Genomic DNA, 113,874 nt, shown 5'->3' with positions numbered 1-113,874 from the left:
CGACGAACTCACCGACGCGCGCGTGGCCCGGGGCACCTCCTGGCCGACCCTCGAGCGGCTGCGCGGCACCCGCCAGGTCTTCCCGGGCGTGGGCGGCCTGGCCACCCGTGGCAGCTGGACGAGCGAGGGCCACCGCGCCGGTCTGCGCCTGCTCGACGTGCCCGAGGCCGAGCGGCCGACGGCGATCGTCGCCCAGAGCGACCTGCTCGCGTCGGGCGTCATCGCGGCGGCGGACGACCTGGGGCTGTCCGTGCCGGGCGACCTGAGCGTCGTCGGCTACGACGGCGTGCGCCTCGACGACCCGCGCGCCGCCGACCTCACGACGGTCGTCCAGCCCGCCGTCGAGAAGGGCCGCGCGGCCGGTCGTGCGGTGCTCGCACTCCTCGCCGGCGACCCCGTCGAGGGCACGACGTTCACGAGCGTCTTCCGGCCGGGGTCGACCACGGCACCACCCCGGCGCTGACGCCCGACCTCGACGCCTCCTCGCCGACGCCGACCCACGACCCCGGGTTCAGCCGGCGCCGACGACCATCCAGCGGTCCGACCGCGCCCGGAGGCCCAGCGTCACGGCGCGGATGCCGATGTAGCCCAGGCCGAAGGCCAGCCACAGGGCGACCGTGCCCCGCGCGTCCGGCCCGACCCGCGCCTCCAGCGGGATCAGGATCGCGAGGTAGACGACCGTGTTGACCACGCCGGCGAGGGCGAGGTAGCGGGCGTCGCCGGCGCCGAGGAGCACGCCGTCGAGCACGAAGACGAAGCCGGCCAGCGGGATGCCCACGGCCATCGCCAGCACGACCCGGGGCAGCAGGTCGCGCACCGCGTCGTCGCCGCTGAAGACGGGTGCGAGCAGCGGCGAGACCGCGGCCAGCAGCACGCCGAGCAGCAGACCGCCGCCGACCCCGAACAGCATCAGCCGGCGGGTGACGGCGCGCACCGCCTCGCGATCGCCCTGACCGAGCGCGTGGCCGACGAGGGCCTGGCCGGCGATGGCCAGTGCGTCGAGGGCGAACGCCAGCGTGCTGAACAGGGTGAGCGCGACCTGGATCGTCGCGAGCCCGGTCACCCCCGAGGAGGCGGCGGCCCAGACGGTCGCGATCATCGCGATCCGCAGGGACGCGTTGCGCACGAGCAGCCACGCGCCGGAGCGTGCCGTGCGACCGACGCCGGCCAGCCCCGGACGCAGCGGAGCCCCGACGGCCCGCGCGGCACGGACGGCGATCACCACGTACACGGCGGCCATGCCCCACTGCGCGACGACGGTCCCCGCGGCCGAGCCGGCGATGCCCCAGCCGAAGCCGTAGAGGAAGAGCGCGTTCAGGCCCGCGTTCGCCGCGAAGCCGACCGTCGCGACGACCAGTGGCGTCCTGGTGTCCTGCAGGCCGCGCAGCAGTCCGGTCGCCGCGATCACGAGCAGCATGCCGGGCAGGCCGAGCATCGACACGGTCAGGTAGGTCGCCGCGGCGTCGACGACGGCCGGGTCGGTGCCGAACAGGCCGACGAGGGGGCGGGCGACGAGTGCCCCGACCCCGGCGAGCACCACCCCGACCAGCAGCGCGAACCAGAGCCCGTCGACGCCGGCGCGGATCGCTCCGGGCCGGTCACCCGCGCCGAGCCGTCGGGCCACGGTCGGCGTCGTGGCGTAGGCCAGGAAGATCAGCAGGCCGAGGGCGGTCTGCAGCACGACGCTCGCGATGCCGAGCCCGGCGAGGGGCACCGTGCCCAGGTGCCCGACCATCGCGGTGTCGGTCAGCAGGAAGAGCGGTTCGGCGATCAGCGCGCCGAGCGCCGGCGCCGCGAGGGCGACGATGCGTCGGTCCCAGGGCGAACGGAGGCGCGAGGTCGTCACCGGGGACGGCTCGCCGCGGCGGCGTCCCACCGTCAGTCGGTACCCCGGGCCCGACCCACGGCCGACATGAGGTGGTAGACGACGATGGCCGCGACCGTGCCGAGGATGATGCCGCCGAAGCTCGCGCCCCCGAGGGCCAGGGTGAAGTCGGCGATGCCCATGATGAGCGCGACGCCGGCGGTCAGCTGGTTCTTCGGGCGGCTGAAGTCGACCCTGTTCTCGACCCAGATGCGGATGCCGATCACGCCGATGAGCCCGTAGAGCGCCGTCGTGACGCCGCCGAGCACCCCCGGCGGGATGGTGAAGATGACGGCGCCGATCTTGGGCGACAGCCCGAGCAGGATCGCCACGACGCCGGCGACCCAGTACGCGGCCGTCGAGAAGATGCGGGTGGCGCTCATCACGCCGATGTTCTCGCCGTAGGTGGTCGTCGCCGAGCCGCCGCCGAGGCCGGCGAGCACCGTGCTGAGGCCGTCGGCGAAGAGTGCCCGGCCGGTCAGCGGGTCGAGGTTGCGCTTCGTGAGCTGGCCGACGCCCTTGACGTGGCCGACGTTCTCGGCGATCAGGGCGAGCACGACGGGCAGGAAGCCGAGGTAGATCGGCAGCTGTCCGAGGTCGAAGGCGGGGGCCGTGAAGGTCGGCAGGCCCACCCACGGCGCGGCCGCGACGGCGCTGTAGTCGACGGCGCCCGTGATCACGGCGGCGACGTAGCCGACGACGACGCCGACGAAGATCGACAGGCGGCCGAGCAGGCCCTTGAAGAGCACGGCGCTCAGCACGACCGCGGCGAGCGTGATCAGGGCGATGCCCGGCGAGAGCGCGAAGTTGTCGCGGGCGGCCGGGGCCAGGTTGAAGCCGATGAGGGCGACGATCGAGCCGCTGACCACCGGGGGCAGCAGGGCGTCGATCCAGCGGGTGCCCGCGAGGTTCACGACCAGGCCGATCACTGCGAGCAGGGCGCCGACGACGATGATGCCGCTGAGCGCGAGGGGGATGCCGCCCACGTCGGTGGCGGCCGCGATCGGGGCGAGGAAGGCGAACGACGAGCCCAGGTAGCTGGGCAGGCGGTTCTTCGTGATGATGAGGAAGAGCAGGGTGCCGATGCCGGAGAAGAACAGCGTCGTACTCGGCGGGAACCCGGTGATGATCGGCACGAGGAAGGTCGCGCCGAACATCGCGACGACGTGCTGGCCGCCGAGGCCGATGGTGCGCGGCCAGCTGAGCCGCTCCTCCGGGGCCACGATCTCGGTCGGGTCGACCGTCTTGCCGTCGCCGTGCAGTGCCCAGGGGAGTGCCATGTCGAGAACTGTACTGGGGGTGCCGTTTCCTCCGTGTTTCCTGGGACGGCCCCGTCAGCCCGGGCCGCAACGGGTCCGGCCCGGCCCGCCGTCGGGGGCCTCACCTAGGCTGACGGGCATGACCACCGACGCACTGAGCAGCGGAATCCAGACCGACGAACTCGACCCGGCGGTCCGCCCGCAGGACGACCTCTTCCGGCACGTCAACGGCGCGTGGATCGACCGCACCGAGATCCCCGACGACAAGGCGCGCTACGGCTCCTTCTACCTGCTCGCCGAGGAGGCCGAGAAGGCCGTCCGCGAGATCGTGGTCGAGTCCCAGTCCGCCGAACCCGGCACCGAGGCCCGCAAGGTCGGCGACCTCTTCACCAGCTTCACCGACGAGGAGCGCATCGAGGCGCTCGGCGCCGCACCCCTCGAACCGCTCCTGGCCGAGGTCGAGACGGTCACCGACGTGACCTCGTTCACGCGCCTCCTGGGCTCGCTCGAGAAGCAGGGCATGCCGAGCTTCGTCCAGCTCTTCGTCGACAACGACCCGGGCGACCCCGAGCGGTACGTCGTCTTCGTCGAGCAGGGCGGCCTCGGCCTGCCCGACGAGTCCTACTACCGCGACGAGAAGTTCGAGTCGGTGCGGACCGCCTACCGGGCGTTCGTCGAGCAGATGCTCGGGCTCGCCGGCCTCGACGACGCCTCGGCCCGCGCCGACCGCGTGGTCGAGCTCGAGACCGCCCTCGCCACGCACCACTGGAGCAACGTCGCCACCCGCGACAGCGACAAGACCTACAACCTGCTGCCCTGGGCCGAGTTCGACGCGCTCGCCGAGGGCGTCGACCTCACGGCCTGGCGGGACGCCGTGGGCGGCCCGGCCGGCGTCTTCGACGAGCTCGTCGTGCGCGAGCCGTCGTTCGTCACCGGACTGGCCTCGCTGCTGACCGACGACCGCCTCGACGCCTGGAGCGACTGGCTGCGCTGGCAGATCGTCCGCTCCATGGCCGCCTACCTGTCGACGCCCTTCGTCGAGGCGAACTTCGGCTTCTACGGTCGTACCCTCACCGGCACACCCGTGCAGCGCGCCCGCTGGAAGCGCGGAGTCTCGCTGGTCGAGGGCGCCCTCGGCGAGGCCGTCGGCCGCATCTACGTCGAGCGGCACTTCGCGCCCGAGGCCAAGACCGCGATGGACGTCCTCGTCGGCCACCTGGTCGAGGCCTACCGACAGAGCATCACGGGCCTCGAGTGGATGACCGACGAGACCCGAGCCCGGGCCCTCGACAAGCTCGAGAAGTTCACGCCCAAGATCGGTTTCCCCGAGAAATGGCGCGACTACTCGGCCCTGTCGATCGACCCCGCCGACCTGGTCGGCAACGTGCGGGCCACCGCCGCCTTCGGCTTCGACCGCGAGCTGGGCAAGATCGGCCAGCCGCTCGACCGCGACGAGTGGTTCATGACGCCGCAGACCATCAACGCGTACTACAACCCGGGCATGAACGAGATCGTGTTCCCCGCGGCGATCCTGCAGTTCCCGTTCTTCGACGAGACACGCGACGCCGCCGCCAACTACGGAGCCATCGGCGCCGTCATCGGCCACGAGATCGGCCACGGCTTCGACGACCAGGGCTCGAAGTACGACGGCGACGGCAAGCTGACCGACTGGTGGACCCCCGCCGACCGCGAGGCGTTCGAGAAGCTGACCTCGTCGCTCATCGCGCAGTACGACGCCCTCGCCCCGAAGCAGGTGCCCGACCACCACGTCAACGGCGCCCTCACCATCGGCGAGAACATCGGCGACCTCGGCGGGCTCTCGATCGCCTGGAAGGCCTACCTCATCTCGCTCGACGGCAGCGAGCCGCCCGTGATCGACGGCCTGACCGGCGCCGAGCGGTTCTTCCTGAGCTGGGCCCAGGCCTGGCAGATCAAGCTGCGCGACGAAGAGGCGATCCGTCTCGTCTCGATCGACCCGCACTCGCCGAACGAGTTCCGGTGCAACCAGATCGTGCGCAACATCGACGAGTTCTACGAGACGTTCGGCGTCACCGAGAGCGACGCGCTGTGGCTGCCGGCCGAGGAGCGCGTCACCATTTGGTAGGTCAGGTGCCCGGCCGTCGGGCCCGACGGGAGAACGGCGACGGCGCCGACCACGAGCCGCGCCACGGTGGCGGGCGCGCGCTCGAGTCGTTCTCGGCGTCCTTCGTCGCCCTGGGCGACCTGGCGCTCGCGGGTGGGCAGGTCTCGGCCTCGGTCAGGGACCTCGACTCGCGGGCCGACCTGCTGAGCGTCGACGAGCACGTGGCGCTGCCGGTGGGCCAGCTCGGTGCCGTCCTGCTCCTGGTCGAGGTGTCGGCCCGCATCGAGGACGGCACGCTCCGCCCCCTCGACGAACTCGACCGGCCGGGCGACCCCGGTGACCAGGGGCCCGGTGGCCTCTGGCCCTACCTCCGCCGGACGAGCCTCCCGGTGACCGACGCGGCGACGCTCGTCGGGGCCTTCCGCGACGGGGCGGCGATCGACGCGCTCATCGCTCGGGTGGGCCTGGCCGCCGTGCGGGCACGAGGCGAATCGCTCGGTCTCACGAAGACCGCCCTCCTCGACGTCACCCGGTCGTCCCGCGGCCCCGACGACGCGCCCGCGCTCGCCGTGGGCACGGCTCACGAACTCGGCGGCCTCATGGTGTCCCTCGCCCGCGGCGAGGTCGTCGACCGGGCCGTGTCGAACCGGGTGCTCGGCTGGCTGTCGCTGGGCGCCGACACGTCGCTCGTCGCGGCGCCGTTCGGTCTCGATCCGCTCGGGCACCGGCGGCTCGACCACGACCTTCAGATCGTCCACACGACCGGTGGCGACCCGGGGGTGCGCTCCGAGCTCGGGGTGCTCCGCGGGCCGCGCCGCAGCGTCGCGTACTGCGTGATCGTCACGTTCGACGACCTGACCCTCGCCCACCGCCTCCGGGCGCTCGAGGCCCTGCGGGCCGTGGGCACCGACGTCCTCGAGTACGTGCACTGAGCCGGGTGCCGCATCGAGCCGCGGCCCCGCCGTGCCCCAGCGCCGACTCAGTCGACCAGGTCGAGCCCCCGGAGGCGCTCGAGCGTCGCGACACCGGCCGGCGGGCACCGGCCCGTGTCGGCCGAGGTGACCCAGTGGACCGCGCCGACCTCGGCGGCGGGCGCGGGCTCGGGGCTCGTCGCCGAGAGCTCGGCCGCGAAGACCGTCATGGCGACCTGCCGACCCTCGGGCTCGCCGTGCGCCTGCGTCACGACGGTGAAGAGCTCGGCCACGGTCGTCGGGTCGAGTTCGACGCCGACCTCTTCGCGCGACTCCCGGACCAGCGCCTCGGCCGCGGTCTCGCCGGCCTCGATCTTGCCGCCGGGTAGGTACAGCACGTCACGGCCGCGGGCGGTCACCATCAGCATCCGACGGTCACGGACGAGGGCGAGCGCGCTGACGACGATGGTGTCCATCACGCCATCCTCGGGCACGACGACGCCGGCCCGGTGCACCGGCGTCCGGGGGGCGATCAGCCCGCCGAGGCCTGACGCTCGTCGTCGACCGCGCGCAACGGCGACGACGAGGAGGCGCGGCGCCCGTCGGTCACGCCGAAGAGCGCCTCGAGGCCGTCGCGGAACTCGTCGCCCCGGCCCTCTCGGGCGAGCTCGCGCGCCCGGACGGAGGGGGTGTGCAGCAGCACGCCGGCGAGGTGTCGCAGGGCCGATTCGGTGCGGTCGGACGAGTCCCCACGCGACCGCGCGCGCTCGATCTCGGCGTCGAGCAGGTCGAAGACGTGCTTGCGCAGCGCGACGACGGACGGCGTGAGCGACTGTTCGGCGGCGACGGCCTGGAACTCGGCGGCCGCGGACGAGACGAGGGCGCGGGCGTCGTCGGCCGCGCTGAGCTGGGGCAGCGGCGCGTGCAGGCTGATGGTCTCGAGGTCGAGCAGCTCGACGCCCTCGACGCCGGCGACGAGCGGGTCGACGTTGCGGGGCAGCCCGAGGTCGATCACGAGGCGGCGGCCGCCGGGGAGGACGACGTCGCGCGTGACGACCGGCTCGGTGGTCGAGGTGCAGGTGATCAGCACGTCGCTCCAGGCGACGGCGGTGGCGAGGTCGTCGTACGGCGTCGCGGCGTGCTTGAGGCCGAACCACTCGGCGCGGCCCGAACCCGAGTAGACGGCGAGCTGGTCGGCTCCACGGTCGCGAAGTGCCGCGACGGTGGTGGCCGCGTACTGGCCGGTGCCCACGATGAGGACGCGCGCCTCGGACCAGTCGGTCACCCGTGAGGACGCCAGCTCGAGCGCGAGGCGCACGAGTGACCGGCCCGCGCCTCCGACGTTGGTCTGGTTCTTGATGCCCCGGGAGGTCTGCGACGCCTTCTGGAAGAGGCGCTCGAGGTCGCGCGAGGTGGTGCCGTCGTGGCGGGCGCGCTCGAGCGAACGGCGCACCTGGCCCGAGATCTCGTCCTCGCCGACGACGACGGACTCGAGGCCCGAGCTGACGGCGAACAGGTGCTCGACGACCTCGTCGCCCGTGATGACCCGGACGCTGTCGCGCAGGTCGTCGGGCTCGACGCCGCTGGCGGTGCTCATGGTCTCGATCGTGGCCTCGACGGCCAGGGCGCTGCCGGCGGTGAGGGGCTCGTCGACGTCGAGGTACGCCTCGAACCGGTTGCAGGTCGCGAGCACGACCGCGCCGCTGACGAAGTCGCTGCCGTCGACCAGGGTGCCCGCCGCCGAGGGTGCGCCGATGCTCAGCCTCTCGAGGAGGTCGAAGCTGGCGTTCTGGTGGGACGCCGTGAGGCAGATGAGCACTGAGTGATCCTAACTCTGATCGGCGTTTTCGGCTGGGCGTTGACTCGACGTCGAGTGGCCGGGAATGCCACACGACGGTTGCAGCTTGCAACAACGGAGCCCGGGGCCGCATTCCGGCCGCCGGCCCGCACCGCATCGAACCAAGGAGACACCATGACCTCGACCACCAGCATCCAGTGGCAGCTCGTCGCCCGCCCGCACGGCGAGCCCACCCCCGACGACGTCGCCCGCGTCGAGGTGACCCTGCCCGAGCTCGGCGACGGCGAGGTCCGCGTGCAGAACGAGTTCCTGTCGGTCGACCCCTACATGCGCGGTCGCATGAACGACGTGAAGTCGTACGTCCCGCCCTTCGCCCTCGGCGAGACCATGACCGGCGGGGCCGTCGGCCGCGTCGTCGAGTCGCGTTCGGACGACCTGCCGGTCGGCACCGTCGTGCTGCACGAGCAGGGCTGGCGCGACGTGGCCCAGGGAGGCGCGGCCACGTTCCGTGCCGTGCAGCCCGTCGACGGCGTGCCCCTGTCGGCGTACCTGGGCGTGCTCGGCCTCACCGGCCTGACGGCGTACGTCGGCCTCACCGAGATCGCCGGCATCCGCGAGGGCGACGTCGTCTTCGTGTCGGGTGCCGCCGGGGCCGTCGGCACCATGGTCGGCCAGATCGCCCGCCTCAAGGGAGCCTCGCGCGTGATCGGCAGCGCCGGTTCGGCCGAGAAGGTCGAGCTGCTGACCTCGAAGTACGGCTTCGACGCCGCGTTCAACTACAAGGACGGCGACGTCTCCGAGCTGCTCGCCGAGGCCGCGCCCGACGGCATCGACCTCTACTTCGACAACGTCGGCGGCGACCACCTGTCGGCCGCCCTCGCCTCGTTCCGCACCGGCGGTCGTGCCGCACTCTGCGGCTCGATCGCGAACTACAACTCCACCGGCGCCCCGGTCGGCATCACGGGCATGACCAACATGGTCACCCGCGGTCTGACGATGAAGGGCTTCACGTTGGGCGACTACCGCCACCTCGCACCCGCGTTCCAGGCCGAGATGGGCCCCTGGCTCTCCGCCGGCGACGTCGTGTACGACGAGACCGTCGTCGAGGGCGTCGACAACGCGTTCGACGCCTTCACCGGGCTGATGCGCGGCGACAACGTCGGGAAGATGGTCGTCGCGGTCTCCTGACCCGCGCCTCCTCGTCCGCTCGCGCGTTCGAGGCGATCCGACCGGGACGGTCCCGCCGTGGCGGGGCCGGCCGCGGGTCGCCTCGACGCGACGTCCAGCGGGCGATGGGACAATCGACCACGTGACCCAGACCTCCGCCCTGCCCGAGCAGCACCCGCTGGCCGCCGGCCTCACGACGCGTTCACCGCTGGTCCGTGCCCTGCGCGGCGACCGGCCCGAGACGCTGCCGGTGTGGTTCATGCGCCAGGCGGGGCGCTCGCTTCCCGAGTACCGCGAGCTGCGCGTCGGCACCGCCATGCTCGACGCCTGCCTCACGCCCGACCTGGCGAGCGAGATCACGCTGCAGCCGGTCCGCCGTCACGGCGTCGACGCGGGCATCTTCTTCAGCGACATCGTCGTGCCGATCAAGCTGGCCGGCGTCTCGGTCGACATCGTCCCGGGTCGTGGTCCGGTGCTCGAGACGCCGATCCGCACGGCGGCCGACGTCGCGGCCCTGCGGCCGATCGACCCGGAGGCGCTGGCCCCGATCGCCGCGGGCGTCGCCCAGACCGTCGCGCAGCTGGGCAGCACGCCGCTGATCGGCTTCGCCGGCGCCCCCTTCACCCTCGCCGCCTACCTCGTCGAGGGCGGGCCGTCGAAGGACCACATCCGCGCCCGTGCCCTCATGCACGGCGATCCCGAGACCTGGGACGCCCTGCTCACCTGGGCCGCGGACGTGACCGGTGCCTTCCTGCGCGCGCAGGTGCTCGCCGGGGCGAGCGCCGCCCAGTTGTTCGACTCGTGGGTCGGGTCGCTCTCGCTGGCCGACTACACCGCGCACGTCGCCCGCCACTCGGCCCGTGCCCTCTCGCACGTCGCCGACCTCGACGTGCCCCGCATCCACTTCGGAGTGGGCAGCGGCGAGGTGCTGGCCGCCATGCGCGACGTCGGCACCGACGCCGTCGGGGTCGACTGGCGCATCCCGCTCGACGAGGCCTCGCGTCGCCTCGGTGGCTCCACCCCGGTGCAGGGCAACATCGACCCCGCCATGCTCCAGGCGCCGTGGGCCGTGCTCGAGGCGCACGTCCGCGACGTGGTCGAGCGTGGTCGGGCGGCCCCGGCGCACGTGCTCAACCTCGGCCACGGCGTCAGCCCCGACACCGACCCCGACGTGCTCACCCGCATCGTCGAGCTCGCGCACACGCTGTGACCCCGCCCGTCGTCACCCCGAGCGGCGTCGTCGACGTCGCCGTGGTGGGCGGCGGCATGGGCGGCATCGTGCTCGCCCGGGACCTGGCCGCCGCCGGGTTGGGCGTCGTGCTGTTCGAGGCATCCGACCGACTGGGCGGCGAGGTCTCGCGACACGTGGTCGCCGGCATCGCACTCGACGCCGGGGCCGAGAGCTTCGCGACCCGGGGCGGCACGGTCGCCGGTTTCGCCACCGAACTCGGCCTCGGCGACGACATCGTCCTGCCCGATCCCCGCGGGGCCTGGCTGCACGAGGCCGACGGCGAGTCCTTCCCCATCCCGCGCACGGGGCTGCTCGGCATCCCCGGCGACCCGTCCGCCGCCGACGTGCGAGCCGTCGTCGGCGAGGCCGGCGTGACCCGCGCGCTCGCGGACGCCGACCTGCCCGCCGAGATCGGGGCCGAAGAAACCACCCTGGGGGGTCTCGTCCGGGCGCGCATGGGCGACGAGGTCGTCGACCGGCTCGTCAGTCCCATCGTCTCGGGCGTCCACTCGCTCCACCCCGACCTGCTCGCCGTCGACCGCGTGGCCCCCGGGCTGCGCTCGGCCCTCCAGCGCGAGGGCAGCCTCGCCGCCGCCGTGCTCGGACTGCGCGCCCTCGCCCCGGCCGGCTCGGCGGTGGCGGGCATCCGCGGCGGCCTCGCCCGGCTGGTCGACCCGATCGTCGCCGACCTCCAGCGGCACGGCGTCGACGTCCGCCTCGGCACCCGCGTCCGCTCGATCGACGAGACCGGCGTCGAGACCGCGGGCGGTGAGCACGTCCGGGCGAGACAGGTCGTGCTGGCCGTCGGGGACCACGACGCGGTGGCCCTGACGACCCGCGCCTCCTCGGTGCCGCCCGGAGCGATCACCCTCGCGACCCTCGTCGTCGACCGGCCGGAGCTCGACGCGGCACCCCGGGGCACGGGCGTCCTCGTCGCCCCCGGCTCGACCGGACTCCGGGCCAAGGCCCTCACCCACGCGACCGTCAAATGGAGCTGGCTGGCCGAGCTCGCCGGGGGACGCCACGTGCTCCGGCTCAGCTTCGACTCGCCCGTCGTCGACCGCGACACACCCGACGCCGAGGTGCGCGACGCGGCGCTCGCCGACGCCTCGACCCTGCTCGGCGTCGACCTCGCCGCGCGCCACCTGGTCGGCTTCGGCCGGGCCACCTGGGACGCCCCGCGCCGGGCCGAGGCGGCGGTCGTCACCGAGCCCGTGGTCGAGGTCGTCCAGGCAGGAGGCGCGGTGGCGGGACGGGGGCTGGCCGCGATCATCGCCCACTCGCGTCGTCAGGCCGCCACCCTCGTCGCGGCGCTGTCGGCGCCCCCGTCCCGCGACTGAGGCCCCGGGGTCGGACCGCTTCGGTCCGGCGCGGGCGTCGGGCACCCGCCTCGGGCTACATTGGAGGGACGTGTGCGGCACATGCCGTCGCGCGTACGACCACGAATGGAGTCCCCCGTGCGAGGCAAACTGATCTTCGTCGCCGGAGCCGCTGTCGGATTCGTGCTGGGCGCCCGCGCCGGCCACGACCGGTACGAGCAGATCACCGAGAGGGCGTCCAAGGTCTGGAACAGCCGGGCCGTGCAGCGCCAGGTCGCCAAGGGCCAGGACTTCGCCGGTGCCAAGACGGCCGACGGCGTGGACGCCCTCGTCACCGGCATCACCCGGGGCATCTCCAAGGCCTTCGGCGGCGGCCGAAAGAAATGACCGACTCGACGCGCAGCGACAAGGTGCGGCACAAGACCAGGCCGCGGTCGCTCTTCGCCCTGGTGCAGGACGTCCCGACGCTGGTCACCGACCTGGTCAAGGGCGAGCTGGCCCTGCTCAAGTACGAGGTCATCGGCACGCTCAAGGCCTTCGGCATCGGTGCCGGCTTCCTGGTCGGGGCCCTGGTCTTCGTCTTCGCGATGCTCGGCGTCCTCCTGACCGGCATCGTCCTGCTGCTCGCCATCTGGCTTCCCGGTTGGGCGTCGGCCCTCATCGTCGCCGGCGTGCTGTTGCTCGTCGCCGCCCTGCTCGCGTTCCTCGGGTACAAGGCGATCAAGAAGGGGCTCCCGGCGGTCCCCGAGAAGACCATCGCGAGCCTCAAGGCCGACCTCAAGGCCGTCAAGGGCGTGGGGTCGATCCCCGGCGCCCGCCTCGACGAGCGCTGACGCGCCTCCTCGACACCCCCACCCTTCCCGTTCCCGACAGGAGCACCGTGAGCGACAGCAGCGACATCCAGGCCCACATCGACCGCACGCGCGCCGAGCTCGCCGCGACCCTCAACGAACTCGAGGACAAGCTGAACGTGCCCAAGCAGTTGGGCATCGCCGGGCACCGCGCCAAGGCCTCGTTCGACCGCGACAAGACCCCGTGGCTCGCCGCCGCCGGGGCGGGTGCGCTGGCCGTCGCTGGCGTCGTCGTCGCGGTCGTCAAGCGCCGCTGACCGCTCGCCCGGCTCGCCGGTCGGCTCGACCGCCGGCGGGCACCGGGTGCCGTTCGCTCGACCGGGAGCAACCTGGTTGGGCTCCCAGCGTGCCGAGAGGGAGAATGGCTGCATGAGTTCCAGCGCCGACGCGGCAGCGCCCGTACTGCCGACGTCCGATTCATCCGCAGCACCCGTCCAGACCGAGTCCGACGACGCCGCGGCGAGCACACCGCCACCCGTCGAACGCCTCGGCTACACGCTCTGGGCCGTGCTGCGACGCGACCCGCAGAACCCCTACGCCCCCGAGCTCGACGACGTCCCGCAGCTCGACGCGGTCGTCGACGCCCTGGCGGGTCTCGGCGTGACCGTCCGTGGCTTCTACGACGTCAGCGCCCTGCGGGCCGACGCCGACATCATGATCTGGCTGCACGGCGAGGTGCCCGAGGCCGTCCAGTCGGCCTACCGGCAGCTGCTGCGCACCGACGTGCTGGGCGGCCTGCTGCCCACCTGGAACGCCATGGGCATGCACCGCGAGGCCGAGTTCTCGCGCAACCACAGCCCGGCCTTCATGCGGGGCAAGGCACCCGAGACCTGGTTGACGGTTTACCCGTTCGTGCGCAGCTACGAGTGGTACCTGCTGCCCGAGGCCGAGCGCCGTCAGATGCTCGCCGAGCACGGCAAGCAGGGCTCCGAGCACCGCGCGGTGCTGACGAACACCGTCGCCAGCTTCTCGCTCGGCGACTACGAGTGGATCCTCGCCCTCGAGGCTCCCGAGCTCGTCCAACTGGTCGACCTCATGCGCGACCTGCGCTACACCGAGGCCCGCCGCCACGTCCGCGAAGAGATCCCGTTCTTCACGGGCCGACGCATCCCCACCACCGACATCATCGAGGTCTTGTCGTGACCGACACCAGCAACATCACCAACGGGCAGCTCGTCCGCAACGCCACCCCCGCCGCGGCCTCCGGCCCCGAGCACGTCTCCGAGCCGACCGACTACGACGCCATCCTGCTGGCCGGCTTCGGCGGGCCCGAGGGGCAGGACGACGTCATCCCGTTCCTGCGCAACGTCACGCGCGGTCGGGGCATCCCCGAAGAGCGGCTCGAAGAGGTCGCGACGCACTACCGCCACTTCGGCGGCGTCAGCCCGATCAACGAGCACAACCGCGAGCTCAAGGCCGCCCTCGAGGCCGAGCTCGAGCGTCGCGGCATCGACCTGCCGGTCATCTGGGGCAACCGCAACTGGCAGCCCTACATGGCCGACGCCGTGCGCGAGGCCGACGAGCGCGGGTTCCGCAAGCTCATCGCGGTCGCGACCAGCGCCTACTCGTCCTACAGCTCGTGCCGCCAGTACCGCGAGGACTTCGCCATGGCGCTCGACGCCACCGGCCTCGAGGGCACCATGCAGATCGACAAGGTCCGCCAGTTCTTCGACCACCCCGGTTTCGTCCAGCCGTTCATCGACGGCGTGCGCGACGCGCTCGTCGCGGCTCGCGCCGAGAACGAGGGGCTCGACCTCGCGACCGAGGTCCAGGTGCTCTTCGCGACGCACTCGATCCCGTCGACCGACGCGGCCAAGAGCGGCCCCCAGGCGCGCGGCTTCGACGCCGACGGCGCCTACGCCGCCCAGCACAAGGCCGTCGCCGAGGTCGTCATGGCCGCGGCCGAGGCCGCCCTCGACCTCGACCTGCCCGAAGGGGGCGGCACCACCGTCCCCTGGCAGCTCGTCTACCAGTCGCGCAGCGGCCCGCCCTCGATGCCGTGGCTCGAGCCCGACATCAACGACGCCATCGACGACCTGGCCGGCGGTCCGACCCGCGCCGTCGTCATCGTGCCGCTCGGGTTCGTCAGCGACCACATGGAGGTCATGTGGGACCTCGACAACGAGGCGATGGAGACCAGCGAGAAGAACGGTTTCTGGGCGACGCGCACCCCGACGCCGGGCATCGACCCGAACTACGTCACCGGGCTCGTCGACCTCGTGCTCGAGCGTCGTGACGGCGTCCCCGCCGAGGACCGCCCCCACGTGACCGACCTCGGGCCCTGGTACGACGTCTGCCGTCCCGGCTGCTGCGAGAACGTGCGACTGGGCTTCAAGCCCGCCTTGTCCGGCCTGGTCCCCTGACCCCGTGGCGACCATCCGCATCGGAACTCGGGGCAGCGCGCTGGCCGTCGCCCAGTCGACCACCGTCGCCGACCGCATCGCGGCCGCGACCGGCCACGACGTCGAACTCGTCCGCATCAAGACCGAGGGGGACCGCTCGCAGGGCACCGGCGAGTCGCTGGCGTCGCTCGGGGGCACCGGCGTGTTCGCCAGCGCCCTGCGCGAGGCGCTCCTCGCGGACGAGTGCGACGCCCTCGTGCACTCGCTCAAAGACCTCCCCACCGCCACGCACCCCGGTCTCGTCATCGGGGCGACGCCCGGTCGGGCGGATGCCCGCGACGCCCTCTGCGCGCGCGACGGGCTGACCCTCGAAGGACTGCCCCAGGGTGCCCGCGTCGGCACGGGATCGCCGCGTCGTGCTGCCCAGCTGCTCTCGCGACGTCCCGACCTCGAGGTCGTCGACATCCGCGGCAACGTCGACACGCGGCTCGGTCGCGTCGGCGTCGACCTCGACGCCGTCCTGCTCAGCGCGGCGGGTCTCGGCCGCCTGGGACGCCTCGACGCCGCGACCGAACTGCTGGGGCTCGGCTTCTGGCCCAGTGCGCCCGGCCAGGGCTCGCTCGCCGTCGAGGTCCGCGAAGGCGACCCCGACGAGGCACTCGCCCGCGGACTGGCCGCCATCGAGGACGAAGAAACCCGCCTCGTGGTGACGGCCGAGCGGGCCGTGCTGGCCGGGCTCGAGGCCGGTTGCGCGGCACCCGTCGGTGCCAGTGCCGTCGTCGACGCCGGGTTGCTGCTGCTCAGCGCGACCGTCTACAGCCCCGACGGCGGCCGTCGCCTCAGCTCGTCGCACGCCGTCTCCCTCGACGACGGTCCCCTCGTCGCGCGCCTCGCCGACGTCCACGAGGTCGCCGGCCGTGTCGTCGACGAGCTGCTCGACTCCGGTGCGGCCGAGTTCGCCCCGTTGGGCGGCGGACCGGCCGGCGGTGACCCCCTGGGCAGCGCCACGTGACCGCCGACAAGCCGCTCAAGGGCGTGCGCGTCCTGGTGCCGCGCGGTGGCAAGTGGGGCGACGGGGTCGCGGCCTCGCTCCGGTCGCGCGGTGCCGCCCCGGTGATCGCCCCCCTCATCAACTTCGCCCCGGCCGAGACGCCCGAGCTGCTCGCCGCGGCCCTGGCCCGCCTCGAGTCCGGCGTCTACGAGTGGCTCGTCGTCACGAGTGCCACCACGGTCGACGTCCTGGTCGGCAACGGCATCCGGCCCCCTGCCTCGACCCGGGTCGCCGCGGTCGGCGAGACCACCGCCGCCGCCCTGAGCCTGGCGGGCATCCGCGTCGACTTCGTCCCCGAGGGCGACAACTCGGCCCGCGGACTCGTGAAGGAGTGGCCGGCCGACGAGGTCACCGGTCGCGTGCTCGTCCCGCAGTCCGACCTCGCCGAGCCGACACTCGTCGCCGGACTGTCGGCCCGCGGGTTCGACGCCGAGTTCGTCTCGGCGTACCGCACGGTGGGCGTTCCCGTCTCGGCCGAGGTGCGCGACGGCGTCGCCGACGGCTCGATCGGCGTCCTCCTCGTGACCTCGGGCAGCGTCGCCCGCCAGATCGCCGCCCAGCTGGCGCCCCTGCCCCCGCAGACCCTCGTCGCGTGCATCGGCCCGCGCACCGCCTTCGACGCCCGTGCCGCGGGGCTGCCCGTGCACCTGATCGCCGAGACCCGATCGGCGGCCGCCCTCGTCGAGGCCGTGGTGGACCACGCCCTCGACGGCCCGTCCGCCGGAACGCCCCCCACCGAGAAGGACTGATGTCCGAATTCCCCCGAGTGCGGCCCCGCCGCCTCCGTGCCACCCCCGCCCTGCGTCGTCTGACCGCCGAGACGCGCCTGCACCCCGCCGACCTCGTCCTGCCGATGTTCGTCCGCGAGGGCATCGACGAGCCCACCCCGATCTCGTCCATGCCGGGCGTCGTCCACCACAGCCTGTCGAGCCTGCCCCGGGCCGTCGAGCAGGCAGCGGAGGCCGGTGTGGGCGGCGTCATGCTCTTCGGGGTGCCCCTCGAGAAGGACGCCGTCGGGTCGGGCGCGACCGACCCCGAGGGCATCCTCAACGTGGCCACCCGCGTGGCCGTCGACGCCGCCCAGGGCGCGCTGGTCGTGCAGACCGACCTCTGCCTCGACGAGTTCACCGACCACGGCCACTGCGGCGTCCTCGCCGCCGACGGCTCGGTCGACAACGACGCCACCCTGGTCCGCTACGACGAGATGGCGGTCGTCCAGGCCGAGGCCGGGTCCCAGCTGATCGGCATGAGCGGCATGATGGACGGTCAGATCGGCTCGGCCCGCGACGCCCTCGACGCGGCCGGCTTCGGCGGCACGGCACTGCTCGCCTACGCCGCCAAGTACGCGTCGGCCTTCTACGGCCCCTTCCGCGAGGCCGTCCAGTCGACGCTGGTCGGAGACCGCCGCACGTACCAGATGGACGCCGCCAACGGGCGCGAGGGCCTGCGCGAGGTCGACCTCGACATCGCCGAGGGTGCCGACGTCGTCATGGTCAAGCCGGCGATGAGCTACCTCGACGTCCTCGCCGAGACGGCCGCGACGAGCACCGTCCCGGTGTGGGCGTACCAGATCAGCGGTGAGTACGCGATGATCCACGCGGCCGCCGCGAACGGCTGGATCGACCTCGACGCGGCCTCGTACGAGAGCGTCCTGTCGATCAAGCGGGCGGGTGCGGACGCGATCCTGACGTACTGGGCCACCGAACTGGCCACGCGCCTCCAGAAGGAGCGGTTCTGATGACCGAGCAGAGCAACGACACCTACTTCACCCGGGCCAAGCGGTCCATTCCGGGCGGCGTCAACTCGCCCGTCCGTGCGTACGGCTCCGTCGGCGGGACGCCACGGTTCCTCGTGGGTGCCAAGGGCGCCTACGTCACCGACGCCGAGGGACGCGACTACGTCGACCTCGTCGCCTCGTGGGGTCCGGCGATCCTCGGGCACACCCACCCCGAGGTGCTCGAGGCCGTCCAGCAGGCGGCCGCGCGCGGTCTGTCGTTCGGGGCCTCGACGCCCGCCGAGACCGAACTCGCCGAGCTGGTCCGCGAACGCGTCGCCGTCGGCGACCAGCGGCCGATCGGCAAGCTGCGCATGGTGTCCACCGGCACCGAGGCGACCATGACGGCCATCCGCCTCGCCCGCGGCTACACCGGTCGCGACCTGCTCGTGAAGTTCGCCGGGCACTACCACGGGCACTCCGACTCGCTGCTGGCCGAGGCCGGCTCGGGCGTCGCGACCCTGTCGATGCCCGGCTCGGCCGGCATCACGGCCGAGACCGCCGCCCAGACGCTCGTCCTTCCCTACAACGACCTCGACGCCGTGCGTGCGGCCTTCGACGAGCACGGCCCGCGCATCGCCGCCGTCATCGTCGAGGCCGCCGCCGCCAACATGGGCGTGCTCGCGCCGCAGCGGGGCTTCAACCGCAGCCTGTCCGAGATCACGCGACGCCACGGTTCGCTGCTGATCGTCGACGAGGTGCTCTCCGGCTTCCGCGTGGGACGCGCGGGCTGGTGGGGTCTCGAGGCCGCTCGGGTCGTCCCGGACGGCGCCGGGTGGGAGCCCGACCTCATCACGTTCGGCAAGGTCATCGGCGGGGGCATGCCGCTCGCCGCCCTGGGCGGTCGCGCCGAGGTGATGGACTTCCTCGCCCCGCTGGGGCCGGTCTACCAGGCAGGCACGCTCAGCGGCAACCCGGTGGCCGTCGCCGCCGGCATCGCCACGCTCAGGCTCGCCACGCCCGAGGTCTACGCCCGGCTCGACACCGTCGCCGACCAGTTGTCGGCCGGCGTCTCCGCCGCCCTGTCCGCCGAGGGCGTCGAGCACAGCGTCCAGCGCGCCGGGTCGCTCTTCTCGTTCGCCTTCACTCCGACGGCACCGAACGACTACGACGACGTCCGCGCCCAGCAGTCCTGGCGCTACCCGCCGTTCTTCCACGCCATGCTCGACGCCGGGGTCAACCTGCCCCCGTCGGTGTTCGAGGCGTGGTTCGTCACGGCGGCCCACGACGACGACGTGGTGTCGCGCATCCTCGACGCCGTACCCGCCGCGGCCAAGGCCGCCGCGGCCGCGCAGGCGCCGCACTAGTCCGCTCGAGCGCGCGCCGCGCCTCCGTTCCGGCTCGCCGGGGGCTCGGCCGACTCTGCGCGCCGGGCTCGCCTGCCCGTCACTCGGGGCCATGCCTGCTCCGCCGCATCCCGCCACGAGGTAAACAACCCGCCACATCATTTCTTGGCGGGTTGTTTACATCGTGGCGGGGTGGCGGGGTGGCGGGGTGGCAGGCACTCCGGCAGCGGCTGCGCGTGGCGCCGTGATGCACCGGCCGGAGGTCAGCGGCGGCGGGCGCGGGCCGACCAGCGGCCGTCGGCCCGATCGACGACGAGCGGGTGGTCGAACGCGCCCGACACGAGCTCGGACGTCAGCACGTCGTCGGCCCGTCCGGTGGCGAAGACCCGGCCGTCGCGCAGCAGCAGGGCGTGCGACGTGCTGCTCGGCAGGTCCTCGAGGTGATGGGTCACCGTCACGGAGGACATCGTGCGGTGGGTCGTGCGCAGCTCGTCGACGGTGTCGAGCAGGTGTTCCCGCGCCGCGACGTCGAGTCCCGTCGCCGGTTCGTCGAGCAGCAGCAGGGCCGGCTGCGACACCAGGGCACGGGCGATCAGCGCCCGACCGCGTTCGCCCTGGGACAGCACGCTCCACCGTGCCGAGAGGCGGGACGAGAGACCGACGCTCGCGACGAGGTCGACGACCCGCGCCTCCTGCTCGTCGGTGGGCACCCAGCGGGGCACCGGGTCGCTGCTGCCCGTGAAGCCGGTCAGCGCGACCTCACGGACGGTGGCGTCGCCGACCATGCGGTGGCGGGGATCCACGTGGCCGATGTGGCGGCGCAGCTCGCTCAGCTCGACCCGCCCGAGGCGGCGGCCGAGGACGTCGACCGTGCCCGCGGTCGGGTGGCCGAGCGCACCGCACAACGTGAGCAGCGTCGTCTTGCCGGCTCCGTTGGGGCCGATCAGCGCCCAGTGCTGGCCGGAGTCGACGCGCAACGACACGTCGTGCAGCAGATCACGACCGCCCCGGGTCACCCGTGCAGCGACGACGTCGAGCACGGGCGGCACCGGGGCGGCCACGGAGGGGGCGACGGTCACGCGCGGTAGATGCCCGCCTCGCGCACCTGGTCGAACAGGCCCTGCAGGCGTGCGGGCTGCTCGCGCACGACGGCGGCGGCCGCCGCGGCGTCGTCCGCCTTCACGGCGTCGCGGAACGCCACGGTGAAGGCGTGCGCCTGCGGGAAGTCGAAGATGCCGTTGGCCGACGGACGACGCAGGAGCAGCAGGAGGCGCGGGCCGGTGTTCGACCACAGTCGCGTCAGCGACTCGCTGTCGGCCGCGGCCAGAAGGATCTCGTTGGCCCGCACGAGGCCCGCGATGTCTTCTTCCTTCTTCGCCTTGAAGGCCTTGGCCCGGGTGTCGAGGAGGCCGACGACCTCGGCACGCTGAGCCTTGTCGAGCTTGGGCACGGCCCGCTCGACGAAGAGGGACCAGACGGCGTAACCGACGTCGACGGTGTCGACGAACTCGCCGTAGGACGGGTCGACGATGCGCGTGTAGCGGTTGGCCTCGATGTCGACCAGTGCCTGGTCGGCGAGCTTGGCGATCGCCTCGCGGACGGGCGTGCGGGAGACGCCCAGCCAGGCCACGAGCTGGTCGTCGTTCAGGCGCTCACCGAACTCGAGGGTGCCGTCGATGATCGCGGCGAACATCTTGTCGTAGACGACGTCGCGCAACAGGCGGCGAGGGGCGGGCGTCTGGTCGTCGTTCTGGGGGATCGGCATCGGGGGCCTCCGTCGTGTCTGCGGTCAGGTGCCGACGGTCGACGGCGCTCGGCACCGCGGTCGGTCGGTTCGTCGACCCGGCCCTGAACCGGTCGCCGACATGTCGAGCATAAACCCGAGGGCTGAGTACGTATGGGTGATCCGGAGTTCTAGATGTGCGATCCGCCGACGCGCACGACCGTCCGCCCCCGGGTCCGGCCCGCCAGGATCGCCTCGCCGGCGCCCACCACGTCGGCCAGGGCGACCTCGCCGGTCATCGAGTCGAGGAGGTCGAGGTCGAGGTCTCGTGCCAGTCGGTCCCAGGCGCGCTGGCGCAGGTCGAGCGGTGCCTCCACCGAGTTCACGCCGGCCAGGGTCACGCCCCGCAGGATGAACGGCAGCACCGTCGTCGGCAGGTCGGCGCCCTGGGCGAGCCCGCAGGCCGTGACGGTGCCACCCCAGCGGGTCTGGGCCAGGACGGTCGCGAGGGTGTGGCTCCCGACCGAGTCGACGCCGCCGGCCCAGCGGGCCCGCTGCATCGGCTTCCCCGCACCGGACAGTTCGTCACGGTCGACCAGGGCCGAGGCCCCGAGCGAGCGGAGGTAGTCGCCCTGCTCGGCGAGGCGACCCGAGGAGGCGCTGACCGAGTACCCGAGGCGGTTCAACACCGCGATCGCCACCGACCCGACGCCTCCGGCCGCACCGGTCACCACGACGTCGCCGTCCTCGGGGCCGACGTCGCGTTCGAGCCGGAGGACGCTCAGCATCGCCGTGAAACCCGCCGTGCCGATGGCGGCGGCGCGCCGCCCGTCGATGCCCGGGGGGACCAGGACGGCGCTGCCCGGGTCGACCACGACGCGTTCGGCGAAGCCGCCCGCCTTCGTCTCGCCGTGGCCCGCACCGTTGACCAGCACCTCGTCGCCCGGTGCGAAACGTGACGACCCCGAGGACGCCACGACGCCGACCAGGTCGATGCCGGGCACGAGAGGATCGACCCGGGCGACCCCGGGGTCACCGCGCAGGGCGAGACCGTCCTTGTAGTTGACGCCGGACCAGGTGACGTCGACGACGATGTCACCCGGCCCGGCGACCGGCTCGTCGAGCTCCCGGAGCTCGGCGGCCCTGTCCTTCTCGACCACGATCGCACGCATGCGACCGAGGTTACGCGGGTGCGGTCAGACGCGATCGACGGGGCCGGACGCTCCCGCCTTGCCCCCGAGGAACCCGCCCAGCGCACTGACGAGGTCGAGCCCCGTCGTGGCCTTCACGACGTCCTGCAGTTGCGTCATGTTGTTGGCGACCGACTTGGTCAGCTCGTTGGCACCGTCGGTCGACACCACCGTCAGGGCGTCGATGTTGCCCATCGGCGCCGCCATCTCGCGGGCGATCTCGGGCAGGCGCGAGATGACCTGCGAGGCGAGTGCCGCCTGGCCGAACTTGCCCTGCGCCTCGGCCAGCGCGTCCACGGCCTCGGCCTCGGCGAGACCCTTGGCCTTGATCGCCGCGGCCTCGGCGCGACCGGCGGCCTCGACGGCCGCGGCCTCGTTCTCGGCCGCGTTGCGGGCGGCGTCGGCGAGCTGGGTGCGGCGGAACGCCTCGGCCTCGACGGCGGCGTTGGCCGCGTCGCGCTCGGCCTCGGCGTTCTGCACGGACGCGTAGGCCGCGGCCTCGGCGGGCTGGCGCACCTCGATGTTGAGTCGCTCCTGGTTGACCTTGGCCTGCTCGGCCACGGCGATGCTCTCTTGTTCGGCGACCAGCTTGTCTTGCATGGCCCGGGCGAGCTCACCGGCGGCGGCGGCCTCGGCCTGGGCCCGGTCGGTCTCGGCCTTGATCTGGGCCTGGCGGACGTCGAGCTGCAGCTGACGCTCGGCCGTCTGCTGCGTGTTGCCGATGCGGGCCAGGGCGGCGATGCGCTCGGCCTCGGCCTCGGCCACGTCGGCGTTCTGCTTGGCGACGGCCGCCTCGGCGCGACCACGGTCGGCGAGGTAGGTGCTGCCCGGCGTCTCGATCTCGCGGATGTTCATGGTCTCGATCTGGAGGCCGAGCTCGGCGAGCTCGCCCTTCGTCTCGTTCACGGCGTCGGCCGCGAGGCGCGAGAAGTTCTTGACCAGGTCGTCGACCGGCTGACCGCCGATGAGACCGCGGATCGACCCCTCGAGCGACTGCTGCACGATGACCGGGAGCTGCTGCTGCTGCAGCAGGTAGCGCTGGGCGGCGCGGCGCACCCCGTCTTCGGTGCCGGTCACCTTGAAGTTGACCGTGGCCTTCACGGCGGTGCGGATGTAGTTGGCGTCGATCGCCTGCACCTCGACCGGGGTCTGGTATTGCTCGAGCGACAGCTTGAAGCCCTCTTGGAAGATCGGCCAGACGAAGGTGCGGCCACCGATGATGACCTTCTGCGGGCTGGAGATGCCGCCGCCCTCGGACCGTTCGGCGCCACGGCCGACCACGATCAGGGCCTCGTTCGGCGGGACGCGTCGGACGCGGCTGGCGACGAACGACAGCAGGGCGAGCACGATGACGACGGCGACGACGATGGCGACGACGCTGACGTTGGAGGAGATGAAGTCCACGGGGCTTCCTTTCAGTTGGTCTGGGGATCACGTGACGCGGAGGTCTCGCCGGCGTCGAGCGCCTCGACCTGCACGCGCGGGCCGTTCTCGGCCACGACGCGGACGCGGACGCCGCGCTCGATGCGCGCGTCGCTGGTCGCGAGCCGCCGCTCGAGCTCGCGGACGTCGTCGAGCCGGACCTCGCCGCCGGCCGGGCCGGTGGCCTCGGTCGTGACGCCGACGAACCCGACGGGCGACCAGTGCCCCCCGCTCTCGCGGCGCGTCACGCGGCGGACGACGAGCTGGATCAGCACGAGGGCGACGAGGGCCATGCCGACGGCGACGGCGTAGGTCCACCCCGCGGCGAGGTCGGTCTGCGAGGTGACGACCCCGGCGAGCCCGAAGATGGCCAGGGCCGCGCCCAGTGCTACGCCCGAGACGAGCCCGTCGCCGACGTCGACGACGTCGAGCAGGTCGCCCACGACGATGCTGACGAGCAGGAGCAGGAGTCCGATCGCCCCCACCACGATGAACGTGATCATGCGTCGAGACTGTCAGACTCCGGCCGGGCGCACATCGCCTGTGCGACGGACCCCGCGCCACCGCGCACCGGCCACCGCGCACCGGCCACCGCGCACCGGCCACCGCCCACCGGCCACCGCCCACCGGCGGCCGCCCCTCAGCCGAAGAGGATCGCGGCCTCGTCGTAGCGGTGCTGCGGGACGACCTTGAGGCTGTCGAGGGCCTCCTCGAACGAGACGTGGACGATCTCGGTGCCCCGCAGGGCGACCATGCGCCCCCAGCGACCCTCGACCACCGCGTCGCTCGCCGCCATGCCGAGCCGCGTGGCGAGCACGCGGTCGTAGGACGTGGGCGTACCGCCGCGTTGGATGTGCCCCAACGTCGTGGCGCGGGTCTCGATGCCCGTGCGCTCCTCGATGACGGGGGCGAGTCGCTCGCCGATCCCGCCGAGGCGCGGGCGGCCGAAGGCGTCCAGGCCGCGCTCGGAGTGCACGTCGCTCTCGTGGTCGGGCACGAAGCCCTCGGCGACGACCACCAGCGGTGCCCGACCCCGGTCGTAGGCCGACTGCACCCACTCGACGATCTGGTCCATGCTGGTCGCCTGCTCGGGGATGAGGATCACGTGGGCACCGGCGGCCATGCCCGAGTGCAGGGCGATCCAGCCCACGTGCCGGCCCATGACCTCGGCGACCATGCAGCGGCTGTGCGAGTCGCCGGTGGTGCGCAGGCGGTCCATGGCGTCGGTGGCGATCTGGACCGCGGTGTCGAAGCCGAAGGTGTAGTCGGTCGCCCCGAGGTCGTTGTCGACGGTCTTGGGCACGCCGACGATCTTGAGCCCCGCGTCCGTCAGGCGCTTGGCCGCGGCCAGGGTGCCCTCGCCGCCGATCGCGATCATGGCGTCGATGCCGAAGCGCTCCATGTTCTCGGCGATGCGGTCGACACCGCCGTCGCCCTCGAACGGGTTCGTGCGGCTCGTCCCGAGGATCGTGCCGCCCTGTTTCGCGATGCCCTGGATCTCCTTGCGGGTGAGGGGCATCACGTCGCCGTCGACGACGCCTCGCCAGCCGTCGCGGAAGCCGACGAACTCTTGTCCATGGATCTGCGTGCCCTTGAGCACGGCACCGCGGATGACCGCGTTGAGACCGGGGCAGTCGCCACCGCTGGTGAGGATTCCGATTCGCATCGAGGGGCTCCATCGCATCGAAGGGCCCGATCGACGGGCCGAGGTCGAGACCCATCATGGACCACGAGGAGGCGCGGCACCTGTCCACGGGCCCGGTCACCGCCCTGCCGGTCGCGCAGGCGGCCGTACTACCCTCGCCTGCATGAGCAACGAGCAGCCGGGGCGTCCGCCGTCGCCGTGGGCCCGGTTCGCCCGGCCCGCGCCGACCGAGCCCGACCGGGGCGAGTTCCCGTTCGGTCCGCCTCGCCCGGTGCACCCCGAGGCGGGCGTGGCCGATCGCGGTTGGCCGCTCGACCCCTCCGGCGCATCGTCGATGCCCGCCACGCGACAGCAGCAGCCGTTCTTCCCCCAGCCCGCGGCGTCGCAGCCCCTCGCGTCGCAGCCCGTCGGCCAGCAGGCCGCCGCGCCGACGTGGGACTCCGACGGTCGTCAGGTCTGGGCGCCGCCGCCCGGTCCCGTGCCCGAGACCGGCTCCGCACCCGACGCCCGGGCCGAGAACGCAGGCCTCGGCTCGTACTTCTTCCCCGCCGACGACGACTGGTCGTCGGCACCGCCCCGCACCGACGACGAGGGCCGCGGTCTCGCGATCGCGTCGATCGTCTTCGGCGTCTTCTTCGCGCCCCTCGGCCTGGTGTTCGGCATCGTGGCGGCGCGACGCGCCCGAGCCGCCGGCCGCCCGGCCCCCCTCGCGCTGACCGGCATGGTCGTCGCCTCGATCGTCATCGTCCTGAGCCTCGTGTACGCGATCGCGGCACTCGACTACTACTCGCAACTCGCGACGACCTGTGCCCAGCTCGGTCCCGGCGACTACGTGAACGGCGACGGTCGGACCGTCACCTGCGGGTGACCGGGGCGGGCACGGACCGCCACGGGACGCGAACCGCCGGGGGCGCGGGCCGTCGAGGACGACCCGCGCCGCGCCTCCTCGGCTAGAGCGAGACGGTGCCGGTGTCGGCGACGTTCTTCGGGTGTCCGCCGGTCACGGCGGCCTTGGCGTACTTGAACAGGGTGACGGCCTTGGGCTCGTTGCTGACCCAGTACTCGGCCGTGTCGACGTCGACCTCGAGCAGTGCGACGGTCGGGTCCTCGCGGCCCTTGTCGAACCAGGCCTCGGCCCCGGTCGTCCACAGTTCGTCGATCAGCCCGGAGTCCTTGACGATCGAGGCCTTGCCCGCGAGCGACAGGTAGCCCTTGCCGGTCTCGACGGCGACGTTCACCTGCGGGTGCGCCTTGACGTCGTCGACCTTGGGGGAGGGGTCGCGCGTGAAGAAGTACACCTTGCCGTCGAAGTCGCGATCGACGATCGCGAGGGGCCGGCTCACGAGGTGGCCGTGGCTGCTCTGCGTGGTGAGGATGCCGATGCGGCCCGCGTCGAGGACCTCGCCGATCTTCTTGATGTCGTTGGTCTCAGTCATGCCGGGGACCCTACGCCGGAGCCTCGACCGAGGTCACAGCACCGGAGGTCCGCCGCCGGTCAGGGACGAGGAGGCGCGGTGCCGGTCGCAGGTCACGTCGCCTCGTGCACCGCACCCGTCGCAGGCGACCAGTTGCCGTCGGCACTGCACCTCGACGCAGTTCTGCATGCGGCTGGTCGCGGTGCCGCAGACCTCGCAGCGACCGATCACGGCCGCGTGGTCGCTGAACTCGACCGAGCCGCGACCGTCGAAGACGTAGAGCGAACCGTCCCACAGGCCGTCGTCGCCGAAGCGCTCGCCGTAGCGCACGACACCCCCGTCGAGTTGGTAGACGCGCGAGAACCCCCGCGACGTCATGAGGGACGACAGCACCTCGCAGCGCACGCCACCCGTGCAGTAGGTGACGACGGGCTCGTCCTTGAGGTGGTCGTAGCGCCCGCTGTCGAGTTCGGCCACGAAGTCGCGGGTCGTGGCCACGTCGGGCACCACGGCGCCTCGGAACCGACCGATGCGTGACTCGTACTCGTTGCGGCCGTCGAAGAAGGTGACCTGCTCACGGTCGACGAGTTCGTGGAGTTCGTCGGGGGACAGCCGCTCACCGGTGCCCACCACGCCGGACCCGTCGACCTGCAGTTCGTCGGGAGCGCCGAACGTCACGATCTCGTCGCGCACCTTGACCGACAGGCGGGGGAAGTCGTCGCCGGTGCCCTCGCTCCACTTGACGTCGAGCTCGGCCAGGGCCGGGTGCTGCCGGGTCTTCTTGAGCCAGCGCTTGACGTCGGGCAGGTCGCCTCCGAGCGTGCCGTTGAGGCCCTGGTGGGACACGAGGACGCGTCCGCGCAGGTGCAGGGACTCGGCGAGGTCGCGCTGCCACAGACGCATCGCCTCGGGATCGCCGAGCGGTGTGAAGGCATAGAACAACACGATCTTCGGGGTCGCCACCAGGAGATCCTAGGGGCAGGCCGGTCGGGGAGCACCGTACGCCTGAGGCATGCATGCCTTATGCTGGCACCCGGAATTCCAGACACCGACGAAAGGCGACGATGCCCGTCCCGACCCCCGCCCGTCCGGTCATCCCTCGGCGCCTGCAGAAGGACGCCGTCTTCGAGTACCTGGTCGCGGCGATCCTCGACGGCACGCTGCGACCGGGCGAGCGTCTGCGAGACGCCGACTGCGAGACGTGGCTCGGTGTCTCGCGGACGCCGATCCGGGTCGCCATCGCGAAGCTCGAGCAGGTGCGACTGGCCGAGATCTCGGCGCGGAGGGCGACGAGCGTCGTGGTCCCTCGCCGCGAGGTCGCCGTCGACCTCCTGGCGGTCGGGTGCGCCCTGCTCGCGGCCGTCGTGGCGTCGGCGGGTCACGACGAACGAACCGGGCTCGATCGACGCCTGTCGGGCCTCGTCGACGACTGCCGCGCCCGTTCCTCCTCGGCCGACGGTTCCGTCGAGGAGGTCGACGCGGTCGGCGACTCCTGGGCGGCGGTGTGGTCGGCCGTCGACGACCACGTGTTCGGCCGCCTCGCCGTCCGACACGCGCGACGTCTGACGCTGCCCCTGCGCCATCACCTCCGAGAGCTGTCCGCCGACGATCTCGACGTCGTCGCCGACGTGTTCGTCGAGGTTCGTCGGTCACTCGGCGGCGGGCTGGTCGACGCCGCGGCCGAGGGGTGCGAACGGGTCACCTCGAGGCTCGACCTTCCCGACGTCGCCCGGGACGGGGCGTCCGATCCGCTCGGGGCGTCCGCCGTCGTCGAGGACCGTCGCGTCCTCCCCCGGGGTGACGACGTCGCGAGGGCCGGCGCCCGCGCGACCCTCGTCCGACCACGCCTCAGCGACGACGTCTACCGGATGATCCTCGTCGCGATCCTGGACGGCACCCTGACGCCCGGCGAGAGGCTCGCCGACGACGAACTCACCACCTGGCTGGGCGTCTCGCGGACTCCCGTCCGTTCCGCTCTCGAGCGGCTCGACGAGAGGGGCCTCGTCGACATGGCTCCGAACCGCTACACGCGGGTCGCTCGCCCCGAGGTCCCCGACGTCGTCGCCGCCCGCGACCTGTACGCACGACTCGTGTCGTGGTCGGCCGATCGACACCCGACGGGCGGCAGCGCCGACCGGGCCGAGATCGCGGCGGTGACGAGCCGACTGCTCCCCTTGGCGACGAGGTCCGAAGGGGCCCCGGCGACCCTGACGACCCTGACCTGCCTGGGCACCGCGGTCAGACGACTCGCCTCGGTCGAACGATCACCGGCGCTGTCCCGCGAACTCGACATCCTCGAGCCCCGTCTGGTCCACGGGGTGATCTCGTGCGGATTCGGACTGCCGCCGAGCTCGTGGCGGACGTTCTCGGATGCCGTGCGGGTGTCGCCCGGTGCGACGGGTGGCGGCTGGGGCCCGGCAGCAGCCGCTCTGATCCGTTCGCTCAGCCCGCAGGGGGGCTGAGCGCCTCGAGGTCGTCGTCGGCGAACGCCCGACGGAGGTCGTCGAGCATCGAGTCGTCGACGACGACGATCGATTGCCCGTCGGGTGACGTGCCGGTGCCCGAGACGGGCATCGTGAAGGACGTCACGTCGGACGGTCGGAGCTGCCTCAGCGAGAGGCCGAGGCCGATCATGTCGCTCGTGGTCCACGAGCTGTCCACCCCGATGTGACCGGCAGTGGTCTCGACGAACGCCGAGACGCGCGCCGGATCGGTCAGGGTGCGCGTGCTGACCAGGCGGTCGGTGATGCCGGCCACCAGGGCTCGTTGATTGCGCATGCGCTGGAAGTCGCCGTCGGCGAAGGCGTAGCGCTCGCGCACGTACTCGAGAGCGCTCGGACCGTCGAGGGTGACGGCTCCCTCGGCGAAGACGCGATCTCCTCGACGGAACTCGACGTCGTTCTGCACGGTCACGGCACCCAACGTCGCGACGATCGATTCGACGCCGCCGAAGTCGACGACGGCGGCGTGGTCGATGCGTGCGCCCGTCAACGCCTCGATCGTCCGGGTCTGGAGTGGGACGCCGCCCCAGGCCAGGGCGGCGTTGACCTTGGCCTGGCCGTGGCCCGGCACCTCGACCCAGGTGTCGCGGGGGATCGACACGAGCTCGACGGAGTGACGGTCCGCGGCGATGTGGGCGACCATGATCGTGTCCGCCCGTCTAGGCCCGGAGCCCGCGAGGTCGCGTTCGTCGACGGGCTCGCGGCTGTCCGACCCGAGGAGCAGCAGGTTGACGGAGCCGTCGGTGGCGGGGGCGGGACGGCCCGCGTAGTCGGTCAGGGTGCCGACGTCGTCGAGGGCGTCCTCGGCCGACCGGATCGTGGTGAGACCGAAGATCGCCAGTGCCCCGACCCCCGTGATCACGACGCCGACCAGCACGAGCAGGCTCGTCATGGCGAGACGGTGGCGTCGGAAGAACGAGCGGCGTCGTCTGCGGGCACGGTGATCGGTCATGGTGGCTCCGCTTCGGGGGTCTGGTCGGCGGTGGGGTCCGGGGAACGCGTGCCGCGTCTCGCTCAGTACGCGCCGGAGGGCCGGACGACGGCACCGATCGTCTGCACGAGCAGCCGCGCATCGGTCGTCGGCGTCCAGCCGTGGACGTAGCCGAGGTCGAGGTCGAGCCCGGCGTCCCAGTCGAGGTCGGAGCGGCCCCCCACCTGCCACGGGCCGGTCAGCCCCGGCAGCACCGTCAGGCGCTGGCGGGCGCGGCTGCAGTACTGGGCGACCTCTCGCGGCAGGGCCGGGCGCGGCCCGACCAGGCTCATCTCGCCCCGCAGCACGTTCACCAGCTGCGGCAGCTCGTCGAGCGAGTGCCTGCGGAGCACGCGGCCGACCCGGGTCACACGCGGATCGACGCGGAGCTTGAACAGCGGCCCGTCGGCGTCGTTCGCCTCGGGCATGATCGCGACGGCCCGATCGGAGTCGGCCATCGATCGGAACTTCAGCATCTCGAAGGTCCGGCCGTCGAGCCCACAGCGTTCTTGGCGGTAGAGGACCGGGCCGCGGCTGTCGAGTCGCACCGCCAGGGCGACGAGGGCGAGCGCGGGAGCGAGGGTGGTCAGCGCGGCGACGGCCCCGACCACGTCGATCGCCCGCTTGGCCCGACGGGCGGCGGCCCGCCGGACCGGGGGAGCGGCCGGGGCGACGTCGGGACCATGGGCATCGCCCTGGTGGTGGCGGTTCGGTCGGCCGGGCGCGGAGGAGGTGACGCGGGCACCTGCGGGTGCGGACAGGGGTCTCGTGGTGATCGTCATCGGGTCTGCTCGGTGTCTCTCGTCTCGTGCACGGGCGGCGGATGGCCGACGCATAAAATATCACACAAACATGAGCCATGACGCAAAAGGGGTTGTCGGCGGGAGCGTCTACCATCGCGACATGGATCAGCTCGAGCGCACGGGGGCCGCTCCCGCCGCGGACGACCGACGGCTCGGGACGGTCTACTCGTCGGCACGCCCGGTGGACGTCCGGGCCACCCTGCGGCCCCTGGGTCGCGGCTCGGGCGATCCCTCGTTCCGGGTCGACGGCGACCGGACGTGGCTCGCCCTGCGCACCCCGGCGGGCGAGGCGACGCTCTGCGTGTCGGCGAGCCGCGCCTCCTCGTCCGTCCGCGCCGACGCGTGGGGGCCGGGAGCCGCCTGGGCGATCGAGCACGTGCCCGAGCTGCTGGGCCGCGGCGACGACTGGTCGGGGCTCGACGTCACGACGAACGCGTTCCTGGCCGACGCCCGTCGGCGGCAACCGGGGCTCCGGCTGACCCGCACCAACCTCGTGCTGCAGGCCGTCGTCCCGGCGATCCTCGAGCAGAAGGTCACGAGCGTCGAGGCCTGGCGTGCGTGGCGACAGCTCGTGCGTCGACACGGCACGCCGGCGCCGGGTCCGGCACCCGAGGGGCTCGTCGTGCCGCCGGACGCCCAGGGCTGGCGCCGCATCCCCAGCTGGGAGTGGCACCGGGCCGGCGTCGGGCCGCAGCGGTCGGCGACCGTCATGAGGGTCTGTGCGGTGGCGCCCGCACTCGAGCGCACGCTCGCCGTCGGTCGGGGTGGCGACGAGGTCGCGACGCGCCTCCGGTCGATCCCCGGCGTGGGCGTCTGGACCGCCGCCGAGACGACGCAGCGTGCGCACGGCGATCCCGACAGCCCCAGCGTGGGCGACTACCACCTACCCGCCGTGGTCGGATGGGCGCTCATCGGCCGTCCCGTGGACGACGACGGCATGCTCGAGTTGCTCGAGCCGTGGCGTGGCCACCGTGAACGCGTCATGCGGTTGATCACGGGCAGCGGCTTCTCGAAGCCGAGGTTCGGCCCGCGCATGACCATTCAGGACCACCGCTTCCATTGACGCGGCCGGCACGGCCGGCACGGCCGAGACGGCCGAGACGGCCGAGATGACCGAGGTGGCCGCGACGACCGCGCGTCCGCGTCGGGACGCAGAGGAGGCGCGGGTCAGGCCTGGGCGTCGGGCGACGCGTCCGTGCCGATCGCCTCGAGCACGCGACCCGAGAACGCCCGGACGACCTCGGCGTCCGTCTCGAGCACGTCAGTGAAGTACCTCTTGATGGCGGCCGTGTGCCCCCGGGTCGCCGCGAGCATGGCCCGGCGGCCGTCGGGCGTCAGCTCGACCCAGGTGCCCCGCGCGTCGGACGCGCACTCGGTGCGGCGCACCAGCCCTCGGCGCTCCATGCGGGTGACCTGGTGGCTGACTCGGCTCTTCTCCCAGCCGATCTGCTCGGCGATGTCCCGCACGCGCGAGCGTCGGTCGCTGCTCCGGCCGAGGCCGACGAGGATCTCGTACTCGGGGGCGGACACGCCCGAATCGCTCTGCAGACGGAGCTCGAGGGCCCGGTCGAGGCGCCGTCTCATGGCGTAGAAGGAGTCCCAGACGACCCACTCCTCGTCGGTGAGTTCGTCGGCCATTCGCCCAGTGTAGGGACGGTGGCGCGGCATATCCTCGACCCATGTCCGATGTGCACGCCGACGAAGTCACGCAGCAGACCGTCGAGACAGCCCGCCGCTGGTGGGACGCCGCGCGTGCCGTCCCCGTGCAGGGTCCGGCCGCCCGTCTGACCGACGTGCTGCGCGACCCCCGCGGCCTCGACTTCGCCCGCGACTTCGCCGACCGCGTCGTCCGCCCCGGGGACGACCGGGCGGGCGCATCGGCGCTCGAGTCGCTCAGCCGACGCACGCCGGCCCTGCTGCCCTGGCACCTCCGGGCGGCGATCTCGTTCGGTGGGGGCTTCGGTCCGATCGCACCCAAGCCGATCATGCCGGTCGCGCGGCGGACGCTGCGCCACATGGTCGGGCACTTGCTCGTCGACGCGCCACCCGAGAAGCTCGCGCAGGCCCTCACGGGCCTGCGCGGCGACGGCGTCCGGCTCGACGTCACCGCCTGGGGGCCCACGGTGTCCGGGCCGACCCAGGCCGAGCGCCGGGTCGCCGCGGTCCGGGCCCTGATCGAGCGGCCCGACGTCGAGCGCGTCACGACGACCGTCCGCGAGCTCGTCGGCCCGACCTCGCCCTGGGCCTTCGACGAGACGAGCGACCTCGCCGAGTCGAGGCTCCGGCCCCTGGTCGAGCTGGCGGCGTCGACGGGCACGCTCCTCACCCTCGGCGTCGACCGGCACGCCGACGTCGACCTCACGATCGACGTCTTCACGCGACTGCTCGACCGACCCGGGCTCGAGGCGGTGACGGCGGGCATCGTCGTCCAGTCGTACGTCCCCGAGGCGCTCGACTCGCTGAGGTTGCTCACCGACTGGGCCCGTGACCGCGTCGACCGGGGCGGCGCGCCGATCTCGGTCCGGCTGGTGAAGGGCGGGTCGCGACTCGACGAGATCGTCGACGCACGCCTGCACGACTGGCCCGTCGTCACCTTCGAGGCCAAGCACGAGACCGACGCGAGCCACCTCCGGCTGGTCGAGTTCGCGCTGAGGCCCGAGAACGCCGCGGTCGCCCGGGTCGGCCTCGCCGGGCACGACGTCTTCGACCTGGCCCATGCCGTCACGGTCGCCCGTCGCCACGGCACCGACCACCTGCTCGACGTCGAGATGTGGCTGGGGGCCGCACCCGGGCTCGCCGAGGTCGTCCGCTCCGAGCTCGGGTCGCTCGTCCTCCTGGTGCCGGTGACCGTCTCCGGCGAGTTCGACTCCGCCGTGCGACACCTGGTGGGCCGACTCGACGCGCTCGCCGACCCCGAGGGATTCCTCTCGAGCGCCCTCGACGTCGACCACGAGGCGGCGTTCGCGCGAGAGGCTCGTCGGCACGACCGCGCCGTGGCGGCCGTCGGCGATCTGCCCTCCGTGCCCCGGCGCCGTCGAGACCGGTCGGGCCCGCTCGACGAGGGCCCCGACCACGTCGTCGACTTCGTGGCCGAGGCCGACACGGATCCCTCGCTCGACGGCAACCGGAGGTGGGCCCGAGGCGTGCTCGGGCGCGCCCGCCGGTCGGTCGCCGGCAGCGAGACCGCCGACGCGGCCCCCTCCCTCGGGCCCACCTCTTCGGAAGGTGGCGCCCTCGACGACGACTCCCTCGTGGCGATGGTGACCCGCGCCTCCTCGGCCGGCGAGGCCTGGGGCGGCCAAGACCCCGAGACCCGCGCCGAGCTGCTCGACCTGGCGGGCCGCGAGCTCGCCCTGCGGCGTTCGCGCCTGGTCGAGGTGTCCGTCAGCGAGTCCGGTTCGACCCTGTCCGAGGCCGACCACGAGGTCGGTGCGGCCGTCGACTCGGCCCACCGTCTGGCCGTCCTGACCCGAGGGCTCGCGGCGGTCGACACGGCCGAGCACCTGCCCCCGCGGCTGACGGTCGTCGTGCCCGACCTCGTCACGCCCGTCGCCGGAACGGTCGAAGGAGTGCTCGCGGCGTTCGGCGCCGGCAGCGCGGTCGTCGTCTTGTTGCCCCGGAGCCGGCGGCGGGCGGTCGCCGTCGTCGCGGAGGCGCTCTGGGCGGTCGGCGTCCCGGACTCGCTCCTGGCCCTCGTCGTCGCGGACGACCCCGACCACGAACGCGCCCTGCTGACGCACCCGCTGGTCGACCGGGTGGTCGCGCACGGGGCGGTCGAGACGGCCGTCGGCCTCCGTGAAGCGCGCCCCGACCTCGACCTCGCCGTGCGGACCCGGGGGGTCACCTCGCTCGTCGTCACCCCGTCGGCCGACCTCGAGCTCGCCGCCGCCGACGTCGTCGCCAGCGTCGTCGACCACGCCGGCCGTGGTCACGGAGCCCTCGACCTGGTGCTGGCCGTCGGGTCCGTCGGTCACGGTGAGGCCTTCCGTCGCCTGCTGCGCGAGGCCTTCGAGGCGGTCGTCGTGGGTCCGGCCGACGACGTCGCCACCGTGATGGGCCCGCTCGCCTCCACCCCGACCGGGTCCGAGCTCGACGTCCTGACCGTGCTCGGCCCCGGCGAGTCGTGGCTGCTCGAGCCGCGTCCCCTCGACGAGACCGGGGCCCTCTGCTCGCCGGGCGTGCGCGACGGCGTGGACGCCCGCGGCGCCTTCGCCTCCCGCTCGCACGAGGTCCCCGTCGTCGGCCTCGTCCCGGTCGAGACCCTGGCCGAGGCGATCGCGGTGCAGAACGCCGAGAACGGCGGTGACGTGGCGGGTCTGCACTCCCTCGACGTCGACGAGATCGACGAGTGGCTGCACACCGTGCGCGCCGGAGACCTCGTCGTCGGCGGTCCGACGACGGGCGCCCGGGTCCGGCGCAGGCCCCCCGGCGGGTGGGGTCGACGGGCCATCGGTCGGGGTCTCAAGCCCGGCGGCCCGAACGCCCTGATCGGCCAGGGGGCCTGGCGCCACCGTCCCCACGAGCCGCGCCCCTCCCTGCGCCTGCACGACGTCTCCGAGGGGGTCACACGTCTCGTCGACGCGGCCCGACCCACCCTGTCGTTCGAGCAGTTCGACTCGCTGCGGACGGCCGTCGAGAGCGACCAGCACGCCTGGCAGTCCGAGTTCGGCCTGGCCCGTGACGTCACCGGCCTCGTCGTCCAGCGCAACGTGCTCCGCTACCGTCCGCACCCCGTCACGCTGCGACTCTCCGCGGGGGCCGATACGACGGCTCTCGTCCGGCTCGTCGCCGCCGGGGCACGGGCGGGGTCGACCCTGACCATCAGCTCGGCCGTGCCGCTGCCGGCGGGTCTCGTGCACCTGTGGCGCGCCTCCTCGTCGCCGGTGCGGGTGCGAGACGTCGTCGTCGAGAGCGACGAGGCGTTCGTCGCGCGGGCGGCCGCGGGGGCGCTACAGGGCCCCACGGCCGAGGTGGCCGGCCCGGACGTGCTCGACCTGCTGGCCGAGGCCGCCGGGGGCGAGCGGGCCACCACCGAGGAGGCGCGGGTCGACGACTCGAGACCGGCTCCGTCACCCGAGGCGGTCGCGGCCTACCGCGGCCTGCGCATCCGGACGATCGGCGGAGACCCCGCCGCGCTGGCCCGGGCCCTGCGGGGCAGCCCCGACGTCACGATCTCGTCTGGCGAGGTGACCGAGGAGGGGCGGATCGAACTCCTGACGTTCCTGCGAGAGCAGTCGGTCTCGCTGACGGCGCACCGGTACGGACGCCTCGACCCCACGCTGGCCGACCTGCGACTCTGACCGGCCTGCGGGTCGGGCCGATCTGCGGGTCGGGCCGGCCTGCGGCATCGAGCTGCGAGTCGGGACGGCCCGCGACACAAACCGACCTGCGAGCCGCCCGACCTGAGCCTCCGACCGCAGGGCCGTGCCTCAGGCCGAGCGGCGGCTGATGAGCTTCGAGAGCACGATCGCGCTGCGGGTGTGGTCGACGTTCGGGGCGTTGCGCACGCGTTCGAGGGCCTCCTCGAGCGACGGGATGTCGCGGCTGCGCATGTGGACGATGGCGTCGGCGCTGCCGGTCACCGTCCCGGCGTCGACGACCTCGGGGACCGTGCCGAGGATGCGCTGCAGTTCTTGGGGCGATACGGTGCCACGGCAGAACAGCTCGACGTAGGCCTCGGTGCCGAGCCCGTCGACGGCGGGGTCGACCTGGACGGTGAACCCCTTGATGACCCCGTCGGCGACGAGGCGGTCGACGCGGCGTTTCACCGCCGAGGCGCTGAGGCCGACCGAGGCGCCGATGTCGCCGTACCCTGCGCGGGCGTTCTGGCGCAGGAGGTCGATGATGCCGTAGTCGAGATTGTCCACCACGGCATCGTACGCCCGAATGCTGCACCAGAGCTGACAAATACGCAAGAAAAGTGCGTGAGAGCTCGGCCTCGTGCGCGCCCACGATGTGACACTGATCCGGTGAGCCTGACGATCGAACCCACCGACCTGCCCGATGCGACCGCCGTGGGGGCCTCGACCCGCGTGGCCAGCCACCGCACCATCTTGATGTGTCGGCCCGAGCACTTCACCGTCAGCTACAAGATCAACCCGTGGATGGACCCCACCACGCCGACCGACACCTCGCTGGCGCTGGCCCAGTGGCAGACCCTCTACGACACCTACGTCGGCCTGGGGTTCGACGTCGAGCTTATCGACCCCGAACCGGGTCTGCCGGACATGGTCTACTCGGCCAACGGCGGCTTCGTCCTCGACGGCGTCGCCTACGGCGCGCGCTTCACCTACCCCGAGCGCCAGGCCGAGGGCCCGGCCTACATGCGGTGGTTCGCCTCGGCGGGCTTCGAGGTCGCCGAGCCCTCCGAGACCAACGAGGGCGAAGGGGACTTCCTGCTGGTCGGCGACGTCATCCTGGCCGGCACGGGCTTCCGCAGCGACTCGAGCTCGCACGACGAGATCGGTCGCGTCTTCGGGCGCGAGGTCGTCAGCCTCACCCTGGTGAACCCGAGCTTCTACCACCTCGACACCGCCATCGCCGTGCTCGACCCCGAGCCGGTGGACGGCCGCCACACCATCGCGTACCTCGAGAGCGCCTTCGACGACGCGTCGCTCGCGATCCTGCGGCAGCGCTTCCCCGACGCGATCCTCGTCAGCGAGGAGGACGCCGCCATCCTCGGCCTGAACTCGTACTCCGACGGCCACAACGTCGTGATCGCCGCCCGGGCGACCGGCTTCGAACGTCAGCTGCGCGAGCGCGGCTACAACCCGATCGGCGTCGACCTCTCCGAGCTGCTGCTCGGCGGCGGCGGCGTCAAGTGCTGCACCCTCGAGCTGCGTCGCTGAGGGTCGAGCCTGACCACCAGGCCTGACCGTCGAGCCTGACCACCAGGCCTGGCCGTCAGGCCGGCGGTCGCGCGAAGAGGTAGACGACGCTCCGACCGGTGCGGTGCTCCTGTCTGATCTCGTACCCCTGGTCGCGGAGCTGCCGCAGGTCGGCCTCGCTGAGGACGTCGACGGAGAGCCGTGCGATCCAGAGGCGGTCGACCGACGACAGCCGGTCGGCCAGTTCGACGGCGTCGTCCTCGTCGTCGAGACGCAGGGTGACGTCCGAGTACGAGCCCGACGGCAGGCCCGAGCGGACGTAGGCCACGTCGTCGAGCTCGGCGAATCGATCCGGGTAGGCGTACATCGCCTGGCGGGGTCGCGTCGACACGGTGCCGGTCGCGTCGAGCAGGAACGCGTCGCCCGGGCGCGCCTGGCTCTCGATGTAGCTCGAGAGCTGCGAGAGGTCGCTGCCGCCGCCCTTGCCGGTGGGCAGTCGCTGCAGCACGTACGTCGGCACCGAGGCCGCCACCAGCAGGGCGACGAGGGCGATGCTGATCCAGCGCCGGCGGAAGCCGGTGACGGCCACGGCCAGCAGCAGGCACATGCCGGGTGCCGAGAAGGTCACCAGCCTCGACGTGTACACGGGCGACAGGACTAGTCCCAGTGCGAGCAGCAGTCCGGCGGGCAACGCGACCCAGAGCGCGCCGAGCAAGACCACGCTGCCGGGCGTCCGCGAGCGGTCGCGGAGACGGGTGCCGAGCAGGATGAGCAGGACCGCCGAGACCACGGCGAAGGCCAGGCCCGTGACGAACCACGGTTCGACCAGGACCGTCCACCAGGTGACGTCGGCTCCCGTCGACGGATCGGCCACCCCCAGGAGGCGCGAGCGCTCGGCGAGGACCGTCCCGATGACCGGCGAGGTCACGAACAACGCCGCCCCGGTCGAGACGGACCAGCCGAGGAGGCGGTGGCGGGCTCCGCGACGCCGGCGCTGTGCCGGCGCCAGCAGCAGGAACACGCCGTGCACCACGATGATCAGGCCGAGGGGGACGAAGGTCGCGATCGACCCGGCGAGGACCGCGCCGTACCCGATCCACCAGCGTCGGCGGTGACGCCGGGAGGCCACGAGCAGCAGCACGGTCACCCAGACGGCCAGGGCGACCGACAGGGCGTAGGGCCGGGCCTCGGCGGCCTCGAGCGTGAAGCGGGGCAGCACCGCGAAGACCGCGGCGGCCAGCAGCGCGGTGCGACGGGTCGTCAGCATCCGCGTCAGGACGAGCACCCCGGCCGCCCCGGCCCCGACGAAGACGGCCGACGGGAACCTCGTGGCCACCTCGGCCTCGCCGAAGGCGCCGACCCAGAAGTGCATGAAGAGGTAGTAGACCGTGTGCACCGCGTCGCGCTGGTGCACGAAGGCCAGCAACTCGCCGAGGGGGAGGCGCGCCACCTGCAGCGTCGTCGCCTCGTCGCTCCAGTACGAGGGCACCCAGCTGAACGCGGCCCCGAGCAGCAGTGCCGCGAGTCCGGCGACGAGCGGGTCGAGCCAGCGGCTGCGGAGGGAGACGACCGCGGGGTCGTGGCCGATGCTCACGAGACGGTCCCACCAACGGCCATGCCGCGGTGCCCACCACCGGCCATGCCGCGGTACCCACCACCGGCCATGCCGTTAAACGAGTCAGGCCCCGCCTGAGCGGGGCCTTCTGTGGCTGGACACGGCATCGATCCGTGGACCTTTCGATTTTCAGTCGAACGCTCTACCAACTGAGCTACCCAGCCGTGAGGGCCCGAAGCCCCCAGGCGATGAACTCGCCTTGGCGACCCTGACCGGACTTGAACCGGCGACCTCCGCCGTGACAGGGCGGCGCGCTAACCAACTGCGCTACAGGGCCAAACTTGCTGCTGTGACACAGCGTACTCGATGTTCTGTTGTGATTGGTGCAGGTGCTGCCTCGGTGCTGTCTTGCAGTGGTGCTGGTGACCCCAACGGGATTCGAACCCGTGCTGCCGCCGTGAAAGGGCGGTGTCCTAGGCCACTAAACGATGGGGCCGTGTCCGAGGACGTCATAGCAACCGATCACAGAGCATACGGATGATCGCGGGGAAAAGCAAAACGAGGGCGACGGCGGGTGCTGCGCGCGCCTCCTCGTCCCCTGTCGTGGTCGGGCGACACGCTCGCCACTCCGCCTCGGCTGCCCCGCGATCACCGACTCGACGGCTAGTTTCAAGTCGTTCTTGAGAGTTCGGGGTCGACCGTCGGTCGACCGCCCGGCGGCGTCGCGTCCGCGGCGCTGTACGGGACCGGGCGTCGGCGATACCGTGTCCTGCACGGCGACCCCGGCGCGACCGGCCGGGCTCGATGCCGTCACGACGAATCGGAACCACTCGATGACCTCCACCCGCCGCACCGGGCGCCCGCGCCTCGTGAGCCTCACCTCGGGCCCGCTCGCTCCGTCGTCGCGCCTGGCCCGCATCGTCGTGACCGTGGCGGCCGCCTCCTTGCTGCTCACCGCCGGTGTCGTCGGACTGCCCGCGTCGTCGGCGACGGCCGCGTCCTACCCGTCGTGGGAGGACGTCCAGAAGGCCCGCGGCGACGAGACCGCGAAGCAGGCCGAGATCACCAACCTCGAGGGCATCCTCACCCAGATGCAGGCCGATCTCGACGCCGCGAACACCGAGGCCGAGAAGCGCGGTGACGAGCTGCAGAAGGCCCAGTCCGCCTACGACGACGCCCAGTACAAGACCGCCCAGCTGCAGTCGCAGGCCGACTCCGCCGACCAGGTGGCCGCGGCCAGCGAGGAGCGGGCGGGTCAACTCGCCGCGCAGCTCGGTCGCTCCGGTGGCACGAACGGCGTCAGCGGCACCCTGATCGCCGACCCGGGTGAGGCCGGGCAGCTGCTCTACAAGCTCGGTGCGATGAGCAAGCTCACCGAGCAGGCCGACGGCATCTACGCGCAGGCCACGCAGGACCGCAACACCGCACAGGGGCTCAGCGACCAGGCCGCCGTCGCCGAGGCCGCCCTCGCCGTGCTGGCCGACGAGGCACAGCAGGCCCTCGCCGACGCGAACGACGCCGCCCAGGCCGCGAGCGACGCCCTCGCCGCACAGCAGGAGAACCAGGCGCGGCTCCAGGCCCAGCTCGAGACCCTGAAGACCAACGTCGACCACACCGAGGCCGAGTACCAGAAGGGCGTCGAGGAGTCACGGGCCGCCGCTGCCGCCGCGGCGGCGGCGACCAACGGCACGGCCCTCGGGGTCGTCTCGCCCCAGGGCTGGACGCGCCCCGCCGGCGGCAACATCTCGAGCGGCTTCGGCATGCGCGTCAACCCCGTGACGCACGCGTACATCCTGCACGCGGGCACCGACCTCGCCGCAGGCTGCAACACGCCCATCTACGCCGCCACCGCGGGCGTCGTCAGCTACGCCGGCTGGTACGGCGGCTACGGCAACTTCGTGCTGATCGACCACGGCAACGGCGTCACAACCGGGTACGGCCACCAGCCGAACGGCGGCATCATGGTCAGCGTCGGGCAGGCGGTCGGCACCGGCCAGCAGATCGGGCACGTCGGCTCGACCGGCAACTCGACCGGCTGCCACCTGCACTTCGAGACCCGCGTCGGCGGCGTCGCGCAGAACCCCCAGCCGTTCATGGCGGACCGCGGCATCCGCCTCTAGGCGCCGTCCCCGGACGAGGCCACGACGAAGGGCCCGACACCACGTGGTGTCGGGCCCTTCGTCGTACCGGGGTGCGGGGAGGTCAGTGCCCCTCGTCGGCCAGCTTCGTGATGCCGGCCTCGACGATGGCCTCGGCCTCGGCGGCGTCGCCCCAGCCCTCGGTCTTGACCCACTTGCCGGGCTCGAGGTCCTTGTAGTGCTCGAAGAAGTGCTCGATCTCCTTGCGGAGGTACTCGGGCACGTCGGTGACGTCCTGGATGTGCTCCCAGCGCGGGTCCTTCGCGGGGACGGCGATGACCTTGGCGTCGCTGCCGCCGTCGTCGGTCATGTTGAAGACGCCGACCGGGCGCACCTTGACCCCGACGCCCGGGAAGAGCGGGTAGTCGAGCAGCACGAGCACGTCGACGGGGTCGCCGTCGAGGCCGAGCGTGTTCTCGAAGAAGCCGTAGTCGGTCGGGTAGACGAACCCGGTGAACAGGACGCGGTCGAGGTAGACGCGACCGGTCTCGTGGTCGACCTCGTACTTGTTGCGGCTGCCTTTGGGGATCTCGATCACGGCGTCGTACGCGGCCATGGGTGTGCTCCTTGCGATGCGTCGTTGGGGGGTCCGACCCGACGGGTCGGCGGTGTCGCTAACGTTACAAGATGCCCGACAGACCCCGCCTGACCCCCGCGACGGCCGACGTCCGACGAGCCGTGCGCGCCTCCTTGTCCGGTCACGACGAGGGCGACCTCGTGCTCGTGGCCCTCAGCGGCGGGCCGGACTCCCTCGCGCTCGCCGCGGGGCTCGCCTTCGAGGCGCCGCGTGCGGGGCTGCGCGCCGGGGCGGTCGTCGTCGACCACGACCTGCAGGGCGACTCTCGCACCGTCGCGGCCCGCGCGGCCGAGCAGGCTCGCGGCCTCGGGCTCGACCCCGTCGTCGTCGTCCGGATCTCGGTGGGCACCGAGGGCGGTCCCGAGGCGGCGGCCCGCACGGCCCGCTACGACGCGCTGTCGTCCGTCGCCTCCGAGCAGGGTGCCCGCACCGTGCTGCTCGGCCACACCCGCGACGACCAGGCCGAGACGGTGCTGCTCGGCCTCACCCGGGGCAGCGGTGCGACGAGCCTGAGCGGCATGGAGGCGCGCTCGGGCCTGTACGCCCGCCCCCTGTTGGTCGTCGGTCGCTCGACCACGGCGGCGGCCTGCACCGACGCCGGCCTCGAGGCCTGGGCCGATCCGCACAACGACGACCCGACCTTCACGCGGGTGCGACTGCGGCGGACCGTCCTGCCGATGCTCGAGCGCGAGCTGGGCCCGGGCATCACCGAGGCGCTCGCGCGGACGGCGGACGCGCTGCGCGAGGACTCGTCCGCCCTCGACCACTTCGCCGACGAACTGGCCGAGGAGCTGGCCGACCACGCCGAGGCGGGCATCTCGCTCGACGTCCGGGGGCTCGCCGCGAACCCGGCGGCCCTGCGTCAGCGACTGATCCGGCTCGCGGTGCAGAGCGAGTTCGGCGTCTCGCTGAGCCGCGTCCAGACCCTCGAGGTCGCCCGGCTGGTGACCGACTGGCACGGGCAGGGGGCGGTGTCGCTGCCGGGCATTACAGTGGAACGCACCGGAGGCGCGCTGCACTTCTCGGCGACCGGCGCCTCCTGAGATCCCCCTCGGCACCCCACGACCCCAGGAGCACGACACCACCATGGAACTCAGCGACATCGAGGCCGACCTGACCAGCGTGCTCTACACCGAAGAGCAGATCCACGCCAAGATCGCCGAGGTCGCCCGGCAGGTCGAGGCCGACTACGCCGGTCGCGAGCCGCTTCTGGTGGGCGTCCTCAAGGGCGCGGTCATGGTCATGGCCGACTTCTCGCGCGAGCTCAAGCTGGCCTCGGCGATGGACTGGATGGCCGTCTCGTCGTACGGCTCCGGCACCAAGTCGTCGGGCGTCGTGCGCATCCTCAAAGACCTCGACAGCGACCTGCACGGCCGCGACGTCATCATCGTCGAGGACATCATCGACTCGGGCCTCACGCTGTCGTGGCTGCTCGAGAACCTGCAGAAGCGCGGCGCGGCGTCGGTCGAGATCTTCGCGCTCTTCCGCAAGCCGGCCGCCGCCAAGGTCGCCGTCGACGTCAAGTACGTCGGCTTCGAGATCCCGAACGACTTCGTCATCGGCTACGGCCTCGACTACGACGAGAAGTACCGCAACCTCCGCGGTGTCGGGGTGCTCGCCCCGCACGTCTACAGCTAGCGGTCCGCTCCCGGGCGGGGCCGATCAAGCCCTCGGCGAACACCCATCCAGGGCATAGCAGCCCCGATGTACCCTTTTGCTCACGTTCTTCCTGCAGAAAGGTGTCGGGCGTCGCCCGTACTGACATGGACTTCAAGAAACTCTTCCGCGGTCCGATCATCTACATCGTGATCGCGGTCATCGGCATCGGCATCGGGTGGAGCCTCATCAGCGGGGCGGGCACGACGCAGATCTCGACCCAGAAGGGCCTCGAGGCGATCCAGGCCGACAAGGTCAAGTCGGCGACGATCTTCAGCAACGAGCAGCGCGTCGACCTCGTCCTGAAGGACGGCGACAAGGCCGAGCAGTTCTACTACGCGACGCCGCGCGGTTCCGAGGTCGTCGACGCCGTCACCGACGCGAACCTCGAGAACTTCGACGACACCGTCACGCAGACCAGCTGGTTCATGTCGCTGCTCAGCATCCTGCTGCCGTTCCTGATCATCGGCGTCATCTTCTGGTTCTTGCTCTCGTCCATGCAGGGCGGCGGCAGCAAGGTCATGCAGTTCGGCAAGTCCAAGGCCAAGCTCGCCTCGAAAGAGACCCCGCAGGTCATGTTCACCGACGTCGCCGGAGCCGACGAGGCCATCGAAGAGCTCGAAGAGATCAAAGAGTTCTTGAAAGAGCCCGCCAAGTTCCAGGCCGTCGGCGCCCGCATCCCGAAGGGCGTGCTGCTCTACGGCCCTCCCGGCACCGGCAAGACCCTGCTCGCCCGCGCCGTCGCCGGCGAGGCCGGCGTCCCCTTCTTCTCGATCTCGGGGTCCGACTTCGTCGAGATGTTCGTCGGCGTCGGCGCCAGCCGCGTCCGCGACCTCTTCGAGCAGGCCAAGCAGAACAGCCCGGCGATCATCTTCGTCGACGAGATCGACGCCGTCGGTCGTCACCGCGGAGCCGGCATCGGCGGCGGCAACGACGAGCGCGAGCAGACCCTCAACCAGCTGCTGGTCGAGATGGACGGCTTCGACGTCAAGACCAACGTCATCCTGATCGCGGCGACCAACCGCCCCGACGTGCTCGACCCGGCCCTGCTGCGCCCCGGCCGCTTCGACCGCCAGATCGGCGTCGACGCTCCGGGTCTCGACGGCCGCCGGCAGATCCTCGAGGTCCACGGCAAGGGCAAGCCCCTCGCCGCCTCGGTCAACCTCGAGGTGCTGGCCCGTAAGACCCCCGGGTTCACGGGTGCCGACCTGGCCAACGTCCTCAACGAGGCCGCCCTGCTCACCGCCCGTTCCAACGCGCAGCTGATCGACAACCGTGCCCTCGACGAGGCGGTCGACCGCGTCATGGCCGGCCCGCAGCGCCGCAGCCGCATCATGAACGACCACGAGAAGCTCATCACCGCGTACCACGAGGGTGGCCACGCCCTCGCCGCCGCGGCCATGCGCCACACCGACCCCGTGACCAAGATCACGATCCTGCCCCGCGGTCGGGCCCTGGGCTACACGATGGTCCTGCCCCTCGAGGACAAGTACTCGGTGACCCGCAACGAGCTGCTCGACCAGCTCACGTACGCCATGGGCGGCCGTGTCGCCGAAGAGCTCGTCTTCCACGACCCGACCACCGGTGCCTCGAACGACATCGAGAAGGCCACGGCGACCGCCCGCAAGATGGTCACCGAGTACGGCATGAGCAACAAGGTGGGCTCGGTCAAGCTCGGCCAGGCCTCCGGCGAGATGATGATGGGCCGCGACGGAAGCTCGCGCGACTACTCGGAGAACATCGCCGAGACGGTCGACGCCGAGGTCCGCGTGCTGCTCGAGCAGGCGCACGACGAGGCGTGGGAGGTCATCAACGACAACCGCGACGTGCTCGACTTCCTCGCCCGCGAGTTGCTCGAGAAAGAGACCCTCGACCACGACGAGCTCGCCGAGATCTTCAAGGACGTCCGCAAACTGCCCGAGCGCCCGCAGTGGCTCTCGAGCGACAAGCGTCCGGTGTCCGACCGCCCGGCGATCCCGATGCCGACGAAGTCGCCCGTGGACGCCGAAGCCGTCGACGGCGGCGTCGACTCCGAGCCGACGACCAAGCCGGCCCGCACGCGCCCGCCCCGCACGACGCCCGGCATCGCCACGGCCTGACGCACGATCGGCCCGACCGGCTGCGCCCAGGCGCAGCCGGTCGATAGCCTGAGGGCTCGTCCCCAGCACCGAACGGAGGTACCGCTTCGTGACCGACCCGTCTCGCGGCACCCCCGCCACGTCCGCTGACGACGGACGTCTGCCCGCTGCGACCCACGAGGGCGGCGCCGTACCGTCGAAGCGACCTCGCGGTCGGGAGCGCTACCCGGCCGACGTCGTCGTCGACGCGCCCCCGGCCTCCGCCCGGGCAGCCGCCGACGAGCTCGCCGTGGGCCCGATCACGCAGGGACGTCTCGTCCTGGCACAGAACGAGACCGCGGCCGTCCGTCCCCCGGCCCAGCTGCCGCCCGTCACGCACACACCGGCGACCACGTCCGCGACGAGCCTCCCCGCCGAGGCGCCGGCCCCCGCGGTCCGCTCCGGACGTCGGCTCGTGGCCGGCGGTCGGTTCGAGGGGCCGCTGCACGAGCGGTCGTTCGACGACGCCGACGCCGTGCTCGAGGCGCGGTCACGACCCGAGCGGCAGCGCGCCGGTTCGCACGCGGCACCCGCGGTGCGTGACCGGGTCGCGACCGGCCCGGGGTCGCACGGCGCGCCTCCTGCACCGGTTCTCCGCCGGTCGCGCGACCGATCCGGTGCTCGCCGGCCCGGCCCGCAGGTGATGGGCGTGCTCAACGTGACGCCCGACTCGTTCAGCGACGGCGGTCGTCACCTCGACCTGGACGCCGCCCTGGCCCATGCCCGCGCCCTCGTCGCGCAGGGGGCCGACATCGTCGACGTGGGCGGCGAATCGACCCGGCCCGGTGCCTCTCGGGTCGAGCCCGCGGACGAGCTGCGCCGGGTGCTGCCGGTCGTGCGAGAACTCGCGGCCGAGGGGGTGCGCGTCAGCATCGACACGATGAACGCGTCGACCGCCGCCGCCGCGCTCGAGGCCGGTGCCGAGATCGTCAACGACGTGTCGGGGGGCCTCGCCGACGTCGACATGGCCCGGGTCGCCGCCGAGAGCGGCCGCACCTTCGTGGTCATGCACTGGCGAGGTCGACTCGACGGCTCGGGCCAGGCACCCGCCGCCGCGTCACGCGACTACGACGGTGACGTCGTCGGCACCGTCGCCGACGAGCTCGCCGCGCGGGTCGACGACCTGGTCGCCCGCGGCGTCGACCCGTCCGCGATCGTGCTCGACCCCGGGCTGGGGTTCTCCAAGGACGCCACCCAGAACTGGCAGCTGCTCGCCCACCTCGACGTGCTCGGCCGGCTCGGCCTGCCCGTGCTCGTCGCCGCGTCGCGCAAGCGGTTCCTGGCCGACCTCCTGCCCGAGGGGGCGCCGCCCACCGACCGCGACCCCGCGACCGCCGTGATCAGCGTGCTGGCGGCCCAGGCCGACGTATGGGGCGTGCGCGTCCACGACGTCGCCGGGACCCGCGTCGCCCTCGACGTGCTGCAGGCCTGGACCGAGGCCGCGGTGGCTCCCCGCCGACCGGCGAGGCACGCGTGACCGGCGTCGAGAGCGGGCCCGACGGCCTGCCCGCGCGCGAGCCCGAGTCGGTCCCCGAGCACGAGACGGTCGGCGGGCCCGTGCCGGTCCTCCGCGCGACCGGCCTCGACGTGCTGCGCCTCAGCGGCGTCCGGGCAACCGGCCACCACGGCGTCTTCGACCACGAGCGCCGCGACGGGCAGGAGTTCGTCGTCGACGTCGTCGTGCACCTCGACACCTCCCCGGCGGCGTCCGGGGACGACCTCGGCGAGACCGTGCACTACGGCGTCCTGGCCGAAGAACTCGTGGCCGCCGTCGAGCGCGACCCGGTCGACCTGATCGAGACCCTCGCCGAGCGCCTCGCCGGCGTCGTGCTCGCGCACCGTGCGGCGGTATCCACCGAGGTGACCGTGCACAAGCCGGGCGCCCCGATCACCGTGCCCTTCGGCGACGTGTCGATCACCATCAGCCGGGAGCGCGCGTGAGCGGCCCGAGCACGGGCGCGCCGAGCACGGCCGCGCCGCGCGTCCGGCGTGCGGTGATCGCCCTCGGCTCGAACCTCGGCGACCGCGACACCCTGCTGCGCGAGGCCGTCCGGGCCGTCGACGCGACCCCCGGCATCACGGTCGTCGCGGCCTCCGCGCCCGTGTCGTCGACCGCCGTCACGCTCGACGGCCTCGATCCGGGCAAGCCGACCTACCTCAACGCCGTGCTGCTCGCCGACGTCACGCTCGACGACGACGCCCTGCTCGACGCGCTGCAGGCGATCGAGGCCACGCACGGGCGCACCCGCGAGGTGCGCTGGGGCGACCGGACCCTCGACCTCGACGTCGTCGCCCTCGACGACGAGCGCATCGACACCGAGCGCCTGCAGGTGCCGCACCCCCGCGCCGCCGAGCGCGCGTTCGTGCTCGAGCCCTGGCTCGAGCTGGACCCGGAGGCGCGGCTCGCCGGAGCCGGGCGGGTCGCCGACCTGGCGTCCCGGCTCACCGAGCGCACCCGTCCCGTGCCGGGAGCGACCTCGCTGCTCGACCCCGCGCCCGAGCCTCCGTTGCTCGACCCCGCGTCCGACCACGGGTCCGCGCACGACCCGACCACCGACCCCAGCCCAGGAGCCCCGTGAAGCACACCCGCCCCTCCACCCTGGTCGGCCTGATCATCGTGGCCGTGGCCGCCGGCTTCGTCCTCGACTCGGTGTTGGTCGCCATGCGTCAGCCCTCGATCGTGCTGCCCTTCGCGCTCGGCCTCGTGCTGCTCGGCATCGGCGGCGTCGTCGTCTCGATGGCCGTGCCCGTGCACCGGGTCGCGACCGGGTCGAGCAAGGAACGCGTCGACCCCTACTACGCGACCCGCGTGCTGCTGCTGGCCAAGGCGAGCAGCCTGGCCGGTGCCCTGTTCGGCGGCTTCGCCGGGGGAGTCCTGCTGTTCGTCCTGTCCCGCGGCGTGGGGGTCGCTGTAGGCTCGCTCGTGCCCGCGATCGTCGCCGTCGTCGGCGGTGCGGGGCTGCTGGTGGCCGGCATCGTCGCCGAGCGCATGTGCACCGTCCCGCCCGCCGACGACGAGCACGGCCAGGGCTCGGGCACACAGGCGGTCTGACCGCCTGCGGTCCCACCACCGCCGACCGACCGCTGCCGACCGGAAGAGACGCCGACATGGACCGACTCGACATCCCCGACGCCGAGTGGAACCGCGTCTCGCCCAAGTACGTCTGGCCCGAGCTGATCGGCTACCTCGTCACCGGCCTGATCGTGGCCGGTGCCACCGTCCCGCTCTGGCTGATCGGCCAGTGGTGGACCTACGCGATCACCGCCGTCGTGGTGGTCGTCACCGTCGTGGTCGCCGCCCTGACCCCCCGTCGCGTCCGGGCGATCGGCTACCAGCTGCGCGAGGACGACCTGCTGCTGCGCAAGGGCATCCTGTACCTGCGCGTCGTGGCCGTGCCCTACGGGCGCATGCAGCTCATCGACATCAACCGTGGCCCGGTCGTCCGGGCGCTCGGCCTCAGCGACCTGAAGTTCGTCACCGCGGCCGCGGCGTCGGCCGTGACGATCCCGGGCGTCCCCGCCGACGAGGCCGAGCGGCTGCGCGACCGCCTCGTCGAGCTGGCCGAATCGCGTCGGGCCGGCCTGTGAGCGACCCCCGCACCGGGGCGGACGGCGGCGGGGGCCGACCCGCGCCTCCGGAAGTCGCCGCGCTCACCGACGGCGAGTGGCACCGTCTGCACCCGGCCACCCCGCTGCTCAAGGGCGGCATCGCCCTGGCCGCGGTGCTCGTCATCCTGTTCAACAACGCGCGCGAGTACGTGGTCGAACTGTTCGTGCCCGGCGGTCGGCGGGGTGACGAGGGCGACCCGTTCGGGTACGTCGTCGACAAGGGCTGGCTGGGCCTGTTGCTGCTCGCCGTGGTCGTGGTGATCGCCCTGTTCGTGGGCGGGTTCTGGTTGTCGTGGCGCATGCACACCTTCAGGGTGGGCGAGGACGTCGTCGAGGTCCGCAGCGGCATCGTGTTCCGCACGAACCGGCGGGCGCGGCTCGACCGCATCCAGGGCATCAACATCCAGCGTCCCCTGCTGGCCCGCGTCTTCGGCGCCGCCAAGCTCGAGGTCACCCAGGCCGGGCAGGACGCCAACGTCACCCTCGCCTACCTGCGGTCGGCGTCGGCGGACGACCTGCGCCGCGAGATCCTGCGGCGCGCGGGCGGGGCGCAGCAGACGCACGCCCCGGCCCCGAGCGCGCCCGGTGCACCGGTCGATCCGCGAGGCGCGGGCACGGGCGATGCGACCGACCCGGCCGCCGTCGCCGGGACCTCGACCCCCGGTCGGACCGGCGCCCCCGCCCCGCACCGGCAGGGCTTCGGCGGTCTGGTCGAGCAGCGCGCCCACGAGTTCCTCGCACCCGAGCTCGACCCCGACGAGGCACCGCCCCGGTCGGTCGTGGCCCTCTCGCCCGGTCGCCTCATCGGTTCGACCGTCCTGAGCGGTTACACGCTGTTCCTCCTGGCGGCCGTCCTGGCGATCGTGATCAGCGTGGTCACGACGGGCGAGTGGTTCCTGCTCTTCGTGCTGCTGCCGGCCGTGCTCGGCTCGGGCGGGTTCTACGTCAACCGCATCACGAAGTCGCTGCGCTACACGATCGCCGGCACGCGCGACGGGGTCCGCATCGGCTACGGCCTCTTCTCGACCTCGAACGAGACGCTGCCGCCCGGCCGCATCCACTCGATCAAGGTCAGCCAACCGCTGCTCTGGCGCCCGTTCGGCTGGTGGGACGTCAAGATCAACCGCGCCTCGCGTTCGAGCACCAAGGGTGCCGCGGGGCAGGAGAACACGACGATCCTGCCGGTCGGCGACGAGGACGACGTCCGCCGCGTCCTCGAACTCGTCCTGCCCGAGCTGGTCGGCGTGGCCGCCGTCGGCGTCGCCTCCGAGGAGGCGCGGGCCGGGTCGCCCGCATCGGCCGACGCCCCCGAGGCGGTCGCCTCCGCGACGGTACCGGCGGCCGCCGGCTCCTCGACCGGCGAGGCCGCGCCTCCTGCCCTCGGGGGTGAGGCGATCGACGACGAGACGTCCGCGACCGGCGTGGCCGCGCCTCCTGCCGTCCGCGACGCCGTCGAGGCGACGACCGAGCACACCCTGACGCTCGTCGAGGGCGGGCTGAGGTCGAGCGGCACGGACGGCGGTTTCACCGTGTCTCCGCGCCGGGCCGCCGTGCTGCGCTGGTTCTCGTGGCGGCGCAACGGGTTCCGCTCGGCGCCGGGTGCGCTGTTGCTGCGCAAGGGCGCGATCTGGCGCCAGCTCGTCATCGTGCCGCTGCCCCGGGTGCAGAGCGTCGGCCTGGTGCAGGGTCCGTTGCGCCGCCGGCTGCGGCTCGCGACCGTGCACCTGCACACCGTCCAGGGGCCGATCGTCGCCGAGATCGGCGCACTCGACCAGGACGACGCCCTCGGCTTCTTCACGACCGCCGGTCGCGAGGCCGTCGCCGCCGCCCACGCCGACCGCACCCACCGCTGGAGCGAGGAGACCCCGTGACCGACCCGTCGACCGGCGGCCCCTCCCTCGGCGGCTCGTCCCTCGGTGGCCCACGCGACGCACCGCGCGACCCCCGGCCGACCGCGCGCGGCTCCGACCGGCGCAGCGGCCGTCTCGGCGTCGGCATCGTCGGCGCCGGCCGGGTCGGACCCGTGCTCGGTGCCGCGCTCGCCGCCGCCGGTCACGCGATCGTCGGCATCTCGGCCGTGTCCGAGCGCAGCCGCGACCGGGCCGAGGCGATCCTGCCGGGCGTGCCCCTGTTGACCGTGCCCGAGATCGTCGAGCGCAGCGAACTCGTCCTGCTCGCCGTCCCCGACGACCAGCTGGCCGACCTCGTCCAAGGCCTGGCCGCGACGGGCACCTGGCAGCCCGGCCAGCTCGTCGTGCACACCTCGCCCCGGCACGGGCTCGAGGTGCTCCGGCCCGCCCTCTCGTCGGGGGCGATCCCGCTGGCGATCCACCCGGCCCTCGCCTTCACGGGCACGACCATCGACCTCGTCCGACTGCGCGACGCCTGGTGCGCCGTCACCGCGCCTACCCCCGTCCAGCCGATCGGCCAGGCGCTCGTCGTCGAGATGGGGGCCGAGCCCGTCATCGTGGCCGAGGCCGACCGGCCGCGTTACGCCGAGGCCATCGCGACGGCCACGGAGTTCTCGGCCGCGATCGTCGCGCAGTCGGTCGGACTGCTGACCGAGCTGGGCCTGCCCGAGCCGGGACGGCTGCTCGCGCCGCTGATGCGGTCGGCCATGGACGCCGCCCTCGGCGAGGCCGGGGGCGCGGCCGGCCCCGGTACCATCGACATGGCCTCGTTCGACGACGGCCCCACCGCGTTCGGTGACCCGCGCGCCTGACCAGGCCCGCGCCTCCCGCCCCCTCCACCACCCCAGGAGCACCTGACACATGACCGCCGCGCCCGACCCGATCACCACCCCCGACGACGAGGCGGCCACCGCCGCGCGCGAGGCGTCGGAGCAGAAGCAGGTGCGGCTCGACAAGCGCGCCCGCCTGCTCGAGGCCGGCGTCGAGGCGTACCCGGTCGGCGTGCCGATCACCGACACGATCGGTGCGGTCCGCACCCGGTACGCCGAGCTCGAGACCGACAGCCGCTCGGGTGACGTCGTCGGGCTGGCCGGTCGCGTCGTGCACGCCCGCAACACGGGCAAGCTCTGCTTCGCCGCGCTCCAGGCGGGCGACGGCAGCCGAATCCAGGCCATGGTCTCGCTCGCCGAGGTCGGCGAGCAGCGCCTCGCCGACTGGAAAGAGCTCGTCGACCTGGGCGACCACGTCTTCGTCAAGGGCGAGGTCATCTCGTCCCGTCGCGGCGAGCTGTCGATCATGGTCACCGAGTGGTCCATCGCGGCCAAGGCGATCCTGCCGCTGCCGAACCTGCACTCCGAGCTCAGCGAGGAGACGCGCGTGCGTCAGCGCTACCTCGACCTGATCGTGCGCGACCAGGCCCGTGCCACCGTCCGCGCCCGGGCCGCCGCGGTCTCGTCGCTGCGCCGCACCTTCGACTCGTACGAGTACCTCGAGGTCGAGACGCCCATGCTGCAGACCATGCACGGCGGCGCCGCGGCCCGACCGTTCCAGACGCACAGCAACGCCTTCGACACCGAGCTGTACCTGCGCATCGCGCCCGAGCTGTTCCTCAAGAGGGCCGTCGTCGGTGGCATCGACCGCGTCTTCGAGATCAACCGCAACTTCCGCAACGAGGGCGCCGACTCGACGCACTCGCCCGAGTTCGCGATGGTCGAGGCGTACCAGGCCTACGGCGACTACGACCAGATGGCGCGCCTCACGCAAGAGCTCGTGCAGAACGCCGCCATGGCCGTCTCCGGCTCGCACCTCGTCACCCTCGCCGACGGCACCGAGTACGACCTCGGCGGCGAGTGGGCCCGCGTGCCGATGTACGAGTCGCTCAGCGAGGCCGCCGGAGTCGAGATCACGCCGTCGACCACCGTCGCCGACCTGCAGGCGCTCGCCGCCACCGTCGACCTGGTCGTGCCGCACGAGACCCACGGCAAGCTCGTCGAAGAGCTCTGGGAGCACTTCGTCAAGCCGTCGCTCGACCGCCCGACCTTCGTGGTCGACTTCCCGGTCGACACGAGCCCGCTCGTCCGCCAGCACCGCTCGAAGCCCGGCGTCGTCGAGAAGTGGGACCTCTACGTCCGCGGCTTCGAGCTCGCCACCGCGTACTCCGAGCTGGTCGACCCCGTGATCCAGCGCGAGCGCTTCGTCGAGCAGGCCGCCCTCTCGGCCCGCGGCGACGCCGAGGCCATGCGCCTCGACGACGACTTCCTCACCGCGCTCGAGCACGGCATGCCGCCGAGCGGCGGCATGGGCATGGGCATCGACCGCCTCCTGATGGCGATCACGGGCCTCGGCATCCGCGAGACGATCCTCTTCCCGCTGGTCAAGTAGCGCCCGCGCCCGCGCCCGCGCCCGCGTTCGCATTCGCGCTCGCGCTCGCGTTCGCGCGGGGGTGCGGACGCTCGCGCGTCGGGCGCAGGAGGCGCGGTGCCGGTCGGGCACCGCGCCTCCGTCGTCTCGGCGTCGAGAGGTGCACGTGGTTTTCCCCGGGAGGGCGACGTACCCTGGTCGGGTGCCTGAGTCCCTTGCCGGAGCCATCGTCTTCTCCGTGACGCCCACCATCCTCGTGGGCCTCATCTTCTGGTTCATCGTCCGGGCACTGCTGCGCTCCGACCGCACCGAGCGGGCCGCCTACGCCAAGGTCGAGGCCGAAGAGCGCGCCCGGGCCGAGGCGGAAGAGCGCGCCGAGTCGCGTGAGCTGTCCGGCCGCGCCGGCGCGACCGGCACCTCGGGCCTGTCCGACCGGTCGGATCTGTCCGACCGCTCCGACCTGTCCGACCGCTCGGGCCGCCGCACGGTCTAGTCCGGCCTCTCCCGCCGCCGGGTGGGTCGCCGACGGGTGCGCCGGTGACGGGCGCGCCGGTGACGCGCGCGTCCTCAGGTCACGGCACCGCGCCTCCTGGACTCGCGGTGCCGTTCGACGTACCCCGACAGATCGGCCGCCGAGTTTCCGGTGAGCACCCTGGGAATGTGTACCCCCGGCGTGATAGCGACCGCCTATACCCGTTCCGGGCTGCTGTCAAACGTCGTTCGCCTTCGTACCCCGTCGGCGTCGAAACTCTGGACGTGCGCTCGGAGTAGTCCCGTCAGGGCCTGCACCAGCTTTTTTCCGCACGCCCCCGCACGCCAGACTCGAAGTACGCCGACGAGCTTCACGAACTAATCGACGCGACACCAGGTCAGTACTCGAGCAGGGAGAGAACGATGACGACCACTTCCGTCACCACGCGCAACACCACCACAGCCACCGACGACACCGAGGTCGAGGTCCTGTCGCAGGTCCGAGGGGCCTCCACCGACCAGGTCGGCGACTACCTCCGCCACATCGGCCGCATGCCGCTGCTCGACGCAGCGGAAGAGACCGAGATCGCCCGCCGCATCGAGGTCGGCCTGTTCGCCGGCGAGAAGCTCAAAGAGCTGCAGGCGGCCGACGCGGTCAAGAAGAACCGCACCAAGGCCCACGCCGAGATGCTCCGCGACCTCCGCTGGCTGCAGCACGACGGCGAGCGTGCGAAGGACCGCATGATCACCGCGAACCTCCGCCTCGTCGTCAGCATCGCCAAGCGCTACACGCAGCGTGGCCTGCCCTTCATGGACGTCATCCAGGAGGGCAACCTCGGCCTCGTCCGTGCCGTCGAGAAGTTCGACTACACGCAGGGCTACAAGTTCTCGACCTACGCCACGTGGTGGATCCGTCAGGCCATCGCCCGCGGCCTCGCCGACAAGGCGCGCGCCATCCGCATCCCGGTGCACACGGTCGAGCGCATCAACCGCATCTCGCGGGCCGAGCGTGACCTGACCGTCGACCTGGGCCGTGCGCCCACCGTCGACGAGGTGGCCGAAGAGGTCGCCATGGACGTCGCCGACCTCATCGAGCTTAAGTCCCGTTCGCACGAGCCGGTGTCGATCCACACCGTCGTCGGCGACGCGGAAGACAGTGAACTGGGCGACTTCATCGAGGACGAAGAGACCCCCTCGCCCACGCAGGCCACCGAGAGCTCGCTACTCAACCGCGACATGCACGCCCTCGTGGCGACGTTGCCCGAAGACGAGGCGCGCGTGATCCGCATGCGCTTCGGCCTCGACGACGACCAGCCGATGACCCTCGACGAGATCTCCAAGCGCGTCCACTCGTCGCGCCAGGCCGTCTCGCGCGTCGAGAGCCGTGCCCGCCTCCGCATGTTCGCGAAGGCCGTCAGCCAGGACCTCCAGCTCTACCTGCAGTAGGTCGTCTGCGGTCACGCCGCACGCTGCACCACGCGAGGGCCGTCGCCCCGGGTCATCCCGGGGCGGCGGCCCTTCGTCGTGTCCGGGGGTCGCGTCGTGTCTCGTGCCGTGCCGTGGCGCCCCGCACCGAGCCTCCTCGGAGCCGCGAGTGGGCAGAACATGCTCTTCGGGGTTCGCCGAGCAGCATCTTCTGCCCACTCGTCGCCGATAGGTCTCGTCAGCCGGAGGCCTCTTCCGCCGAGTGGGCAGAAGGTGCTCTTCGGGGGTCGTTGAGGAGCATCTTCTGCCCACTCGGGCGGGGGGTCGTCTGGTCCCCAGAACCGATGTACTCACGCCTGTCCCCAGGCGACGACATCAGGAGGTGCGGGTCGCGTTCCGGCGGGCACTCTCGACGAGTGCCGCGCATCGTCGTCCCCCTCCCGCTCGCCGATCGCCCCTTCGCCGTCGACGAGGCCCACCGTGCCGGTCTCGGCATCGGGCGACTCCGAGGGCCGGATCTCGCGGCTCCGCACCGCGGTGTGCGGTACGTCGTCGACGGGCACCCCGATCCCGACGACGTCCCGCGCGACCTCGCGGTCAGGGCCCGCGACGTGCTGCCCGTCATGCTCGACGACTGGCGGTTCTCCCGCGTGACGGCTCTGGGCCTGTGGGGTCTCCCCGTGCCGTGGTGGGTCCGCGACGGCAGAGAACCACTCCACGTCACCGCGATCGAGGGGCGCGGCCCGCGACGGCCTGGTGTCGCCACGCATCGGGCAGGGGCGGCCGCCTCCCGGGCCGACCCGACGGACCGTCGTGCAGGACTCGATCCGTCCGACCGGCCCCCGATGTCGCGGGTCGACGGTCTGCCGGTCGACGAGCCGGTGACGGCGTGGGTGGAGTGCGGGTCGCTGCTGTCGCTCACCGACCTCGTTCGGGCCGGAGATGCGTTGGCCGGCTGCTGGTCCCCCCACGTGGCGGCTCGGGAACGACCGGTCGCGCAACTCGAGCGTGCGCTCCACGATGCCCGGGGTCGGCGTGGCGTCGCCCGTGTCCGAGAGGCCTTCGAACTCGTCCGACCCGGGGTCGAGTCGCCGAAGGAGACCGAACTCCGCCTGCTCCTGACCCGGGCGGGACTCCCCGAACCCGAGATCAACATCCGTACGTACGACCAGGACGGGCGATACCTCGGCAAGCCCGACCTCCGGTACGCGTGGTGCGGGGTGGCCGTCGAGTACGAGGGTGACGAGCACCGCCGCGCCCCGGGCGATTCCGACAGGACATCCTGCGCCGCGAGAGGTTCGCCGACGCCGGTTGGCGCACCGTCCGGTGCACGGACGACGACCTGCACGGGCGCCGGGGGGACAAACTCGTCGCCCGCGTCCGTCGCCTGCTGTCGTGACTCGGCCGAGTGGGCAGAAGATGCGCTTCGTTTCCGTCCGAAGAGCATCTTCTGCCCACTCGACCGGCAGGGGATCGAGAGAAACGACCGTCGACAGGGGAGGCGCGGGGCGGTACCGTGGGCGGACCAGGGCCACGAGGTGGCCGGGCCACGAGACACTCCACGAGAGGGGTGATGAGCATGACTGCCGTCAACGCATGCCACGCGTACCCCACTCACCCCGAGACCCTCCGCCCGTAGCGACAGCCGCGCGACGCTCGTCGCGCCCGCCGGGCCGGTCTCACGCCTCCCCTGGAGCACCGCTTGTCCTTCTCCGACGATTTCGTCGTCCCCACCTTCTCCACCGTCGACCCCGACTCCGACGCCGACCAGCGCTGGTCCACCTGGCCGGCCGCCACCCCCACCGAACGCGGACCCCGGCCCTGGCCCGCCTGGGTCGTGACCTCCGCGGCTGCGATCGACACCGAGCTCGGCGTCGTCAAGACCGGGAAGGAGGCCGACGTCCACCTGATCGACCGAGCCGTGCCGACGGACGTCGTGCTGGGCGCCGGTGACGGAGCCCGCGCCTCCTTGCTGGCCGCGAAGCGGTACCGCGGGCCCGAACAGAGCGACTTCCACCGTTCGTCGGAGTACCGGGAGGGCCGACGGGTCCGCAACACCCGCGACGGCCGGGCGATGGCTCGCGGCTCGGCGCACGGCCGCCGGGTGCAGGCCGGGCTCTGGGCCGCGGCCGAGTTCGACGCGCTCTGCCGCATGCATTCGCTCGGCGTCGCCGTGCCGTACCCGGTGCAGATCAGCGGCACCGAGATCCTGATGGAGTTCGTCGGGCACGGCGCCGAGGCCGCCCCACGCCTCGCCCAGGTCAAGGACGACGGCGCCACACTCTGGCCGCTGTTCGAGCAGGTGCACGAGATCGTGATCGGCTTCGCCCGGGCCGGCTTCGCGCACGGGGACCTCTCGCCGTACAACCTGCTCGTGCACGACGGGCGCGTGGTCGCCATCGACGTGCCCCAGCTGGTCGACGTCGCGAGCAACCCGACCGGCGTCGAGCTGCTCGAACGCGACTGCCGCAACGTCTGCGCCTGGTTCGCCCGGCGCGGGTTCGTCCGCGACCCCGAGCAGGTCTTCGCCGAGGCGCTGGGCGAGGTGTACTAGGCCGGGCCGGGCCGGGGCCGGGCCGGGCAGGGCTGGACGGCCGGGCCGGGCTGGACGGCCGAGCCGGGGCCGGGGCCGGGTCCGGGCGGCGGCAGGGTGGGCGTGTTCGTGGGATTCGGGCGTCCGCGACCGCCCGCCGTGGCCGAACCTGCCCGGGTCCGCGGCGACTGCCCCGGCCGCACGACGGCGGCAGAGCGCAGGAGGCGCGGCGCGCGATCACCGCGCACCGCGCCTCCTGAAGGCCGGCGCGACCGCGCCCGGGGCTGATGCCCTGGGCAGCGGCCGCGTCAGTGCAGGGGGCTGATGCCGGTGACGGCGGTGTCGTCGTCCTGGGCGACGCCGGCGAGGCCGCCGGCGCGTTCGGCTCGCTCGCGGAAGCGGGCCCGGACGTCGGTGGGGACGAGCTCGAGCAGCTGGTCCTCACGCAACGGCAGGTCGAGCAGGCTGAGCTTCAGGCGGCCCTTGCGACCGTGTCGGTCGGCGTCCAGCCGGATGACCTGGCCGGCGTCGCGCCGCAGCACGAGCCTGATGACGCAGCCCTCGCTGACGTCGGCGACCACGCGCCCGTCGACCTCGAGCGCGGCCGAGTGCGTGCCGTCGCCGATCTCGAAGCGCAACTTCTCGCGCGGGCCGAGGACGACCGAGCGGTCGATGCCCGACATCGGCGCCACCGGGGTGACCACGACGGCGGCGATCGCGGGCGACAGGATCGGCCCGCCCGCGGCGTAGTTGTAGGCGGTCGAGCCGGCCGGCGTCGCCGCGACGATGGCGTCGGCCTTGTAGTAGCCGTAGGGCGTCTCGTCGAGCACGAGGTCGGCCGAGACGACGCCCTCGCCCGGGCGGCGGGCCACCGAGGCGTCGTTGAAGGCCAGGTAGGTGTTCTCGAAGCCGGTCGTCGAGTGCGTGACCTCGAGGGCGTGGTGCGGCTCGAGCGAGAACTGCTTCTGACCGACGCGGTCGAGCGCCTCGGGCAGTTCGTGCGGCTCGACCTCGACCAGGAAGCCCACGTTGCCGTAGTTGACGCCGAGCACGGGCACGGGCCGTTCGGCGACGAGCCGCATGGCGCCGAGCATCGTGCCGTCGCCGCCGAGGGCCACCACGACGGTGACGCGCTCGCGGAAGGTGCGCTCGTCGACCAGCTCGACGCCGTCGCCGACCCGGGCCGCGTCGGAGGTCATGGCGACGAGGTGCGCCTGTGAGCGGGTCGTCCAGCCGCGGATGATCTCGACGCTGTCGAGCACCGACTTCGTGGGGTGCGGAACGAGGCCGACCGTGAACTTGCCCATGGACGCGAGGCTAACCGGTACCCCTGTCAGCCCGCCTGCGCACTGCTCTATGCCCCCAGCGAACAGGGGCAGATTAAGCCCCGAGGCCTGGTTACTCTCTCTGTAAACCGGTGCCGAACCCTGCGGGCGCCAGATGCACATTCGGTGGCGACAACCACCCCGCCACCTAGGGAGCAAAGAAGATGTTCGAGAGATTCACCGACCGTGCCCGTCGCGTCGTCGTCCTCGCCCAAGAAGAGGCGAAGATGCTCAACCACAACTACATCGGCACCGAGCACATCCTGCTCGGTCTGATCCACGAGGGCGAAGGCGTCGCCGCCAAGGCCCTCGAGTCGCTGGGCATCTCGCTCGACGCGGTGCGCGAGCAGGTGCAAGACATCATCGGCCAGGGCCAGCAGCAGCCGACCGGCCACATCCCCTTCACGCCCCGGGCGAAGAAGGTCCTCGAGCTGAGCCTGCGCGAGGCGCTGCAGCTCGGCCACAACTACATCGGCACCGAGCACATCCTGCTCGGCCTCATCCGCGAGGGTGAAGGAGTCGCCGCCCAGGTGCTCGTGAAGCTCGGCGCCGACCTCAACCGGGTCCGCCAGCAGGTCATCCAGCTCCTCTCCGGCTACCAGGGGAAAGAGGCGGTGGCCGTGGGCGGCGAACAGACCCAGGGCGCGCAGGGCGGCAGCCAGGTGCTCGACCAGTTCGGTCGCAACCTGACGCAGGCCGCGCGCGACAACAAGCTCGACCCGGTCATCGGGCGCGAGAAAGAGATGGAGCGGGTCATGCAGATCCTCTCCCGTCGCTCCAAGAACAACCCCGTCCTGATCGGTGAGCCCGGCGTCGGCAAGACCGCCGTCGTCGAGGGCCTGGCCCAGGCGATCGTCAAGGGCGAGGTCCCCGAGACCCTCAAGGACAAGCAGCTCTACTCGCTCGACCTCGGTTCGCTCATCGCCGGCAGCCGCTACCGCGGTGACTTCGAGGAGCGCCTGAAGAAGGTCACCAAAGAGATCCGCACGCGCGGCGACATCATCGTCTTCATCGACGAGATCCACACCCTCGTGGGTGCGGGTGCCGCCGAGGGTGCCATCGACGCCGCGTCGATCCTCAAGCCGCTGCTCGCCCGTGGCGAGCTGCAGACGATCGGTGCGACCACGCTCGACGAGTACCGCAAGCACTTCGAGAAGGACGCCGCCCTCGAGCGCCGCTTCCAGCCGGTGCAGGTCAACGAGCCCTCGCTGCCCCACGCGATCAACATCCTCAAGGGGCTGCGCGACAAGTACGAGGCCTTCCACAAGGTGTCCATCACCGACGGCGCCATCGTCGCGGCGGCGAACCTCGCCGACCGCTACGTCAGCGACCGCTTCCTGCCCGACAAGGCCATCGACCTGATCGACGAGGCCGGCGCCCGCCTGCGTCTGTCGATCCTGTCCGCACCGCCCGAGCTGCGCGAGTTCGACGAGCGCATCGCCGGCGTCCGCGGCCAGAAAGAGGGCGCGATCGAGGACCAGGACTTCGAGAAGGCCGCCTCGCTGCGCGACGAAGAGAAGAAGCTGCTCGGTGAGCGTCTCCGTCTCGAGAAGACGTGGCGTTCGGGCGAGGCCGGAGCCGGCGGAACCGTCGACGAGGGCATCATCGCCGAGGTCCTGGCCCAGGCCACGGGCATCCCGGTCTTCAAGCTCACCGAAGAAGAGACGTCACGTCTCGTCTTCATGGAGAAGGCCCTGCACCAGCGCGTCATCGGACAAGAGCAAGCCATCGCGGCCCTCTCGAAGACCATCCGCCGCACGCGTGCCGGCCTGAAGGACCCCAAGCGTCCCTCCGGTTCGTTCATCTTCGCCGGGCCCACCGGCGTCGGCAAGACCGAGCTGGCCAAGGCGCTCGCCGAGTTCCTGTTCGACGACGAGGGCGCGCTGATCTCGCTCGACATGTCCGAGTACGGCGAGAAGCACACCGTCTCGCGTCTGTTCGGTGCCCCTCCCGGGTTCGTCGGCTTCGAAGAGGGCGGGCAGCTGACCGAGAAGGTCCGCCGCAAGCCGTTCTCCGTGGTGCTGTTCGACGAGATCGAGAAGGCCCACCCCGACATCTTCAACTCGCTGTTGCAGGTGCTCGAAGAGGGTCGTCTCACCGACGGTCAGGGTCGTGTCGTCGACTTCAAGAACACGGTCATCATCATGACGACCAACCTCGGCACGAAGGACATCACCGGCGGCCCCGTCGGCTTCCAGATCGAGGGCGACACGGCGACCTCCTACGAGCGCATGCGTTCGAAGGTCACCGAAGAGCTCAAGAAGCACTTCAAGCCCGAGTTCCTGAACCGCGTCGACGAGACGATCGTGTTCCCGCAGCTCAACCAAGAAGAGCTGCTGCAGATCGTCGACCTGTTCGTCAAGCGCCTGTCCGACCGTCTGCTCGACCGCGACATGACGGCCGTGCTCTCGCAGTCCGCGAAGGAGCGTCTCATCGAGATCGGGTTCGACCCGTCGCTCGGTGCCCGGCCGCTGCGTCGTGCGATCCAGCACGAGGTCGAAGACCGCCTGTCCGAGCGCATCCTGCAGGGTGAGCTCAACGCGGGCGACCACGTCCAGGTCGACTTCGTCGACGGAGAGTTCACCTTCGCCACCTCGCGTCAGCCGGGTCGCGAAGAGGTCCTCGTGGGCGACGCTCCCGAGCTCGAGAGCTAGGCGCGACGGCAACACCTGCACGACAGCACTACCGAAGGAGGCGCGGGTCGCCTTCGACGCCCGGGGCGGTCTTCCACTGTGGAGGCCGCCCTTCGGCGTACCCGGGGCCGGGTCGCGAACGCGTCGCTAGGCTGGGCGGCGGCCCGCGCCTCCTCGGGTCGTGGTCTTCGAGGGAGTCCCATGTCAGACGCGGCAGACGCGCCCACCGGTGCCGACGGACTCGGCGGTGCCGACGCGCTCGGCGGGGCCGACGCGCTCGGGGGTGCCGACCGGCACGGCATCACGGTGCGGAACGCGGTCGTGAGCGACGTGCCGCACATCCAACGGCTGTGCGAGCCGTTCGTGCAGAAGCGCATCCTGCTCGGCAAGGACCTCGTGACGCTGTACGGCGACGTCCAGGAGTTCCAGATCGCGGTCGGGCCCGACGGGGTGCCGATCGGCTGCGGCGCGCTGCACGTCATGTGGGACGACCTGGCCGAGGTGCGCACGCTCGCCCTCGACGCCGCGTGGATCCGCAAGGGGGTCGGCCACCGCCTCCTCGAGTCGCTCGAAGGGGCGGCCCGCCGGCTCGAGATCGGCCGACTGTTCTGCCTGACGTTCGAGGTCGACTTCTTCGAGAAGCACGGCTACCTCAACGTGGGCGACGAGGGGCTCGTGCCGCCGGACGTCTACGGCGAGCTCGTGCGCTCGACCGACGAGGGTGTCGCGGAGTTCCTCGACCTGGCCCGGGTCAAGCCGAACACGTTAGGCAACTCGCGGATGCTCAAGGCGCTGCCCGCGCTGTAGTCGTTCGCGCGAGCTCGCGTTCGAGTTCACGTTCGCTGTGGCCGGTCGAGTGGTCGCGAATCGTCCCTCGTCGCGCTGGGAAGGACGATTCGGGACCACTCGACCCGCGCCTCCTGGACTCGGGGGCTTCTCGCTAGCCGAGGGCTTTGAGGAGGTCTTCCGGGTTGGCGGCCATGGTGTGCGGGCCGGCGATGTCGAAGAAGACCTGCTCGATGACGTCGAGGTGGGCCTCGAGGAAGGCGCGCAGCGAGAGCGCGTCGTAGAGCATGACCTGGCGGTTGGGGTCGTCGGGGACCATCGCGGCGTAGGTGTCGTCCGACGAGAAGAGCAGCAGGATGCGCTTGTCGGTGTTCTCGCGTCCGAAGACGCGGACCTGGTCGCCTTCGTCGGGGAGGGCTCCGTCGTCGGGGCCGTCGATGGAGGGTGCGGCGTCGGCGGTGGCGTCGGCGGCGGTGTCGTTCGTGGCGCTCGCGGCGCTCGGCAGGACGAGCTTCGGGACGACGACCACGTCGTGACGCAGGGCGAAGGCGACGGCGGCGGCGTCCTGCGCGGCGAGGGCCAGCTCGAGCGACTCGGAGCGGAAGGTGCCGTTGCGGTCGTCCGGGTCGACGGGCTCGCGGGGGTCGGTGGGCTCGGAGGAGGGGGTGGCTGCGTTCACGGGTGGGTCACTGTCAGTTCAGGATCATCTGGGCGGTGTCGGCGGAGGTGATGTCGCCGACCGAGACGGCGAGGCGATAGGTCGCGCCGCCGCCGGTGACGGGTTCGCGCGAGGTCGACTCGCAGGTGTCGGCGGAGGAGCGCGTGCGGTCCCAGGCGATGGGGGGAGTGCTGAGGGTCTGACCGGCGGTGAGCGTGACGACCTGGTTGGTGCCGTTGACCTGGCAGTCCTTCGACGACCAGTACTGCTCTTCGCCGCTCGAGATCACGAGGGTCTGCTGGGCCGAGCCGAGGTCGATCGAGCAGTCGGAGCGGCCCGAGTTGGTGATCGACATCGAGATCTGCGGCAGCTCGGTCGCGGCGTAGCTCGTCTTGTCGGTGACGGGCTTGAGTTCGATGTCGCGGGTCGAGCAGGTCGCGGCGTCGGAGGCGCCCTCGGTCGAGGTGTCGGCCGGGTCGGCGGTGGCGTCGGCCGCGGGAGCGGTCTCGGTGGGGGCCGGTTCGCTGGGGGCGGTGTCGGCCGGGGGCGCGGAGGTCGTCGCGGCGGCACCGGGTTCTGCCGAGCCGGACCCGGGGCGGACGACGATCAACACGATGATGACCACGACCGCGATCAGACCGAGCGCGAGCACCGCGCGACGACGCCAGTAGACCGAGGGCGGTTGCGGCCCGACCGGGTTCTTGAACGTCGACATGGGCACAGGTTAAGGGCCGGTCAGGGGGTTGGCCGGGACCAGCGCGGCGTGTGGGCTGAGAATCCGCGTGGAGCGGGGTGCAGGTGCCCGGTGAGGCCGCCGACCCGGGTGTACCCCGGTGCGGGATGTCGGGTGGGTGCGGGGGATGTCGGGTGGGGGCGGGTGCTGTCGGGCGGGGCGGGTGCTCGGGTGGTCGCGAGGTGGGGGCCGAGTGGGCAGGAGATGCTGCTCAAGCGCGGGGGAGGAGCATCTTCTGCCCACTCGGGCCCTGGTCACGTGCGGGCCGGGCCGGTGGGTGCGGCGCTGGTTCCGGAGGCGCGGGTCGAGTGGTCGCGGATCGTCCTTCGGGTGCGTCGGAAGGACGGTTCGGGACCACTCGACGGGCTGGTGCTCGTGTGCGGGGGTGCAGGTGCGCAGGCATCGCGGCCGTCGAGTGGGCAGAAGGTGCTCGTCGGGTTGGTGGGAGCAGCATCTCCTGCCCACTCGCACCTGGTGTCGGACGTGCGGGACCGTACGTCCGCCGGCCGGCCCCGGCCCGGCCCGGGGCCCGGGTCAGGAATCACGGGACGCGTCAGCACACCCGAGTCGGCCTCGGGTCGCGAGGCGCGGGTCGGGCCGAGAGACGCGGGTGTCTCGGGTAAGGAGGCGCGGGCCGGGCCGGCTCAGAAGGCCCGGTCGAGCTCGCGGTCGCGTTCGGAGCCCGCGGCGCTGAACGCCCGGCGGAGCGCTTCGCGCAGGTTGCCCGACTCGGCGTCGACGAGCTGGGTGAAGCCGAGACGGCGGGCTTCGGAGGCGCGTTGTTTGGGGGAGGACACGGGGCGGATCTCGCCGGCGAGGCTGATCTCGCCGACGGCGGCCATGGTCTGGGGGAAGGGCTTTTCGCGACTGGCGCTGGCGAGGGCGAGCGCGATGGCGAGGTCGGCGCCGGGTTCGGTGATCTTGATGCCGCCGACGGTGCTGACGTAGACGTCGGCGTCGCCGAGGCGGATGCCGGCGCGGCGTTCGAGCACGGCGAGCAGCATGGCGACGCGGGAGGAATCGACGCCGTTGACGACGCGGCGGGGCTGGGGTGTCGAGCTGGCGACGATGAGCGCCTGGACCTCGACGGGCAGGGCACGGCGGCCTTCCATGGCGACGGTGATGCAGGTGCCGCTGACGGGGGTGCCGTTGCGCGACATGAAGAGGCCGCTGGGGTCGCCGACCTCGGCGATGCCGTCGCCGGTCATCTCGAAGCAGCCGACCTCGTCGGTGGGGCCGAAGCGGTTCTTGTGGGCGCGGATGAAGCGGAGCGCGGTCTGCCGGTCGCCTTCGAACTGGCAGACGACGTCGACGAGGTGTTCGAGCAGGCGGGGGCCGGCGATGGTGCCGTCCTTGGTGACGTGGCCGACGAGCAGGACGGGCAGGTTGCGGTCTTTGCTGACGCGGATGAGGGTGGAGGCGACCTCGCGCACCTGGGAGGTGCCACCCGCGATGCCGTCGATGGTCGAGGACGAGACGGTCTGCACCGAGTCGACGATGACGAGCTGGGGGTCGACCTGGTCGATCTGGCCGAGGATGACCGAGAGGTCGACCTCGGCGGCGAGAAAGAGATTGTCGTGCATGGCGCCGGTGCGTTGGGCGCGGAGGCGGACCTGCGAGGCGCTCTCTTCGGCGGTGACGTAGAGGACGCGGGCACCGGTGGCGGCGGCGCGGGAGGCGACCTCGAGCAACAGCGTGGACTTGCCGACGCCGGGCTCGCCGCTGAGCAGGATGGCGGCGCCGGGGACGATGCCACCGCCGAGGACGCGATCGAACTCGGCGATGCCGCTGGGCCAGTAGGCGACGCTGTTGGCCTCGACCTGGGTGATGGGTCGTGCGACGCGGTCGCCTTCGACCCGGACCGAGGCGGTGCCGCGGGCGCTGACGAGGGCCGAGGTGACGTCGACGACGGTGCCCCACTTCTGGCACTCGCCGCAGCGCCCGGCCCACTTGAGCGACGTCCACCCGCACTCGGTGCAGCGGAACGGGGGAGTGGTGGTGCGAGCCATGCCGTCAGCCTAGGAGGCGCCCCCGACATCGGCGGGGGCGTCCCTCGGGGACGCGGTCGCGCCTCCTGCGGTGTCCGTCGTCGGGGTGTCGCTGCCGGTGCCGGCAGTCGGGGCCGCGGCTGCTGCGGCCGTGTGGGCCGCGACGGCTTCGGCCTCGCGGGCCTCGTGGGTGGTGGCGGCTTCATCGGCGGCGATGCGGGCGAGGCGGGCGGCGATGGCGGGTTCGAAGGCCGAGGCCCAGACGCGGTAGCCGCGGTCGTTGGGGTGGAAGAGGTCTCCGGCCGAGTTGCGGTAGGTGCGGAAGAAGCCCTGGCGGCGGGTGGTCTCGTAGAGCGGGGCGACGGTGAGGCCGAACTCGCCGGCGACGCGGCGGACGATGGCGTTGGCCTCGACGAGCTTCTTCTCGCGGTCGGGAATCCACATGGCGGGCAGGTCGCCGACGATCGCGTGAGAGGGCAGGGTGCCGTAGATGACGCGGAGGTTCTTCTCGAACGACTCGGGGTTGAACTGGATGATGTCGTTGGCGCCGATGGCCACGGTGACGACGTCGGGTTCGTACTTCTCGAACTTCGGCAGTTGGTCTTTGCGGCAGAGCCAGGTGGTCGAGCCACTGACGCTGAGGTTGACGACGCGCAGCGAGGTGTGACTCTGGCGGCGCATGTACGCGGAGAGGCGGCCGACGTAGCTGCGGGCCGGGCTCGAGGCGCCGATGCCCTGGGCGGCGGAGTCGCCCATCGCGACGTAGAGCAGCTTGCCCTTGCGGTCGAAGCGGTCGCGCCACCAGGCGGAGTGGACGGGCAGCAAGGCGTTGAGGTCGGCGGCGGCTGCGTTGCGGCGCTGCATGAAGCGGCTGACGCCGGCGCCGGCTGCGGCCGTGGTGGCGAGGGTGACGCCGACGCCCGAGACGAAGGCGGTGACGGTGTGGCGTGAGGGCATGGGCCGAGGCTACGCCGGGCTCCGATGCCCGTGCCGGGCGTCTGTGCACCCTGTGCACAACCCTGAGGAGGCGCGGTGCGGTGGACGAGCAATCCCCCGGTTTCGTCCCTGCCGCCGGATGTACTAAACTCGTCCTCGGTACCGTGTCCGAGCGGCCGAAGGATCATGTCTCGAAAACATGTGTGGGGGTTAACTCCACCGTGGGTTCAAATCCCACCGGTACCGCCACAGGCTAGTTCAGCCCCAGAGGCGCCTCGAGTTCAGTGTTCTGGACCCGAGGCGCCTCTGTTTGTTCACACTTCGGATGCGTGTTTTTGGCATGCGGCCGCGAAAAAGGTGTTACACTTTTCGCCTCATTTGAGCGCAATCGAGGTCTTATCGGGCCTTTTGGGATGTGCCAGACAGCCGGGCGTCACGCGGAAGGGCCTGCCTTGCAGTCGGCTTACTGTGCTGCGAGACGCTGCATCGATCCGGTTGGTCGCAGCTTGACGTGCCGGCGGAGCGAGTCGTGTTCAGCGCCAGCCCAGGCGGAGGCATCAGCACGGGCACAGTGGGGAGCATGAACACGTTCTTGAAAGAGCCCCTCGAGGAGATCCTTGAGCTACACGTTGTTGACGGCTTCCCAGAATTTGGCGCGGACGCCGAAGCGCATCGAGTCGCTCAACTCGAACTCGCCCAAAACCCCCGACAGGTCGACCAGAAGCGCCCGGTCCAAATCGCGAGGAATGGCAGGTCGTCCCGCCCGAAGTTCGTTGAGCTGCTCAGTCGAGGCCGTTGCCGCCCAAGCCGAGTAGGTCTTCCTCGCGACTGAGGTCATGTTCTCGGCAAGCTCTGCAGGGGTGCGACTCACTGACTGCACCTGGCCCCCGCCCTCGTGCGAGGCGGCAGTCCTGGTAGTCAGTGGCGGCACTAGCCGCGCCACCCCGGCAGGGCTCGGACGAGGGGGAACGACCTCGTCGATCGGGGCAGGGTCCACCGACGGTTCGCCGGCGGACGTCTTGGCGGGCGGGTCGATGGCTGGAGCCGAGGTGGACGTCACGGTCCTGTCCAGAACTGCGGGATCGATGAGATCAAGGCCATCGGCGGAATACAGAAGGTGTCGGCTCACGCCGTGCGGTCTCACGGAAGAGGAGGGAACGGCCAGAACGGTCACCTGCACGCCTTGCGCCTGCGCCTCCTCGACGGCCTCGGTCAGGTCGTCGTCCCCTGAAAGTAGGTACATCACATCGATCCTGCCCGCGCGGGAATGCCCCACTAGGTCCAGGCCGATACGGAGGTCGACGCCTTTCTGCTCCCCGTCGACACCGATTCGGCCGAGGCGGAGCTTGACGTTCGGCAGCAGCGCGATCCCCTCCTGCACAGGGTTCGCCTTACCGTCGCGGGCAGCGTCGTACCAGTAGACCCGCAGTAACGGAAGCCCGGAGTCTCGCTGGACGACCTCGGTCAGGGCGGAGATCAAGGCCGTGTAGTTCACCTCGATACCCCGACGGAGGGACGAGCCAGTGAGGCGGGTCGCTGCGCTTGACAGCAGATACCCCGCATCCACGTAGAGGGCTGAGTGAGATCTCATAGCTGACCGTTGCTCCTGGACTCGTGGGTGTGGGGTTGCTGGGTGCCGGAACCCCTGCGGCAAACATGGCACGACCTGTTGCGGGGGTCGAGTACGAGATCGCCCCCCGTCGGGGCGGTGCGGACGTTCCGCACTGGTTGAAGGCCGATTCTGCCAAAACTCGCGCGGCGGCCTGTCGCTGGGGAGGCAGCAGCCCCGACTGCGTCTGTGATGATTTTTATCCCTTTATCATCAACAGATGGTCATGCGGTCCGTCGCTCGAAACCGGTCTAGACGGCCGGTTGACAGAGTCGAACCCGGTGCATTTCCGATCGACCCCACAAATGTCGACCTGGACGACTACGACTTCGAGTTCCTCGCGGTGAACCTGGTGGCCTGGTTCGCCGCCCACGACGCCGCTCGACTCATGAGAGAGGCGCGCCGGCGGGGCTTGAGCCCCCTCGCCTACATCCCCTTCCATCAGGTCGCCGACATCCTCGAGGTGCCTCCGGCAGACCTCAACGATTACAAGAGCGGACGCCGCTATCTCCGGACGGAACACTTGCTGAAGTTCATGGGGCAGCACCGCTTCGGGGAGCAGCTGTTCGAGTACGCAGCGAGTCGCAACTTGCTATACAAATCGGCCGCTTTTTCGTGGGGCGCCGATTTCGGGGCTTTCGAGGAGATAGAGCAGTCACGGAAGGTGTTCCTCAGGGAGGTGAAAACCATGAAGATCGAACACCAGGAAGAACAGCTGCGACGCTTGTCCTCATCCATCCGCGACCTCGTCCGCCTCGCGGTCGACGTCGAGGGCGAAGTCGTGCGGGCCGGCGGCAGGGCAACCCCGTTCCACTTCACCGAGATCGAGCGAGCCCTCTCGCGCCAAGCCGGCGAACGCCCAGTCCAGAGTCTCCGGGACGACAGGCCCTTCTGGAAGAAAGTGCTCAGCCTGGTGACCGAGGAGCCCATACGAACCACCGACATTCATAAGGCACTCCGCGAAGCGGACGTGTCTTACGACAAGGCCCACGTGAGCAAAGTCCTACACAAGCTCTCGACCGGACCGACCCCACAGATCGGCAAGCTCTCGCGAGCCGTCTACTACCTGATTCCAAGCGACAACACCTAGAAAGGCAATTCTCATGCAGCGTCACTCCCAGAGTGGCGACGCAAAAAAGGCCCCAACCGAATCGCGTCCTACCGCGATCAGCCGAAGCCCATATGCAACCCAAGAAGATTGCTATGAGGGTACACGCTGCACCATCGGAACACAAGGGCTCCTTTGCCGCGCCGTCACCCCTACCCGTTCTCCCTCGAAGCCCTGCGTCCCGTCGCGACGTGCCCGTAGGCCTCGAACCCGTTGCGGTGCTCCTCGTAAGCGGCCGCCAGGGCAGTCGTCGACCCGCGTCGCCACCCCTCCCAGCGGGCCGCGATCCTGGCCAGAGTCGGTGAGCTGCTGATGGCTAAAGGACGCCTCGCAGCCGCCGTCCGCGACAACGACATCTCTGCGGTCCTGGAGCTGTACCGGCCCATTCACTACCGCGAGCCTTGGTTTGCCTCCTACGTCGACGACATGCGTGCGCTCATCGTGAAGAGCGAGCCGAAGTCAGCCGCGGCCGTCCAGCTTCAGTTCTCGTGCCTGTGTCGCTTGTACCAGTTCGGTGCCGCGAACAACTGCGACATGAACTCCAAGGTGCTGCTCTCACCTGAAGTCCTCGAGTGGTTCATCACGTCCCGGTACGTGTCGTCTCATCCACAGACCCGTGCGACGGTCCGGTCGGCCCTCCGTCGAATCGGTATAGCGAACGACGCCCACGTGTACTACGGGAACCAACCGGAGCACCAGAGCCGTCGAGAACTCGCCCCTCCGTACGAGACGCACCACATGTCCGGCTACCTGGAGATTCTCGGCAAGCAGAGGACGGAGAAGCGCTCCAGGTTCCTCGACAGCATCCTGCATCTCGGACTCGGCGCCGGGCTGCGGAGTACGGAGATGCGTCACGCACGACCGGAACACGTCACCGAGCGTGCCGGGCTTGTGTATCTGCACGTGCCAGGAGGCCAGCCACGTTCGGTCCCTGTCCGTCGCTCCTACGCGGCGGGCGTACTCCGCTTGGCCGAGACGAGCACGAGGGAGTTCCTGATGGGCATCAGTGCCGAACGCAGCCAGAGCGCCATGTCCACCCTGAAGGACCGGGTGGAGGTGCCCGACTGGCTGCCGCGCCTGTCGGTAAGCCGGCTCCGAACGACGTGGATGGTCGACGCGCTCAGTGAGCGCGTCGAAGTGAAGGCGTTCCTCGAGGCTGCGGGGTGCGGAACGGCTACCTGGGGTTCCTGGGCCCCTACCTCAAGGACGTCGAGGACAAGTTCGTCACCGATTGCGCCCTCGCGGGAGTCCTCGCATGAGCGCGCTGGCGCCGCCCAGCACGACCCATGCGGTGCGCCCTGAGGGTCGTCGTCACATGAGCCGGACAGCTGAGGCCAAACCACGACGGCTGCCCCGGCACCTGCCGGAAGGAGTGATCATGTCGACCTCGAAGAGCCTGACTGCGGCGATCACCATGCTCGGGCGCGCTCCCGCCGTCCAGGCTGTCCTCCACATCGACGCCGTGAAGCCCGGCAGGTCGCGCCTCGTGTCCATCGAGGCCTTCCTCACGGTCGCGATCGCGTTTAAGATCCAAGGCCCTAAGCGAGATTTCGTCCTGACCGACCTGACTCGCTGGGTCGACACCTTCTCCCCAGGCCAACAGGCTCGTGCCGGCCTGCCATGGGACTGGTCCTACGACAACCTCCAGACAGCGTTCCAAGGACTCGTCGGCCACCTTGAGCCCGAGGGCGCCCTGGCACGCCGAGGGCCTCGCAACCCGCGCATGCCGTCGGTCGACGAGTTCGTGAACGCGCTCATCGACGCGTCGATCCCTGCCGGCTGCCCACAGACGGAGGTCCTCGCTCTCGACAGCACGGACGTCCGGACCCACGCGAAAAGACGTAGCTGGCTGGCCAAGCCCGACACCGCCGACCCGCACATGCCTGACAACGCCCGGGATGACAAGCCCTGGACCTCGCCCGGGTGGCCGAAGCTTCAACCGGACGGGCGCTACGCCGTGGGCGCGGACCTTGAAGCGCGGATCGGATGGTGCACGATCAAGAACCAGGAGGGCAGCAGCACCTTTAACGGGTACGACGCCCATCTGTTGGTCGACGCCGGCAGCCCGGGGCAGGCGTTCTGGGTGCCGTTCATCCGGGGTGCGGTGCTCCGCCCTGCAGGTGAGTACAAGGCAGAGGCGGGACTCGCCCTGCTGGACTCGTTGCCGCGGGGCGTCCAGGCTCGCTACCTCGCCTCTGACCGGGGCTACAGCTACGCCAAAGCATCGGCATGGCACCTCGCACTCCGGGACCGATCCGTCATCGGCGTCCACGATCTGCACTCCAACCAGCGTCGACCCCACCCCTCGAACTCATCCCGCGGTGTGCAGTGGATCGACGGCACCCTCTTCCCGGACTCGCTACCGAAACAGCTCCGAACTCTCCCGAACTACCCGATCGGGATGAAGGCGACCGAAAGAGCCGACCTCGTCAGTCTCTACGAGGAGCGTGAGCAGTGGGGGTTCCGTGTCAATCGGCGCTTCGACAACGGCGACGTTCAACTCAAGGGGCCCGCGTTCACCCTTCGGGTGCGGTGTCGGAACTGGCCGAAGTCGATGCGAGCGAAGTCCAGCACACCCATGACCGACTGCAAACCCGGTTGTCAGTGTGGGGCGACCAAGGTGATCCCCCTCGCGGAGGCCGCCTGGGAACGTCAGCACCTGACTTTCGGAACCGAGAAATGGCTTCGCCACTACGGGCTCAGGACTTTCGTCGAGGGAGCCAACGCGCAGCTCAAGGAGTGGCGTGGCAGCATGCGGCGGCACAGTACGAAGGTCTTCGGCACCACCGCCAACGCGATCGTCCTCGCCGTCCACTGCGCCGCCGTGAACGTCAGCATGACCCAGGACGCTTGGGGCGGTGCCGTCACCCTCAATACCCGGCGCCCACAGGACGTCCCCGAGACCCGGCGACGGCGAACGCCGAGCCGTCCTCTGCCGAGCCCGAGGGGTGAGCGAGGCCCCACTGGGCCTCGAAGTCGACAGGGCTGACGGGCGACCGATCGCCGTCTCCGACCTCGAGCGACGCCCCGCCTCCTTGGGGGCGGGGCGTCGTCGTCAGCGATGCTGCGGGGTCCTCAGCGGTGCGTGATCGTCGGATGACCTTCGCGTCGTCGACGCGCCTGCTTGACCAAGACCACGCACCCGAGAGCGGCGAGAGCGACGACGGCCACGGCCATGAGGCCGAGTCCGGCATAAGTTCCGGCCACGATCCACTCAGGGGTGTATCCGGGCCGCTGCCCCTGGCTCTCCTGGTTCCGATAGTCGAGTCCGGACAGCACCGTGAAGCCGATGACGGCCGCCAGTCCGAGAACGGCCGCCGCCAGGAACGCTATGAGGAGGCGCTTAGTCGTCATCCCGTCAACTCCTACTTGTCCCAGTTGCAGCGGTGGCTGACCACGCCGGCAGCCCAGTCTGACCTGTTGGACTGGGCGCGTTCCAAGTTGTAGGGGCCGGTGAAGAACAGGCCCGCGCTGCCCGCCGCGACATGGCAGTCGAACTGTTGCTTCAGGGTCGCCTTGTTGGTCACTGCAGGCCAGCGGGCCTTCCATTCGTCCCACCCGTTCGCGCGGAACACGGCCCCGCCGGCGAGGTAGCCCCCCACGCCGCCGCCACCGCTCAACACCACGGACCCTGCTGCGGTCACGGCACCGTTGTAGGTGTAGTCGTTCCGCCACGATCCTCTCGTGATGGGGCCGAAAAGCTGGATCCCCAACCACGGGTCCGCGACGACCGGGTAGCCTGCCGCGCTCGAGTGCTCGACGACCTGGGTGATGGTCATGCCGGCGACCTCGTAGTGGGTGGGCAGCGAGGCGCCGGAGGCGTCCTTGGCCCAGGGCGGAGTGACCGCCCCTTCGAAGTTGCCGGCCGCGTCCGTGATGACCACGCCACCGTTGTCAACGAGGGTCAGGGCGCTGCCCTCCGTCGCTGTGATCTCGTAGTCGTAGCGGGTCGGAGCCTCCGGCCCGTCGATGACGGTGAAGATCTGAAGGCTGCCGTCCTCATGCACGACCGGCACGGTGGCGGACTCGTTGTTGTTGTCGAACGTCGTGACTCCGTCCTCCGTGACCACGGCGTCGGAAGCCTGTCCGGAGAACGGGAGAGCGATCTCGACGGTCCGTTCTGGGCTCGTCAACGTCGCTGCCACGTCCACCGACGTTGGCAGGTCGACCTCCGGTTCCGAGTAGACGGGTGAATCCACGAACCCGTCCATCCGTGCCGCGGGGACGTCCGCGTCGCCGACGGCGCCCGGCGAGACCGCCTCGATCGCGGCGACATACCCCTCTGACGCCGGTGCCAGGTCCTGGGCCGTGGCTGGCGCGGCGAAGGTGAGCCCGGCGAAGACCGTGGCGCCGACCACCGCCAAACAGGTAGTTCTGTGTTTCGTCATTCTGTGTTCCCCCTATTTCCGAGCTGACCTTGATCGGTCAGCTCCTAGAGCGTGGCAGCCACGTCAGGGCATCGGCCTCATCCGAGCGACGGACCCGGTCAACATTGCAGCCCACGCAACGGCGGTCGGCGGATCGGCCCGGCTCCGCCTGGCTTGGAGCGTGTCACGCGGGGAATGAGGACGTCACATGGGCCGCCCCTAGCCAGGGCCGTGGGCGCGCGGCGGCAGCGCAACGGCCGCGTGCGCCTCTGGCAGAGGGGTAATCGCCTCCGTGACCGATCACCGCTTCGGGCGCATGGCGCTTGATGTGTCGCGACCGCCTCCCTGACTCCTGGCGGACTCCCGGCCGTGCCGATCTTTCGCGACGGCCTCGTGGCGAGGAGTGAGGGAAGGCAACCGTCCCGAGTAGGGGGCCGGACCGGACGCAGTGGAGCCCGAATCGGAACGGGTCGACACGGCTCGGACATTCCTAACGAGCCCGGACACCGGGTCCTCTCAGGGCGACGCCCTGATCACCTCAACAGGAATGAATCGACATGATGCGCACACGTATCTCCAGCACCCTCGCCATCGCAGGCCTCCTCCTGGTCGGAGGAGCTGCGCTCCCCACGGCGGCCTCGGCAGCTCAGGCGTCTCCAGAACCATCTCCCGCCCTCGGCCAGGACGCCTCGTACTGCACGGCGGTACCGGGCGACACCGGTGTGCCCACGGACGAGACGGTCTGCTTCGGCGGCGAGGCCGAGGTGGACGCCTACCTCACCGACAACGGCATTCGGACGGAGGCGCCCGGTGTCGGCTCGCGCGCTGCGGCCGCATCCGTGGTTCTGGGCCGCGCGTACAAGGACGCCAACCTGCGGGGCTCCAGCTTCACCTACTACGGGGCCAACGCATGCTCCGGCAGCACCTTCGGGTTCTCCCCGCTCGCGTCGGGATGGACCAACAGCATCAGTTCCGCGCAGGGCCTGAACGGGTGTTCCGTCTCGCTCTACGCCAACACCGGCTACTCCGGAGACGTACAGCTGTGCACTCCCACGTGCCTTTCGCTCCCTCGCCTGAACGACGCGGTGAAGTCCATCGTGTTCAGGCCCTAGCAAGTCAGGGAACTAAGGGGGCGAGGCCGAGGGCGTCGCAGATGTTCTCGTTCGCGCTGGGCACCACGGCCGCGCTCCCGTCCCTCATCACACACACCTGGAGGTCGGCAGGCACGGAGCCTGGCTCGTTGGTGACGCTCAATGGGTCGTAGTCCTCGTCCAGCGTGCCCTCGCGCCAAATGTCCTGACACACCGATATGGCGTCGTCGATACGCCCCGGCCCGTTGTCGTGCGCGACAGTCGCCGTCGCGCCAGGGTAGGACCCGTTCGGGCCCCGCTCTGGCGCCGCCATGCACGTGACGTACGCAGAGTTCGTCACACTACGCGCATCGAGGACCGCGGCGGCAGCGACACCGGCCCCACCCAAGGCGACGACACCCAACAAGCCCCATGTGAGGGTTCGTCGACGGACCGAACGCCGACGTCGCTCGGGTGTTTCCCGAACATGTTCGAGGACGAGGGAGCGCAGGGCACGAGCCCTCTCCTCGTTCATGGGAGGAACTTTCTCTTCGTCCTTCACGACGCCCCTCCTGTCGTCTGTGCGCCGTCCACGGCGCGGAAGGGCGGCTCACGGTGACCCAGGTCCACCTGCAGCTTCTTTCGGGCCCGGTGCAGCTTGGACTTCACGGTACCTACCGGAAGTTGCAGAGCGGTGGCTGCGTCATTCAAGGTCATCTCCTCGATGAGCACCAGCTCGACGATCGACTGGTCGACCCTGCTGAGTTTGGCCATCGCCCTTGTCAGGCTCCGAGCGCGGGCTTGCGAGTCCAGATATTCAGCCACAGCCTCACTGGGGTCTCCATACGCCTCGGACGGAGGGGCCGCAGAGAGCAGCCGACGATAGCGTCGCTTGGACCGGTTCAGGTTCAGGGAGACATTCACCGTCACCGTCAACAACCAGGGCAGTGCTGACTCGTTCACTATGCGCACCCGCTTCCGGTTCCGCCAGGCTTCGAGGAAGACCGTGGCCACGACGTCCTCTGCGTCGTGCACGTCACCCATCCGCACAAGGGCTGTGCCGTAGATCCTCTGGCGATGCCGATCCATCAAGTCCCCGAAACAACGGTCCGATCCGCTCACGGCCGCGAGCCACAGGGCGGCGTCCGACTCTTCCCTCTCCACGCTGTCCTCTCGCGACGAACAAGCGTCGGGGTCGTCTCTGATCGCCCCCCAATCAGGCAACAAATTTTTTTTTGGAACCCTTTCCAGACTCCTGGACATTCATTGTCGAGGGCGCGCACCAAGAGGACCGGCCCTCCCCGCCTCAACAGGCGGGAATGCAGCACAGGCAGTGCCCGCCTCGATCAAGCCGGGGGAAGGCCACGAGGCGGGCACTGGTCACAGCTCGAAAACTCGTGACAGATCCATCTTGACAGGGGTCAAGCTCGGCATAGAGCGGAATGCACGGTTCCAGCGGGTGAAATCGCATGAGGCTGAGGAGTACCCGTCAGGGCGCGGATCTAACTTCCGCTTCAAACGCCTCCGTCAATTTGCTTGGAAGGCGCCCCCGCACCGGCACGTCGTAGCCCGCGTCTCTCGCCCACCTGCGCACCTCGGCCGGGTCGGGGCGCCCGGGCCGATTGCGTCCCGATCCCGTGTTGGGAGATTTCCGTGCCGCAGAGAGAAAGGGAGCCAAAGCCCTCTCCAATTCGACGACGTGTTTCTCGGTGAGATCAATCTCGTAACTTTCACCCTCGAGGGCAAAACTGACAGTGCGACCCGATTCACCCTCGATAACGCTTCCGTCGAGGTCGTCGATCAGCGTGGTTATGACTCTCTGAGCCATTCTTTCTCCTAAGGCCGTCCCCCTATTTGCCGTCATTCGTGCTGTCCAGAGTACGCGGTCTCGGTCGATTTGAACTAGGTATTCCGAGTCCTAGAACTGCTTTGAGCACGTCGGATCTGCGGGGCCTGCCTGACCCCGACCCCCTTCGCTCGTGCCGACGATCAGGCGACCTGCGTCGGGGAGTCGTAAGGAGCAGGCTCTCCCGCGGGTGACGTGCCCGACGTGGGGTGCCGGGGGTCGTCCTCACCCGTGGCTTTCGGGCGCTTGGCGGGTCCCACGCATCAACCCTCAGGCTGCGAGCCCCGCCGAAGGTGAAGCGGGCTCCACGGGGGCGTCGACGGCAGCGTCGGTGCTGTCGCGCTTCTGGCGGGATCGCTCCTTGGGTACTTCGCCCTTGAGCGCGCCCAGCCTCTGAGCCGCCGTGGTCGGGCTCAGTGCGAGCAGGGTCTCGTCACCCGCGGGCACGTCGTCGAGGTTTCCTTTGCGGGCGTTGAGGTCGAGAGAGTCCATGACGGTCTTCGCTACAGCCTGAGCCAGAAGGGGAGGGACTGCGTTGCCGATCTGCCGATGTCCGTGCCAGTTCGTGGCGTGGAATCGGAACCAATCCGGGAAGGAGTGGAGACGAGCCGCCTCCCGGACGGTGATGACTCGTGGCTCAGTCGGGTGGATGGGCCGCGACGCGCTGAAGGCGCCTCGCTCACGTCCCGTGCCGGCACGCAGGGTCAGGGCAGGTTTCGCCGCGGACAGGCGGTAGGCGCGGCTTACCGACTCCGTCGTGCCCTGCTCGGTCGCCGCGAAACGCGTCACTGACGTGGGCTTGTGCACCGTCGCCTTGCACCCGGTGAGAACGTCCGCCGGGCTTCGGCGGGGGTGGGCGTAGTAGCCGGATTCGGGTGACCGCAGTGCACGAAGATATGCATTGACCGGTTCCCGGAGCCGCTTGGCGTCTTCGTCGGTGAGCGTCAACGTGTCGACGTCCGAACCGACGTAGTCGCCGACGACAGGCAGGCCCGCGAATGCCTCGCCAACGGTGACTGCGGTCTCGACGGTCGATGTGGGCGCCTTGGGCACGCCGTGATCGAGGGTGCCCGCGATGACGACTCGCCGACGCTTCTGAGGCACGCCGAAGTCAGTGGCGAGCAGGACTCGATCATGTCCGCCGACGCTGTACCCGGCCTTGCGGAGACGGGCAAATGCCTCGTCCCGCAAAACCGTGAACCGATCGTGCAGGAACCCGGGCACGTTCTCCATGACGAATGCCCGCGGCCGCAGCTCCTCGACCAGTCGAACGAACTCGTAGATGAGCTGATTGCGGTCATCGGTCTCGTCCTGCTTGCCCATGATGGAGAACCCCTGGCATGAAGGGCCCCCGATGAGGACGTCGATGACCCCGTCCCACTCTGCGGCGCCGGGGTTGTGCAAGGCCCATCCCCGGGCGGCGGACTCTCGCAGGTCACTCGCACTGATCTGTTTGACATCCCTGCAGAGCGTGTCTGTCAACGGGAAGTTGTAGAGGTGCGTGGCGGCGTGAACGGGGTCGTACTCCACGGCGGACACCACGTCGAATCCCGCCATCTCGAACCCGAGCGACAGACCGCCGGCTCCGGCGAAGAGATCGATGGCCACCGGACGGGGGGAGTGGGGCTGAGGAGCTTTCACCATAGGCTAACGATCGCAGATAATCGAAGCTGATCCAAGCTCGCAGGGGCCGGTTAGTGCCCCTTTTCTAAAGTGCGCTTTCTCAGTCCCTGATGCCGACTGCATTTGGGGGAAAAATGGTCGACACAATCGAGCGCGTCAACGCGCAACCGGTCAAACGGTTTTTCATCGACATCATCACTCGGGACATCGATCTCGCCGCGGCCATCCTCGACCTTGTCGACAACTCCGTGGACAGTGCTCGCACGAAGAACCCCGACGGGGACCTGAGCGGCGTCACGGTCGAAGTGGTGGCCCAGGGCCGTGAGTTCAGCATTGTGGACAACTGCGCAGGCATGGACGTCGACCATGCGAAGGACTACGTCTTCCGCATGGGTCGGCCGACCGACGCCTCGGGCACGAGCGGGTCCATCGGGCAGTTCGGTGTGGGGCTGAAGCGGTCCCTGTTCAAACTGGGAACGAACTTCATCGTCAATTCGGCGGCCTCGAACAGCGACTTCACCGTCGAGTTGGACGTCGACGCGTGGGAGGACGAGCCCGATTGGGACTTCGACATCCTTGTCCATGATCGAGAGCCGCACGAGGCGACCGGCACCACGATCATCGTGAACAACCTCCATGACTCGGTCGAGGAGGCCTTCGCCGAAGTCAGGGGCCCTGAAGGCCAGAGGCCTTTCTCGGAACTCCTTCGCGACGAGCTGATGTCAAGGCACCGCATCGCCATGGGCAACGGGATGACCCTGAGGCTGAACGGTGACCGCCTCACCGCTGGGACGTCCGAGGTGGCGGACAGCGAACTCATCTCGGCCGCGGTCACCGAGTTCACCATCTCGACACCGGACGGGGAGCCGGTCCGGGTCAAGATCGTGGCCGGGGCTGCGCCACAGCTGTCCGGCATGGACGAAGACGCTCAACCCGAAGAGGTGGAGTTCCCAGCAGCCGAGGCGGGGTGGGAGGTGTTCGGAAACGGCCGGCTTCTTCTCTCGGCCGAGAAGACACGCATCACGGGTTGGGGCAGCGGCAAGGCCAGACTCCCGCTCTTCCACAACCAGTACGCGAGATTCCGCGGTTTCGTGTACATGGAAGCGGCCGACTCGAGTGCCATCCCGTGGAACACCATGAAGACCGGGGTGGACAGCGGCAGTCCCGTCTGGGCCGAGGTCAGGGAGGCCATGATCGTGGCGGGCCGGGAGATCATCACTCTCCTGAACCATGCGAAGAGTGAGCGGCAGGCGGGCAAGGAGGGCGATGAGGCGCCGATCAGCACGGCTCTCAACAGCGCCGCCACAGTCGTCGTCGAGCAGCCATCCTCCACGGTGGTCTACTCCATCTCCATCGGCGAACTGCGTGCCGACAACGTCGTCCACGCGCGCTACCCCGAGCCCAACCCCAACCTCCGTTCCGGAGTGAAGACCGTCACCTACGCAGTCGACCTGGACGCCTTTCAGATGGTCAGCCGCGCATTGAAGGAGAAGGCGGCCGCACGGGTCGGCCGCGCGACCTTTAACGTGTTCCTCGACGACATCGACAAGTAGATGACCATCGCTACCCACGCGAACGTAGGCAGTGGCAAACCGGCGATCATCGGACTCCGCACGTGCTCCGCAAGAGCGCCGCGTCGACGAGATGGACAGGAGGGTCTTCATGGCGAAGAGTAAGTCTCTGGATGCGGCTAGAGAGCAGGCGAGGGACTACCTCGAGACGTACTGGACTGACGACGAGGGGATGGTCACCTTCCCCGTCGACCCTGTCGCGATCGCGAATCGCATCGACGTCGAGGTAGTGCGAGCGGGACTTAAGGACAAGGTCTCGGGCCTCCTGGTCCGGGAAGACGGAGCCAGCGAGACGAAGATCTTTCTCAACAAAGCAGACTCTCCCCGTCGGCAGAGGTTCACATGCGCCCATGAGCTTGGACATCTCGCCAGCAGGAGCGACAAGCCCGACGAGAAGCTCGGCTTTGTGGATTCCCGTGACGAACTTGCCAGGGCCGGAACGGACCCCGACGAGATCTTCGCCAACGCCTTCGCCGCCGAACTGCTCATGCCCGGCGCCGCCGTCAGAAAGTGGTGGGCGGACGGGATGAGCGTCCTGCGCATCGCAAGGATCTTCGACGTCTCGACCGAGGCCATGGATGTCCGGCTCTCGTCCCTCGGACTCAACTGATGGGCAAGTCAGAGTCGCGGAGCATTCGCATGGGTGACGTGAAAGCCAACCCGCCTGCAGATACCGGTGCTACCGAGGACGAGCAAGAGTTCCTGGCGGCGCAGAGGTACATCCGGGAGGCCACCGACGCCAAGGTCTTCGTCTCCCTCCGTAGGCGGCCCGGTAAGAGACTGCGCCTGGCCCGGCCCGAGGAAGAACTCAGCATGAGCGCCCTGAAAGCCAGGGATCGGCGTCAAGACATCGGCCTCAAGCGGGTCCTCGCCTACTTCGCCGTCGGCGCCGTCGGGGTCCAGCTCATGGTTGCCAACTGGTTCTTTCACACCTACCTCAACCGCGTCGACTTCGTGCCCTCAGATGCCGTCATGATCGCGTGGCTGTCATCGAGCGTCGTCGAGGTGATCGGGATTGTGGCCATCATCGCCAGAAACCTCTTCCCGAACCGAGGGATGCTGAAGAAGGCTTCCCGTAAAGCAGGCGAGCAGGGCGAGTAGAACTTCTCGACGGCCCCGGGCCTCCCTGGGGCTATGACAGGGTCCCTACGCCTGCCGTCTCGTCGTGCCGGAAGGGGCCGAGGCGGCCCGTGTCCCCTGCGCACCACATGACGGCCCAACCCTAGCCACAGGGGTTGCGCGACCGGCGTTCGCGTGACGCGACGGTATTCCGGCCGACTCCGGGGCACGTATCGGCTGGGTCGGGCCGTGTCAGTTCACTCGGTCCAGGTCGTCTCGGCCGCGGATTGAAGGCCGGCGAGGTGCAAGTACCGGTACACCTTCCTGTAGTCCTCGAGGTCCCTTCCCGGTATGCCGCGGGCCCGTAGCGGCGCCGGTGACTTCTTGGGCAGCTGCCGATCCAAGTGGGCCCGCTCACGCGCCGTGATCATGGGTACTCGCAGGTCGAGATAGTCCTCGCCCGGGCGGAACGTGTCCAAGTCTTGGAACGCCTGACGGACGGTCTTCGTGGACGTCTCGACGGGAAGCATGAGCCCGCCGATGGTCTGCATGAGTTGCCCGTCGGCGTAATGGATGTTCAATACCTGCGACCACTGAATTCCCGTGTCCCTGCGCTGCTTCAGCCCGTGCGCCAGGACTGCCTCGACGGACGTCCGCTGTGCGCGACCCAGTCCATGCTTGGACAGCATCGAGTTGGTGAGACCCGGGGCCCGATACTCCGTGGTGACGTTCGCCTCATACGTTTCGAGACGCTTCGCCACTACGGGGGTCTCCTGCGCGTTCAGCGTGACGAGCAAGAAGGTCGGAGCGGACACTATCCGAGCGACCTGCAGGAGGTCGTCGATGATCTCCGGCTTCAACACGGTCGTGTAATCCAGCCAGAGGATCGTGGGGCGACTCAAGTCGATCTCCTTGCGGCGGAAAAGTTCGTTCGATTGCCCCGTCAGGATACGAATGGACTTGAAGGGTTTATTGAACTCGTGCCGTTCCGTGTCCTTCTTCTCGATGGACACCATGTCCCGCAGGGCGAGCGACCTGTGCACCAATTGGAAGTCGATAAATTCGACAGCACCGAAGCCGACGTATTGGTAATCGGCGCGGAAGATAGCCTGCGTGCGGCGCAACGTCTCGACGATCAGGTGGCGCTCGATGTTCTTGGCGGGTCGGTGGCGGTAGTCGAGCTTCGATCCGTCCATCAGTCCTCACCGACGAACTCGTCGTAGTAGTAGTCGAAGGTCGCGCGTCCGACCGCCGCTGCAGAGTTGACGTCGAGCGCGACGGCGACGGCCTCGAAGGCATCTTCGTCCACCGTGTACGCGATGCGGTGCCCCTTGCCCTTGACGATCTCGGGGTTCGCGTCGGGATAGGCGAGCGTCTGCGACACTTCGTCTTTCATCGTCTTAGCGACCTCGCTGACACTGGTGTTCTTGGCCGCTTCCAAGGCAGATGTGAGCGGTTTCGCCAGACGGTCGTCGGCGGAACCCTCCTCCTTCAGCTGGTTGAGCAGATTGATGACCTCGCGGCCGGTTCTGAGCATCTCCCCTCGGACGGAGGTCCAGATGGGGTCCGAGGTCTCCACCCCGGTCTTCGTCGTGTTCCATGGAAGCGCCTCGGACTCCTCTGCGCTCATGTAGACGTAGCCGCGGAAGCGACCGAACTGGTTGTGGTAGAGCGGCAGCGCGGCGCGGCCGCCTGCCCAGCCCGTGACGGCGGACCGCTCAGGCCCCATGAGGAGGCGGTCGTTCCCGAAGACGTACCAGCCAGCCGACCGTTCGGCCTCTTGGACCGTCTCGGGTTCGGCGCCGGGAGCGGTCTGGGTCTTGGCCGCCACCCCCGCGTAGATCTCCACCTTGACAATCCGACCTTCGTCGTCCTCCAGCTCGAAGCGTTCGACCAGGGGTCGGATGAGATCGTCCGGCTTGAGGTTGAGGGCGAGGACCGTGGGCTCCGCGACGAGCGCCTCCTCGTTCAGCCTTATGACCACTCCGCGCTCGAGAGCCATCCTGTGCTTCGAGCGCAGATCTTCCCTCAGTCGGTTCGTGACGACGAGTTCTCCGAGCGCCGTCGCGACGGCCGGTATCAAGCGGTGGATGACGATGGCAGTGCCCCGCGGCGGCAGCTTGGCGCGGTCGAGGTCGTGGACACGTACGTCTATGTTCCAGTCGTCGGCCTTTCTGATCCACTTCTTAACGTCGAGATGCATGTCGAAGTACGAGTCCTCGGTGGCGGACATCACTGTGAACTCGGTGCCCATCTTGAAGAGCGACCGCTTCATTCCGACGCCGAACTGGCCGATCGACCGGGGTTGTCCCGCTACCCCGTCCCCAGGCGCCTCCTGTGGTCGCGGACGTTCCGGGTCGTCGTCGTCGTCGGACAGTTCGTCTCCCGGGCGCCCGAGACGAAAGGCGTAGTCTACGGCGGCGTCGACGCTTATGCCCGCGCAGTTGTCGCTGATCGAGAACGAGTGCGAGTCGGCGACGATGTCGATGAGGACTGCGTCCTGAGAGCCCGACGCGCGGAGTTTCGCGGCGCTGTCGACGCTGTTGTCGACGAGATCGAGGATGGCGTCGTTAAGTTCAACGTCTCTAGTCAGGATGTCGATGAAGAACCGTTTGACAGGCCCGGCGTCGACGGGCCGGACGTCCACTGCGTCCGCGTCGTGGTCCCTCACCCTGTCCAGCAACCGCGGGCCCAGTACGTGCTGGCCGTCACTCATGGGCATGGTCGGTCTCGAGAGCGGACGGCATCAATGGCTGCTTTCTCTAAACTAATTGGGACGGATTTGATTTTGGCTCGCTTAGCCGTATTGCGCCAGCCCCATTCACGGAATGCGTGCCAGAAAGCAGGTCATGCCGTCACCGTCGACCGGGCGCTCGTCATCGATGTTTCACGGCGTCGAGCCAGTCGAGAAGGCTCTCGGGGTCGCTGACGATGCGGGTGCCGAAGTGGCTGTCCAGCTTCGCGGCACGGGCTGTATTGGCCCAGTGCTTGTCGGCCCAGACGGCGTCGCAGTGCGGCAGGGCCTGCGACAGGGAGAGCAAGTCGCTTCGGTCGTGCTGTTTGAAGACATATGCCTTGTTCTTGTAGGTGCGGAAGAGCAGTTCTGTGAAAGCGGCCGTGGGGCCGCTGCTGTTCACGAAGGTGATCGCGGCCGCAGGGGATGCCAGCTGCCGGAGCGCGTCCAGATGCTCCTCGGCGAGGATCTCGTCATGCATCCAGCTGAGCGTGTACCCGGCGACCTGTCGGTACGTCTCTGACGCGTCCACGGGTGCCTTGATACCCGCGTTGTGGTCTTGGGCGAAGGCGTCGCCGAGGCGGTGCTCAGGCCGGTAGTCGATGCCAGGTAAGTCGTAGGAATCGTCACCTCCGACGAGGTTGAACCACTCCCAGACCGCGGTCGGGAGGTCTCGCTTTAGCTGGACGAAGTCCGCGGTCGGGGCCACGGCCGGTCCTTCCTCTGCATTGTCCGTGGCGAGGGACTCGACCATGCGAAGCCGGCCCGTCTCGGAATCGAATGCATGGTCGGCCCCGATGCCCAACGCACTCGTAGGGTCCCTCCGCTTGAGACCGACGGGCAGCTTCTGGTCGAAATCAGCCCGCACCAGCGCATCGAGAGGGGCCAAGGTCACGTAACGGGATATCTCTGCCATCGTGCGGGCGAGGGCCACGCGGCTGTTCTTCCCTTGTCGGTTCCACAGCTCAAGGTAGTTAACGGACGACAGGCAGACGACGAGGCGTTCTTCGTCCACAAGCGTCGCGAGTCTGTTTCGCAGGGGCAGGAATCGGATCTCCTTACCGTTGCCGGCTCGCGCCAACCCCACCCAAGCGGACTGGTCCAAGTGCAGGACGGGTGCGTCCGGTAGGTCGGTCGCTACCTCCGGCAACGCTTCAGATCTCAACGACACGTTCCACCCCCTGCGGGCCCGTCCAAGGCGCTGCTACTCACGTCCTCCGGCGCGGCTCAGCAAGTCGCCCGCCAGGCCCCACTCGTCATCAACCCGATCGCTCCTGAATCGCTGACTGTCTCCGCACCAGTCGACCCGTCCGGGCTTCGCGGCGAGGTCGAGTCCGACCTGCAGACGACGCTCCTCGCATTCACCGGCATCGCCCTCCTCGCATCAATAGCGGGTCTCGCCAACGCGATGATTATGTCCGTCATCGAACGCAAGCAAGAGTTCGGATTGCGCCGGGCCATCGGCGCAAGGCCGATCCACATCACCGGGCTGGTCCTGGCCGAGGCGGTCATGATCGGTGGGCTGGGGGGAGTCCACGGTCTCTTCGCCGGTTTCTCGGGGGTCCTCGGCATGACTATCTCGAGGCACTGGGTCCCGGTCTTCGACCTCCGACTTGCACCCCTTGCAATCCTCGGAGGCGTGGCCGTCGGAGCCATCGGAGGACTGTTCGCAGCGGGACGCGCTTCCAGGATCCAGCCCCATCAAGCATTGCGCCTGTAAAGCGCCGACGCTGAGCTGCTTCACCCCGCAAGGCGTTGGTGGGCCCCGGGTCCGGCCCGAACGACGGCCCGTTCCGCCCCCCGTACAAGACGGTTGTGTCGACACGCACGAGGACCGCAGCCTACGACCGTCTTGCGACCAGTCGCCCCGACCGATTCAGCTCTCCATGCCCCTGACGCACCGTTCGATCACCATTGCGACGGCGTGGGGGTCCTCGTGTTCCCAGAAACGCAGCACCGTCCAGCCTTGCGAGGCGAGGCGCTCATTCGTGTCCGCATCCCTCGCCCGGTTCCGCGCCACCTTCTCCGCCCAGAAGCTGGAATTCGTTCGCGACACGGTGTGGTGGTCGGGGCAACCGTGCCAGAAGCATCCGTCGATGAAAACCGCTACGCGGGGGCCGCGGAACAGCAGGTCGGCGCGACGCCGTAGAGACTTCTCAGGGGGCGAGTCCACCAGGTACCGCAAGCCACGCGCGTGCACGAGTCGGCGGACTCGTAACTCCGGGCCGGTATCCCTGCTTCGGTTGCCTTTCATGCTCCTGCGAACGACATCGCTGGACGCCCAAGACTCGGTTGCCATGCTCCTACTTTGCTCCGCTCTCACCGGTCTACGGTCGGCCGGGCCCCTCACGACCCGCCCGTCGGAACGAACTCGAACGCAAGCCAATTAGGCTCGGATTGCCATTCCGAGAATGGCACGGAAAAAAATAAACGAGAATACCTTTCTCGCGATTACGGCGCCTCTGTTTGCCCAGCTGCATCGCGAGGCGCTTACGCCGACGCTCCTCCAGACGCGAGATGCGTCTCCCCACGCGGGCACCCGCGCATGCGTTGTCGAATGACGGTGCAGACGGGCAAACTCGCCTTTCGTTTCGACCGGAATGAGGCCAAGCAGATGAGACAGCCCCCGAACCGGCAGATGGGCGCCTCCGGCGAGACCGCTGTCAAGGGCTTCTTCGAGAACCTCGGCTGGGGAGCGATCGGCACCGGCGACCACGACCTCGGCACGGATCTCTACCTGCAGCTCCGAGACGACGAAGGTGTCGAGCTGCTCCTGATGATGGGCGTCCAGGTTAAGACCGGGACGATGTCGTTGTCCGAGCAGGCCACGGTAAACGGCGAGGACGGGTGGTGGTTCCGCGAAGACGACCACAGTCACCTCGACTACTGGTCCGACCACCCAGTGCCCCACATCCTCGTCCTGCAGGACGAGACGAAGACGCGACGGTTCTGGGCGTACCTCGACCGCGAGACGATCAGGAGTACGGGCAAAGGCATCCGTGTCTTCGTACCCGCTTCGCAACCGCTGGACGGCTCGTTCCGCGAGCCCTGGGCCCAGACCGCGGACCGCGCGCTCCGCCGGCTGCAGTTCGAGGGATCGAGGTGGAACTACGACGCGACGACTCGACCCGTTGAGGACCAGGCCCGAATGGCACTCCTGACACCGCGGCTCGTCGTCCCCCACCCGAATCGGGGTTCAGTGACGCCCATGACGTGGTCACAGGCCGCGGCGACGGTGATCGACTCTTCCGCGACTCGATGGGAGGAGAATGCCGAGAGGCACGAGGCCGTGCCGGACTTCGGTGAGGCGCTTCGACACGAAGACCCTCACTGGCGCTTCGCGGGCGCCCTGTACGCGTGGCGCACCGGGGCTGACGCGGACCCCCTCGAGGCCGTGGCGGTGTCGACGCGGTCCTCGCGAATGGGCGTCGCCACGGCCGTGGCCCTGTCCGTCGCGCTCCACCAGTCAGGGCAATCCGAGCGCGCGGTCGAGGCGCTGCGGGTCAACCTCGTGCACGACGAGCACACGGTCGACCAGGGGTGGCTCCGCGTGCGGATCGCCGCCCTCGAGATGGAGCGGGGAGAGAATCCTCGGGCTAGATCGATGGCGGAGGAGGCAACCGTCCGGCTGGCCAGACACGCCCGCGACGTGACCGCCAGCGCGCTGCAATCGACGGCCACCTGGATCCTCTTCGAGACCGAGGAGATGCTCGTGAGGGACCTCTCCGACGTATTGCCCGCCCTCGACAACATGGCCAGCTGGTGGCGCTCCGAGAAAGTCGCCAACGGCCTCTCGACGAGCATGGCTCAAGCCGCCCGCTCGTGGGCCCGTGATCCGACGGTCCTCCTCGGCGGAGCTTCGACCGGCCGCAACGACCTGGCGTCCGCCGAACTCATAGCGAACCTGACCGGGATGACAAGCCAGGCCTCGCACGCCCGTGGCCTGCGGGCCAAGGTCGACCTCACAGAGGGCCGAGACGCGACGGGGGCTCTCCACGACCTCCTTACCGCTGGAGATCACTCGTCTCTCAAAGCGGCCTTGCGACACCTGAGGTCCGTCGGGTCTGCCGCCACGTTGAGCGAGTTCATATCAGGTGTGGACCCTGAGTCCTTCTCCAGGACGACGTTCCGAGCAGGCCTCACGGCCGTCGCTGAAGCGGGCGACTACGCGACCCACAGCCACGGAGCGCACCTGGCCGCCGACGTCGCGGACATGCTGCTGGGAAGAGACGACCGCCCAGCCCGCCTCCGGCCGAAGCTGCTCGCCATCGGGCCGCTCCTCGAGGCCCTCGCCGGAGTCGTCGTGTTCGCAGAGGAGACTGTGACTCGCGACGTCGTCGATCACCTACTCGACGCCGACCACGACGAGACCCACCAGGGACCTTTGAGTCACCTCCTCGGCCGTCTCGACGATGCCGGTCACCTCCGCCCCTTCAGCGCGCGCGTGGCGGAGGCAGCTCAAGACGACAGCGCACCCCGCTGGCGGACGCGCGTCTTCGCCACACGGGCCTTCGAGGTCCACGAAGTCCGTGTGGCCACGGGTGGCCGCATTCTGGGCGGTGACCTGGAGGCCCTACGCGGCGTCCCCGACCTTGCACATCTCCGAGGTGACGAGGTCTCGGCCGCCCTGCAGGCGTGCTGGGCCAACCTGCGGGCTGTGACGGAGCGCGCGCGCCGCGGCTCGATGAGCGTCATGAGCACGGACGCCGCCCGACTCGCGGCCGGCCTGCTTCTCACCCACCGCCGACCGGACGAATGGGCGCCGCTCCTTCGATTCCTGGAAGACGGCGCGGTCGCTCTAAACCTCAAGATCGACACTTGCCGATTCCTGGCCGCGCACACTGCCGCAGTCCCGCTCTCCCCCCGGCGAGCACTCGAGGAGGCTCTCCCCGCCATACGGAAGTCGAAGGCGATGCCGGACCCCTCCGGTCGACGGCTGGACACCACGGCCCTGGACGCGCTCCAGGTCCAGCTCGGCGGCGATGACGACATCTCGTCGCCGATGCTTGCTGCCCTGGCGACGTCGGCGGTCGAGGAGCACCGCACCTGGTACGCAGGCCACCTCCGCGCATCGGGCAACGTCGACGCACTCGCAGCCCTCCTCGTCGATCCGTCACAACGGGTGCGAGCGGCTGCCATGAGCGCGTTGGCGTCGATCGCCGTCAGTGACGGTGCTGCCTCACGCCAAGCGCTTCGCACCCTCGAGGCAGGAGCTGCACATGCCGGGGAGCGATCGCTTGGCGCCTTGATGGACGAGTTGCCTCGCTCGGTACTGCTCGAACGCCCCCAGCTGGTCCCACTGCTCGAGAACCTTCGACGGCACCCAGCATGGCGCATCCGCCAGTCGGCTTCGATGCTGCTCGGTGGCGGCACCCACGAACACGATGAGGACCAGGGCGGTAGGAGTAAGTAGCGAGTACGCCGGTTGGACCCGATCCTTTACGGCCTCTGCTCTCGGGCCACAGCCCCCCGGACGGCTCCCGCCGGTTTCGCCGGGCGGGGCTGCTGCGCATGCGTCCACGCCGGACACCCGGTAGGGCGTCGGCGTGGATGCACGTACTCCGGGCTGTCTGCTCGTGAAGCCAGGATCTAGAGGGCGTCGTCTTCGCTCTGCAGGAAGGTGTCCCCGGCGCGAACGATTCGGATGCCGGCGGTAGGCGCACCCTTGACAAGGGCACGCATGATCTCCTCGGCCCACGCCCGCGTCAGGTTGCTGGCCACGCTGAGCGAACCCGACGTGGTGCGCACGAGTCGGGCGTGCGCCGACGCGTTAAGTTCGCCTTCCACGCGGGAGATCGCGCCCAGGACTTCAGCCGCCTCCAGCCCCGATGCGTTCGCGACGATCGCAGCCAGGTGGCGAACGGTCCGGGCAGCGGTCATCGGGGGAGTGGCGGTCTCGCCCACCTCGATCGAGTAGATGGCGAACTTGCCTCGCACTCTCCGCAGGCGCAGCTCGAGAAGCTGCCTCCTCTTACCGTCGGGAGCGACCTCGACGTACCTGTCGGTGAACGCGGCGAGGATCTCATCGTCTAGGCGCCGAATGCCGCTCGTGGACGTGGGGTAGTCCATCAACTGCGCCACATAGCCCTCTTCGAGGTCCGCTAGGGCCACCTCGAGCTGGCCCGTGGTCTTAATCCCCAAGCGGTCCAACTGCTCGAGGACGACGTCGTAGTCGCGTCCTTCGCCCCGTTCGGCACCGGGGTGACGAGCGGCGACGACCCTGCCGAGCGAGGCCTGGCCGATGGGCGTCTCGTCGGTCTCTTCCGGGTCCGCTTCCACCTCTTCGGGCGAGGCGGGAGCGGCTTCCTCTTTCGTGTCCTTCGAGATGAGCGTGCCCTCAATCTGGGCGAAGAGGTTGTCCATCACGCGACGCATTCCGCCCGCTTCGACGAACCACTGATCGATCTGCAGTTTCCTGTCAGCCGAGAGGCCCTGGTAGGCGCCTGCCTTGTATCGGATGTCGTGCTCGTATTCGGCCCACGCATGCGAGGCGACGCTACGGAGCTGGATCTCGAGACCCGGGTACTTCTTCAGGTACCGCGTCAGGCGCGGGTACCTGGCCTGGGCGTCCTCGTCCGTGAGGCCGGTGATAACGAGGTGCTCGCTGTCGTAGCCGTTGTACTTGGTCAACCCTGGGTTCTTGTGTTCGAGGACGTCCGTCCGGCTCTTTACGAGGAGAACGAGATCGTCCCGGGCACTCGTGGTGAACAGGATGATACGAGCGGCGACACAGTCATGGATCTGCGTGGCCGGGTCCGGGTAGCGAGGGCCCCCGAACGCGTCGATCTTGCTCGCTTTCTTCTCATAGGAGGACAGAGACTTCGCCCGCCCGTTGATCGCATGCACCGTGATGCTGGCTTCCTGCGCAAGCTCCGTCAGGTACGCCTGCACGTCGTCCGAGGCGCCCCTCAAAAGCTCTTGGTCTTGCGCATATCGCCACAGATGCGCGGCAATTTCCGTCACAGGATTACCGTCTTTTTCGTCGGACATTTCTTCCCCCAGAAAGCTTTTATGAAATCCAATTCCTGGCTACATTAGCGCTACAACAGCGGCCTAAGAAGAGCCCCAGTTGGGGGCTGTCCCTCGGTCGTCGTCGGGGCCAAGTCCGTGGAACGATTTGCAAGACGCGCGACGCCGATGTCCGTCGCACTGCCCCGATACATTGCATATCAACGTGTTGTCGCTTGACGCAAAACGGCACTGTGGTTGGGAGGGTGCCTCGGCTAGCGTGGGGGCATGAGGCCTCTCGACGCGTCGACTACGACGTCGCATGGCCCTTCGCTTCGACTCATGCGCAATGGAAGGCGGGGCGACCGGTCCGGCATGAATGTCGCTCCCTCGATCGTTGCTGCATTCGAGGTGCGTCCTGCGACGCATGGCGCCGCTGCGGCCTCGCTGAACCCTGGCTCCGCACGCTGGCGAAGGTCGACTTGAACGACGACGTTGAAGTTCGCGTGGCAATCGCGGGCGACTGGCACTCGAGCGGGTACTGGGCTCGTCGCGCCCTCGGGATGCTCCACGACCAGGCGCCAGATGTCCGGACAGTGCTGCACCTCGGCGACTTCAACCTCAGCTCGAACACCCCTTGGGCGGCCTACCGCCGAAGCGTCATGGAGGCAATGGCCGCGAACAGCATCGAACGCATCCTGGTGACTCCCGGAAACCACGACGACTGGAGCCAGCTCGGGCCGCGCTTCGACCAGCATCCGGGGGTCCCCTACTGGCTGCCCAAGGCCCCCGGGATCTCTTTCCTGCCTCGCGGCTACCGATTCGAGATCGGAGGCAGGACTTTCCTGTCCTTCGGCGGCGCCGCCTCGCCCGACCAGGGGAGGCGGATAGAGGGAAAGGACTGGTGGGGCAACGAAGAGCCGACGGAGGCCGACGTCGCGCGCGCGCTGGCAGGCTGGACAGTCGACGTGCTGCTGACTCACGAGGCGGTTGACGGGGGCACGCGGCTCGTCGAGGACGTGATCGCCCGCCCCAACCGTCGGCTATTCGACGAGAGAGGTCTGAGCGCTTCCCGACGCAGCCGCGCCCACGTCACGGAGGTCTGGACCCGCCTCGCTCCCCGACGCCTGTTCCATGGTCACATGCACGTCCGGGCGGAGGCCCACCTGCCCGATTCGCGGTCCGTCTACTCACTCGCTGCCAATAACTCTCCCGGCAACTTGGGAATCCTGGACCTCACAGATCTCAGTTGGTCCTGGCTGGACTAGTCCCCGGCCGCACGTGACCGACCTCGACGAGCGTCGACGATGCGGGCAATGCCCCGAACTATAGATTTATAGAATGCGCTGTCGCGGCGGGGGCGGTCCGAGCACTGCTGCGATCCCCACCAGTCCCCACCGGCTCCCCGCGTCGATCAATGAGTACGACTCTCGGGAAGGCCAGGACGCGCTCCTCGGCAGGTTAATGTCAGAAGAGTCACTCGAGAGGCGGTACGTCCGGGTCATGAGCCGCAGTGGGACGGACGCCGGTCTCCCCGCGGAAAGATCCGGTTACATCCCGTGGCCGACAGCGTCCACAACCGACCGCGCCCGCTAGACCATAGGGTGCCGGACGGGCCGCCTAATTGGCAACTGAACAACGGCGCCCATACTTGTAACAGTCGCGACTGTGCAAGGGGTGCCGGCAGTCAACGTCATGTCCATCAGGCCACCGAGATGGACTCGTTGCGACGGTCGAACAGATCTAGAAGGGCCTCAATCATGTCCAAAGCCGCGTCGTAGAACATCGAGACGGTGACGAAGCTCGATGTGACGTTGAAGGACGCCGACCGACCATCGAACGCTTCGGTCTGCTGACGTTCGAGGACCGCCGTCATCATGCTCGTGTTCCCGTGCGCGATACCGCTTGCCATCCTCCAGATAACCAGGGGCGGGTGGTGCCCGGGTGGAACCATGGTGGCTATCGAACGAAGTCGCTCGGTCACGGACTCAACCTTCGTGAGGTCCGCTCCCGCAAGTTCGGGGCGGCCGGCGAGCTGGTCTTTCAGGCGCTGATCTACGACCTCAAACCCAGGGTCGGATTTTCCGAGGTCGGTCAGAACCGACCTAAGCTGACGCCGATTATCACGGGTCAGTCTCATGGCTAAAAGCAGTCGTTCATCGCGGGCCACTGGCTGAAGCAGCCACAGCCCTGTCCCTGCCGCTTCAATCGCGCTCCGAATCAAGGTGAACGACGACATCGCTAGGAGGGCCCCTCCACTGCTCTCGACACTGACCTGCAAGCCGTGAAGATGATCCAGAGCCGTGCCGAGGAGGTTTACAATCTGGTCGGGAACGGAGTTGTATGGCGCCGCCGCTTCGTCGCCGGCGAGCGAAGACCTCGGACTCAGCTCGAGCTGCTGGTATCTGCTATCGAGCCGGTCCCGACGCGCGAATCCGAATTGCAGAAACAGCAAGCCACGCTCGGCGTCTTCGTCGGCCTCACGGTTGTCATAGGCCCCCGAAGCATCGGCATCGTTCATTCCCTCATCATCGCTTAGTGACGGGCAGCGTCTTACGCTCGGCGGGTTCTCCGCGGCGTCGGCACTCGCGACCATCCGCTCGATGAGCCGTGCGCCGTCAACGAAGCCCTTCGGCCGATCACCTGCCGGGCGCGGAGGCTCAGCTCGTTCTTTGGGCAAATGAGAGGGAGAAGCCCCGACTCAGCAGCTGTGTGTCTTCGTCTCCGTGAATACTTGGCACGTATAGTTGAGTGATACTCTCCGAGAATGACGCCCGCTTCAATCGCTCAGCGCATCGCTGACATCGCCAGTAGCCAGTGGGGCATGATCACGACTGCGCAGGCCCGCGGGAACGGTGTCGCACGGGCGAACCTTGCCCATCGAATCCGCACCGGTGAGCTGGAGCGCACTGATCACTACGGCGTCTACCGCCTCGCCGCTGTCCCCTCAAGCCCGTTGGACGATCTCCGCGCGGCATGGTTATCGACGAACCCCGCGGTACTCGCCCCAGAACGTACGGCCGCGCTGCGTCCGGACGCTATCATCGCCTCCGCGGCTGCGGCGATGGTCCACGGAATCGGCGACGTCTACCCGGCCCCCTACAGGATCATCGTCCCGGGCCGCCGCCAGAGCGCTAAGGGCGCCATCAACTATTCCTGGCGTGCCCTCGACTCGCGCGACGTCGAAGTCGTGAACGGCCTGCCCGTCACCACCCGCGAGCGGACCATCGTGGACCTCCTCGTAGGCGAAGGCGATGTCTCCATCGCGGCCGACGCCTTGAGTGATGCGCTGCGGGGGCAGTACGACCTCGACGAGACCCGCCTCGCGGAGCTGCTCGCCCCAAACGCGGAGCGACTCGGACGGGTTCAGGGTGACGGTCTCGGCGCACTTGCGCACCTCATGGTCGTGGCGGAGGTGGACGCCGTCTCCGAAGCGAGCCGTGCCCTCGACCGACTCGTAGGTTCCAAGACCCCACTGCCAGGCATGGAAGCGTTCCTCATTAGGTCCATGGAGCACCTGGCCGGCTTGGCTGCGAGGACGTCGGTTTCACCGGCCATCCTGGCTTCCGCGCAGACCAACCTCAATCCGCTGAAGGACAGCGACTCTGCCGCGCTCCAGCGGAGAAGCCAGAGCCCAGATCGCTATCGCGGCGGTCACCACGGCAGCTAGCGCGCTCACTGCCGCGGCCCAAGCGGATGTGGCCTCCGGCGTCCACCCCCCCCCCCGGCAAGAGAAGTGCTGACACATGCAGAGTGAAAGCCAACATGGCACGAGCGTCAGCCTCACGATGTGCCAGAGGGACCCATTCGGATGTGCCAGGTCCTCGCGACTTACGCACAAACACGGCGTCATTGCTGGCCGGCAAGCCTGTAGCTAACTAGCCGCCACAGAAAACCCCTGGTCAGCCAGGGGTTTTCTTTTTTCCTCGGTGGCCCGTCGTGCACTCATGGTGCAGCCTGCGAAGAGACCCGCCTGCGGACGCGTCGCGAAGCGCCGGTTAGGCGTGTTCCGTCAGAGCGACACGGTTCCGGCCTTGGGCTCGCACGTTTAGTGCGTGCGGATGGTGGCGGGTCCCGGTTGCCCTCACTCCGCGATAGAGAACCCTTCGACGCTGGAAGGCTCTTTCCGGACGCGCGGGCTTGAAAGGAAGCAGGCTTGACCACCGTTACCACCGGCGTTCGACTTCAAGCTGCTTCGCAGCACCCGGGCTCGGTCATTATCTACGACAGGATGAATGACGACGGAGAAGCTGCTCGCATTGGTCCGCCGGGAAAGTATCGAGGGCGTTTACCGGGTTCTGAGTGACTTACAGCGGACGGCGCGAACGCAGAAGGGCCGCTTCGCCAACTTCATTGAAGTTGAGCGCCCAGTCGAAGCGCAGAAGGCGTACAAGGCGAGCGTTCGCGAGATTGCTGATGACCGCCCCTTCAGGGAGACACTCATCAAGATTCGAAACGAGGTGGCTGCTCATATGTTCAGCGACGAGGTAGGTATCGAGTCCGCCGCGGCATGGGTTGTGTCGCGCGAAGTTTTGCCGAAGACAGACGACGCGATGTTCGACAGTCTCATTTTTAGCCGGTCCGTTCAGGTCCTCCGAGCGCTCCACCGACTAGATGCGGATCTTGCACTCGTGGCTCGATTTTAGTTCTGTCCGTTAGGGGATCGCGCTGCGGGCGCGTCTCAAGCCCAGCGGCGCCTCAACCATAGGAGAGCTGCATCGGCTTCCTGCCGCTGAAAGTCCCTTAGGTTCGGCATGTCCTCGGGTGCCGGTACCTGGAGTTGCTCGACCCATGAGCCAGCAAGTCCAGCAAGGACCGCATCGACGGCCTCTGCCGGCACACCTCGGAGAGAAGGGTGATCGAGATGCTTTTCGACGTCTGCGTCCCCGTCGTTGACCAGGACATCGAGGAGGTATGTCACCGAGTCGAACCAGGATGCTCCGACACTGGCCCAGGGCCAGTCGACCAGCCACACCCGTGACTTCTCGTCGATAAGGAGGTTGTCGGCACGGCAGTCCAGGTGCACGAGGTGATCTCCCTCGGCTGTCCTGGGAAGTTGTGCGGCGATGTGGCGGAGCCGGTCGATGTGCGCACCGACCCAAGGATCGAGTTCGTTCACTGCTCCCGACGTGGTCAAACGGTTCCAGCTCGCAGCGTCCGATGTCAGCTCGTCCGAAAGTCGGGGCAACTGCGAGGGCGTCTCGATGCGGGGCAGCGTTCCGAGCGCATCGAGGACGAGCGTGGTGTCATCCACCCCTGGCTGGCGGCCGTCGATGTCCTCGTAAGCCACGACGATCCAGTCGTCTTGCTCGAGGGTCCCGACAAGGCGGGGTGCGGACACCGACGTGGGAAGGTCCCGGACGATTGCTGCTTCCCGCCGATGCATCTCGTAGGTGCCGACGTTGCGGGCACGTTCGACGGACTTTGCGAAGACACGGCGGCCGTCGGCAAGGACTAGGCGATCAGCACTCCCGGAGGAGAAGCCGCCGGTTTGACTGACGGCCTCCGTGACCTCGGCGCCGAGTGCATCCTCGACGGCGCGCCGCAAGGTGTGCGGTGCTTCTGCCCATGTCGTCCTGGCCATGATCATTCCTTTCCGCGGCAGCCCCACCCTTACACGGACGTGACCGCCCAATGGGGGATCGTTCATCGAGATCAGTTTCGGACTGACCCCTAAAGACCGATGGCGCCCTGTAGGTGCGGGGGCGTTGCTGGCCTCCGCCGTTGGACGGTGACCGATCGCAGCGAACGCTCTTCGCTCGTGGCGACGGCCCGTACCGAGGGATGGCGGCTCGCTTCGGATTTGTGGTTTGGGCGGCGCTACGTGTTCGTCGCGACAACGAGGACGACGAAGTGCGACGGTGGATACGACTCCTGCGTCAGCATGGATCGAGACACCACACGGGAATCTGCTGGTGGTTCGACCGTGGAGTTGCTGCCGTCACCGGAATCGAATCGAACCGACAAGCCAGCTTCTTCGACCTGGCGTCGCGCGTCGGCCAGGGGAAGGCCTCGGAGGTCGTTCTGTTCGAGGAACGATCGAACCGCGGTTCCATCGAGGTCCACCGCTTTTGGTTCGTTTGGCATCACCACGGAGGGGTCCGTCGAGGAGGGCGTCACGTAGGGGTCCGCTGAGGTGGGCGGCATGTAGAGATCGTTTACACCGGGGGTCGTGCAGCCACTGACGGCAAGAGTCAAAGCGGCCGACGCGAGGGCTGCGGCAGTCAGGCGGCGAATCGATGGCACAGTGGCTCCCCTAGAGGTCGTCATGACAGCGTAAGTGCCGCGACCCGTCTCAATAGGGGATGGGCCACAGGGCGCGGCTCGCCTCGGGGGCGTCGTGACGGCTGAAGCGGGCCAGCTAGTTCGATAGTCACGACCATCCCGTCGACGAGGCACTTCCGCGGCTCGGCTTCGGTAGATGATTACGCGTGGCGTGATGGGCGCAGGGTCAGCTCCGCTTGGATGCTTGAGACCCGCCCGTTGAACGGGTGCGGAGGGAGGTGCTGGGGGCATGTGGAAATGGCGTGTGTCGGGTGGCTGCGTCGTCGTTCTGGGGATCGCTACGCTGGTGGTGGGCCTTTGGCTTACGGATACTTGGCTCTCAGGTGATCTCGTAACCACCGGCCGAGGTCACCCACTCTTTGTCGTCACGACTGGTGGGCTGTTCGCGTGGTTAGGTGTCGGTCTTTTCACTCACCCGACGCGGGCAGCAGCACGGCTGACTCGTGGCGATGAAATCATGGCTCGAGCTCGACGAGCTCATGCAACAGCACAGCAGGACGCGGCTCGACGCGCGCGGCGGAGGTCTCGCTCAGCTCGCTGGCCATTCAGGTGGTTCGTTCGCCATTGAGGCGTGCTGCCCGGCAAGGGATCGGCTGCGGGGCGGGGCGTCCTTGCGGCCGAGCACCAGGCAGAGGCGGCGGATGCCGCAATGTTCATTCGGGTGTCGCGGCCGCGGTCTTGACGAGTGCTCGCAGGATCGAAGGGTCGACAGGCCCCAAGACGCGAGCGCTCACGCGCCCCTCGGGGTCGAGGACGAATGTCGCCGGGGTCGCATTGGGGGCCGTCATGCCGGCGAATGCGAGCTGGACGCTCCCCGTATTTGCGTCGATGGCGGTCGGGTAGGTGACGTCGAATCGTCGGGTGAACGCGTCGGCGGTGTCGGGCTGGTCTTTGACGTTGACACCCAGGAATGCCGCATCGTCGGATACTTCCTCGCTCACTGCTTGGAGGTCGGTCGCTTCCATGCGGCACGGGACGCACCCGGCGAACCAGAAGTTCAGAACAGCAACCTTGCCCTGGTAGTCAGCCGCTGTGATCTTCGTGCCGTCGCTGAGCTCGGAGTCAAATTCGATCGGGTCGCCGCGGTCCTCAGGTGCGATCTCACTCACGATCTGGTCGGCGGAGATGTATCCCTTGCCGTCACCCCACTGCTGTTCAATTCCCGACGATGACGTGCACCCCGCCACGGCTGCGCAGGTGGCCAAGAGAAGGGCCGAGGAGGCTAGGGGTGGACGTGTTCGCACGCGTGAGGATAACTCGGCCGACCTGTATGCGAACAGCGCCGATGTCGCGATGCTCTTCCCTGACCCGGCTGACCCGATAGGGGATCGCTTACCGAGATACGTATCGGACTGACCTAATGAGGCAGGCAACGCCCTGTAGCTGCTGGGGAGTGGGTAGCCCCCGCCGTTACCCGGTGAGCGATCGGTCACCGGGTCTCCTGCTTGGTGCCACCCGGCCGCAGCGTGTGGGCTTTAGCCGGGTACCGTCTGCGGTGTGAGAACTAGTGATGGAAAATGGCTCCCCGACAGTGAACGCGGCCGTCAGGTGTTCAAGTGGTGCGTGTGGATCGGCGCTGCCGCTATCGCGGTCTTCATCGTCGTCATGGGAGTGCAAACCGGCTGGAAGTAGCGGGCAGTACCTGCCGCAGCGCGAATGCCGGCAAACAACGGCAGGGATTGATGGAACTCCCGCGACTAGCGGTGGCCCGCTCGCAACTCCGACACCTAGGTTGAAGCGACCCAGCTCTGTCCGATATACGGCGGTTTACCGGGCGATCTAGAGAGCCGAGCAAGCTTAGTGGCCCTGACATCTCCTACCCATGCGATGCTCTTTCGATGAGTCCCATCCGGCTCGCGCCACCCCGGTGGGCGCAGCACGTGAACTTTGCTGCTTGCCTCATCGGGATCGGGACAAGTCTTGCCTTCCTGGGTGCAGCCATCGATCCCGAGATCCGGTCGTGGCCAATCGGGTTGGTGGGCATGACCAGCCTGGCGGTCTCAATCTGGGCCGCCATCCGCAGCTACGGCATCCACGTCCTCCTCGACGACACGGACATGCACATCCACGGCACGTTCTGGTCCCGGCACGTTCCCCGTGACCGAATCACGTACATCTCCGACGTCGGGCAAGTCGAGTACAAAGACCCACGCGGCTACTCGATGACCGTGCACATCACGTGGCTGATGCGGGCAGTCGACGACGACGAACGGTTCGTCCTTGCTCGTCTTCAACGTCCCTGGCGCGAGGCCATAGCCACACTCCGGAACTGGGCCAACGTCAAGGGCGCGATCTCGAGGGCATCGTGTTTTGTGCCTACCCGACGAAGGCGCATGGGTATTCCTGGCTCCGTCGTTACTCGTCAGGAAGAGCAAGCATCGAGCCGGTCGGACGGCTCTTGGGTTTGACGGGTGAGCTATCAACGGGTGCCGGTGGAAGTGCCAGAGCACGGTCGTGCGCAGTGTCGGCACGGCCAGCCGCCACCACCGACGTCAAGACGGTGGCGCTTTGAAGGGCAGCGAAGATGAGGGGCAGAAGCAAGAGGTTCAAGTGTTCAGCAGAGGCGAGGCCAGCAACGACAAGGGCGACCCAGACCAGGACATACCCGCACGGGACCCAGATGGATCGGTCAACGGCAACGACTGACGCCGCAAGCAGCCCCTTTGAGCCGGCGATGACCTCGTCTCGGTCTTCTGGCATGATCTCGGGCGGGTTCTTAGCGAATTGACGATCGATACGTTCGCTTCGTCGCCAGTTTCCGAGCATCCTTCTTGAGTTGGGTGCAGTGCTGGGGTCGGCCACGGGGATGAAAGCCATGACGAGACAAGCCACGGCGGCCGAGAAGAAGACGATGGCGACGGCGTCTCGTGCTGGTGGCCCGTCGAAGATGTCCCAGTGGACGGCACTAAAAACAAGGAGAGCGGCGGCCGCCAAAACCACGAGGGCGCCCACCCGTGTTCTCCTGCGGACCTTGGCCAAGTCCAGGAACTCTAGGCGCTGCTCTCGGTAGACACGCCAACCACCGCGGATCGCACCCTTGCTCATCCGTTGATGATGCCCGCAGATCGTTCCAGCGCCAAGACGTGAAGCTAAGACGGTGTGCCCGTCTCAGCTCACGATCGCTGGCCGGGCAGTCACTCTCGCGACTGGCGTCGAACGAGCAACCCCATCAGGAGCGCGAAAGCGCCCAGAATCACAGCAACAGGCACGAGAATTGGCAGTGCTTCCCGTGCAAGGAGACTGGCGATCACGAGGCCCCCGGCGACGACCGTGCAGGCGACGATGACGCGCCTCCAGATAGCCCTCTGCTGTGAAGTCATGACAGATGTTTTCACGCGATAGGTCCACTCGCCCTGCCCGCTAGGGGATGGGTCAGCGTGCGTCCTCGAACCGGTATCTGCGTCGAGCGATTTCTTCTTTGAACTCATAGTGCTCGTGCCAGATCGCAGGTTCAGCCTGCGCGTTCACGTTCTCGGCTGTGAATAAAATTCCCCGGAGCAAGAACTCCCCACGAGCCAGTTCAGCGAAATCCGCAGGGTCCTCAATAGGAAAGCCATCGTCCTGCCCGTAGCTTGCAGCGCCGTCAGGCCATATTTTCAGGGTTTCGAACTCTCCGTACATGACCACCCAGTCCAGACCCAGTCGCGGATTCACCCAGCGAGGGTTCCACCAAGGACCAGCCTCCGAATAGATGAAGTCGGGCATGACGGACAGGAAGCCCACGAGCTCATCCGTTCGACTCGGCTGTCGAAGGCGGTAGAGAGCGGGAAAAGCGCCTTCGGGCAGGAACTGGGCATTGGCAGGAATGGCTTCATAACGGGGCCAGAACAACACAGCCATAAGTTAGCCCAGCGCGAGGACAGGACTCGCGTGTCCGATAGACGATGGTCTTTCGGGCTCCCGTGGCGGTGTTAGGTCAGATGAACACGGACGCAGTGCGGACCAGGGCGACCACAACGGATCCGCCCAACGTGATGGACGCCCGTCGAGACAATGCTCGGCCTGCACGCCGGTCAGCAAAGGCGAACGCGACTGCGATCAACGCAAGAAGGATGGCGACTGCCCAACAGACGAGAATCACGGCTCGACCGTAATACACGGGTTGCGATCGCACGTCCCGATAGCCGATCGTTCGCCGAGATCAGATTCGGACTGACCGATCGAGACAGCCGGCGTCCCGTAGCTGCGGGGAAATGGCTAGCATCCGTCGGTGGTCGGTGGTCGGTGGTCGGTGGTCGGTGGTCGGTGGTCGGTGGTCGGTCGGCTATCGGACAGTTCAGTGGGACCGCTGTGCGTGCGAGGATCGGGCACATGGTGGTCGTTGACGGTCGCGTAGACCGCGAAAAGCTCTTTGAGCTCCTTGCGTTCGAAACCGAGCAGGAGGCTCTAGATTTCAAGGCGACCCTCGACCTCGCCGATCCCAAGCATCAGGTCGAGCATGTGAAGGATCTGCTCGCGATGATGTCGCTGCCCGCCGGCGGCTACATCATTGTCGGAGTCGACAACAGCGGCAAGCCAGCTATAGACCAACAGCCGATCGATCCGAAGCAGTTCGATTCGGCGGTACTGCAGCAGAAGGTCTCGGCGTATGTGGACGGCCGACTGTCGATCGTCGCAGCCGTGCACGAGCTGCAGACCGAAGTCGGTACGCGCGAAGTGGCCTTAATCTTCGCCGGGCCGCCGCCGGGTTTGCTTCCCTTGGTCGTCACAAAGCAGGGACAGTATGAACGTAACGGCGGCCGGAAGCCGGAAGTCGTGTTTCGTCCGGGCCAAGTCGTCGTTCGAGACGGCACAACGACGACAAGGCTCGCCGAACACTTCTGGCCTCGGCTTCTCGAGCGATACACCGAGAGAGTCAAGGATGACGCCCGCCGCGATGTCGACGCGCTTGTCCGTCGCATCGTCGAGATGCTCGACGATCAGCGCAGCGCTGCCTCAGGCATGGGCGCAGAGCCCTCGCTCGCGATTGACCTCGGAATGGACCTGGAGACGTTCGCAATCGCAGCGGACGCGTTGGTCGAAGCAGGCAGTCTGCCGCGCTTGACTCGTTTCCTTCTTCGAGCAGATGACGCGTTGCGTGCGGTAGCAGCGTCCGGCAACCTCGCGTCGGCTAACGGCCTGCTTGACCGATTGTTCGCCCTTGGGGAGTCCGCTCTGCTCTACGGAACGTCCGAGCAGTTCGACCGAGTCATCGACGCTCTTGCCCGCTACTACTGCGCGATTCCGACGCTTCCGGACGCTGTCACAAACGAGACTCCCTCGGAACGCGGGTGGGCCTCTGCGATGTTCGAGGTGCTGTCCCGGCTGTACGTCCTCGGGTCACTGGCAGTGCGGCAGTCCCGGTGGGAGCAATTGCGGTCACTCGTGCTTCGCCCTTACGAGGTGAACGAGACCTACTCGTACGCCTCCTGGATCCGTCACGCGCTGACGATGTCTGCTCGCGCAGGCGTGCTGCGGTCGAAGGAAAATGACGTCGAGGGCGCGCCGGTAATCTCGCGCGCGTTGCAGCTCATGATGGAATCACCGGAACTGCGCCCCGACGTAAGAACTATCGATCAGCGAACCCGCGCCAGACTCTACGACAGCTTGTGCGAGTTCGACATCCTCTGGTGCGTTGTCGCACAGACCGCCACCGACCGGCCAGACGCCATGGATTTCTACCCGAGCAGCTCCGAGATCGATCAGGTGCACGCAAATGGTGCGTTCACACTGATCGCAAAGGATCGCGCCGCGCGCCACCTCCTGCTCCCTGCGAAGTCGGACCAAGAGATCGGAACGGCACTCCTGTACGTGTGGGCGCGCGCCTACCGGCAGTCCTGGGAACACGGTGGCTGGTGGGATCGCCTCCCTGCCGGTGTGTACCAGTGGGCGAAGGACGCGGGTGCGGTCGAGCCTGATCTAAACGGCTAAGTCGCCTTGCGGGTCTGGGCCCCTACCGCGCGAGGTGTTGCCGGACGTCGTCGTCGTGACCAGTGGCCGGTCCACCATCGGCCAGCGGGGCAGCGCGTCAACGTGCTCCGCAGATCAACAGATAGGCATTGGTGCGGCGACAGCGGACTCCATGCGCTCCTCGGTCCAGTAGGCGGCGGTGTCTTCTTCGGGGGTTGCAGACGTGCCGACGGACCGAGGCGTGACATCAGCGACAGCTCCGCCCCACATGTCGCCACAGCCGCCAGCCTCGAGGTAGGCCCCGAGGATGAACACCGTCGCGGCGCTCACGATGAGGCCGACCGCTGCGAACACCCTTGCCTTTATGGCGACGTTCGTCCACCTCTCAGAGAGTGACACGGTCACCGCTTCGTTTCACACGCGCCGCCCGATAGGGGATCGTCATGCGGTCCTATCAGCGGCTAGTCGACGTCAGCTCTGGGTTCGGCGGATATTCGCTTGGAGATGCTGCACGTTTGGGTGGTAGTGACGACGGTTCATTAGCCCGAGTGTGTTCAGGTGGTGCAGGTCGTCGATGGCGCTGAGATCGCCGTCGATGAATCGTGTCGATTCGTGGAGGAACAGTCCGCGGAGTTCCTTCAAGCCGGCCAAGGGGCTGGCACTGGGTACATCACCGATGTTCCCCAGGCCGAGTGTTCTCAGGGAGCGACAGTGGGCCAGTGGCTTCAGATCCTGGATTCGGCGGCAGCTGTCCAGATCGATGGCCTCTAGTTGTGCACCGACGGGGCCCTCGAGCCCGGTGATGTCGGCAAGGTTCCTGCCTCCCGTGATGGTGAGCGACCGCAGCGACACGAGCGCATCGAGGCCCTCGAGCGAGGCCACGCTGGGCCGGTCCTTCATCCGTAAGCGGCTCACGTTCTTGAGCGGAGACAGGGACGTCAGGTCCTTTTCCGTGAAGCATCCGAGGTAAAGGTCTTCGAGTCCCGTTGCGGTGAGTAGTGATTCCTCGACTGTGGGCCAGTCAGCCGAGAGCGACGTCAGGGCAGGAAAGCGGCTCAGGTCGATACTCGCTCCGGGTGCGACGAGGAGTTGCAGAGACGTCAGGCGTTGACCGAGGTCGTAGAGAGGTGTGAGGTCCTCGATCCAGCGGGCGACGATGGCGACGCTCGTCATGGTCGGAGGCAAGTCCCGGACGAGTTCGAGCGTGGTTTCTTGAAACCCGTGTGATGAGTTCAACCACACGGTTTCGGTGTGGCGCCGCTTCAACTGACGGGCGTCACGACCGGTCCAGGGACTCGCGACGGCCGTGAATGCTTCGCCCCAGTGGGAGTGCTTCTCCGTGACACTCATCGAGGCCGATCCGGCGATTCGTTGGGGGACGCGACGTAGGGCACGGGGCTAGCTAAGTGGTTCCACGCCTTCACAACAATCACGGGTGTGCTCTCGCCGAACAGTTCGAGGCAGGTGCCCGATAGGGGATCACTCAGCGGCCTCTAGGCTTTCGGGAAGTCCCGTCGACGCTGTCGCCCTCGTGTCTAAGTGCTTCGCCTTCGGCTACGTCTTCCGTGATGGTGATGCCCGGATTCCAGCCGTGGCGCGTCCACCAGGTGCGCAGCGCGATACCGATCGAGAGACCAAGAGGTAGTGCTGCAAGGGTGAGAGCTGCGCCATCCACAAGAACCAGCAGGAGTATGCCAACCGCAAAACCGACGGCGCAGAAAAGGTAGATCCGTTGGCTGCTTCGGGATGACATAAAGGCACCATAGGCCGAAGGTTGGGTCTCTATGCGTCCCGCCCGATAGGGGATCGCTGGCTGCAACGCGAGTTCTCTCTAGATGCGAGGCATCAACACCATGCCGACGAGAAAGGTCGCGATTACAGCTAGGGCAGATAGGGCTAGGACAATCTTGTTGTCTCGAACGACCTTCTTGTCAGGCGTTCGGCCGGCTGCTTGGGACCTGCGACCTCGAACCAGTCGAACGATCGACCACACGAAGAATGCCAACGACACGATGGCAACACTGCTCAGCATCAGTTGAGAATGGCAGACGCAGAGATGCGCGGCCGCAGAATGCCTGTCGGGTAGCCCGATAGGGAATCGGCTATCGAGACTCAGAAGCCGAGCCCATTGAGGTTTCGGATCATATGGAGCCGACTGGTTTGTGCCACCACTGCGCCAAGACGTGGGCCTACGGTTGGGAGCACTAAGACAGAATCGAGGACACGGTGAGCGCTACATCATTTGCGAACCCGACGGACGTCGTAAATATTAGTTTTGCTCTGGAGGACTATCCCTACCAGCAAGATGATCCGCCGGCCCCGCAGCGTCAGACTCTGCAGGGGCGAGTCGTAGCTATTGACTCGATCGGCATAGTTCTCGCGAGCAACGGCGACAACATCATGCCGAGTTTCGATGACGGTCGATACGAACTGACCCTGCCAGCCAGTGGCGACCTGTTCCCATGGGCCGCGATCAAGCGGGTGGCATTCGTCGCCACTGGGGCCGAATACGAACGTAAGTGGCGCGTAAACCGCGCCCAGGAGACTGTATTCATGGATGCCAACGACACACGTCCGCCGGCAAACGACTCGGAGTACCGAACTTGGGCCCGGGCACAGGACCACGAAAACCTTCAACAACGAATTCGAGCGGCGTTTGACGCGGAGGCGTCGGACGAGCAGGGTAGCGACGGCGACTGACCTGCCCAGCACTTAGAGCTTGGTGCCTCGCTGGGTGTTCGTCTAGCGAGACGTCTCTCCGGCCGAGATTGACCTTGTCAGCGCCCGAGAACCAAGAAGTCGTACTCAACCTCAGGGTCCAGGGAACCGTGCGGTGCAACACCCATGACGGCTTTGCGCGCTGCAAGTCGGGCGTCGATGCGCATCCTGATCGCGGACGAAACGTCTTCGATGATTTCGAGACGAGTTTGCTCCGAACGGGGAATCGGGATGACAAGCTCTTTCCAACGCCCGCCGAGGGTGTCGATGATGTCCTGCGTGAACCGTTTGGACCAGATCTGCTCTTTGACAATCGGGGCCGACAGCAGTGCCAGCAGCAGTCGGGAGTCGATGCGTTCGTGGTCATGAACTTTGAACTTCAGGATGTGGCTTTGGAAGACAATTCGGGCATCGAGTTCGGTCACGACGGCGCACGTTCCTACTAAGTAGGTGCCGTCCCGAACCATGAGGATGTCGCCAGGCTCGACGTCCTGACGGCTGCTTAGGTCATCAAAAATATCTGCACTAACGCCGTGCTTCGGGTCGCCTTTGATTTCCCAGTTGGCAATGTCCGAGGTTCGGATGAACGGGATGGGGCCTGTCCCGTAGGCAAGTTTTCCTACTTCGTGGCCTGTGTTGACGGAGATCACGTTGGCTTCGGCGAGGTCACCAAGAGAGACAAGATCGTGCGTCGGGCTCAACCCGTCGAGTCTTTGCCGCAGTTCGGGGTTGTAATACTTCGGGAGGTAGATCTGATCGAGGATGTCGTCCGAGTTGACCGTGAATCCGAGATGATCGAATTCGAAGTCTTCGTCGGCCAGGAACCGTTCGAGCCGTTCCGTGATTTCTGGGAGGTCATCGCGGGGTACTTCATGCCCCCGCGAGTCGTACCCGCACCAACGGGCAAGAGCCATAAAGACGGGGTGAGGACTGTCGTCTATCCCGTTGCCGAACTTCTCGATTAGTACCACTGCCGTCTTGGCGTGCGTATAGGGCTGGAACAGCTCCTCCGGCATCGAAACGACAGCGCGAATGCGGGCTCGGGTCAGGATGTAGGAAACGATGAACTTGTGGGACGGGTTACAGAGCATTGACTCAGGTAAAACGATGCCTAGCCGTCCTCCTGGTTTGAGAAGGTTCAAGCACTTCTCAATAAACAAGATCTGCGGCGATTGGCCATCAGAAAGCGTGGCTGTGCGCTCGAAACCGAGGCCTCGGGGTCGCGCTTCCATTTGTGAGCTAGGTCGTAGCGCGCAAGCGTGACGGCGTCAGTGACTTTGAGCTTCTTGCCGAAGGGAGGGTTCGTAACAACTACCTCGAAGTGGTTGTCGCGGACTTCATCTTCGGCTTTGGGCCGCCATTCGGCGGGGTCAATGAGCGAGTTCTCACAGAACACACCACCACGTCCGTCGCCCAGTACTGCCATATAGGCCTTGGCGACTTTCGATAGAAATGCGTCTTTGTCGATGCCCCGGATCGACCGGATTGCAACCTTCTGCTTCTCGCTGTCAATCTCCGCTTGCGGCCATTTGAGCTTGGAGCCGCGCGCGTCGACCTGGCTCCACAGGTTGCGTAGAGTTTCGACAAGGAACCCGCCAGAGCCGCAAGCCGGATCAATCACTCGATCCTTGCTCGTTGGTTGCACCATGGTCGTGGTGAGCCTGACGACGTTGCGGGGGGTGAAGAACTGGCCCTGGGCACCCTTCAGTGAGGGGCCGATGAAGGTTTCAAAGGCGTCGGCAACGACATCTCTGTCGCTTTCCATCAGAGAGTAGGGCTGCAGTTCTCCTACGACGTAGGCGAGTGAGCGATCGTCCAAAGTGAGCTTTTCGTCGTCGTCGAATACGTCGTCGTACTGCTGTTTCGCCTCAGAGAACAACGCGTGGACTCGCTCCGCGATGGCGGTTGCGTTCTCGTCGATGCCCGCGCGAAGCCGCACAGTGTCCTGGGGGGCGGTGAAGCGCTCGTCGTAGATTTTGCAAAAGATGACGTTGATGATCTGCTGGGCGAGGACTTCATCGCGTGTCATGGCGACAGCGTTGGCCGCGAGGTAATTGCGAATCGCGCGGAAAGTCGACCTGAGATTGTGCGTGGGACGGAGCAGCTCTCGGGTGTACAGACCGAGGTCTTCAATGCGCTCCCCGAAGCGAGGCAGGTTGGGAATTTCCTGGAAGACAACAGTGTCGCCCGTCACGACTTTGCGAAGGAACCAACGCTCCTCGCCGTTGAACCACACGCCGAGGGTTGCCGCAGAGAGACGCATGTAGTCCTCGAGCTGGCCGCGTCCGTCTGTGCGCTTCTTCTTTTGCATTCCACGACGATGCGAAGGTTCGCATCTGATTGGTCGTCTGAATCGAAGACAGCAATGTCTACGGGGTACTTCTTAGCCAGATCTGACGGGGATGACTTGACTCGCCACTGAGGGCGCGTACGGATGTGAGCACGAGGGTATCCGTAGTCCTCCAACAGCTGACGAGCGAAGGGCTGTACGGCGTCAGTCTCTTCGGGTGTATTGGGTACTTCAAGACCAGAGACGATGTCGATGAGTCTTCTGCTGGCTGAGACCTCGGCGTCCACCATTGCGATGCTCTGCTCTGTAACGGTGTCCACGCAGTTCCTTTCGAGGCCCAGGCACGGGCTGACAATTGATCGTAGAGCCCGCACGAGGCGGTCAAGGTCAGAGGCCGGACGTACGCTCCCGCCGTGGGAGTACGAGGGTCAGGAGAAGCGGCGGCGAAGATTCTGCGCCGGCCGATCCCGACGCACCCGCTCGCAGTGCCTCCGATCCCCGGCACGTTCGGTGTCTGGCAGGTCCGACGGGATCGGACCGCACCCCTCGGCTACGTCCTGTCGTGCGCCGAGCTGGGTGGCATCGTCTACCACTGCTGCGCCCACGGCCGCGACGATACCGGCGGTCGGCCCTGGCTACGCCGAGAGGACAGCCTGAACAGCGCCGTCGCGTGGATGATCCAACACGGGGCCGAGCTGTCAGCCCTCACGGGCCAGCTGCATCCAGAGCCTGAGTTGTGGCCGTCGTGACGACGAGTGGGGGCGCGCAAATGCGCGTCAATACCCGCCGTGCAGCGATGCACCGGCCCACGGTGCGCCGGAAGCGTGCCCAGGAGCGATTGGTCGGGCAAACTGATGGCGGGAGTTTTCGCTAAACGAGGGGGCGCGAGATGACTGTTAGCTCTGATGGGCCTGCAACTCGAGTTGCGCCGTTGTGGCCGGTGGCGTTAATGGTTCTCGCGGTTCTCCTAGCCCTCACGGGCCCGTTCCTTGGATTGCTGACGTCCGCATTGGGTGCTGCGCTGCTCGTGCTAGTTCTTGTCCGCCGCCGGAGGTGGGGTGTCTGGTTCGTTCCTCTCATCGCCCTGGCTGTGATCGTGGTGCTAGCTGGTGGGGTCGGCCTGTTCTTGGGGCTAGATCTTGGGGGCACGGAATTGCAGATGGACCCCGTGCAAACCGAAGGCCCGGCCCCTCGCTGATCGAGAAGCCGGGCCAAGTCCTTGCGGGTTAGTAGATCCCGCAGGTGTAATCGCTCTGGGCCGAGGCGTTCCCCAGGCCCTTCACACGCACGCACGGTGTCGGGTACTGGGTGGGAACGGGGGTGCCCAGTTGGAAGGTGAACTTGTACTGGGCGTACGAGCGGCCCTGCCCGGACACGACGCCGGAGCCGCTGCCGATCTTGCCATTGGATGACCAACCCAGGTAGTACGTCTGCGAACCTGAGTCCTTCAGGCTCGCTGAGACGACCTTGCTGCCGGAGCGGCACCAACCGCCGACCGTGTACGACATGTATAGGTTGATGCCAACTGCGCTCTTCGCGGTGCGCTGAGCCCGGCTGGTGTAACAGAGGATCACCGGCGTAGCCGCAGTCGTGCTCTTCATCGAGGTCGACTTTGCGGCGGTCGCGGTCGCGGCCGCGTCGTAGGTGACAGTGGTCGTCTCATCGATGGTGGCGACTTCCGCGGCCTGCTCGATCTTTGTCAGTTCCTCCTGGGGGAGAGCGTTGAGCTCGTCGGCGGAGAGGTCTCCGTATTCAGTGTTGAGGCTGATGGCCTCGGCCTTGGAGGGGGTCTCCGTCTCCGCGAAGGCGGGTACGGCGCTCCCGGCTCCGAGAGCGAAAGCGATTGTGGCGGCCATGGCTACACGGCTCAATGTCTTCATGTGTCTCTCCTGAGATTCTGCAAGAGGTGCAGCCTGTGTGCCCTCTGGGATGAAATTTAGAGGCAAGCTATTCCCCGATAATCCACCCACTTGGGGGGCATTGTGCCGACCGGTCTGTGCTGATTAGATGAGGGACCTCTGCCCCCCCCCCCCCCCCCCCCCCAAGCCGCTCCCCCCCCCCCCCAGCTTTTTCGAACCGTTGGCAACCGGGTCGAGCAAACCGTCTTGGACCACGGGGGCGATGTGGACGCATTCGCCTTACGTCGGCTTGATAACGGAGGTCCGTCTTGCGTTCGACCCATTGCGTGCGGGGATCGGGGTGGTGGCTGTAGATGTCAACCCGCTCGAGGTCGTGGTCGAAGTCGCCCCTTGATCTAGGTGAGGCGGAGCCAGGCGAGGGTGGGGGAGGGGCGCTGCTCTCATGGAGGCGACCGGGCAAGTGTCGTCCCACGCCTGCTGATACTCCTTCACCCCGTCAGAATTTCAGAGGCTAGATGCACGCCGACGCCGAGAGCGCGGGGACGTCAAATCGGTGTCGGAGGGGTGGATCGCTGAGAGGGGGGCGGCAAGAACGCTTTGCGTTCCTGCAGCCGGGAGAAGTCTCGGTGTGCGCCCGGCGGATGGCTGGTGTCGGATCGAGCGGGGTGCATCGTTGGCGGGAGTGGAGGTGCTCAGGAGGCCCCCGGGGATGGGCAGATCTTCATGGGGAGCGGGTGGCGGTTTTGAAGTGGGTTGGTGGGCAAGTGGTGGTGGTGATGCCGTGCGGGATGGCATTGACAATGCTGAGGAGGGCGCCGTCATTCGCCGGCTCATTGCCATTCCTGCGCTATCGACATAATCGAAACTGTGAGTCGAGGTGGACTCTTAGCAGACATGAGCGTGAGCGGTGAGGGGCTTGGATGTGGTCCACTCTTGCTCCACCCGCAACAGCGAGACTGTCAGTGATTTTCTTGCGACCCCGGCTGCGAGCTTGTCGAGGCGGCGGATGGCGGCGGTCAGCTCGTCGTTGACGTTCTCGATGTGGACGCCGTAGATGACACCGGTTAAGAGTGAGGCCTAGGGGTTGAGAACTAAAGCTCGAAGAAGTCGCGAAAGGTGATTCCAACAGTGATGTCCGACTGCGTCCGAGCAGACCTGAACTGCTCCCACCTTTGCGCGACCACCCTCTCAGTCCTCTAGCGCACCAGCCCGGCCACCGTGGCCGTCACCCGCGCCGTCATCAAGGCCCGCCTCGCCGCCTGCCGCTCGTGCGCCGGCGGGTGCGCTCAGCACGCCCCGACATGGACGACCACAGCTGCATCGGCGCTTGCACCGCTCTGCTCGCCCCCCTCTGACACCGAGTCGGTGGGCTGACGGGCGGTGAGGCATCGTCAGGAAGCCTGGGAGCATGGCGTCATCATGCAGAAACTCATTGCCGCACTTGCCCCGCTCACTCTCGTCTCCGCCCTGGCGCTCGCCGGCTGCAGCGGCCCCGCGCCCTCGGGTGCAGGCGAGTCGGGGCAAGCGAGCGGCTCGTCTGCGACGAGCGCCGCCTCCGCCGAGGCCACACCCGAAGCGGCTCCGGTGCCGGACCTGACCGGGTCGTGGAAGCAGACCAACTCGGGCAGCGAAGACGCGTACCAAGCGGCGACCATCACCGGCGACACCATCTCGATCAACTGGGTCAGCGACGGTGGCGACACCGAGTCGATCTACTGGGTCGGCACCTTCACGCCTCCCACCGACGACGCGTCGCCTTACACGTGGTCCTCGGCCCGCGACGCTGCCGCGACTGACTCGGCCATGCTCGCCTCGACCGACGACACGAAGGAGTTCACCGTCGATGGCGGCGAGCTCAGCTACAAAGCCAGCTTGATGGGCACCACGACGACCGTCCGTCTCGAAAAGCAGTAAGCGCGGCGACGCAAGCCTCCTGCCGGGCGGGCAGCGGAGGCCGTCAGGGCGAGCCGCACCGCGTCCTCGCCAGGCCCGCCGTCGCAGCTCAGCTGCAGGTGTAGGTGACGCCGTCGACGACGTGGGTGCCCGGGCCGAGGTCCGCGCAGGTCTCGAGGAGGGTCGAGGCGCCGACGATGGCTGCGACGATGAACGCGACGGTCAGCAGCAGCACCACGATCGAGATGATGATGCCGGCGAGCGAGAGGCCCCGGGGCTGACCGGCTCGGCCGAGACGGCGGAACGAGATCGTGCTCATGATGAGGCCGGCGATCGCCAAGAAACCGAAGAACGACAGCACGAAGCCAGCGATCTCGAACCCACGCGACGGGCGCTGGACGGCCCCTCCGTCCGGCCCCGCCCCGGGCGCCTGCGGCACGCCCCCGTACTGCTGACGCCCGTCCTGCGGCCCGCCGTACTGCTGCCCCTGCTGCCCGGTCTGGTCGCGTCCGTCAGTCATCTCGGTCCCCCGTCGTCGAGTGGTGCTGGTGCCACGACCCTACCGAGGTACTGAGCGAGCGTCACGACCTCCGCCTCAGCGCCGTGCCAGGCCCCACCGAACCTGGCCCCGACAGGGCCTGGTTGCCCCGAACCGCCGACCGTAGGGTCGAAGCCATGGACAACCGAGCCGAGGTCCGCGACTTCCTCGCCACCCGCCGCGCACGCCTCTCGCCCGAACAGGCCGGCGTCGTCAGCGCCGGCGGCCAGCGACGCGTCCCCGGGCTCCGACGCGACGAAGTCGCCCGCCTCGCCGGCGTCAGCGTCGACTACTACACCCGACTCGAACGCGGCAACCTCGGCGGCGTCTCCGACAGCGTCCTCGACGCCATCGCCCGCGCCCTCGCCCTGGACCAGGCCGAGACCGACCACCTCTACGACCTCGCCCGCGCCTCCGTTCCCTCCCGCCGCAGGCCCCCGGTCTCCAGCGAGCAGAAGATCGCGCAGTCACCGGTGCAGCACATGCTCGACGCCATGACCGGCGCCGTCGCCATGGTCACCAACACCCGCATGGACCTCGTCGCCGCCAACGCCCTCGGCTTCGCCCTGTACTCCGACATGTACCGCAGCACCCTGCGCCCCGCCAACCACTCCCGCTACATCTTCCTCGACCCGGGCGCCCACGACTTCTACCCCGACTGGGAGCGCGCAGCCAACGTCAACGTCGCCATCCTCCGACGCGACGCCGGCCGCAACCCGCACGACGCCGGCATAGCCGCCCTCGTCGGCGAGCTGTCCATCCGCAGCGACGAGTTCCGCGCCCGCTGGGCCGCCCACGACGTCCGCCGCCACTACGTCGGCGCGAAAGAGTTCCGGCACCCGGCCGTCGGCCTGCTCGAGCTGGACTTCCAGGTGATGGAACTCCAGGACACCCCCGGGCACTCGCTCACCGTCTACACGGCCGCCCCCGGCTCCGCGTCCGACGAGGGGCTGCGCCTCCTCGCCTCGTGGGCGGCGACCGCGAACGTCGTCGAACGGGCCCGGTCCGCCGACCCCGTCACCTGACCCGCGCCTCCTTCTTCCTCCCGCACCACCGGGCTCACCCCCAGGAGGCGCGGTTCCGCGCCCGAAAGGACCTCACCATGTCGGCAGCCCCCGTTCCCACCCACGTGCCCCGCGCCTCCGTCGCCGGAGGGCCCGTCGAACGGCTGCCGGTGTTCTCGCTGGTCGTCCTGGCGACGATGGGGTTCATCCTCGTCGCGATGGAGACGATGCCGGCGGGCCTGCTGCCCGTCATCGCGGACGGCCTCGACACGAGCGAGGGTGCCGTGGGACTGCTCATCAGCGCCTACGCACTCGGGACCGTGGTCGCGACCGTGCCGGCCATCACGCTGACCCGGGGGATGCGACGCAAGCCGCTCCTCCTGATCGCGATCACCGGCCTGGTCGTCGCGAACACGGTGACGGCGCTCTCGCCCGTCATCGCCCTCGCCCTGGTGTCGCGGTTCGTGGCCGGCGCGTTCTCGGGTGTGATCTGGGGCATGCTCGCGGCCTACGGACGCCGGATCAGCCCGCCCGACCGTGCCGGACTGTCGCTCGCGATCGTCTCGGCGGGTGCGCCCGTCGGCTTCGCGTTCGGGACGCCGCTGGGCTCGTGGCTCGGG

102 protein-coding genes, 4 tRNA genes and 2 pseudogenes (2 of these 108 cut by a window edge) are annotated in these 113,874 nt (G+C 69.1%); 56 read left to right on the top strand and 52 right to left on the bottom strand.

All coding sequences use genetic code 11. From position 1 onward, the window contains the following. A protein-coding gene (locus tag QRN23_RS00810; protein WP_285062053.1) for a LacI family DNA-binding transcriptional regulator crosses the window boundary here: on the top strand, positions 1-463 show its 3' end. It extends 617 nt beyond the left edge of the window; the window shows 463 of its 1,080 coding nt (coding positions 618-1,080); its start codon lies beyond the left edge, outside the window; the stop codon is at positions 461-463. 48 nt (positions 464-511) lie between these two features. On the opposite strand, the gene QRN23_RS00805 is transcribed toward QRN23_RS00810, so the two are convergent. Further along, a complete protein-coding gene (locus QRN23_RS00805; RefSeq protein ID WP_285062052.1) occupies positions 512-1,846 on the bottom strand; it encodes an MATE family efflux transporter in 1,335 nt (444 codons plus the stop codon). 32 nt (positions 1,847-1,878) lie between these two features. After that, on the bottom strand, positions 1,879-3,144 hold the full coding sequence (locus QRN23_RS00800; RefSeq protein ID WP_285062050.1) for a uracil-xanthine permease family protein: 1,266 nt from the start codon (positions 3,142-3,144) through the stop codon (positions 1,879-1,881). Between the two features lie 118 nt (positions 3,145-3,262). Between QRN23_RS00800 and QRN23_RS00795 the strand changes: the two genes are divergently transcribed. Both QRN23_RS00795 and QRN23_RS00790 read left to right on the top strand, forming a co-directional pair. Continuing rightward, positions 3,263-5,227 carry a M13 family metallopeptidase gene (locus tag QRN23_RS00795; RefSeq protein WP_285062048.1) on the top strand — a complete coding sequence of 655 codons (1,965 nt, stop codon included), beginning with the start codon at positions 3,263-3,265 and terminating at the stop codon, positions 5,225-5,227. Between the two features lie 5 nt (positions 5,228-5,232). Then, a complete protein-coding gene (locus QRN23_RS00790; protein ID WP_285062047.1) occupies positions 5,233-6,138 on the top strand; it encodes a serine hydrolase in 906 nt (301 codons plus the stop codon). A 47-nt stretch (positions 6,139-6,185) separates the two neighbouring features. Here the strand turns inward: QRN23_RS00790 and QRN23_RS00785 are convergent, their stop codons facing one another. Further along, entirely contained in the window at positions 6,186-6,593 is a 408-nt protein-coding gene (locus QRN23_RS00785; protein ID WP_285062046.1) for an NUDIX hydrolase, read from the bottom strand. A 56-nt stretch (positions 6,594-6,649) separates the two neighbouring features. Then, entirely contained in the window at positions 6,650-7,936 is a 1,287-nt protein-coding gene (locus QRN23_RS00780) for a glutamyl-tRNA reductase (RefSeq protein WP_056044137.1), read from the bottom strand. Between the two features lie 153 nt (positions 7,937-8,089). Here QRN23_RS00780 and QRN23_RS00775 point away from each other — a divergent pair, with 153 nt between their 5' ends. The 12 genes from QRN23_RS00775 to hemL all read left to right on the top strand — a co-directional run bounded on the left by QRN23_RS00775 (position 8,090) and on the right by hemL (position 18,957). Continuing rightward, positions 8,090-9,103, top strand: a complete 1,014-nt coding sequence (locus QRN23_RS00775; protein ID WP_056044134.1) for an NADP-dependent oxidoreductase — start codon at positions 8,090-8,092, stop codon at positions 9,101-9,103. Between the two features lie 121 nt (positions 9,104-9,224). Continuing rightward, positions 9,225-10,292: a uroporphyrinogen decarboxylase gene (gene hemE / locus QRN23_RS00770; protein WP_056044132.1), complete on the top strand. Its 1,068-nt coding sequence runs from the start codon at positions 9,225-9,227 to the stop codon at positions 10,290-10,292. Next, positions 10,289-11,653, top strand: a complete 1,365-nt coding sequence (locus QRN23_RS00765; protein ID WP_236557062.1) for a protoporphyrinogen/coproporphyrinogen oxidase — start codon at positions 10,289-10,291, stop codon at positions 11,651-11,653. The genes hemE and QRN23_RS00765 overlap by 4 nt, the downstream gene beginning before the upstream one ends. A gap of 117 nt (positions 11,654-11,770) precedes the next feature. Beyond that, positions 11,771-12,019: a hypothetical protein gene (locus tag QRN23_RS00760; RefSeq protein WP_285062043.1), complete on the top strand. Its 249-nt coding sequence runs from the start codon at positions 11,771-11,773 to the stop codon at positions 12,017-12,019. After that, positions 12,016-12,465, top strand: coding sequence for a phage holin family protein (locus QRN23_RS00755; RefSeq protein WP_054147459.1), 450 nt, complete (start codon positions 12,016-12,018; stop codon positions 12,463-12,465). The genes QRN23_RS00760 and QRN23_RS00755 overlap by 4 nt, the downstream gene beginning before the upstream one ends. A 47-nt stretch (positions 12,466-12,512) precedes the next feature. Next, positions 12,513-12,740, top strand: coding sequence for a DUF3618 domain-containing protein (locus tag QRN23_RS00750; RefSeq protein WP_043595223.1), 228 nt, complete (start codon positions 12,513-12,515; stop codon positions 12,738-12,740). A gap of 112 nt (positions 12,741-12,852) precedes the next feature. After that, positions 12,853-13,626: a hydrogen peroxide-dependent heme synthase gene (gene hemQ / locus QRN23_RS00745; protein WP_082460100.1), complete on the top strand. Its 774-nt coding sequence runs from the start codon at positions 12,853-12,855 to the stop codon at positions 13,624-13,626. Continuing rightward, complete coding sequence (locus QRN23_RS00740) at positions 13,623-14,846, top strand: ferrochelatase (protein WP_082460099.1); 1,224 nt, start codon at positions 13,623-13,625, stop codon at positions 14,844-14,846. Before hemQ ends, QRN23_RS00740 begins: the two co-directional genes overlap by 4 nt. Before the next feature lie 4 nt (positions 14,847-14,850). Beyond that, positions 14,851-15,837 carry a hydroxymethylbilane synthase gene (gene hemC, locus QRN23_RS00735; protein ID WP_056044128.1) on the top strand — a complete coding sequence of 329 codons (987 nt, stop codon included), beginning with the start codon at positions 14,851-14,853 and terminating at the stop codon, positions 15,835-15,837. Next, a complete protein-coding gene (locus QRN23_RS00730) occupies positions 15,834-16,625 on the top strand; it encodes a uroporphyrinogen-III synthase (protein ID WP_043595220.1) in 792 nt (263 codons plus the stop codon). The genes hemC and QRN23_RS00730 overlap by 4 nt, the downstream gene beginning before the upstream one ends. Next, the gene (gene hemB, locus QRN23_RS00725) at positions 16,625-17,614 is read left to right on the top strand and encodes a porphobilinogen synthase (RefSeq protein ID WP_056044126.1); all 990 of its coding nucleotides are present in this window, start codon (positions 16,625-16,627) and stop codon (positions 17,612-17,614) included. The genes QRN23_RS00730 and hemB overlap by 1 nt, the downstream gene beginning before the upstream one ends. Next, on the top strand, positions 17,614-18,957 hold the full coding sequence (gene hemL / locus QRN23_RS00720) for a glutamate-1-semialdehyde 2,1-aminomutase (RefSeq protein WP_285062033.1): 1,344 nt from the start codon (positions 17,614-17,616) through the stop codon (positions 18,955-18,957). The genes hemB and hemL overlap by 1 nt, the downstream gene beginning before the upstream one ends. Positions 18,958-19,199: 242 nt before the next feature. Here the strand turns inward: hemL and QRN23_RS00715 are convergent, their stop codons facing one another. The 6 genes from QRN23_RS00715 to QRN23_RS00690 all read right to left on the bottom strand — a co-directional run bounded on the left by QRN23_RS00715 (position 19,200) and on the right by QRN23_RS00690 (position 24,937). Beyond that, positions 19,200-20,015 (bottom strand): ABC transporter ATP-binding protein, encoded by an 816-nt coding sequence (locus tag QRN23_RS00715; protein WP_285062032.1) that lies wholly within the window; start codon positions 20,013-20,015, stop codon positions 19,200-19,202. Next, entirely contained in the window at positions 20,012-20,701 is a 690-nt protein-coding gene (locus QRN23_RS00710) for a GntR family transcriptional regulator (RefSeq protein ID WP_123571143.1), read from the bottom strand. The genes QRN23_RS00715 and QRN23_RS00710 overlap by 4 nt, the downstream gene beginning before the upstream one ends. A gap of 149 nt (positions 20,702-20,850) precedes the next feature. Then, a complete protein-coding gene (locus QRN23_RS00705) occupies positions 20,851-21,831 on the bottom strand; it encodes an MDR family oxidoreductase (RefSeq protein ID WP_285062031.1) in 981 nt (326 codons plus the stop codon). A 24-nt stretch (positions 21,832-21,855) separates the two neighbouring features. Next, positions 21,856-23,253, bottom strand: coding sequence for an SPFH domain-containing protein (locus QRN23_RS00700; RefSeq protein ID WP_056044120.1), 1,398 nt, complete (start codon positions 23,251-23,253; stop codon positions 21,856-21,858). A gap of 11 nt (positions 23,254-23,264) precedes the next feature. Then, the gene (locus tag QRN23_RS00695) at positions 23,265-23,774 is read right to left on the bottom strand and encodes a hypothetical protein (RefSeq protein ID WP_159824867.1); all 510 of its coding nucleotides are present in this window, start codon (positions 23,772-23,774) and stop codon (positions 23,265-23,267) included. A gap of 137 nt (positions 23,775-23,911) precedes the next feature. Beyond that, positions 23,912-24,937 (bottom strand): 6-phosphofructokinase, encoded by a 1,026-nt coding sequence (locus QRN23_RS00690; RefSeq protein WP_285062028.1) that lies wholly within the window; start codon positions 24,935-24,937, stop codon positions 23,912-23,914. 142 nt (positions 24,938-25,079) lie between these two features. Between QRN23_RS00690 and QRN23_RS00685 the strand changes: the two genes are divergently transcribed. After that, positions 25,080-25,784: a hypothetical protein gene (locus QRN23_RS00685; RefSeq protein ID WP_285062026.1), complete on the top strand. Its 705-nt coding sequence runs from the start codon at positions 25,080-25,082 to the stop codon at positions 25,782-25,784. 82 nt (positions 25,785-25,866) lie between these two features. Here QRN23_RS00685 and QRN23_RS00680 read toward each other — a convergent pair whose 3' ends face one another. Beyond that, positions 25,867-26,352 (bottom strand): pyridoxamine 5'-phosphate oxidase family protein, encoded by a 486-nt coding sequence (locus QRN23_RS00680; RefSeq protein ID WP_056044110.1) that lies wholly within the window; start codon positions 26,350-26,352, stop codon positions 25,867-25,869. 33 nt (positions 26,353-26,385) lie between these two features. Then, complete coding sequence (gene trhO, locus QRN23_RS00675) at positions 26,386-27,294, bottom strand: oxygen-dependent tRNA uridine(34) hydroxylase TrhO (RefSeq protein WP_267659144.1); 909 nt, start codon at positions 27,292-27,294, stop codon at positions 26,386-26,388. 101 nt (positions 27,295-27,395) lie between these two features. Between trhO and QRN23_RS15500 the strand changes: the two genes are divergently transcribed. Beyond that, on the top strand, positions 27,396-28,793 hold the full coding sequence (locus QRN23_RS15500) for a GntR family transcriptional regulator (protein WP_502874797.1): 1,398 nt from the start codon (positions 27,396-27,398) through the stop codon (positions 28,791-28,793). Here QRN23_RS15500 and QRN23_RS00660 read toward each other — a convergent pair. Further along, positions 28,774-29,784 carry an LCP family protein gene (locus QRN23_RS00660; protein WP_192125105.1) on the bottom strand — a complete coding sequence of 337 codons (1,011 nt, stop codon included), beginning with the start codon at positions 29,782-29,784 and terminating at the stop codon, positions 28,774-28,776. The two genes, QRN23_RS15500 and QRN23_RS00660, sit on opposite strands and share 20 nt — an antisense overlap. Positions 29,785-29,846: 62 nt before the next feature. After that, entirely contained in the window at positions 29,847-30,584 is a 738-nt protein-coding gene (locus QRN23_RS00655) for a sugar transferase (protein WP_285062022.1), read from the bottom strand. Between the two features lie 121 nt (positions 30,585-30,705). Here QRN23_RS00655 and QRN23_RS00650 point away from each other — a divergent pair, with 121 nt between their 5' ends. Next, positions 30,706-31,668 carry a DNA-3-methyladenine glycosylase family protein gene (locus QRN23_RS00650; protein WP_277960093.1) on the top strand — a complete coding sequence of 321 codons (963 nt, stop codon included), beginning with the start codon at positions 30,706-30,708 and terminating at the stop codon, positions 31,666-31,668. A 104-nt stretch (positions 31,669-31,772) separates the two neighbouring features. Here QRN23_RS00650 and QRN23_RS00645 read toward each other — a convergent pair whose 3' ends face one another. Continuing rightward, positions 31,773-32,243 (bottom strand): MarR family winged helix-turn-helix transcriptional regulator, encoded by a 471-nt coding sequence (locus QRN23_RS00645; protein ID WP_056044096.1) that lies wholly within the window; start codon positions 32,241-32,243, stop codon positions 31,773-31,775. A gap of 41 nt (positions 32,244-32,284) precedes the next feature. Between QRN23_RS00645 and QRN23_RS00640 the strand changes: the two genes are divergently transcribed. Continuing rightward, positions 32,285-35,905, top strand: coding sequence for a proline dehydrogenase family protein (locus QRN23_RS00640; protein ID WP_285062018.1), 3,621 nt, complete (start codon positions 32,285-32,287; stop codon positions 35,903-35,905). Positions 35,906-36,034: 129 nt separating this feature from the next. On the opposite strand, the gene QRN23_RS00635 is transcribed toward QRN23_RS00640, so the two are convergent. After that, entirely contained in the window at positions 36,035-36,472 is a 438-nt protein-coding gene (locus QRN23_RS00635; protein ID WP_043593232.1) for an Lrp/AsnC family transcriptional regulator, read from the bottom strand. A 102-nt stretch (positions 36,473-36,574) separates the two neighbouring features. Between QRN23_RS00635 and ddaH the strand changes: the two genes are divergently transcribed. Further along, positions 36,575-37,453 carry a dimethylargininase gene (ddaH, locus tag QRN23_RS00630; RefSeq protein ID WP_502874796.1) on the top strand — a complete coding sequence of 293 codons (879 nt, stop codon included), beginning with the start codon at positions 36,575-36,577 and terminating at the stop codon, positions 37,451-37,453. Positions 37,454-37,508: 55 nt separating this feature from the next. Here ddaH and QRN23_RS00625 read toward each other — a convergent pair whose 3' ends face one another. From QRN23_RS00625 to QRN23_RS00610, 4 genes are all read right to left on the bottom strand, one after another. After that, positions 37,509-39,026: a glycosyltransferase family 39 protein gene (locus tag QRN23_RS00625; RefSeq protein ID WP_056044092.1), complete on the bottom strand. Its 1,518-nt coding sequence runs from the start codon at positions 39,024-39,026 to the stop codon at positions 37,509-37,511. A 112-nt stretch (positions 39,027-39,138) separates the two neighbouring features. Next, positions 39,139-39,211, bottom strand: a tRNA-Phe gene (locus QRN23_RS00620). A 36-nt stretch (positions 39,212-39,247) separates the two neighbouring features. Continuing rightward, positions 39,248-39,324: transfer RNA gene (locus QRN23_RS00615), tRNA-Asp, on the bottom strand. An 83-nt stretch (positions 39,325-39,407) separates the two neighbouring features. Beyond that, a tRNA-Glu gene (locus tag QRN23_RS00610) sits at positions 39,408-39,483 on the bottom strand. Positions 39,484-39,820: 337 nt separating this feature from the next. Here QRN23_RS00610 and QRN23_RS00605 point away from each other — a divergent pair. After that, positions 39,821-41,107 carry a M23 family metallopeptidase gene (locus tag QRN23_RS00605; protein WP_056044090.1) on the top strand — a complete coding sequence of 429 codons (1,287 nt, stop codon included), beginning with the start codon at positions 39,821-39,823 and terminating at the stop codon, positions 41,105-41,107. Positions 41,108-41,189: 82 nt separating this feature from the next. Here the strand turns inward: QRN23_RS00605 and ppa are convergent, their stop codons facing one another. Then, complete coding sequence (gene ppa, locus QRN23_RS00600; RefSeq protein ID WP_043593233.1) at positions 41,190-41,681, bottom strand: inorganic diphosphatase; 492 nt, start codon at positions 41,679-41,681, stop codon at positions 41,190-41,192. Between the two features lie 71 nt (positions 41,682-41,752). Here ppa and tilS point away from each other — a divergent pair, with 71 nt between their 5' ends. From tilS to QRN23_RS00530, 14 genes are all read left to right on the top strand, one after another. After that, positions 41,753-42,745: a tRNA lysidine(34) synthetase TilS gene (tilS, locus tag QRN23_RS00595; protein WP_123571153.1), complete on the top strand. Its 993-nt coding sequence runs from the start codon at positions 41,753-41,755 to the stop codon at positions 42,743-42,745. Between the two features lie 43 nt (positions 42,746-42,788). Continuing rightward, positions 42,789-43,340, top strand: coding sequence for a hypoxanthine phosphoribosyltransferase (gene hpt / locus QRN23_RS00590; RefSeq protein ID WP_056044086.1), 552 nt, complete (start codon positions 42,789-42,791; stop codon positions 43,338-43,340). Between the two features lie 125 nt (positions 43,341-43,465). After that, complete coding sequence (gene ftsH, locus QRN23_RS00585) at positions 43,466-45,457, top strand: ATP-dependent zinc metalloprotease FtsH (protein ID WP_056044084.1); 1,992 nt, start codon at positions 43,466-43,468, stop codon at positions 45,455-45,457. Positions 45,458-46,118: 661 nt separating this feature from the next. Continuing rightward, entirely contained in the window at positions 46,119-46,952 is an 834-nt protein-coding gene (gene folP / locus QRN23_RS00580; RefSeq protein WP_285062190.1) for a dihydropteroate synthase, read from the top strand. After that, the gene (gene folB / locus QRN23_RS00575; RefSeq protein ID WP_235452321.1) at positions 46,949-47,416 is read left to right on the top strand and encodes a dihydroneopterin aldolase; all 468 of its coding nucleotides are present in this window, start codon (positions 46,949-46,951) and stop codon (positions 47,414-47,416) included. Before folP ends, folB begins: the two co-directional genes overlap by 4 nt. Further along, a complete protein-coding gene (gene folK, locus QRN23_RS00570; protein WP_285062009.1) occupies positions 47,413-48,054 on the top strand; it encodes a 2-amino-4-hydroxy-6-hydroxymethyldihydropteridine diphosphokinase in 642 nt (213 codons plus the stop codon). The genes folB and folK overlap by 4 nt, the downstream gene beginning before the upstream one ends. Then, positions 48,051-48,527, top strand: coding sequence for a DUF3180 domain-containing protein (locus QRN23_RS00565; protein WP_056044083.1), 477 nt, complete (start codon positions 48,051-48,053; stop codon positions 48,525-48,527). Before folK ends, QRN23_RS00565 begins: the two co-directional genes overlap by 4 nt. 56 nt (positions 48,528-48,583) lie before the next feature. Next, complete coding sequence (locus QRN23_RS00560; RefSeq protein ID WP_056044081.1) at positions 48,584-49,063, top strand: PH domain-containing protein; 480 nt, start codon at positions 48,584-48,586, stop codon at positions 49,061-49,063. After that, positions 49,060-50,955 carry a PH domain-containing protein gene (locus tag QRN23_RS00555; RefSeq protein ID WP_285062007.1) on the top strand — a complete coding sequence of 632 codons (1,896 nt, stop codon included), beginning with the start codon at positions 49,060-49,062 and terminating at the stop codon, positions 50,953-50,955. The genes QRN23_RS00560 and QRN23_RS00555 overlap by 4 nt, the downstream gene beginning before the upstream one ends. After that, positions 50,952-51,806 carry a Rossmann-like and DUF2520 domain-containing protein gene (locus tag QRN23_RS00550; protein ID WP_082460095.1) on the top strand — a complete coding sequence of 285 codons (855 nt, stop codon included), beginning with the start codon at positions 50,952-50,954 and terminating at the stop codon, positions 51,804-51,806. Before QRN23_RS00555 ends, QRN23_RS00550 begins: the two co-directional genes overlap by 4 nt. A gap of 49 nt (positions 51,807-51,855) precedes the next feature. Then, on the top strand, positions 51,856-53,376 hold the full coding sequence (lysS, locus tag QRN23_RS00545) for a lysine--tRNA ligase (protein ID WP_285062005.1): 1,521 nt from the start codon (positions 51,856-51,858) through the stop codon (positions 53,374-53,376). Between the two features lie 181 nt (positions 53,377-53,557). After that, positions 53,558-53,848, top strand: coding sequence for a hypothetical protein (locus QRN23_RS00540; RefSeq protein ID WP_159828251.1), 291 nt, complete (start codon positions 53,558-53,560; stop codon positions 53,846-53,848). Positions 53,849-54,249: 401 nt separating this feature from the next. Continuing rightward, positions 54,250-55,272, top strand: coding sequence for a sigma-70 family RNA polymerase sigma factor (locus tag QRN23_RS00535; RefSeq protein ID WP_056044073.1), 1,023 nt, complete (start codon positions 54,250-54,252; stop codon positions 55,270-55,272). Positions 55,273-56,953: 1,681 nt separating this feature from the next. Then, positions 56,954-57,805 carry a serine protein kinase RIO gene (locus QRN23_RS00530; protein WP_285062002.1) on the top strand — a complete coding sequence of 284 codons (852 nt, stop codon included), beginning with the start codon at positions 56,954-56,956 and terminating at the stop codon, positions 57,803-57,805. Between the two features lie 287 nt (positions 57,806-58,092). Here QRN23_RS00530 and QRN23_RS00525 read toward each other — a convergent pair whose 3' ends face one another. Beyond that, positions 58,093-59,091, bottom strand: a complete 999-nt coding sequence (locus QRN23_RS00525; RefSeq protein WP_285062000.1) for an NAD(+)/NADH kinase — start codon at positions 59,089-59,091, stop codon at positions 58,093-58,095. A 182-nt stretch (positions 59,092-59,273) separates the two neighbouring features. Between QRN23_RS00525 and QRN23_RS00520 the strand changes: the two genes are divergently transcribed. After that, positions 59,274-61,763, top strand: coding sequence for an ATP-dependent Clp protease ATP-binding subunit (locus tag QRN23_RS00520; protein ID WP_159828242.1), 2,490 nt, complete (start codon positions 59,274-59,276; stop codon positions 61,761-61,763). Positions 61,764-61,943: 180 nt separating this feature from the next. Continuing rightward, positions 61,944-62,549, top strand: coding sequence for an amino-acid N-acetyltransferase (locus QRN23_RS00515; RefSeq protein ID WP_285061996.1), 606 nt, complete (start codon positions 61,944-61,946; stop codon positions 62,547-62,549). A gap of 133 nt (positions 62,550-62,682) precedes the next feature. Here QRN23_RS00515 and QRN23_RS00510 read toward each other — a convergent pair whose 3' ends face one another. The 4 genes from QRN23_RS00510 to QRN23_RS00495 form a co-directional block, all read right to left on the bottom strand. Next, complete coding sequence (locus tag QRN23_RS00510; RefSeq protein WP_285061995.1) at positions 62,683-63,207, bottom strand: dehydrogenase; 525 nt, start codon at positions 63,205-63,207, stop codon at positions 62,683-62,685. 13 nt (positions 63,208-63,220) lie between these two features. Beyond that, entirely contained in the window at positions 63,221-63,901 is a 681-nt protein-coding gene (locus tag QRN23_RS00505; protein ID WP_285061994.1) for a hypothetical protein, read from the bottom strand. A 662-nt stretch (positions 63,902-64,563) separates the two neighbouring features. Continuing rightward, positions 64,564-65,928 (bottom strand): DNA repair protein RadA, encoded by a 1,365-nt coding sequence (gene radA / locus QRN23_RS00500; RefSeq protein ID WP_285061992.1) that lies wholly within the window; start codon positions 65,926-65,928, stop codon positions 64,564-64,566. Between the two features lie 9 nt (positions 65,929-65,937). Beyond that, positions 65,938-66,864, bottom strand: a complete 927-nt coding sequence (locus tag QRN23_RS00495; RefSeq protein ID WP_285061991.1) for an SGNH/GDSL hydrolase family protein — start codon at positions 66,862-66,864, stop codon at positions 65,938-65,940. A 137-nt stretch (positions 66,865-67,001) separates the two neighbouring features. Between QRN23_RS00495 and QRN23_RS00490 the strand changes: the two genes are divergently transcribed. Beyond that, positions 67,002-67,092, top strand: a tRNA-Ser gene (locus tag QRN23_RS00490). A 373-nt stretch (positions 67,093-67,465) separates the two neighbouring features. Here QRN23_RS00490 and QRN23_RS00485 read toward each other — a convergent pair. Then, positions 67,466-68,434 carry an NYN domain-containing protein gene (locus QRN23_RS00485; protein ID WP_285061989.1) on the bottom strand — a complete coding sequence of 323 codons (969 nt, stop codon included), beginning with the start codon at positions 68,432-68,434 and terminating at the stop codon, positions 67,466-67,468. Positions 68,435-68,672: 238 nt separating this feature from the next. Between QRN23_RS00485 and QRN23_RS00480 the strand changes: the two genes are divergently transcribed. The 3 genes from QRN23_RS00480 (at position 68,673) to QRN23_RS00470 (ending at position 72,549) form a co-directional block, all read left to right on the top strand. Further along, the gene (locus QRN23_RS00480) at positions 68,673-69,542 is read left to right on the top strand and encodes a hypothetical protein (protein WP_285061988.1); all 870 of its coding nucleotides are present in this window, start codon (positions 68,673-68,675) and stop codon (positions 69,540-69,542) included. Between the two features lie 330 nt (positions 69,543-69,872). Further along, positions 69,873-70,862 carry a hypothetical protein gene (locus QRN23_RS00475; RefSeq protein ID WP_285061987.1) on the top strand — a complete coding sequence of 330 codons (990 nt, stop codon included), beginning with the start codon at positions 69,873-69,875 and terminating at the stop codon, positions 70,860-70,862. 76 nt (positions 70,863-70,938) lie between these two features. Continuing rightward, positions 70,939-72,549 carry a hypothetical protein gene (locus QRN23_RS00470; protein ID WP_285061986.1) on the top strand — a complete coding sequence of 537 codons (1,611 nt, stop codon included), beginning with the start codon at positions 70,939-70,941 and terminating at the stop codon, positions 72,547-72,549. Between the two features lie 86 nt (positions 72,550-72,635). Here QRN23_RS00470 and QRN23_RS00465 read toward each other — a convergent pair whose 3' ends face one another. Together QRN23_RS00465 and QRN23_RS00460 are read right to left on the bottom strand one after the other, a co-directional pair. Beyond that, positions 72,636-72,914: a hypothetical protein gene (locus QRN23_RS00465; protein WP_285061985.1), complete on the bottom strand. Its 279-nt coding sequence runs from the start codon at positions 72,912-72,914 to the stop codon at positions 72,636-72,638. Between the two features lie 11 nt (positions 72,915-72,925). After that, complete coding sequence (locus QRN23_RS00460; RefSeq protein WP_285061984.1) at positions 72,926-73,948, bottom strand: hypothetical protein; 1,023 nt, start codon at positions 73,946-73,948, stop codon at positions 72,926-72,928. 536 nt (positions 73,949-74,484) lie between these two features. On the opposite strand from QRN23_RS00460, the gene QRN23_RS00455 reads away from it, so the two are divergent. Next, positions 74,485-75,039: a hypothetical protein gene (locus QRN23_RS00455; RefSeq protein ID WP_285061981.1), complete on the top strand. Its 555-nt coding sequence runs from the start codon at positions 74,485-74,487 to the stop codon at positions 75,037-75,039. A gap of 4 nt (positions 75,040-75,043) precedes the next feature. Here QRN23_RS00455 and QRN23_RS00450 read toward each other — a convergent pair whose 3' ends face one another. From QRN23_RS00450 to QRN23_RS00435, 4 genes are all read right to left on the bottom strand, one after another. Then, complete coding sequence (locus tag QRN23_RS00450; RefSeq protein WP_285061979.1) at positions 75,044-75,559, bottom strand: hypothetical protein; 516 nt, start codon at positions 75,557-75,559, stop codon at positions 75,044-75,046. After that, positions 75,556-76,161, bottom strand: coding sequence for an RNA polymerase sigma factor (locus QRN23_RS00445; RefSeq protein ID WP_285061977.1), 606 nt, complete (start codon positions 76,159-76,161; stop codon positions 75,556-75,558). The genes QRN23_RS00450 and QRN23_RS00445 overlap by 4 nt, the downstream gene beginning before the upstream one ends. Positions 76,162-76,486: 325 nt before the next feature. Next, positions 76,487-76,825, bottom strand: a complete 339-nt coding sequence (locus QRN23_RS00440; RefSeq protein WP_285061975.1) for a histone-like nucleoid-structuring protein Lsr2 — start codon at positions 76,823-76,825, stop codon at positions 76,487-76,489. A gap of 288 nt (positions 76,826-77,113) precedes the next feature. Then, positions 77,114-78,451 carry a DNA cytosine methyltransferase gene (locus QRN23_RS00435; protein WP_285061974.1) on the bottom strand — a complete coding sequence of 446 codons (1,338 nt, stop codon included), beginning with the start codon at positions 78,449-78,451 and terminating at the stop codon, positions 77,114-77,116. A gap of 149 nt (positions 78,452-78,600) precedes the next feature. Here QRN23_RS00435 and QRN23_RS00430 point away from each other — a divergent pair, with 149 nt between their 5' ends. The 3 genes from QRN23_RS00430 (at position 78,601) to QRN23_RS00420 (ending at position 81,138) form a co-directional block, all read left to right on the top strand. Next, positions 78,601-80,019: an ATP-binding protein gene (locus QRN23_RS00430; protein ID WP_285061972.1), complete on the top strand. Its 1,419-nt coding sequence runs from the start codon at positions 78,601-78,603 to the stop codon at positions 80,017-80,019. 109 nt (positions 80,020-80,128) lie between these two features. Continuing rightward, positions 80,129-80,647 (top strand): ImmA/IrrE family metallo-endopeptidase, encoded by a 519-nt coding sequence (locus QRN23_RS00425; protein WP_285061970.1) that lies wholly within the window; start codon positions 80,129-80,131, stop codon positions 80,645-80,647. A gap of 29 nt (positions 80,648-80,676) precedes the next feature. Then, positions 80,677-81,138 carry a hypothetical protein gene (locus tag QRN23_RS00420; RefSeq protein ID WP_285061968.1) on the top strand — a complete coding sequence of 154 codons (462 nt, stop codon included), beginning with the start codon at positions 80,677-80,679 and terminating at the stop codon, positions 81,136-81,138. A gap of 215 nt (positions 81,139-81,353) precedes the next feature. Here QRN23_RS00420 and QRN23_RS00415 read toward each other — a convergent pair whose 3' ends face one another. From QRN23_RS00415 to QRN23_RS00405, 3 genes are all read right to left on the bottom strand, one after another. After that, entirely contained in the window at positions 81,354-82,292 is a 939-nt protein-coding gene (locus tag QRN23_RS00415; RefSeq protein WP_285061966.1) for an O-methyltransferase, read from the bottom strand. Next, positions 82,292-83,818: an ATP-binding protein gene (locus tag QRN23_RS00410; protein WP_285061964.1), complete on the bottom strand. Its 1,527-nt coding sequence runs from the start codon at positions 83,816-83,818 to the stop codon at positions 82,292-82,294. Before QRN23_RS00410 ends, QRN23_RS00415 begins: the two co-directional genes overlap by 1 nt. Positions 83,819-83,972: 154 nt before the next feature. Continuing rightward, positions 83,973-84,845 carry a hypothetical protein gene (locus QRN23_RS00405; RefSeq protein WP_285061962.1) on the bottom strand — a complete coding sequence of 291 codons (873 nt, stop codon included), beginning with the start codon at positions 84,843-84,845 and terminating at the stop codon, positions 83,973-83,975. Positions 84,846-85,031: 186 nt separating this feature from the next. On the opposite strand from QRN23_RS00405, the gene QRN23_RS15435 reads away from it, so the two are divergent. Beyond that, a complete protein-coding gene (locus QRN23_RS15435; protein ID WP_350224679.1) occupies positions 85,032-85,550 on the top strand; it encodes an ABC transporter permease in 519 nt (172 codons plus the stop codon). 156 nt (positions 85,551-85,706) lie between these two features. Here the strand turns inward: QRN23_RS15435 and QRN23_RS00400 are convergent, their stop codons facing one another. Further along, positions 85,707-86,129 (bottom strand): very short patch repair endonuclease, encoded by a 423-nt coding sequence (locus QRN23_RS00400; protein WP_285061961.1) that lies wholly within the window; start codon positions 86,127-86,129, stop codon positions 85,707-85,709. 258 nt (positions 86,130-86,387) lie between these two features. Between QRN23_RS00400 and QRN23_RS00395 the strand changes: the two genes are divergently transcribed. Continuing rightward, complete coding sequence (locus tag QRN23_RS00395; protein WP_285061959.1) at positions 86,388-89,243, top strand: DUF4365 domain-containing protein; 2,856 nt, start codon at positions 86,388-86,390, stop codon at positions 89,241-89,243. 176 nt (positions 89,244-89,419) lie between these two features. Here the strand turns inward: QRN23_RS00395 and QRN23_RS00390 are convergent, their stop codons facing one another. Beyond that, a complete protein-coding gene (locus QRN23_RS00390) occupies positions 89,420-90,820 on the bottom strand; it encodes a RelA/SpoT-related domain-containing protein (protein ID WP_285061957.1) in 1,401 nt (466 codons plus the stop codon). Between the two features lie 440 nt (positions 90,821-91,260). On the opposite strand from QRN23_RS00390, the gene QRN23_RS00385 reads away from it, so the two are divergent. After that, positions 91,261-92,046 carry a metallophosphoesterase family protein gene (locus QRN23_RS00385; RefSeq protein WP_285061955.1) on the top strand — a complete coding sequence of 262 codons (786 nt, stop codon included), beginning with the start codon at positions 91,261-91,263 and terminating at the stop codon, positions 92,044-92,046. A gap of 434 nt (positions 92,047-92,480) precedes the next feature. On the opposite strand, the gene QRN23_RS00380 is transcribed toward QRN23_RS00385, so the two are convergent. Then, complete coding sequence (locus tag QRN23_RS00380) at positions 92,481-93,299, bottom strand: hypothetical protein (RefSeq protein ID WP_285061954.1); 819 nt, start codon at positions 93,297-93,299, stop codon at positions 92,481-92,483. A 246-nt stretch (positions 93,300-93,545) separates the two neighbouring features. Between QRN23_RS00380 and QRN23_RS00375 the strand changes: the two genes are divergently transcribed. Continuing rightward, positions 93,546-94,448, top strand: coding sequence for a type IV toxin-antitoxin system AbiEi family antitoxin domain-containing protein (locus tag QRN23_RS00375; RefSeq protein WP_285061953.1), 903 nt, complete (start codon positions 93,546-93,548; stop codon positions 94,446-94,448). A 565-nt stretch (positions 94,449-95,013) separates the two neighbouring features. Further along, the gene (locus QRN23_RS00370) at positions 95,014-95,424 is read left to right on the top strand and encodes a hypothetical protein (RefSeq protein ID WP_285061952.1); all 411 of its coding nucleotides are present in this window, start codon (positions 95,014-95,016) and stop codon (positions 95,422-95,424) included. 35 nt (positions 95,425-95,459) lie between these two features. On the opposite strand, the gene QRN23_RS00365 is transcribed toward QRN23_RS00370, so the two are convergent. Together QRN23_RS00365 and QRN23_RS00360 are read right to left on the bottom strand one after the other, a co-directional pair. Beyond that, positions 95,460-96,362, bottom strand: a complete 903-nt coding sequence (locus tag QRN23_RS00365) for a phosphotransferase (protein ID WP_285061951.1) — start codon at positions 96,360-96,362, stop codon at positions 95,460-95,462. 1,354 nt (positions 96,363-97,716) lie between these two features. Further along, positions 97,717-98,268, bottom strand: a complete 552-nt coding sequence (locus QRN23_RS00360; protein WP_285061950.1) for a TlpA family protein disulfide reductase — start codon at positions 98,266-98,268, stop codon at positions 97,717-97,719. 633 nt (positions 98,269-98,901) lie between these two features. Between QRN23_RS00360 and QRN23_RS00355 the strand changes: the two genes are divergently transcribed. Then, the gene (locus QRN23_RS00355) at positions 98,902-99,471 is read left to right on the top strand and encodes a hypothetical protein (protein ID WP_285061948.1); all 570 of its coding nucleotides are present in this window, start codon (positions 98,902-98,904) and stop codon (positions 99,469-99,471) included. On the opposite strand, the gene QRN23_RS00350 is transcribed toward QRN23_RS00355, so the two are convergent. Both QRN23_RS00350 and QRN23_RS00345 read right to left on the bottom strand, forming a co-directional pair. Next, on the bottom strand, positions 99,419-100,108 hold the full coding sequence (locus tag QRN23_RS00350; protein WP_285061945.1) for a hypothetical protein: 690 nt from the start codon (positions 100,106-100,108) through the stop codon (positions 99,419-99,421). The two genes, QRN23_RS00355 and QRN23_RS00350, sit on opposite strands and share 53 nt — an antisense overlap. A 327-nt stretch (positions 100,109-100,435) precedes the next feature. Beyond that, positions 100,436-100,897: a hypothetical protein gene (locus QRN23_RS00345; protein WP_285061943.1), complete on the bottom strand. Its 462-nt coding sequence runs from the start codon at positions 100,895-100,897 to the stop codon at positions 100,436-100,438. A 477-nt stretch (positions 100,898-101,374) separates the two neighbouring features. On the opposite strand from QRN23_RS00345, the gene QRN23_RS00340 reads away from it, so the two are divergent. Then, positions 101,375-102,973: an AlbA family DNA-binding domain-containing protein gene (locus QRN23_RS00340; protein ID WP_285061942.1), complete on the top strand. Its 1,599-nt coding sequence runs from the start codon at positions 101,375-101,377 to the stop codon at positions 102,971-102,973. Between the two features lie 114 nt (positions 102,974-103,087). Here the strand turns inward: QRN23_RS00340 and QRN23_RS00335 are convergent, their stop codons facing one another. From QRN23_RS00335 to QRN23_RS00325, 3 genes are all read right to left on the bottom strand, one after another. After that, positions 103,088-103,351, bottom strand: a complete 264-nt coding sequence (locus QRN23_RS00335) for a hypothetical protein (RefSeq protein WP_285061940.1) — start codon at positions 103,349-103,351, stop codon at positions 103,088-103,090. A 72-nt stretch (positions 103,352-103,423) separates the two neighbouring features. After that, entirely contained in the window at positions 103,424-104,125 is a 702-nt protein-coding gene (locus tag QRN23_RS00330) for a hypothetical protein (RefSeq protein WP_285061937.1), read from the bottom strand. Between the two features lie 310 nt (positions 104,126-104,435). Further along, the gene (locus QRN23_RS00325) at positions 104,436-104,705 is read right to left on the bottom strand and encodes a hypothetical protein (protein ID WP_285061936.1); all 270 of its coding nucleotides are present in this window, start codon (positions 104,703-104,705) and stop codon (positions 104,436-104,438) included. A gap of 473 nt (positions 104,706-105,178) precedes the next feature. Here QRN23_RS00325 and QRN23_RS00320 point away from each other — a divergent pair, with 473 nt between their 5' ends. Beyond that, the gene (locus QRN23_RS00320; protein ID WP_285061935.1) at positions 105,179-105,652 is read left to right on the top strand and encodes a hypothetical protein; all 474 of its coding nucleotides are present in this window, start codon (positions 105,179-105,181) and stop codon (positions 105,650-105,652) included. A gap of 77 nt (positions 105,653-105,729) precedes the next feature. Here the strand turns inward: QRN23_RS00320 and QRN23_RS00315 are convergent, their stop codons facing one another. The 5 genes and pseudogenes from QRN23_RS00315 to QRN23_RS15425 all read right to left on the bottom strand — a co-directional run. After that, on the bottom strand, positions 105,730-106,812 hold the full coding sequence (locus QRN23_RS00315; RefSeq protein ID WP_285061933.1) for an N-6 DNA methylase: 1,083 nt from the start codon (positions 106,810-106,812) through the stop codon (positions 105,730-105,732). Continuing rightward, complete coding sequence (locus QRN23_RS00310; protein ID WP_285061931.1) at positions 106,809-107,981, bottom strand: HsdM family class I SAM-dependent methyltransferase; 1,173 nt, start codon at positions 107,979-107,981, stop codon at positions 106,809-106,811. Before QRN23_RS00310 ends, QRN23_RS00315 begins: the two co-directional genes overlap by 4 nt. A 29-nt stretch (positions 107,982-108,010) precedes the next feature. Next, positions 108,011-108,250: pseudogene (locus tag QRN23_RS15495) on the bottom strand (hypothetical protein); the annotation flags it as partial. Between the two features lie 936 nt (positions 108,251-109,186). Further along, positions 109,187-109,840: a hypothetical protein gene (locus QRN23_RS00305; RefSeq protein WP_285061930.1), complete on the bottom strand. Its 654-nt coding sequence runs from the start codon at positions 109,838-109,840 to the stop codon at positions 109,187-109,189. 864 nt (positions 109,841-110,704) lie between these two features. Next, positions 110,705-110,881 (bottom strand): annotated as a pseudogene (locus tag QRN23_RS15425) (DUF2200 family protein); the annotation flags it as partial. A gap of 357 nt (positions 110,882-111,238) precedes the next feature. On the opposite strand from QRN23_RS15425, the gene QRN23_RS00300 reads away from it, so the two are divergent. Continuing rightward, the gene (locus QRN23_RS00300) at positions 111,239-111,733 is read left to right on the top strand and encodes a hypothetical protein (protein WP_285061929.1); all 495 of its coding nucleotides are present in this window, start codon (positions 111,239-111,241) and stop codon (positions 111,731-111,733) included. An 88-nt stretch (positions 111,734-111,821) separates the two neighbouring features. Here QRN23_RS00300 and QRN23_RS00295 read toward each other — a convergent pair whose 3' ends face one another. Continuing rightward, the gene (locus QRN23_RS00295) at positions 111,822-112,232 is read right to left on the bottom strand and encodes a hypothetical protein (protein ID WP_285061927.1); all 411 of its coding nucleotides are present in this window, start codon (positions 112,230-112,232) and stop codon (positions 111,822-111,824) included. 155 nt (positions 112,233-112,387) lie between these two features. Between QRN23_RS00295 and QRN23_RS00290 the strand changes: the two genes are divergently transcribed. Continuing rightward, entirely contained in the window at positions 112,388-113,275 is an 888-nt protein-coding gene (locus QRN23_RS00290; protein ID WP_285061925.1) for a helix-turn-helix transcriptional regulator, read from the top strand. Between the two features lie 77 nt (positions 113,276-113,352). Next, positions 113,353-113,874, top strand: the 5' portion of a protein-coding gene (locus tag QRN23_RS00285) for an MFS transporter (protein WP_285061923.1). Its footprint extends 690 nt past the window's final position; only the first 522 of its 1,212 coding nucleotides appear in the window; it begins with the start codon at positions 113,353-113,355; its stop codon lies beyond the right edge, outside the window.

Origin of the sequence: Frigoribacterium sp. ME-P-080 (genome assembly GCF_030209595.1) — a bacterium.
Classification (GTDB): Bacteria; Actinomycetota; Actinomycetes; order Actinomycetales; family Microbacteriaceae; genus Frigoribacterium.
This window is presented reverse-complemented; position numbering and strand designations above follow the sequence as displayed.

Excerpts from the sequence above, each read along its gene's own strand:
- QRN23_RS00800 (WP_285062050.1), bottom strand. The coding sequence starts at position 3,144 with ATGGCACTCCCCTGGGCACTGCACGGCGACGGCAAGACGGTCGACCCG.
- QRN23_RS00795 (WP_285062048.1), top strand. The coding sequence starts at position 3,263 with ATGACCACCGACGCACTGAGCAGCGGAATCCAGACCGACGAACTCGAC.
- QRN23_RS00785 (WP_285062046.1), bottom strand. The coding sequence starts at position 6,593 with ATGGACACCATCGTCGTCAGCGCGCTCGCCCTCGTCCGTGACCGTCGG.
- QRN23_RS00775 (WP_056044134.1), top strand. The coding sequence starts at position 8,090 with ATGACCTCGACCACCAGCATCCAGTGGCAGCTCGTCGCCCGCCCGCAC.
- QRN23_RS00755 (WP_054147459.1), top strand. The coding sequence starts at position 12,016 with ATGACCGACTCGACGCGCAGCGACAAGGTGCGGCACAAGACCAGGCCG.
- hemQ (WP_082460100.1), top strand. The coding sequence starts at position 12,853 with ATGAGTTCCAGCGCCGACGCGGCAGCGCCCGTACTGCCGACGTCCGAT.
- hemB (WP_056044126.1), top strand. The coding sequence starts at position 16,625 with ATGTCCGAATTCCCCCGAGTGCGGCCCCGCCGCCTCCGTGCCACCCCC.
- hemL (WP_285062033.1), top strand. The coding sequence starts at position 17,614 with ATGACCGAGCAGAGCAACGACACCTACTTCACCCGGGCCAAGCGGTCC.
- QRN23_RS00710 (WP_123571143.1), bottom strand. The coding sequence starts at position 20,701 with ATGCCGATCCCCCAGAACGACGACCAGACGCCCGCCCCTCGCCGCCTG.
- QRN23_RS00705 (WP_285062031.1), bottom strand. The coding sequence starts at position 21,831 with ATGCGTGCGATCGTGGTCGAGAAGGACAGGGCCGCCGAGCTCCGGGAG.
- QRN23_RS00695 (WP_159824867.1), bottom strand. The coding sequence starts at position 23,774 with ATGATCACGTTCATCGTGGTGGGGGCGATCGGACTCCTGCTCCTGCTC.
- QRN23_RS00690 (WP_285062028.1), bottom strand. The coding sequence starts at position 24,937 with ATGCGAATCGGAATCCTCACCAGCGGTGGCGACTGCCCCGGTCTCAAC.
- QRN23_RS00685 (WP_285062026.1), top strand. The coding sequence starts at position 25,080 with ATGAGCAACGAGCAGCCGGGGCGTCCGCCGTCGCCGTGGGCCCGGTTC.
- QRN23_RS00680 (WP_056044110.1), bottom strand. The coding sequence starts at position 26,352 with ATGACTGAGACCAACGACATCAAGAAGATCGGCGAGGTCCTCGACGCG.
- QRN23_RS15500 (WP_502874797.1), top strand. The coding sequence starts at position 27,396 with ATGCCCGTCCCGACCCCCGCCCGTCCGGTCATCCCTCGGCGCCTGCAG.
- QRN23_RS00660 (WP_192125105.1), bottom strand. The coding sequence starts at position 29,784 with ATGACCGATCACCGTGCCCGCAGACGACGCCGCTCGTTCTTCCGACGC.
- QRN23_RS00655 (WP_285062022.1), bottom strand. The coding sequence starts at position 30,584 with ATGACGATCACCACGAGACCCCTGTCCGCACCCGCAGGTGCCCGCGTC.
- QRN23_RS00650 (WP_277960093.1), top strand. The coding sequence starts at position 30,706 with ATGGATCAGCTCGAGCGCACGGGGGCCGCTCCCGCCGCGGACGACCGA.
- QRN23_RS00645 (WP_056044096.1), bottom strand. The coding sequence starts at position 32,243 with ATGGCCGACGAACTCACCGACGAGGAGTGGGTCGTCTGGGACTCCTTC.
- QRN23_RS00640 (WP_285062018.1), top strand. The coding sequence starts at position 32,285 with ATGTCCGATGTGCACGCCGACGAAGTCACGCAGCAGACCGTCGAGACA.
- QRN23_RS00605 (WP_056044090.1), top strand. The coding sequence starts at position 39,821 with ATGACCTCCACCCGCCGCACCGGGCGCCCGCGCCTCGTGAGCCTCACC.
- ppa (WP_043593233.1), bottom strand. The coding sequence starts at position 41,681 with ATGGCCGCGTACGACGCCGTGATCGAGATCCCCAAAGGCAGCCGCAAC.
- tilS (WP_123571153.1), top strand. The coding sequence starts at position 41,753 with ATGCCCGACAGACCCCGCCTGACCCCCGCGACGGCCGACGTCCGACGA.
- hpt (WP_056044086.1), top strand. The coding sequence starts at position 42,789 with ATGGAACTCAGCGACATCGAGGCCGACCTGACCAGCGTGCTCTACACC.
- ftsH (WP_056044084.1), top strand. The coding sequence starts at position 43,466 with ATGGACTTCAAGAAACTCTTCCGCGGTCCGATCATCTACATCGTGATC.
- folP (WP_285062190.1), top strand. The coding sequence starts at position 46,119 with ATGGGCGTGCTCAACGTGACGCCCGACTCGTTCAGCGACGGCGGTCGT.
- QRN23_RS00560 (WP_056044081.1), top strand. The coding sequence starts at position 48,584 with ATGGACCGACTCGACATCCCCGACGCCGAGTGGAACCGCGTCTCGCCC.
- lysS (WP_285062005.1), top strand. The coding sequence starts at position 51,856 with ATGACCGCCGCGCCCGACCCGATCACCACCCCCGACGACGAGGCGGCC.
- QRN23_RS00535 (WP_056044073.1), top strand. The coding sequence starts at position 54,250 with ATGACGACCACTTCCGTCACCACGCGCAACACCACCACAGCCACCGAC.
- QRN23_RS00525 (WP_285062000.1), bottom strand. The coding sequence starts at position 59,091 with ATGGGCAAGTTCACGGTCGGCCTCGTTCCGCACCCCACGAAGTCGGTG.
- QRN23_RS00520 (WP_159828242.1), top strand. The coding sequence starts at position 59,274 with ATGTTCGAGAGATTCACCGACCGTGCCCGTCGCGTCGTCGTCCTCGCC.
- QRN23_RS00515 (WP_285061996.1), top strand. The coding sequence starts at position 61,944 with ATGTCAGACGCGGCAGACGCGCCCACCGGTGCCGACGGACTCGGCGGT.
- QRN23_RS00505 (WP_285061994.1), bottom strand. The coding sequence starts at position 63,901 with ATGTCGACGTTCAAGAACCCGGTCGGGCCGCAACCGCCCTCGGTCTAC.
- radA (WP_285061992.1), bottom strand. The coding sequence starts at position 65,928 with ATGGCTCGCACCACCACTCCCCCGTTCCGCTGCACCGAGTGCGGGTGG.
- QRN23_RS00495 (WP_285061991.1), bottom strand. The coding sequence starts at position 66,864 with ATGCCCTCACGCCACACCGTCACCGCCTTCGTCTCGGGCGTCGGCGTC.
- QRN23_RS00485 (WP_285061989.1), bottom strand. The coding sequence starts at position 68,434 with ATGAGATCTCACTCAGCCCTCTACGTGGATGCGGGGTATCTGCTGTCA.
- QRN23_RS00480 (WP_285061988.1), top strand. The coding sequence starts at position 68,673 with ATGGTCATGCGGTCCGTCGCTCGAAACCGGTCTAGACGGCCGGTTGAC.
- QRN23_RS00475 (WP_285061987.1), top strand. The coding sequence starts at position 69,873 with ATGGCTAAAGGACGCCTCGCAGCCGCCGTCCGCGACAACGACATCTCT.
- QRN23_RS00470 (WP_285061986.1), top strand. The coding sequence starts at position 70,939 with ATGTCGACCTCGAAGAGCCTGACTGCGGCGATCACCATGCTCGGGCGC.
- QRN23_RS00465 (WP_285061985.1), bottom strand. The coding sequence starts at position 72,914 with ATGACGACTAAGCGCCTCCTCATAGCGTTCCTGGCGGCGGCCGTTCTC.
- QRN23_RS00460 (WP_285061984.1), bottom strand. The coding sequence starts at position 73,948 with ATGACGAAACACAGAACTACCTGTTTGGCGGTGGTCGGCGCCACGGTC.
- QRN23_RS00455 (WP_285061981.1), top strand. The coding sequence starts at position 74,485 with ATGATGCGCACACGTATCTCCAGCACCCTCGCCATCGCAGGCCTCCTC.
- QRN23_RS00440 (WP_285061975.1), bottom strand. The coding sequence starts at position 76,825 with ATGGCTCAGAGAGTCATAACCACGCTGATCGACGACCTCGACGGAAGC.
- QRN23_RS00430 (WP_285061972.1), top strand. The coding sequence starts at position 78,601 with ATGGTCGACACAATCGAGCGCGTCAACGCGCAACCGGTCAAACGGTTT.
- QRN23_RS00425 (WP_285061970.1), top strand. The coding sequence starts at position 80,129 with ATGGCGAAGAGTAAGTCTCTGGATGCGGCTAGAGAGCAGGCGAGGGAC.
- QRN23_RS00420 (WP_285061968.1), top strand. The coding sequence starts at position 80,677 with ATGGGTGACGTGAAAGCCAACCCGCCTGCAGATACCGGTGCTACCGAG.
- QRN23_RS00415 (WP_285061966.1), bottom strand. The coding sequence starts at position 82,292 with ATGGACGGATCGAAGCTCGACTACCGCCACCGACCCGCCAAGAACATC.
- QRN23_RS00410 (WP_285061964.1), bottom strand. The coding sequence starts at position 83,818 with ATGCCCATGAGTGACGGCCAGCACGTACTGGGCCCGCGGTTGCTGGAC.
- QRN23_RS00400 (WP_285061961.1), bottom strand. The coding sequence starts at position 86,129 with ATGGCAACCGAGTCTTGGGCGTCCAGCGATGTCGTTCGCAGGAGCATG.
- QRN23_RS00395 (WP_285061959.1), top strand. The coding sequence starts at position 86,388 with ATGACGGTGCAGACGGGCAAACTCGCCTTTCGTTTCGACCGGAATGAG.
- QRN23_RS00390 (WP_285061957.1), bottom strand. The coding sequence starts at position 90,820 with ATGTCCGACGAAAAAGACGGTAATCCTGTGACGGAAATTGCCGCGCAT.
- QRN23_RS00380 (WP_285061954.1), bottom strand. The coding sequence starts at position 93,299 with ATGAACGATGCCGATGCTTCGGGGGCCTATGACAACCGTGAGGCCGAC.
- QRN23_RS00375 (WP_285061953.1), top strand. The coding sequence starts at position 93,546 with ATGACGCCCGCTTCAATCGCTCAGCGCATCGCTGACATCGCCAGTAGC.
- QRN23_RS00370 (WP_285061952.1), top strand. The coding sequence starts at position 95,014 with ATGACGACGGAGAAGCTGCTCGCATTGGTCCGCCGGGAAAGTATCGAG.
- QRN23_RS00365 (WP_285061951.1), bottom strand. The coding sequence starts at position 96,362 with ATGGCCAGGACGACATGGGCAGAAGCACCGCACACCTTGCGGCGCGCC.
- QRN23_RS00355 (WP_285061948.1), top strand. The coding sequence starts at position 98,902 with ATGAGTCCCATCCGGCTCGCGCCACCCCGGTGGGCGCAGCACGTGAAC.
- QRN23_RS00350 (WP_285061945.1), bottom strand. The coding sequence starts at position 100,108 with ATGAGCAAGGGTGCGATCCGCGGTGGTTGGCGTGTCTACCGAGAGCAG.
- QRN23_RS00340 (WP_285061942.1), top strand. The coding sequence starts at position 101,375 with ATGGTGGTCGTTGACGGTCGCGTAGACCGCGAAAAGCTCTTTGAGCTC.
- QRN23_RS00330 (WP_285061937.1), bottom strand. The coding sequence starts at position 104,125 with ATGACGAGCGTCGCCATCGTCGCCCGCTGGATCGAGGACCTCACACCT.
- QRN23_RS00325 (WP_285061936.1), bottom strand. The coding sequence starts at position 104,705 with ATGTCATCCCGAAGCAGCCAACGGATCTACCTTTTCTGCGCCGTCGGT.
- QRN23_RS00310 (WP_285061931.1), bottom strand. The coding sequence starts at position 107,981 with ATGCAAAAGAAGAAGCGCACAGACGGACGCGGCCAGCTCGAGGACTAC.
- QRN23_RS00305 (WP_285061930.1), bottom strand. The coding sequence starts at position 109,840 with ATGAAGACATTGAGCCGTGTAGCCATGGCCGCCACAATCGCTTTCGCT.
- QRN23_RS00300 (WP_285061929.1), top strand. The coding sequence starts at position 111,239 with ATGCAGAAACTCATTGCCGCACTTGCCCCGCTCACTCTCGTCTCCGCC.
- QRN23_RS00295 (WP_285061927.1), bottom strand. The coding sequence starts at position 112,232 with ATGACTGACGGACGCGACCAGACCGGGCAGCAGGGGCAGCAGTACGGC.
- QRN23_RS00290 (WP_285061925.1), top strand. The coding sequence starts at position 112,388 with ATGGACAACCGAGCCGAGGTCCGCGACTTCCTCGCCACCCGCCGCGCA.